Annotated in this window: 98 protein-coding genes, 1 rRNA gene, 2 pseudogenes, 1 riboswitch and 1 other annotated feature; of the genes and pseudogenes, 81 read left to right on the top strand and 20 right to left on the bottom strand. The window is 44.5% G+C overall.

Annotated elements, in window-relative coordinates; translation table 11 throughout:
* The first annotated feature begins 148 nt into the window (after positions 1–148).
* The 6 genes from rrf to JOC27_RS06610 all read left to right on the top strand — a co-directional run bounded on the left by rrf (position 149) and on the right by JOC27_RS06610 (position 6,405).
* Positions 149–265 (top strand): 5S ribosomal RNA (rrf, locus tag JOC27_RS06635).
* A 358-nt stretch (positions 266–623) separates the two neighbouring features.
* Positions 624–2,288 carry an L-lactate permease gene (locus JOC27_RS06630; RefSeq protein WP_205006250.1) on the top strand — a complete coding sequence of 555 codons (1,665 nt, stop codon included), beginning with the start codon at positions 624–626 and terminating at the stop codon, positions 2,286–2,288.
* Between the two features lie 57 nt (positions 2,289–2,345).
* Entirely contained in the window at positions 2,346–3,074 is a 729-nt protein-coding gene (locus tag JOC27_RS06625) for a FadR/GntR family transcriptional regulator (protein ID WP_239529966.1), read from the top strand.
* 421 nt (positions 3,075–3,495) lie between these two features.
* The gene (locus JOC27_RS06620) at positions 3,496–4,266 is read left to right on the top strand and encodes a (Fe-S)-binding protein (protein WP_205006249.1); all 771 of its coding nucleotides are present in this window, start codon (positions 3,496–3,498) and stop codon (positions 4,264–4,266) included.
* Positions 4,232–5,707, top strand: coding sequence for a LutB/LldF family L-lactate oxidation iron-sulfur protein (locus JOC27_RS06615; protein ID WP_205006247.1), 1,476 nt, complete (start codon positions 4,232–4,234; stop codon positions 5,705–5,707). Before JOC27_RS06620 ends, JOC27_RS06615 begins: the two co-directional genes overlap by 35 nt.
* Positions 5,704–6,405 (top strand): LutC/YkgG family protein, encoded by a 702-nt coding sequence (locus JOC27_RS06610; protein ID WP_205006245.1) that lies wholly within the window; start codon positions 5,704–5,706, stop codon positions 6,403–6,405. The genes JOC27_RS06615 and JOC27_RS06610 overlap by 4 nt, the downstream gene beginning before the upstream one ends.
* 389 nt (positions 6,406–6,794) lie before the next feature.
* Here the strand turns inward: JOC27_RS06610 and JOC27_RS06605 are convergent, their stop codons facing one another.
* Both JOC27_RS06605 and proB read right to left on the bottom strand, forming a co-directional pair.
* Positions 6,795–8,060: a glutamate-5-semialdehyde dehydrogenase gene (locus tag JOC27_RS06605; RefSeq protein ID WP_205006243.1), complete on the bottom strand. Its 1,266-nt coding sequence runs from the start codon at positions 8,058–8,060 to the stop codon at positions 6,795–6,797.
* A gap of 7 nt (positions 8,061–8,067) precedes the next feature.
* Positions 8,068–9,210, bottom strand: a complete 1,143-nt coding sequence (gene proB, locus JOC27_RS06600; RefSeq protein ID WP_205006241.1) for a glutamate 5-kinase — start codon at positions 9,208–9,210, stop codon at positions 8,068–8,070.
* 66 nt (positions 9,211–9,276) lie between these two features.
* Positions 9,277–9,493, bottom strand: a binding site (T-box leader).
* A gap of 141 nt (positions 9,494–9,634) precedes the next feature.
* On the opposite strand from proB, the gene JOC27_RS06595 reads away from it, so the two are divergent.
* The 4 genes from JOC27_RS06595 to JOC27_RS06580 all read left to right on the top strand — a co-directional run bounded on the left by JOC27_RS06595 (position 9,635) and on the right by JOC27_RS06580 (position 12,340).
* The gene (locus JOC27_RS06595; RefSeq protein ID WP_205006239.1) at positions 9,635–10,216 is read left to right on the top strand and encodes a thioredoxin family protein; all 582 of its coding nucleotides are present in this window, start codon (positions 9,635–9,637) and stop codon (positions 10,214–10,216) included.
* Positions 10,217–10,354: 138 nt separating this feature from the next.
* Positions 10,355–11,554 (top strand): MalY/PatB family protein, encoded by a 1,200-nt coding sequence (locus tag JOC27_RS06590; protein WP_205006237.1) that lies wholly within the window; start codon positions 10,355–10,357, stop codon positions 11,552–11,554.
* Positions 11,555–11,624: 70 nt separating this feature from the next.
* Complete coding sequence (locus JOC27_RS06585; protein WP_205006230.1) at positions 11,625–12,059, top strand: hypothetical protein; 435 nt, start codon at positions 11,625–11,627, stop codon at positions 12,057–12,059.
* Positions 12,047–12,340, top strand: a complete 294-nt coding sequence (locus JOC27_RS06580; protein WP_205006229.1) for a YxcD family protein — start codon at positions 12,047–12,049, stop codon at positions 12,338–12,340. The genes JOC27_RS06585 and JOC27_RS06580 overlap by 13 nt, the downstream gene beginning before the upstream one ends.
* A 25-nt stretch (positions 12,341–12,365) precedes the next feature.
* Here JOC27_RS06580 and JOC27_RS06575 read toward each other — a convergent pair whose 3' ends face one another.
* The gene (locus JOC27_RS06575) at positions 12,366–13,457 is read right to left on the bottom strand and encodes a two-component system sensor histidine kinase NtrB (protein WP_205006227.1); all 1,092 of its coding nucleotides are present in this window, start codon (positions 13,455–13,457) and stop codon (positions 12,366–12,368) included.
* 242 nt (positions 13,458–13,699) lie between these two features.
* On the opposite strand from JOC27_RS06575, the gene JOC27_RS06570 reads away from it, so the two are divergent.
* Positions 13,700–15,118, top strand: a complete 1,419-nt coding sequence (locus JOC27_RS06570; RefSeq protein ID WP_205006225.1) for an amidase — start codon at positions 13,700–13,702, stop codon at positions 15,116–15,118.
* A 721-nt stretch (positions 15,119–15,839) separates the two neighbouring features.
* Here the strand turns inward: JOC27_RS06570 and gpmA are convergent.
* The gene (gene gpmA, locus JOC27_RS06565; RefSeq protein WP_205006223.1) at positions 15,840–16,580 is read right to left on the bottom strand and encodes a 2,3-diphosphoglycerate-dependent phosphoglycerate mutase; all 741 of its coding nucleotides are present in this window, start codon (positions 16,578–16,580) and stop codon (positions 15,840–15,842) included.
* Between the two features lie 328 nt (positions 16,581–16,908).
* Here gpmA and JOC27_RS06560 point away from each other — a divergent pair, with 328 nt between their 5' ends.
* The 4 genes from JOC27_RS06560 (at position 16,909) to JOC27_RS06545 (ending at position 19,366) form a co-directional block, all read left to right on the top strand.
* The gene (locus JOC27_RS06560) at positions 16,909–17,694 is read left to right on the top strand and encodes a threonine/serine exporter family protein (protein WP_205006221.1); all 786 of its coding nucleotides are present in this window, start codon (positions 16,909–16,911) and stop codon (positions 17,692–17,694) included.
* A 10-nt stretch (positions 17,695–17,704) separates the two neighbouring features.
* The gene (locus tag JOC27_RS06555; RefSeq protein ID WP_239529965.1) at positions 17,705–18,205 is read left to right on the top strand and encodes a threonine/serine exporter family protein; all 501 of its coding nucleotides are present in this window, start codon (positions 17,705–17,707) and stop codon (positions 18,203–18,205) included.
* Between the two features lie 93 nt (positions 18,206–18,298).
* Positions 18,299–18,994: an SGNH/GDSL hydrolase family protein gene (locus tag JOC27_RS06550; protein WP_205006219.1), complete on the top strand. Its 696-nt coding sequence runs from the start codon at positions 18,299–18,301 to the stop codon at positions 18,992–18,994.
* Positions 18,995–19,135: 141 nt separating this feature from the next.
* A complete protein-coding gene (locus JOC27_RS06545) occupies positions 19,136–19,366 on the top strand; it encodes a DUF1653 domain-containing protein (RefSeq protein WP_239529963.1) in 231 nt (76 codons plus the stop codon).
* Between the two features lie 169 nt (positions 19,367–19,535).
* Here JOC27_RS06545 and JOC27_RS06540 read toward each other — a convergent pair whose 3' ends face one another.
* Entirely contained in the window at positions 19,536–21,635 is a 2,100-nt protein-coding gene (locus JOC27_RS06540) for a DNA topoisomerase III (protein WP_205006217.1), read from the bottom strand.
* Positions 21,636–22,064: 429 nt separating this feature from the next.
* Between JOC27_RS06540 and JOC27_RS06535 the strand changes: the two genes are divergently transcribed.
* The 4 genes from JOC27_RS06535 (at position 22,065) to JOC27_RS06520 (ending at position 26,941) form a co-directional block, all read left to right on the top strand.
* Positions 22,065–23,825, top strand: coding sequence for an ABC transporter transmembrane domain-containing protein (locus tag JOC27_RS06535; protein WP_205006216.1), 1,761 nt, complete (start codon positions 22,065–22,067; stop codon positions 23,823–23,825).
* A complete protein-coding gene (locus JOC27_RS06530) occupies positions 23,818–25,602 on the top strand; it encodes an ABC transporter ATP-binding protein (RefSeq protein ID WP_205006208.1) in 1,785 nt (594 codons plus the stop codon). The genes JOC27_RS06535 and JOC27_RS06530 overlap by 8 nt, the downstream gene beginning before the upstream one ends.
* Before the next feature lie 103 nt (positions 25,603–25,705).
* Positions 25,706–26,017: a hypothetical protein gene (locus JOC27_RS06525; protein ID WP_205006207.1), complete on the top strand. Its 312-nt coding sequence runs from the start codon at positions 25,706–25,708 to the stop codon at positions 26,015–26,017.
* 507 nt (positions 26,018–26,524) lie between these two features.
* Entirely contained in the window at positions 26,525–26,941 is a 417-nt protein-coding gene (locus JOC27_RS06520) for a hypothetical protein (RefSeq protein ID WP_205006205.1), read from the top strand.
* Positions 26,942–26,954: 13 nt separating this feature from the next.
* Here JOC27_RS06520 and JOC27_RS06515 read toward each other — a convergent pair whose 3' ends face one another.
* Positions 26,955–28,121 (bottom strand): mechanosensitive ion channel family protein, encoded by a 1,167-nt coding sequence (locus JOC27_RS06515; RefSeq protein WP_205006204.1) that lies wholly within the window; start codon positions 28,119–28,121, stop codon positions 26,955–26,957.
* 235 nt (positions 28,122–28,356) lie between these two features.
* Between JOC27_RS06515 and lpdA the strand changes: the two genes are divergently transcribed.
* From lpdA to JOC27_RS06495, 4 genes are read left to right on the top strand one after another with little or no spacing between them, the layout of a single operon-like run.
* A complete protein-coding gene (gene lpdA, locus JOC27_RS06510) occupies positions 28,357–29,775 on the top strand; it encodes a dihydrolipoyl dehydrogenase (protein ID WP_205006203.1) in 1,419 nt (472 codons plus the stop codon).
* The gene (locus JOC27_RS06505; protein ID WP_205006202.1) at positions 29,772–30,797 is read left to right on the top strand and encodes a thiamine pyrophosphate-dependent dehydrogenase E1 component subunit alpha; all 1,026 of its coding nucleotides are present in this window, start codon (positions 29,772–29,774) and stop codon (positions 30,795–30,797) included. Before lpdA ends, JOC27_RS06505 begins: the two co-directional genes overlap by 4 nt.
* 16 nt (positions 30,798–30,813) lie before the next feature.
* Positions 30,814–31,797, top strand: coding sequence for an alpha-ketoacid dehydrogenase subunit beta (locus JOC27_RS06500; RefSeq protein ID WP_205006200.1), 984 nt, complete (start codon positions 30,814–30,816; stop codon positions 31,795–31,797).
* An 18-nt stretch (positions 31,798–31,815) separates the two neighbouring features.
* Positions 31,816–33,090, top strand: coding sequence for a dihydrolipoamide acetyltransferase family protein (locus JOC27_RS06495; protein WP_205006198.1), 1,275 nt, complete (start codon positions 31,816–31,818; stop codon positions 33,088–33,090).
* Positions 33,091–33,222: 132 nt separating this feature from the next.
* Here the strand turns inward: JOC27_RS06495 and JOC27_RS06490 are convergent, their stop codons facing one another.
* Positions 33,223–34,104 (bottom strand): LysR family transcriptional regulator, encoded by an 882-nt coding sequence (locus JOC27_RS06490; RefSeq protein ID WP_205006197.1) that lies wholly within the window; start codon positions 34,102–34,104, stop codon positions 33,223–33,225.
* Between the two features lie 151 nt (positions 34,105–34,255).
* Between JOC27_RS06490 and JOC27_RS06485 the strand changes: the two genes are divergently transcribed.
* The 3 genes from JOC27_RS06485 (at position 34,256) to JOC27_RS06475 (ending at position 36,991) form a co-directional block, all read left to right on the top strand.
* Complete coding sequence (locus JOC27_RS06485) at positions 34,256–35,167, top strand: DMT family transporter (RefSeq protein WP_205006196.1); 912 nt, start codon at positions 34,256–34,258, stop codon at positions 35,165–35,167.
* Positions 35,168–35,267: 100 nt separating this feature from the next.
* The gene (locus JOC27_RS06480) at positions 35,268–35,945 is read left to right on the top strand and encodes a response regulator transcription factor (RefSeq protein WP_205006195.1); all 678 of its coding nucleotides are present in this window, start codon (positions 35,268–35,270) and stop codon (positions 35,943–35,945) included.
* Positions 35,942–36,991 (top strand): sensor histidine kinase, encoded by a 1,050-nt coding sequence (locus JOC27_RS06475; RefSeq protein ID WP_239529961.1) that lies wholly within the window; start codon positions 35,942–35,944, stop codon positions 36,989–36,991. Before JOC27_RS06480 ends, JOC27_RS06475 begins: the two co-directional genes overlap by 4 nt.
* Positions 36,992–37,183: 192 nt before the next feature.
* Here the strand turns inward: JOC27_RS06475 and prli42 are convergent, their stop codons facing one another.
* Complete coding sequence (prli42, locus tag JOC27_RS06470; protein WP_205006194.1) at positions 37,184–37,285, bottom strand: stressosome-associated protein Prli42; 102 nt, start codon at positions 37,283–37,285, stop codon at positions 37,184–37,186.
* A 131-nt stretch (positions 37,286–37,416) separates the two neighbouring features.
* Here prli42 and JOC27_RS06465 point away from each other — a divergent pair, with 131 nt between their 5' ends.
* From JOC27_RS06465 to rnz, 3 genes are all read left to right on the top strand, one after another.
* Complete coding sequence (locus JOC27_RS06465; RefSeq protein WP_205006193.1) at positions 37,417–38,538, top strand: M20/M25/M40 family metallo-hydrolase; 1,122 nt, start codon at positions 37,417–37,419, stop codon at positions 38,536–38,538.
* 17 nt (positions 38,539–38,555) lie between these two features.
* Positions 38,556–39,746 carry a DNA polymerase IV gene (locus JOC27_RS06460; protein ID WP_338062780.1) on the top strand — a complete coding sequence of 397 codons (1,191 nt, stop codon included), beginning with the start codon at positions 38,556–38,558 and terminating at the stop codon, positions 39,744–39,746.
* Positions 39,747–39,810: 64 nt separating this feature from the next.
* On the top strand, positions 39,811–40,743 hold the full coding sequence (rnz, locus tag JOC27_RS06455; protein WP_205006192.1) for a ribonuclease Z: 933 nt from the start codon (positions 39,811–39,813) through the stop codon (positions 40,741–40,743).
* Positions 40,744–41,012: 269 nt separating this feature from the next.
* On the opposite strand, the gene JOC27_RS06450 is transcribed toward rnz, so the two are convergent.
* A complete protein-coding gene (locus tag JOC27_RS06450; protein WP_205006191.1) occupies positions 41,013–42,302 on the bottom strand; it encodes an ammonium transporter in 1,290 nt (429 codons plus the stop codon).
* Between the two features lie 315 nt (positions 42,303–42,617).
* Between JOC27_RS06450 and JOC27_RS06445 the strand changes: the two genes are divergently transcribed.
* The 5 genes from JOC27_RS06445 (at position 42,618) to JOC27_RS06425 (ending at position 48,548) form a co-directional block, all read left to right on the top strand.
* Positions 42,618–43,613, top strand: a complete 996-nt coding sequence (locus JOC27_RS06445; RefSeq protein WP_205006190.1) for a thiamine pyrophosphate-dependent dehydrogenase E1 component subunit alpha — start codon at positions 42,618–42,620, stop codon at positions 43,611–43,613.
* A 30-nt stretch (positions 43,614–43,643) separates the two neighbouring features.
* On the top strand, positions 43,644–44,678 hold the full coding sequence (locus JOC27_RS06440) for an alpha-ketoacid dehydrogenase subunit beta (protein ID WP_205006189.1): 1,035 nt from the start codon (positions 43,644–43,646) through the stop codon (positions 44,676–44,678).
* Between the two features lie 690 nt (positions 44,679–45,368).
* Positions 45,369–46,640: a dihydrolipoamide acetyltransferase family protein gene (locus JOC27_RS06435; protein ID WP_205006188.1), complete on the top strand. Its 1,272-nt coding sequence runs from the start codon at positions 45,369–45,371 to the stop codon at positions 46,638–46,640.
* A gap of 342 nt (positions 46,641–46,982) precedes the next feature.
* Entirely contained in the window at positions 46,983–48,062 is a 1,080-nt protein-coding gene (locus tag JOC27_RS06430) for an AI-2E family transporter (protein WP_205006187.1), read from the top strand.
* Between the two features lie 33 nt (positions 48,063–48,095).
* Positions 48,096–48,548, top strand: coding sequence for an NUDIX domain-containing protein (locus JOC27_RS06425; RefSeq protein ID WP_205006186.1), 453 nt, complete (start codon positions 48,096–48,098; stop codon positions 48,546–48,548).
* Positions 48,549–48,905: 357 nt separating this feature from the next.
* On the opposite strand, the gene deoD is transcribed toward JOC27_RS06425, so the two are convergent.
* A complete protein-coding gene (gene deoD, locus JOC27_RS06420; protein ID WP_205006185.1) occupies positions 48,906–49,610 on the bottom strand; it encodes a purine-nucleoside phosphorylase in 705 nt (234 codons plus the stop codon).
* Between the two features lie 36 nt (positions 49,611–49,646).
* Positions 49,647–50,039 (bottom strand): SMU1112c/YaeR family gloxylase I-like metalloprotein, encoded by a 393-nt coding sequence (gene gloA2, locus JOC27_RS06415; protein ID WP_205006184.1) that lies wholly within the window; start codon positions 50,037–50,039, stop codon positions 49,647–49,649.
* A 294-nt stretch (positions 50,040–50,333) separates the two neighbouring features.
* On the opposite strand from gloA2, the gene JOC27_RS06410 reads away from it, so the two are divergent.
* Positions 50,334–51,299 (top strand): cation diffusion facilitator family transporter, encoded by a 966-nt coding sequence (locus JOC27_RS06410; RefSeq protein ID WP_205006183.1) that lies wholly within the window; start codon positions 50,334–50,336, stop codon positions 51,297–51,299.
* Positions 51,300–51,500: 201 nt separating this feature from the next.
* Here the strand turns inward: JOC27_RS06410 and JOC27_RS06405 are convergent, their stop codons facing one another.
* The gene (locus tag JOC27_RS06405; protein ID WP_205006182.1) at positions 51,501–51,815 is read right to left on the bottom strand and encodes a thioredoxin family protein; all 315 of its coding nucleotides are present in this window, start codon (positions 51,813–51,815) and stop codon (positions 51,501–51,503) included.
* Between the two features lie 158 nt (positions 51,816–51,973).
* Between JOC27_RS06405 and JOC27_RS06400 the strand changes: the two genes are divergently transcribed.
* From JOC27_RS06400 to JOC27_RS06275, 26 genes are all read left to right on the top strand, one after another.
* The gene (locus JOC27_RS06400; RefSeq protein ID WP_205006181.1) at positions 51,974–52,546 is read left to right on the top strand and encodes a cysteine hydrolase family protein; all 573 of its coding nucleotides are present in this window, start codon (positions 51,974–51,976) and stop codon (positions 52,544–52,546) included.
* Positions 52,543–53,166, top strand: coding sequence for a DNA-3-methyladenine glycosylase I (locus JOC27_RS06395; protein ID WP_338062779.1), 624 nt, complete (start codon positions 52,543–52,545; stop codon positions 53,164–53,166). The genes JOC27_RS06400 and JOC27_RS06395 overlap by 4 nt, the downstream gene beginning before the upstream one ends.
* 99 nt (positions 53,167–53,265) lie before the next feature.
* A complete protein-coding gene (locus JOC27_RS06390) occupies positions 53,266–53,811 on the top strand; it encodes an NUDIX hydrolase (RefSeq protein WP_205006180.1) in 546 nt (181 codons plus the stop codon).
* Positions 53,812–53,925: 114 nt separating this feature from the next.
* A complete protein-coding gene (spoIIM, locus tag JOC27_RS06385; RefSeq protein WP_205006179.1) occupies positions 53,926–54,558 on the top strand; it encodes a stage II sporulation protein M in 633 nt (210 codons plus the stop codon).
* 371 nt (positions 54,559–54,929) lie between these two features.
* Entirely contained in the window at positions 54,930–55,436 is a 507-nt protein-coding gene (gene fur / locus JOC27_RS06380; protein ID WP_205006178.1) for a ferric iron uptake transcriptional regulator, read from the top strand.
* A gap of 231 nt (positions 55,437–55,667) precedes the next feature.
* A complete protein-coding gene (locus tag JOC27_RS06375) occupies positions 55,668–55,919 on the top strand; it encodes a DUF4227 family protein (RefSeq protein WP_205006177.1) in 252 nt (83 codons plus the stop codon).
* A gap of 2 nt (positions 55,920–55,921) precedes the next feature.
* Positions 55,922–56,815, top strand: a complete 894-nt coding sequence (locus tag JOC27_RS06370; RefSeq protein WP_205006176.1) for a tyrosine-type recombinase/integrase — start codon at positions 55,922–55,924, stop codon at positions 56,813–56,815.
* 27 nt (positions 56,816–56,842) lie between these two features.
* Positions 56,843–57,652 carry a purine-nucleoside phosphorylase gene (locus JOC27_RS06365; RefSeq protein WP_205006175.1) on the top strand — a complete coding sequence of 270 codons (810 nt, stop codon included), beginning with the start codon at positions 56,843–56,845 and terminating at the stop codon, positions 57,650–57,652.
* Between the two features lie 361 nt (positions 57,653–58,013).
* Positions 58,014–59,186, top strand: a complete 1,173-nt coding sequence (locus tag JOC27_RS06360; RefSeq protein ID WP_205006174.1) for a D-alanyl-D-alanine carboxypeptidase family protein — start codon at positions 58,014–58,016, stop codon at positions 59,184–59,186.
* Positions 59,187–59,357: 171 nt separating this feature from the next.
* Positions 59,358–59,708, top strand: a complete 351-nt coding sequence (gene spoIIAA / locus JOC27_RS06355) for an anti-sigma F factor antagonist (RefSeq protein ID WP_205006173.1) — start codon at positions 59,358–59,360, stop codon at positions 59,706–59,708.
* Positions 59,709–60,149, top strand: coding sequence for an anti-sigma F factor (spoIIAB, locus tag JOC27_RS06350; RefSeq protein ID WP_205006172.1), 441 nt, complete (start codon positions 59,709–59,711; stop codon positions 60,147–60,149).
* Between the two features lie 12 nt (positions 60,150–60,161).
* Positions 60,162–60,920: an RNA polymerase sporulation sigma factor SigF gene (sigF, locus tag JOC27_RS06345; protein ID WP_205006171.1), complete on the top strand. Its 759-nt coding sequence runs from the start codon at positions 60,162–60,164 to the stop codon at positions 60,918–60,920.
* A gap of 124 nt (positions 60,921–61,044) precedes the next feature.
* Positions 61,045–61,494, top strand: coding sequence for a stage V sporulation protein AC (gene spoVAC, locus JOC27_RS06340; RefSeq protein WP_205006170.1), 450 nt, complete (start codon positions 61,045–61,047; stop codon positions 61,492–61,494).
* 13 nt (positions 61,495–61,507) lie between these two features.
* A complete protein-coding gene (spoVAD, locus tag JOC27_RS06335; protein WP_205006169.1) occupies positions 61,508–62,527 on the top strand; it encodes a stage V sporulation protein AD in 1,020 nt (339 codons plus the stop codon).
* Positions 62,524–62,874, top strand: a complete 351-nt coding sequence (gene spoVAE, locus JOC27_RS06330) for a stage V sporulation protein AE (RefSeq protein WP_205006168.1) — start codon at positions 62,524–62,526, stop codon at positions 62,872–62,874. The genes spoVAD and spoVAE overlap by 4 nt, the downstream gene beginning before the upstream one ends.
* Positions 62,875–62,900: 26 nt before the next feature.
* Positions 62,901–64,373 (top strand): spore germination protein, encoded by a 1,473-nt coding sequence (locus JOC27_RS06325; RefSeq protein WP_205006252.1) that lies wholly within the window; start codon positions 62,901–62,903, stop codon positions 64,371–64,373.
* A 60-nt stretch (positions 64,374–64,433) separates the two neighbouring features.
* Positions 64,434–64,620: riboswitch (Lysine riboswitch) on the top strand.
* Positions 64,621–64,745: 125 nt separating this feature from the next.
* Positions 64,746–66,077: a diaminopimelate decarboxylase gene (gene lysA / locus JOC27_RS06320; RefSeq protein ID WP_205006167.1), complete on the top strand. Its 1,332-nt coding sequence runs from the start codon at positions 64,746–64,748 to the stop codon at positions 66,075–66,077.
* A gap of 238 nt (positions 66,078–66,315) precedes the next feature.
* A complete protein-coding gene (locus JOC27_RS06315) occupies positions 66,316–66,693 on the top strand; it encodes a GNAT family N-acetyltransferase (RefSeq protein ID WP_205006166.1) in 378 nt (125 codons plus the stop codon).
* Positions 66,694–67,196: 503 nt separating this feature from the next.
* Complete coding sequence (locus JOC27_RS06310) at positions 67,197–67,985, top strand: segregation/condensation protein A (RefSeq protein ID WP_205006165.1); 789 nt, start codon at positions 67,197–67,199, stop codon at positions 67,983–67,985.
* Entirely contained in the window at positions 67,963–68,589 is a 627-nt protein-coding gene (gene scpB / locus JOC27_RS06305; RefSeq protein ID WP_239529974.1) for an SMC-Scp complex subunit ScpB, read from the top strand. Before JOC27_RS06310 ends, scpB begins: the two co-directional genes overlap by 23 nt.
* A 132-nt stretch (positions 68,590–68,721) precedes the next feature.
* Entirely contained in the window at positions 68,722–69,861 is a 1,140-nt protein-coding gene (locus JOC27_RS06300) for a D-alanyl-D-alanine carboxypeptidase family protein (RefSeq protein WP_239529950.1), read from the top strand.
* Positions 69,858–70,457: a nucleoside recognition domain-containing protein gene (locus JOC27_RS06295; RefSeq protein ID WP_205006162.1), complete on the top strand. Its 600-nt coding sequence runs from the start codon at positions 69,858–69,860 to the stop codon at positions 70,455–70,457. Before JOC27_RS06300 ends, JOC27_RS06295 begins: the two co-directional genes overlap by 4 nt.
* Positions 70,454–70,987 (top strand): spore maturation protein, encoded by a 534-nt coding sequence (locus JOC27_RS06290; RefSeq protein ID WP_205006161.1) that lies wholly within the window; start codon positions 70,454–70,456, stop codon positions 70,985–70,987. Before JOC27_RS06295 ends, JOC27_RS06290 begins: the two co-directional genes overlap by 4 nt.
* A gap of 243 nt (positions 70,988–71,230) precedes the next feature.
* Positions 71,231–71,962, top strand: a complete 732-nt coding sequence (locus JOC27_RS06285; protein WP_205006160.1) for a pseudouridine synthase — start codon at positions 71,231–71,233, stop codon at positions 71,960–71,962.
* 496 nt (positions 71,963–72,458) lie between these two features.
* Entirely contained in the window at positions 72,459–73,181 is a 723-nt protein-coding gene (locus tag JOC27_RS06280) for a response regulator transcription factor (protein WP_205006159.1), read from the top strand.
* Positions 73,178–74,989 carry an ATP-binding protein gene (locus tag JOC27_RS06275; protein ID WP_205006158.1) on the top strand — a complete coding sequence of 604 codons (1,812 nt, stop codon included), beginning with the start codon at positions 73,178–73,180 and terminating at the stop codon, positions 74,987–74,989. Before JOC27_RS06280 ends, JOC27_RS06275 begins: the two co-directional genes overlap by 4 nt.
* A 154-nt stretch (positions 74,990–75,143) precedes the next feature.
* Here the strand turns inward: JOC27_RS06275 and JOC27_RS06270 are convergent, their stop codons facing one another.
* Positions 75,144–75,380 (bottom strand): ferredoxin, encoded by a 237-nt coding sequence (locus JOC27_RS06270; RefSeq protein WP_205006157.1) that lies wholly within the window; start codon positions 75,378–75,380, stop codon positions 75,144–75,146.
* Positions 75,381–75,568: 188 nt separating this feature from the next.
* On the opposite strand from JOC27_RS06270, the gene JOC27_RS13600 reads away from it, so the two are divergent.
* The 3 genes from JOC27_RS13600 to JOC27_RS06255 all read left to right on the top strand — a co-directional run bounded on the left by JOC27_RS13600 (position 75,569) and on the right by JOC27_RS06255 (position 78,747).
* Positions 75,569–76,645 carry a helix-turn-helix domain-containing protein gene (locus JOC27_RS13600; protein ID WP_205006156.1) on the top strand — a complete coding sequence of 359 codons (1,077 nt, stop codon included), beginning with the start codon at positions 75,569–75,571 and terminating at the stop codon, positions 76,643–76,645.
* The gene (locus JOC27_RS06260) at positions 76,638–78,212 is read left to right on the top strand and encodes a RecQ family ATP-dependent DNA helicase (protein WP_205006155.1); all 1,575 of its coding nucleotides are present in this window, start codon (positions 76,638–76,640) and stop codon (positions 78,210–78,212) included. Before JOC27_RS13600 ends, JOC27_RS06260 begins: the two co-directional genes overlap by 8 nt.
* An 88-nt stretch (positions 78,213–78,300) precedes the next feature.
* The gene (locus JOC27_RS06255; RefSeq protein ID WP_205006154.1) at positions 78,301–78,747 is read left to right on the top strand and encodes a DUF2663 family protein; all 447 of its coding nucleotides are present in this window, start codon (positions 78,301–78,303) and stop codon (positions 78,745–78,747) included.
* Positions 78,748–79,180: 433 nt separating this feature from the next.
* Here JOC27_RS06255 and JOC27_RS06250 read toward each other — a convergent pair.
* A pseudogene (locus JOC27_RS06250) lies at positions 79,181–79,528 on the bottom strand (manganese catalase family protein); the annotation flags it as partial.
* Positions 79,529–79,607: 79 nt separating this feature from the next.
* On the opposite strand from JOC27_RS06250, the gene JOC27_RS06245 reads away from it, so the two are divergent.
* The 3 genes from JOC27_RS06245 (at position 79,608) to JOC27_RS06235 (ending at position 84,138) form a co-directional block, all read left to right on the top strand.
* Positions 79,608–81,155: a recombinase family protein gene (locus tag JOC27_RS06245; RefSeq protein WP_010024368.1), complete on the top strand. Its 1,548-nt coding sequence runs from the start codon at positions 79,608–79,610 to the stop codon at positions 81,153–81,155.
* 819 nt (positions 81,156–81,974) lie between these two features.
* Positions 81,975–82,637, top strand: a complete 663-nt coding sequence (locus JOC27_RS06240) for a hypothetical protein (RefSeq protein WP_010027864.1) — start codon at positions 81,975–81,977, stop codon at positions 82,635–82,637.
* A gap of 607 nt (positions 82,638–83,244) precedes the next feature.
* Positions 83,245–84,138, top strand: coding sequence for a hypothetical protein (locus tag JOC27_RS06235; RefSeq protein WP_010027198.1), 894 nt, complete (start codon positions 83,245–83,247; stop codon positions 84,136–84,138).
* Here the strand turns inward: JOC27_RS06235 and JOC27_RS06230 are convergent.
* The 3 genes from JOC27_RS06230 to JOC27_RS06220 all read right to left on the bottom strand — a co-directional run bounded on the left by JOC27_RS06230 (position 84,115) and on the right by JOC27_RS06220 (position 88,016).
* Entirely contained in the window at positions 84,115–85,659 is a 1,545-nt protein-coding gene (locus JOC27_RS06230) for an HsdM family class I SAM-dependent methyltransferase (protein WP_010027196.1), read from the bottom strand. The two genes, JOC27_RS06235 and JOC27_RS06230, sit on opposite strands and share 24 nt — an antisense overlap.
* Before the next feature lie 140 nt (positions 85,660–85,799).
* On the bottom strand, positions 85,800–86,354 hold the full coding sequence (locus tag JOC27_RS06225) for a recombinase family protein (protein WP_010027195.1): 555 nt from the start codon (positions 86,352–86,354) through the stop codon (positions 85,800–85,802).
* A 1,311-nt stretch (positions 86,355–87,665) separates the two neighbouring features.
* On the bottom strand, positions 87,666–88,016 hold the full coding sequence (locus JOC27_RS06220; protein ID WP_010024465.1) for a hypothetical protein: 351 nt from the start codon (positions 88,014–88,016) through the stop codon (positions 87,666–87,668).
* 681 nt (positions 88,017–88,697) lie between these two features.
* Between JOC27_RS06220 and JOC27_RS06215 the strand changes: the two genes are divergently transcribed.
* A complete protein-coding gene (locus JOC27_RS06215; RefSeq protein ID WP_205006153.1) occupies positions 88,698–88,877 on the top strand; it encodes a hypothetical protein in 180 nt (59 codons plus the stop codon).
* A gap of 76 nt (positions 88,878–88,953) precedes the next feature.
* On the opposite strand, the pseudogene JOC27_RS06210 reads toward JOC27_RS06215, so the two are convergent.
* The 3 genes and pseudogenes from JOC27_RS06210 to JOC27_RS06200 form a co-directional block, all read right to left on the bottom strand.
* Positions 88,954–89,190, bottom strand: a pseudogene (locus JOC27_RS06210) (manganese catalase family protein); the annotation flags it as partial.
* Positions 89,191–89,243: 53 nt separating this feature from the next.
* Positions 89,244–89,522 (bottom strand): spore coat protein CotJB, encoded by a 279-nt coding sequence (locus JOC27_RS06205; RefSeq protein WP_205006152.1) that lies wholly within the window; start codon positions 89,520–89,522, stop codon positions 89,244–89,246.
* Positions 89,519–89,740 (bottom strand): spore coat associated protein CotJA, encoded by a 222-nt coding sequence (locus JOC27_RS06200; RefSeq protein ID WP_205006151.1) that lies wholly within the window; start codon positions 89,738–89,740, stop codon positions 89,519–89,521. The genes JOC27_RS06205 and JOC27_RS06200 overlap by 4 nt, the downstream gene beginning before the upstream one ends.
* 191 nt (positions 89,741–89,931) lie before the next feature.
* Between JOC27_RS06200 and JOC27_RS06195 the strand changes: the two genes are divergently transcribed.
* From JOC27_RS06195 to spoIVA, 13 genes are all read left to right on the top strand, one after another.
* Positions 89,932–90,705: a metallophosphoesterase gene (locus JOC27_RS06195; RefSeq protein ID WP_205006150.1), complete on the top strand. Its 774-nt coding sequence runs from the start codon at positions 89,932–89,934 to the stop codon at positions 90,703–90,705.
* A gap of 197 nt (positions 90,706–90,902) precedes the next feature.
* The gene (locus tag JOC27_RS06190; RefSeq protein WP_205006149.1) at positions 90,903–91,523 is read left to right on the top strand and encodes a genetic competence negative regulator; all 621 of its coding nucleotides are present in this window, start codon (positions 90,903–90,905) and stop codon (positions 91,521–91,523) included.
* Between the two features lie 424 nt (positions 91,524–91,947).
* Positions 91,948–92,841, top strand: a complete 894-nt coding sequence (gene sleB / locus JOC27_RS06185) for a spore cortex-lytic enzyme (RefSeq protein ID WP_205006148.1) — start codon at positions 91,948–91,950, stop codon at positions 92,839–92,841.
* A 10-nt stretch (positions 92,842–92,851) separates the two neighbouring features.
* Positions 92,852–94,186, top strand: a complete 1,335-nt coding sequence (ypeB, locus tag JOC27_RS06180) for a germination protein YpeB (RefSeq protein ID WP_205006147.1) — start codon at positions 92,852–92,854, stop codon at positions 94,184–94,186.
* A 130-nt stretch (positions 94,187–94,316) separates the two neighbouring features.
* Positions 94,317–95,009 carry a flagellar brake protein gene (locus JOC27_RS06175; protein ID WP_205006146.1) on the top strand — a complete coding sequence of 231 codons (693 nt, stop codon included), beginning with the start codon at positions 94,317–94,319 and terminating at the stop codon, positions 95,007–95,009.
* Between the two features lie 71 nt (positions 95,010–95,080).
* Positions 95,081–95,758: a (d)CMP kinase gene (gene cmk, locus JOC27_RS06170; protein ID WP_205006145.1), complete on the top strand. Its 678-nt coding sequence runs from the start codon at positions 95,081–95,083 to the stop codon at positions 95,756–95,758.
* Entirely contained in the window at positions 95,755–96,333 is a 579-nt protein-coding gene (locus JOC27_RS06165) for a lysophospholipid acyltransferase family protein (protein WP_205006144.1), read from the top strand. Before cmk ends, JOC27_RS06165 begins: the two co-directional genes overlap by 4 nt.
* Before the next feature lie 107 nt (positions 96,334–96,440).
* Positions 96,441–97,586: a 30S ribosomal protein S1 gene (rpsA, locus tag JOC27_RS06160; RefSeq protein WP_205006143.1), complete on the top strand. Its 1,146-nt coding sequence runs from the start codon at positions 96,441–96,443 to the stop codon at positions 97,584–97,586.
* Between the two features lie 529 nt (positions 97,587–98,115).
* On the top strand, positions 98,116–99,438 hold the full coding sequence (gene der / locus JOC27_RS06155) for a ribosome biogenesis GTPase Der (RefSeq protein ID WP_205006142.1): 1,323 nt from the start codon (positions 98,116–98,118) through the stop codon (positions 99,436–99,438).
* Positions 99,439–99,452: 14 nt separating this feature from the next.
* Positions 99,453–100,058 (top strand): glycerol-3-phosphate 1-O-acyltransferase PlsY, encoded by a 606-nt coding sequence (gene plsY, locus JOC27_RS06150; RefSeq protein WP_205006141.1) that lies wholly within the window; start codon positions 99,453–99,455, stop codon positions 100,056–100,058.
* 38 nt (positions 100,059–100,096) lie between these two features.
* A complete protein-coding gene (locus JOC27_RS06145) occupies positions 100,097–101,143 on the top strand; it encodes an NAD(P)H-dependent glycerol-3-phosphate dehydrogenase (RefSeq protein WP_205006140.1) in 1,047 nt (348 codons plus the stop codon).
* Between the two features lie 69 nt (positions 101,144–101,212).
* The gene (locus JOC27_RS06140; RefSeq protein ID WP_205006139.1) at positions 101,213–101,476 is read left to right on the top strand and encodes a stage VI sporulation protein F; all 264 of its coding nucleotides are present in this window, start codon (positions 101,213–101,215) and stop codon (positions 101,474–101,476) included.
* 1,040 nt (positions 101,477–102,516) lie between these two features.
* A complete protein-coding gene (gene spoIVA, locus JOC27_RS06135; protein ID WP_338062778.1) occupies positions 102,517–104,004 on the top strand; it encodes a stage IV sporulation protein A in 1,488 nt (495 codons plus the stop codon).
* Positions 104,005–104,154 lie beyond the last annotated feature (150 nt).

The following is a 104,154-nucleotide window of genomic DNA, read 5'->3' as shown; positions in this document are numbered from 1 at the left end:
ATGAGGTTGATAGGTCTGGAGTGGAAGCGCGGTGACGCGTGAAGCGGACAGATACTAATCGGTCGAGGGCTTAACCCAAGATTGACGCGGCGTAGTTGTTTGTGTTTCGTTACCAGTTTTGAAGGCTCATCCGAGCCGGGTTTTTCAGTCTGGCGGTCATAGCGAAGAGGTCACACCCGTTCCCATCCCGAACACGGCCGTTAAGCTCTTCTGTGCCAATGGTAGTTGGGGGCTGTCCCCCTGCGAGAGTAGGTCACTGCCAGGCAAATGATAAAGAACAGGCGCTTCTCAGAAATGAGCGGCGCCTGTTCTTTTTTTTTAGAAATAAGAATGGCTATAAGATATTGCACAGGCGTGGCGCCCGCGGCAAGCGGGCAGCCGAAGCACCATAGTTGAAAAAGAATTTGGCTATGCCAAGTTTTTCTTAATTCATCCGCGGCATGTAGCATCTGTGAAAGGCAAAAAAAGAGACGGACATCGAGAACGGAAGTGATCTTTCTTTGCTTCTTTATTGACAAGGAATTTACAATATGAAATTGTGTCTAAAGTTTGACAATTGTAAGCGATTACAGTTACTATTTGAATATGCTTGACAAGTTCATATATTTAGAGGGGGAGAGTAAATGCATTGGGTTCAAATCTATAATCCGTTTGGTAATATGCTTGTATCTTTTTTGGTCGCTTGCATTCCAATCGTTTATTTTTTCTGGGCGCTAGCGATTAAAAAGATGAAGGGCTATCTGGCAGGATTGTCAACAGTTTTGATCGCATTGATTGAATCTGTATTAGTGTATAAAATGCCAGTGCTTCTCGCGGTAAGAGCAACGCTTTTCGGTGCTGTTCAAGGCTTATGGCCGATAGGTTGGATCATCATTACGGCATTATTCTTGTATCAGTTGACTGTCGCCTCTGGACATTTTACCATCATTCAAGACTCGATTGCTTCGATAACGCAGGACAGACGGCTACAAGCTCTTTTAATTGCGTTCTCGTTTGGCGCTTTTCTGGAAGGGACTGCGGGTTACGGGGCTCCCGTAGCAATTGCCGCTGGTCTACTAATCGGACTTGGGTTTAATCCATTTTACGCTGCAGGTCTATGCCTAATTGCCAATACAGCGCCTGTTGCATTTGGCGCTGTTGGCATACCAATTTTAACCGCTGCACAGGTATCTGGGCTCGATGCACATGCGCTCAGTCAGATGGTTGGGCGTCAGGTACCGATCGTTTCAATGTTTGTTCCTTTCTGGCTAATTTTTATTATGGCTGGATGGAAAAAAACAATTGAAGTGCTCCCTGCAATCCTGGTTTGCGGTCTTTCGTTTGCCGGTGTGCAGTTTTTCACATCGAATTTCATGGGCCCGGAACTGCCGGATATTGCTTCATCAATTCTGAGCATTGTTGCCATGGTCGCGTTTCTAAAAGTTTGGAAGCCGAAGAGTACTTTTCGTTTTAAAGATGAACGCTCCGTCGTTTCTCCAGGTTTAGGTATCAATGAACAAGCGGCAACGATTGAAGCGGTGAAACATCATTCTTTTAAAGAATTGTTTATCGCTTGGTCGCCATTTGTTACATTGATTGTCATTATCAGTCTATGGGGCGGTGTCACTGCTTTTAAAACACTGCTTGCAAAAGCGACATTTCTATTACCCGTTCCAGGTCTTAATCTCGTTATCGAAAAAGCACAGCCGATCGTTTCTCAATTAACGCCGTATGAGGCTATTTTTAAATTTGACATTTTGGGTGCCACAGGAACGGCAATCCTGGTTGTCTGCATTCTCAGTAAATTTCTTCTTGGCATGAGCTGGAAGATCTGGTTCGCCACCTTGGGCAAAACATTAAAAGAATTGATTATTCCGCTGACAATGATTGTTTCTGTTATTGGTTTCGCTTATATCGAAAACTATTCAGGGATGAGTGCGACACTTGGCCTCGGACTTGCATCAACTGGAGCTGCGTTCCCATTTGTTTCACCGTTAATTGGTTGGCTTGGCGTTTTCCTAACAGGATCAGACACGTCATCCAATGCGCTATTCTCCAACCTACAGAAAATTACCGGACATCAAATTGGTGTTGATCCGACACTCCTAGTAGCGTCAAACTCTTCCGGTGGGGTAACAGCGAAAATGATATCTCCGCAATCGATCGCTGTAGCGACAGCAGCTACCGGGCAAGTGGGTAAGGAAGGTAGTTTGTTTATGTTCACATTTAAACACAGTCTGCTTTTGGTTGCGATCATTGGCATTATCAGCCTGCTTCAGGCTTATGTTCTTCAATGGATGATTCCTTAACACGGAATAAAATATCTTGGTACCTGCTCCGGATTAAATGTAAAATAAAAGAAGAACATGAAAGACGGAGTGAGTCATTTGCCAATTGAACCGATAAATAATAAAAAGATGTATGAGAAAATTGCTGATGCACTGATGGCGATGATTCGTTCAGGTGAATTAAAACCAGGGGATCGTGTAGCTCCAGTCGGTGATTTGGCCGCACAATTCGGCGTTGGACGCTCAGCTGTAAGGGAAGCACTCAGTGCTTTGCGGGCGATGGGACTGATTGACATGCGGCAGGGTGAAGGTACGTATATTCGCTCCTTTTCACCGGAAACTTTTTCAAAATATCTTTCTACCGGAATTCTGATGGAAGAACGCGATATCGATGATTTGCTCGACGTTCGCGAATTATTGGAAAGTGAAGCGGCAAGACGGGCCGCAACGAGCAAAGATTCTGTTTTAATTCAAGAAATCTTTAAGGCTCTTGATTCGATGAAAGAGGTTAAAGAAGACGCGTCAATAGGCGAGGAGGCAGATTTGGCATTTCATCTGGCTGTCGCTCGTGCCTCAGGCAATCGTCTACTTGCTCAGCTTATGGCTAGTGTCTCCGAAGCGATTGCAGAATTAATGCGAGAGACAAGAAGAATCTGGATCTATTCGCAAGATTCAGCGATCAAGAAAATGTATCAAGAGCATAGAATGATCGTTGATGCAATTGCTGAAGGCGTCCCTGATCGGGCAAGGCAAGCGATGTTGGATCATCTAGCTTCTGTCCGGCAAATTATTAAACAATCTGATTGACGTTTAAAAGGCATGATCTGCTGGTATTCAAGGTAGATTTGCCTTTTTTACAAGTTGAGAAAAATGAAATTGATTTTGCAAAATGCAGCGAAGTGCTCTGGAGCACTTACGCGAAAAGCGAGCAAAGTGTGCCCCCGCAGCTTCTAGCCTGTTCGAGGAGATGCACGGCATCCATGGCAACGAGAAGTCAAAGCGCGAGTGCTGTTAAAAAGAATGAGTAGACCAATGTCGCATGAAGAGAGAGGCCATGAGCATAAAAAATAAAAAATGACAAAAATATGGCATTAAAGTGTACAAAGTGTGATTGATGTGTGATAGAATTGTGTCTGCAAAGGAAATAGATCAGATCACCTGATGTATTAGCCAATGCTTTTTTGATAATCTCTGTGACTCGTTAATTTTGGGAAAGAAGATGACTTTTATGAAGGTATCATTATTCACGACCTGTTTAGGTGAACTTTTCTATGTTGATGTCTTGAAAGATACCACAGAAGTTCTTGAACGACTCGGTTGTGAGGTGGACGTTCCAGAAGGACAAATTTGTTGCGGACAGCCATCTTATAACAGCGGTTATAAAAAAGAGTCCATAGGTCCTGCAAAGCATATGATAGAAACATTCGAAAATGCGGATTATATTGTTTCTCCATCAGGTTCCTGCACATCCATGTTTCGCGAATATCCGAAAATATTTGCAGATGAACCGGAATGGGCGGAGCGCGCAAAACGAATTGCTGAAAAAACATACGAATTCACGTCGTTTATCGTCAATGTGCTTGGTGTAGAAGATGTCGGCGCTGAATTCCACGCACGTGTGACGTTGCATACTTCCTGTCACATGACACGATTGCTTGGCGAGCGCGATTCACATTATCGTTTGCTCAGTCACGTTAAAGGACTTGAATTGGTTAAATTGCCAAATAACTATGACTGCTGCGGCTTCGGTGGCACGTTCTCAGTGAAAATGACGCCGATTTCCGAACAAATGGTTGATGAAAAAATCCGTCATATTGAGGAAACGAAAGCAGAAGTCTTGGTTGGCGCTGATGCAAGTTGTCTGATGAATATCGGCGGCCGGATGCGCAGACTTGGCAAACCGGTTAAAGTCATGCATATTGCACAAATATTAAACAGCCATCAGGAAGAGGAGGCGGCGCATCATGCCAATGAAAGTCGGAAATCTACCGTTCTTTGAAGGCGTCGATAAAGCCATCAGTAATACGTATATGGTGAACGCCGTCTCTTCGGCGCAGGATGGATTGCGTGAGAAAAAGCTTAAGGCCACGGTCGGCGATGAAACATTGGGCGACTGGGAGGAATGGCGCAGGGCTGGTGAAGAAATCCGCCAGTTTACCTTGAATCATCTTGACTATTACTTAAAACAATTAAGCGATAATTTTGCTGCTCGAGGTGGCCATGTCTATTTCGCCCAGACGGTTGAAGAAGCCCAGAATTACGTGCGAAAAATTGTCCGCAGTAAAAATGCGAAAAATATTGTGAAATCAAAATCGATGGTTACCGAAGAAATAAGCCTGAATGAAGCACTTGAGGCGGAAGGTTGCGATGTTTTGGAAACGGACCTTGCCGAATTTATTCTTCAGGTTGATAAGGACAGACCGTCGCATATTGTCGTTCCTTCCGTGCATAAGGATCGGCGGAAAGTTCGTGAAGCTTTTCAAAAGTTAGGTTACAGTGGATCGGATGAGCCGAAAGAACTTGCAGCATTTGCTCGGAAAACATTACGTGAGAAATTTCTGCATGCGGATGTCGGGATTACTGGCTGTAATTTTGCGGTCGCAGATACAGGCAGCATTTGCCTTGTCACGAATGAGGGAAACGCGAACATGGTGACGAGCTATCCGGAAACACAGATTACGGTTATGGGCATGGAGCGTCTGGTACCTTCATGGAAAGAACTTGATGTACTTGTGACTCTGCTCTGCCGAAGTTCAGTCGGACAGCGTCTGACAACTTATGTCACAGACATCACGCCTGCTGACCAAACGGATACGGTTGACGGTCCGAAAGATTTTCATCTTGTTATTGTCGATGCGGGTCGGAGCAGGGCGCTCGGCACAGAGTTTCAGCCGGCTCTGCAGTGCATCCGCTGCGCGGCTTGTCTCAATGTCTGCCCTGTTTACCGTCACATCGGCGGTCACGCATACGGTTCCATTTATCCAGGACCAATTGGGGCGGTTCTGTCACCAATTCTTGGTGGTTATAAAGAATATGGCAAGTTGCCTTATGCGTCCAGTCTATGCGCTGCCTGTACAGAAGCCTGCCCCGTGCGGATACCGCTTCATGAACTTTTAATCAAGCATCGCCAGAAGTATGTGGCTGGTGCCGGTCATCCGCAGACAGGAGAAAAAATCGCGATGAAGGCGTTTGGAATTGGTGCGAAGTCGCCATTCCTTTTTAAAGCAGGTATGAAAATGGCACCGATCTTTTTAAAACCGCTTGTACACGATGGTTCGATTTCCAAAGGACCCGGTCCCATGAAACCCTGGACACATGGACGTGATCTTCCAGCCCCAAGCAAAGAAAATTTCAGAGAATGGTTCAAAAAGCATCAAGCAGAAGCCGGTAATCCACCGACAACCGTGAATGCAGATGGTTCGAGGAGTGAAGCAAAATGAGCAACGGAACGATTGAGAATCGCGATCAATTTCTTGAGACGATTGCCCAGAAATTAGGGCATGCTGCAGGTGAAGCGGTCACTACACCCGAATGGAAACATCAACCGCAGTGGGCAGTTTATGAAAATAAAACGCCGGAACAGTTGGTTGAAATTATCAAAAAAGCCAGTGAATCGATCCACACTCAAGTAGTAGAAACGAATAGTGCTGATTTGGCGGAAAGTTTGAACCACCTGATCGATAGTTATGGCGGGGGAGCGATTCTTGCAACGTCTGATAAGCGCTTTAGTGAATGGGGACTATCGGATGTGTTAGAAGCGCGCCATGTAGCTATTTGGGATACTTTGAAAGGTCATGAAAATATCGATTTGGCGGCTCATGCAAATATTGGCCTTTCGATTTGCGACGTGATGCTGGCTGAATCGGCGACAGCTGGTCTGTTCAATGATAAGGATAAAGCGCGAAGCGTCAGCTTGCTCCCGGTGACGTCAATCGTTCTCGTGCCTAAAAGCACGATTGTGCCGCGACTGACTCAAGCGATGGCGCTTGTTCAGAAGCAGGTAGATGCAGATGAAAGCCCGGCTCCATACATCAACTTTATCTCTGGGCCAAGCAATAGCGCCGATATTGAAATGCGGCTCGTTGTTGGTGTTCACGGGCCGGTAAAAGTAGCTTATTTGATTATTAATGATCGCTAAACTATCTCGAGTGATCGGGATGGAAGGCTATATTTGATGAAGCGGCAGGGGAATCTCAAAGATAAGAGATTCTTCTGCCGCTTTCATTCTCTGCTAAAAAAGCGCCCCAAGTTTTAATAACTGAGACGCCTTACATATTATCGCTTATCAGAGAAACAACATGAAATGGAAGTATGGCTTTTTTGGGCTTTATTAATATATTTTGTTGTCTTTAATCGTTTATTACCATGTATTCGCTAGCCGCGGGCGCTACCTGCGAGCCTCCGCGTACAGGCAAAAATCTGCGGGGTCTCGCCGGCACGCTGTTCCAGCAGGCGTCTCACACATTGCTTTTGGGTCAGAAAAACAACATTAAATTTAAACAGAGCTTTTTTTTAATACGCCAATGATTAGTTGCGGATTTGGCCGTTGCCTTCAACTAAATATTTAATCGTTGTTAACGCGTTCAGCCCCATAGGTCCGCGGGCATGGAGCTTTTGCGTGCTAATGCCAATTTCAGCACCAAATCCGAACATTTCGCCGTCGGTAAAACGGGTGGAGGCGTTATGGTAAAGCGTTGAGGCATCCACGCTTTGGAAAAACAGGCGGACATTTTGCTGATTTTCCGTGATAATCGCCTCCGAATGACGCGTACTGTATCGATTGATGTGGCGAATCGCTTCGTTGACATCTGTAACAATTTTGATGGCAATAATTTTATCAAGGTATTCCGTTGCCCAGTCATTAGCATCTGCCACCGGGAGATCTGGAAAGAGTGGGGCAGCGCTTGGATCAATGCGACATTCGACACCGGCATCGGTCAATGACTGGATCAGCACGTCGCCGTGTTCCGCAAGCCATTTTTCATGAATGATGATGGTTTCAATCGTATTGCAAACGGATGGACGCTGTGTTTTGGCGTTCAATGCGATTGATAGGGCCATGTCTGGCTGAGCTGAGGCATCGATAAACAGGTGACAGTTTCCCGCACCGGTTTCCAGAACGGGAACACTTGCTTTTTGAACGACTGTTTGAATCAGTCGCTTGCTTCCTCGCGGGATCAGAACATCTAGATAGCCGTTCAGATGAAAAAAACGATCGGCAGTGTCGTGGCGCGTATCTTCAAGCAACATGACGCTTGCAACCGGCAGATCCGACGCTTGCAAGGCGTGATGAATCACGGCAACTAGCGCTTTATTGGATTCAAGAGCCGAGGAACTGCCGCGCAGATAAACCGCATTGCCTGTTTTCAGGCAGAGTCCCGCTGCATCGACTGTAACATTCGGTCGTGCTTCATACACCATGCCAACGACACCTAGCGGTACACGTGTTTTTTGGATAATGAGCCCGTTCGGACGTGTCCATTGCTCTAATGTATCACCGATTGGGTCATGAAGCGCGGTTAATTGTTTCAATCCGTTACTCATACCTTGGATCCGTTCAGGCGTCAGCAGCAGACGATCAATCAGAGACTGATTCATTCCCTGTTGACGCGCGATTGCGATGTCTTTCTGGTTGGCTGCAAGGATTTGTTCCGATTCGCTTAGCAGATGATTCGCAATAATCGTCAATGCACGGTTTTTCTGTGCTGTGCTTTTTAGTTGTATTTGAGCTGAAGCTTGCCTGACCTTTTCTGCTTTAGCAATCAGTTCATCCTCAATAATTATTTTTTTCATTTTCACCTTATCTCCTTCCGCGCGGCACGCGAACGATTGCTGTCCACGGTACCCAATTATCGCGATGGACAACCTCCGGATGACCGCCTTTTATTTGGTTCATGGCAAGTTCACTTGGCATCCGTTTGATTTGATTGAGCTGCAGCGATGAATAATTGACCTGGCCTTTACCGAGCACTTTATGATTCTGATCGACGATCTGAATCACTTCTCCGGCGGAAAACTGACCACTGATGCTGCGAATTCCGGCGGGAAGCAAGCTTTTGCCATCATGCATCAATGCTTTGGCGGCACCATCGTCGACTTCAATTTTTCCTGAGACCTGCGAATGCAGTGCGATCCATTGTTTGGCGACTTTCAAGGATGGGTGCCGCACGCCCGATCCAATATACGTTCCGTCTCCTTGGCCATTAATGATTTGCATTAGTTTCTCAGTCCCCATTCCCTTGCCAATAAAAATACGGACCCCTAACGACAGCGCGGTCTCAGCGGCCATTAGTTTGGATTTCATGCCGCCGGTTCCGACTTTTGAACCCGATGCGCTGCTTGTCGATTCAAGAAGCGTTTCCGGTAGCTGCTCGAGAAAGTTATAACGCTTGGCTTCAGGAAAAAGATTTGGATTTTTATCATAGAGTCCGTTGACATCCGTAAGAATGGCAAGAAAATCAGCATGTATCAAACCACTGACCAGCGCTGACAGCATATCATTGTCACCAAATGTCAATTCTTCCAGAGAAACCGAATCATTTTCGTTAATTATCGGGATTACTGAGCGGCGAAGGAGTTCGGTTAGCGTCGAATAGGCATGGCTCATCTGTTCGCGGCGTTCAAAATCCTGGCGAGCGAGCAGTAACTGAGCAATGGTCAGCCCGTATTGGCGGAAGGACTTCGCATAGAAATTGAGTAATTCAACTTGACCGACAGCAGCGGCTGCCTGCTTGCCTGCAAGTGTCACGGGTCGTGACGGATAGCCGAGGCCACTATAACCGGCGGCGACGGCACCGGAAGAGACGAGGGCAACTTCGTAGCCGCAAGCCTTCAATCGAGCAATGGCTGCAACATGTTCGTTTAATTTTATTTCATCTAGTTGTCCGCGTGCGTCAGTCAGGGAACTGCTACCGATTTTTACAACAATCCGCTTCATTTTCATCCATTGAAGAATCCCTTCATCGAGCGTGTTGATCTGATTTTTGTGTACAAAAAAGCCCCGTCCTTTATAAAGGACGGGGCTTTGACGGACCCGCGGTACCACCTTTGTTAGCGCGAAGAAGTTAGCGCTCGCTCAAACCCTCATAACGTAAGGGCAACGGTCCGTTTTTCTCCGGACGGCTCAAGGACAGGTTCACCAAGATGGGGACGACGGCATCTTTCAGCCAATGGATGCCGTTCTCTGACGCTCATTCTTAGTTACTGATTCCTCTCAACACACTCATTATAGTAATAGTATTATATGACATGATCTGAATTGAAGTCAATTGATTGATTTATTTTAAAGGTAAGAGAAGCGGATTTTTTCTTTTTCAATTGTTGCAGTGGTATCATTAAATAAAATTAGTTCAGGAGGTTATTCTATAATGGCGTTTACATTACAAATTGGCGAAAAGGCGCCAGATTTTGACTTGCCAGCAACTGACGGAAACAGCTATCAACTAAATGATTTTGATTCAGCGAAGATACTTGTTGTGTTTTTTACATGCAATCATTGTCCCTTTGTTGTTGGATCAAACCCGGTGACGCGTCAGATCGCGGAAAAATACAGCGGTAAAGGCGTTCAGTTTATTGCGATTAATTCGAACAGCGAGACAACGCATCCAGCAGACTCATTCGATAAGATGGTGCAGCAGATGGATGAGCAGCATTTTCCATGGCCATATCTGCGCGATCAAGGCCAAAAGGTGGCATTAGCATACGGCGCGTTTCGGACACCACATTTCTTTGTCTTTGATGAAACGCGCAAACTGGTTTATACCGGGCGTGAACTAGACAACCCACGTCAGCCGCAGCTAGCGACTATCAACAATTTGGAGCGTGCGCTTGAAGAACTCACGAATGGGAAGGCAATCAGTACCCCATTAACGAATCCCGTCGGATGCAGCATTAAATGGGACGGTCATGATAAACATTGGATGCCGGCGGAAGCTTGCGATTTGGTTTAATTGGTCAATAGCCATTATTTAGACCAAGGGCGCTTCCGTCCATTATGCGGCCAGTGAACGCCTAAAGCACATTCGATAAAAAAAGATCGGGCGTTTTTTGCCCGATTTTAACTACTTTTAATAATGAGGGATGAGCGGATGGAAGATGGGGCTGTATTCAAACAAAATATTAACCGTCGCCATACGGCATCGGAAAAGTGGGATCAAGCGGACAAATTGTTCGGCGGCAATGATTTGCTGCCGCTCTGGGTCGCGGATATGGACTTCGCTGTTCCAAAAGCTGTGACCCAGGCACTGACGGAACGGGTCAGGCATGGCGTCTATGGTTATACGTTCCGGACAGAGACCTATCTAAACGCTGTCCGTAAATGGATGAGCGAGCGTCATGATTGGACGGTTGACACAAAATGGATATGTCACAGTCCAGGCGTTGTTACGGCTTTGAATTTGATTATTGATGCATTAACAAAACCAGGTGATAAACTTTTAATTCAGCCACCGGTTTATCCGCCTTTTTCTAAGACGGCAAAGAATCAGCAGAGGGATCTCGTCCTGAACCCGCTCGTCTATCAAAACGGTAGGTATCATATCGATTTCGATGATCTTAAAAATAAACTTTCAGATCCAGCTGTGAAATTGATGCTGCTGTGTTCACCACATAACCCGGTTGGCCGTGTTTGGGAGAAACAGGAGTTGCTTCGTATTGCAACGCTTGCACGGGAGAATCATGTTCTGGTAGTCGCTGATGAAATTCACAGCGATTTGGTTCTGCCTGGTCATCGCCACCTACCTTTCGCCAGCATCGCGCCAGATGATTACTGGATTGTTTGCATGGCGCCGAGTAAAACATTCAATTTGGCTGGCCTTCAAATGTCGACTATCTTTATCGCCAATCCCGAATTACGGGAAAAATACCAGAAACAATTGCAGCGCTTTAGTTTAGCAGAACCAAATACACTCGGTTTAACGGCTGCTGAAGCTGCTTTTCTGCATGGCAGTGAGTGGCTTGATCAATGTCTTGTCACCATTCAGCGCAACGCCGAATATGTTTCAAATTACTTGAAAAGCGAATGCCCATCGCTTGTCATGACTCCACTTGAGGGAACGTATCTTGCCTGGATAGATTGTCGGCGTCTCGGACTTTCTGACAGTGGCTTGAAACGCATGCTCGTAGAAGACGCCCATCTGGCACTGAATCCCGGTGTGACATTCGGTTCAGAAGGTTCAGGATTTGTACGAATGAACCTAGCGTGTCCACTGTCAACGATACGTCAGGCAATGAATCAACTGCACAAAGCTGTTGATCAGTTGCACCAAAGAAAAGCGATCAGAAAATGAAACGAATCCAGCGTTCATTCGTATGTATAAGTATGTTGGCTGATTCATTTAACCATATGGAGGAGAACAAATGAAAAAATTGATGGCTGCCTTTCTTGCATTAACACTGATTCTGACACCTGCGGGAAATTTCTTGTCTGCGCCACAGCAACAAAAGGCCGATGCAAAGGGGTACCGAACAGGCGTCCGATCGTTTCATTCAACAACGCGAACTGGGACGAATTCTTTCTTTAAGAATAAAACGATCCAACGTACCGAACGTCAAGCAACGACACGTTCTTTCGGCAATTCCTTCGGCGGAAGTTTTATGCGTGGGATGATTTTCGGTGGACTTTCAGGGCTTCTCTTTGGCAGCATGTTTTCTCACTTTGGCGGATTCGGCATGATGGCCGGTTTCTTAATCAATTTTCTGGCGATCTTGGCGATTATCGCACTTGTTCGTTATCTGTTCGTCAGCTTTACTGGAAGGCGACGAGCGGAGGATAATGATAAATGGAAGAGATAATCCTTTCTGAACAAGAAATAATCAATGCAGTTTGTCTGCATATAGCGACAAAAAAGGAATTGAGACCTGAGGATATTCAGGTTGAATTACTTTATGACGATGAATATGGCTATTCAGCGGAAGTTTATGCAAGGGGAAGAAAACAAGTACTGGTCGAAGCCAATTTGATTGAAGCCATCCGTTTTTGGCTTGATCAAGAGATGCAGGTGGACCCTTTTGCGGTTGCTCTCCGCTTGGCGCTTGATCCGGAGCAAGGGATTATTGTTCACTGTCAAATCTAGATAGATAAGAAAAGTAAGGAGCCGATCAAAAAAACGGATCGGCTCCTTTTTCAATCCATGCGGATGGAAAGTTGAGCGTAAACACGGTACCTTGATTCGGACTTGACTGGACGGTCATCCGCCCATGATGAGCCTGGATAATCTGATAACTAATGGCAAGGCCCAATCCTGTTCCTCTACTCTTCGTTGTAAAAAATGGGCGTCCGAGATTTGCCAAGACGTTCTCTGGAATACCTGTTCCGCTGTCTTTAATTCGGACTTGTTGCATGTTGCCAAGTGATCGCAGGGTCAACGTGATGCGTCCTTTTTCTGGTGTAGCTTCGATCGCATTTTTTATAAGATTATTAAAAACTTGTTTCAACTGCACGGAACTTCCTTTGACTTCGTGAGTGGCCTTATCACTGCTCAACTCTAATTTAATTCGTTTACCATCCGCCAAATTCGAAAACAGGAAAAGCGATTCTTGAGCGATTTTCTGTAAATCGAGCGTACTGAAAGAACTGTTATCCAGTCTGGCAAATGATAGAATGTCATTTGTCAGTCCTTCCATATAGTTGATCTCGTCACTAACGAGTTTCAAATAATCTTGATTAGGCACAGTTTGATGCTCCATTAATTGGATAAATCCTTTGATTGAGGCAAGCGGATTGCGAACTTCATGAAGAATTTGCGCAGCAAGCTGTCCCAACATCGCAAGATGATTGTTTCCTTTTTTTCCTTTTGGAAATTGCATCTCTTTTTCCTGACGGCGCAAGGTCAAGAGAAAATAAACCTGTCCGGATAAGTTCAACAGATCGACGCGTAGGCAGATAGGCAGACAAAATTGATGATCTACAGCTATTTGAAGATGCAGGGGTAATTGTTTTCCGGGTTTTCGCAATTGACAGGCCATTTCTTCAAGTAGTACCGATAAATCTCCAGGTTGTAAAAAAAGTGACAGAAACATGCCGCTTATGGAACGTGATTCATCACCAGTTAGCAGACGGCACGCTGCCGAGTTGCCGTAGATGATTTTATCCCCGTGGACCACGAGCATCGCCTCTTGGTCAATCCCAGAAGGGGCCGATCCTTGAATTTCTTCAATGAGCTCTTTTTCCAAACGTTCACTGCTGATCATCCTCTATTCCCCCCAAAAAACAAATTGAGTCAGGTAATACCCAAAATGTTGCTGCTAATGGATTTATATGTGAGAATCGGAACAAATATCTCATTTGCCTGCGCCGGTACGCGATTTTGTTTGCTGTGCTTATGGAGAGTAAAGCATCGCTTGTTTCATAGACTTGGCAGTGTAGCAGATAAATGCTACGCTTTATGTAAACCTATATAAAAATATGGTTAACACTGTGAGGAGCCTGACTAATGGATTTTTTTCGAATGCATGCGGTTGATTTGTTAGCCGCTTATCGGCACGGCGACTTTTTACCGGAACAAGTGCTGGACTGTCTTTGGCAAAAGATTGATCGCCTGAATCCAATACTCAACGCGATTGTAACGGAGAATCGTGAAGAATCTTATCGCGCGGCACGCGAATCAGCCGAACGTATTCAGACTGGCAGAATGCGCCGACTGGAAGGCATTCCGGTCGCCATAAAGGACTTAACCAATACAAAAGGTTTGCGAACCACTTATGGTAGTCTTGTCTACAAGAATCATATACCTGATCACGACGCCACAATTGTCAGTCGATTGAAAAAGGCGGGAGCGATCATCATCGGGAAGACAAATACCCCGGAATTCGGCCATAAGGGAACAACGAATAACCGAGTGTTTGGCGCAACAAAAAATCCATGGAAGCTGACGAACGGTGTCGGCGGCTCAAGCGGAGGGTCTGCCGCTGCGGTCGCAGCTGGTTTTTGCCCGCTAGCCGAAGGTAGTGATGGCGGCGGATCGATTCGTATACCTTCGGCTCTTTGCGGTGTCTTTGGCTTCAAGCCCAGTTTCGGACGTGTGCCATCTGACAATCATCCGGAAGATGTCTTTGCTTCAGTTGTACCCTTTATCAGCTATGGCACGATTGCTCGATCGGTGCGCGATGCTGCGTTAATGTTTGATGCAATACAGGGGCCATCGAGCGATGATCCATTTTCTTTAGACGCTCTTGTTCCATCGGTCAGCGAGACGTTATCACAAAAACCGGTTCAATGGCGGATCGGCTATACATATGATTTCGGTATTTATCCATTAGAGGCGGAACTCAGAAAAAAATTTGATGCGGCTCTAGATACCTTACGTGAAAAAGGCGCATCTGTTTTACCAGCGCCGATTCAAATCGCCAAGGATTTACGGACGTATGTGCCATTTTTTAATCGGCTTTGGATGATCGGGCTTGCCGAAAGTTCGGTCGATTTGATACAGGAACATAAAGACAAGCTCAGCTATTCGCTTCTATCGATGATTGAACGTGGACAAAATGCAACAGCTGGCGAGTATTTAGCGATGCACCGTAAGCGAACGGAAATTTGGCGGATCTTTCAGCAACAATTCGAGACTTTTGATGTGCTTGTGTCGCCGACCCTTGGCGCGGTCGATTATGCATGGCAAATGGAAGGACCAGAACGGATCAATGGTCAGTCAATTGATAGTGAATCAGACTGGATGATGACAAGTTCGGTAAATCTAACTGGTGAACCGGCGTGCACGCTACCAATTGGGCAAACAGCGAGCGGGCTGCCGGTCGGTATGCAATGCATCGCTGCAAAATTGGCTGATCGGCAACTTCTCCAATTTGCGCAATGGGCAGAGCAGCTATTTGGATGCGCGAGAGTGGCAGATTTGTAACTAGCGTTTTTAAATTTTTGGCGATGTTTCGATCTAATATTATTTTCTTAAAAAATGCGATTTGCGAGATGCCTGCGGCAACAGCGTGCCAGCAAGCAGATAGCGTATATCTCTTTTTAGAAGAACCTAATTTTTAAATTCTTAAATAAGCAGGAATGATAACCTTTACATTCTGAAAGAAAGGGTTTACAATAGCTTTGTTATTGGTTGTTAGTATGCTCATCATAATACTTTGCACCTAGTAATGTTACCCAACTTTTGGATAGAAACGTGTAGCAAGAGAAGCGGTACTGCCCATACAGCTTTTCTCTTGCTTTTCCAGACGTTAATGGAAACTCATCCGTACTGGACACGTTTCTGCCGCTTGTCTCCTGATCTCAGGAGATTTTTTTATACGAAAGAATGTATCTGATTTTTGACGGAAAATGGAGCGAAGGGGCGAGATGCCTGCGGGAAGAGCAGGATAGGGGAGACCCCGCAGGTCACTTGTTTGTCGGAGGAGGCTCCCGTCCTCCCGCGGCAAGCGAGTAACCGGAACGCAATTGTTAAAAAGAAACTTGGGTACGCTGATTTTTCGCAATCAGAAACATTTGAATTTAAAGATGAATGACTCAAAGACATTGGAACGGTCAAGGAACTAAAGGATGAATTAAATAAATAGAAAAAGGATGCCTCAAGGCCAAAATGGCTTTTGAGACATCCTCTTTGGAAACAAAAATTATTACTTTTCGACTGAAGGAAGAACAGGTTCTTCAATCGGGCCGTTTGCGCCGAGGTAATAACGATTCAGCGGTTTCAAATCTTCGTCAAGTTCATAAACAAGTGGTGTACCCGTTGGAATATTCAGGCCGACGATAACATCTGCCGGAACATTGTCAAGGTGTTTAACAAGTGCCCGTAGTGAATTACCATGAGCAGCAATAATTACTTTTTTGCCTGCTTTCAATTGCGGAACGATTTCTTCATTCCAATAAACAAGAACGCGATCAACTGTATCCAGAAGGTCTTCAGTCAATGGCTGTTCTGCTTCAGTCAGATTGGCATAACGCGGGTCATTCAGCTGAGCAACGTAGCGCTCGTCCGATTTTTCCAATGCCGGCGGCTTTACATCAGCAGAACGTCTCCAGATATGCACTTGTTCATCACCGTATTTTTCAGCGGTTTTTGCTTTGTTCAAGCCTTGAAGCGCACCGTAATGACGTTCGTTCAGACGCCAGCTGTGTTCAACAGGGATCCAAGTCAGATTGAGTGCATGAAGAACATTCCACAGCGTGTGGTTGGCACGTGTCAGAACGGATGTATAGGCTTGATCAAAAGTATAGCCGTTTTTCTTCAGAATTTCGCCGGCTTCGGTAGCTTCTTGTTCGCCTTTTTCCGTAAGATCAACATCTGTCCATCCGGTAAACCGGTTCTCTAAGTTCCATGCACTTTGCCCGTGACGAATTAATACGAGTTTAACCATCGGGTTAGAACACTCCTCTCAAATTTGAAAAGCGACGAAAACTTTAACAGCGACTGAGAAATGTTACCTGTCAATAGACTGATTCTCTTGAAGAGACGCAGTCTCAGTCAGTTAAAGTATCGGCTGCGTTACATAATTTTACTCAAAATCACGGTGTCAAGCGGCATATACTGACGAACCATGATTTTACATCAATTCATTATATCATGGTTTTAAAATGCCCGCATTTTGATCTTTTAAAAGAATGTGAAAGTATTGTTATTCAATGGGGGTCATATTATAATGTTCTTACCTAAAAAAGACAACAGAAGAGAGTAGAAATATAAGAATGAATGGTTTCCATAAAACGGACGAAAAAAGTAGGACGCAAAGCCCTTTTGTTCATGAAGTGGCTGCGCTTTGTGTGCTTGCGGGAAAAATTCTGTTGCAGAACGGCGCTGAAACGTTTCGTGTGGAAGATACAATGAACCGAATTGCACGGAATTTCTCGATTGAGAATGCCCAAAGTTTTGTAACACCAACGGGCATCATCTTTTCGATTGAGAATACGGATATCACGAAACTCGTCCGAATCAGTTCTCGCGGGACTGATTTTCGCAAAGTCACGCAAGTCAATAGTCTTTCACGCCAGGTCGCCGAAGGGGCACTGGGCATCAATGAAGCTTATCGTCAATTAAAAATGATTGATTCTTCAACGAAAACGTACGCGCCCTGGCTGCAGGTTCTTGCGGCTGCCAGCGCGAGTAGTTGCTTTTTGCTGATGTTTCTCGGAAAATGGCAGGACCTCTTTCCGGCTTTTATTGCTGGTGGCGCTGGTCAGGCAGCCGCCATGTATTTTCACCGCTTGACGAAAGTTAAATTTTTTTCGGAATTTATATCATCCATTTTTGTCGGCCTGATCGCGTTGTATTCTGTTAAAATCGGCTGGGGTATAGATTTGAATAAAATCATTATTGGCGCGGTTATGCCTCTTGTACCTGGGGTTCCAATCACAAATGCTGTGCGCGACTTGATGGCAGGCGATCTCGTATCTGGATTGTCGAAATTTGCCGAGTCTGTTTTGACGGCATTTGCAATAGGGATCGGGATTACATTTGCATTGGCGCTAAGGTGAGGGTGACTCAATGACATTGATCGGGATGCTTCTTGTTCAGGCGTTGACCAGTTTTATCGCAACCTGTGCATTCGGCATTATCTACAATATTCCGAAAAAGCCGCTGATTCATGGCGGTTTTATCGGGTTGGTCTCTTGGATCATTTATTTCCTAATTTATCAATGGAACGGCAATGACTTTGCAGCGACTTTCTTTGCAGCATTTGTAATCGCAGTCATGAGCCATATTTTTGCGCGTCTGTGCAAAAACCCAGTCATCATCTACAGTGTGTCTGGGATTATCCCGCTTGTTCCAGGGGGCTTGACTTACACGGTCATGAATCGCGCGGTCGGTGATCAATATAGTTTAGCCCTACATCTCGGCGAGAAGGCCTTTGTTCTTTCGGGGGCTATTGCGATGGGTTTGATCTTTGCTGAGGTGTTGTATCCATTAACAAAAGGCGTTATGCAAACCCTGCTCCCTTCAGAGGACAGAAAAAGCAACGTGAAACAGGTATTTTTTCACAAATAATTGCCAAAGTACTGTATTCCATCTGATGACTTTGCTAATATAAAGCTAACGAAACGTCAGAACATTTGGAACAAGAAACAGGAGCTGGTCGCAATGAGAATCATCTGTTTTGGAGACAGCGTCACTCGAGGGATTACTTTCTTAAATGGTAGATTCAAGATAATTCGAAACAATTACCCCGCGCTTTTGCAAAAAGGATTAGGCGAGAAGGATGTTGTGATTAATAAAGGGGTATTCAATGACAATTCCGATTGCTTGTTAAAACGCCTCGATGAAGATGTGTTGGATCTGCATCCGGATTTGGTGTTGATTAATATTGGCGGAAATGATTGTAATTTCCGTTGGGATCAAGTCGCACGTCTTCCTGAAGAAGAGCATATTCCCGTCGTTCCACTAAATCGCTATCTCAATAATATCAAACTAATTACCGAAAAAATATCAAGTTCCGGATCTATGCCGGTCTTGCTTAGCCTCCTGCCGCTTGATCCAGTCCGCTATTACCAAGCACTGATGACACATTACAGTCAGAATATCGGCCATTGGATCAGCTGTTGTGGCGGCATTGAGCACTGGCATGGTATGTACAACCGTTCCTTGAAAGAACTTGCCGACAAACTTCATGTAACGCTCTTCGATTTGCGCACAGCTTTCAAGAAAAAAGGCGATTTATCTGAACTAATCAACGAAGATGGTTTGCATCCGACTGCTACCGGCTATCAGGCGATGGCGGAAATTCTACTCTCTGTATTGCCGAGTTTGTGCCCGACCACAGAGCATCTTCGTGCCTGAGAGACAGCTGTACTAAAGCGCCGTTGACTCTGATTCTCAATGAATGAGCGTGACGGCGCTTTACTGTCACGACAAACTATGATAAATGAATAAAAGCAGCCAGATGGCTTAGTAAAATGAATGGAAAGGCGTTGACGCTCATTGAGAAAATTAATTTCCCGTTCGCTTTACCGGCATTTTAAGGGGCATTTGTATTATGTCATTGATGTGGCACAGGATTCTGAAAGTGAAAAAGAGATGGTCATCTATCAAGCGCTTTATGGCGAAAACAAGCTTTGGGTTCGACCAAAAGCGATGTTCTTATCTGAAGTTGAAGCGGGGAAAGAGAATCCGACCGGCCAGAAATACCGCTTTGAACCGTATGGCAATTAAGGATCACGAAAAAATCAATTGGACCGCTGGTTTATTTAGCTTTTGGGAATTGATTGAATCCTGAGACATACACGTGTTTTGCCAGTAACGGTTATCACTTAATCAAAGCAAGAAAAGAACACATTGGCCCATTTGCGGAAACACAACGCAAATGGGCCAATGATTACGTTTATTCGTCTTTATCTTTCTGTAACGCCGATTTGAATAGATCGGCCAAACTGTTCTGGAATGGTTCTTCCTGATTGATTTTCTTCATCAAATGACGCGTTTCATGTTTGGTTACACGCTTCGCCGTTTTCTCCACTTTTTCCACAATCCCGCAAGTCCGACACTGGAAATAGGGCCCGCTCTTCCCTTGATGAATTTCCATCTTTTTGTGGCAATTTTGGCAACGGTGATTAGAAAGCTTCGGATCTTTATGTTTTCGATAACCGCATGACCGGTTGACGCAGACAAGAACGCGCGCGCCTTGGCGATCTCTGACCTCTTTCATCCGAGATCCGCATTCCGGGCAAAGTGATTGCGTCAGATTCTGGATCTGATACGCATGGTCAGCCGATCGGATTTCATTAATCAGTGATGTTGTCTGCTCTTTAATCTTGGCGATAAATTGCTGTGGATTGCCGCTTCCTTCGGCGATCTGTTCAAGTTTCTCTTCCCAACGGGCAGTTAGTTGAGGCGTTTTTAGATCAGGATGTACCAGACCAATCAGTTGTCGGCCTTTTTCGGTTGCCTGCAGTTTGCCGCCTGAGACGCGCGCAATAAGTTCAGACTGAAGCAGCTTTTCAATAATATCCGCTCGGGTTGCGGGGGTACCGAGTCCGAAATTTTCCATTTTCGTCAAAAGATCAGCTTCTGAAAACAAGGCAGGTGGTTCCGTCATTTTTTGCTGCAAATTGACGCGATCTAAATTGAGTGTCTCGCCGCGGGAAAGTTCAACTATAGGGGAAGACGGCGGCGCTTCTTCAGAGAGAAGCGCACGGAATCCTGGCGCTTTGGTGATTGTTTCGGAAATCGTCAGCTGCTCTCCTCCTGCCAAAAGTTCTACGTGTCGCTGTTCCGTCAGGCAGTTCGGATAGAAAAGGGCAAGGAAGCGGCGGACAATTATTTCATACAGTGCATATTCATCTGATGAAAGATTAGCAAGCGCCGGGGCTTCCTCCGTGGGTATCAGCGCATGGTGATCCGTCACTTTTTTGTCATTGAAGACATGCGATGCGCGTACTTGACTCCCTTGATGGAGGAGTCGTCGCACTGTGCTTCCGAAGAGTGGTTCAACGGCTTTTAGACGCTCCGTCATCGTTGCTTTGATATCGCTAGTCAGATAACGCGAATCGGTTCTTGGATAGGTGACAATCTTATGTCGTTCGTAAAGTGCTTGTAAGGTATTTAATGTTTTCTTGGCCGAGAATCCGAATTTCCGGTTGGCCTCCCGTTGCAGCTCTGTCAGATCATAAGGCAAAGGTTGGGCTTCGCTTTTTTGCTTTAGCGATACATTAATAACCTGTGCTTGTTGACCGCGCAGCGAAGTAATGATTCTTTCCGCGGCGCGAGGGTCGCTGAGTCGGGTCTGTTTCCCATTTTTCCAATTCATTTTCCATCGTCCGGATTGCGCGCTGATTGTCCAATAGGGTTGCGGCTGAAAAGCGGCAATTTGCTGCCCACGATTTAGAATCATAGCAAGAGTTGGTGTTTGTACGCGACCGGCAGATAACGAATCGTTGTACTTGACAGTTAGCGCTCGCGAAACATTCAGACCGATTAGCCAATCGGCTTCTGAGCGGCAGACAGCGGATTGATAGAGCGAATCGAACGCTGCCGCATCTTTCAAATGGCTGAATCCTTCACGCACCGCACGATCAGTTTGCGAGGATATCCAGAGTCTTTTGATAGGCTTTCGCCAGGAAATATGCTTGATAATCCAGCGTGCCACAAGTTCACCCTCGCGTCCGGCATCTGTTGCTATGATTAATTCGTTCAAATCGCTCCGTTTCGCTAATTGACGGATTGCTTGGAATTGACTGCGTGTTTGCTTGATCGGTTTCGTTTCCATGACGTCCGGGATAATCGGCAAATCCTCCAGTCGCCATGTTTTATAATCCGGACGATAATCTTCCGGCATTTTCAGCTCGATTAAATGACCGAGAGCCCATGTGATCACATAGCGATCGCCTTCCAGGTAATTCCGATTTGCTTTCTGGCAGTTAAGGACGCGTGCGATATCGCGCGCGACACTGGGCTTCTCTGCTAATACTAAAGCTTTATTCATCGTGATGAGCTCCTTTGCTTAGAATATCCGAATTGCGATGAAACGCCAAAAGTCATTATACAGGAAAACACTGCATTGTGAACATGACGCGCGCAACGTGTCCGCCCAGAACAGAATGATTTTACCATTTTTCTCCTCAAATTTTAGTTTACTTTGTTAACTATTAAGACTATAATGATATCATTCTAATAAGTTGGGGAGGTGAATGTCATGACCAATAAAATCGTGCAAGGTATTTCTAGATACAATCAGCCGATTGAATTGAACATGGAAGCATTCACTCTCCCTTTTAGGCTTTTTAATGAATAAACACGAGTTGGCGTTCGTTTATTAATTCATTAATTCGGTCACAGAAGGAGGGCGACTTCTTTCTGTGGCCTTTTATTTTTTTATTGCCCTATTTTCTGCTTTTGTTGGGAGGTCGTTGTTTTGCGAATTTTTTATAATCTGGGATGGTTTTTTAAACAGGAAAAGTATCGCTATATTTTAGGTGTTCTATTCTTAATGGTGTCAAGTGCGCTTTCCTTGATCCCGCCCTATGTCGTTGGCGTACTGGTCGATGGTATACGGAAACGTTCCCTGAACCCACTGCTGCTTAGCGAGTGGATTGGTTTCCTTATTCTCATTGGTATTATTTATTATTTCACTGGATATATCTGGAGACAATTCATTTTCGGTACCTCTGTCTTGCTCGGTCAGCAATTGCGCAATACGCTGTATCGTCATTTTACGAAGCTTTCGCCGGATTTTTATCAGAAACATCGGATCGGTGACTTAATGGCGCACGCTACGAACGATATCAATGCTGTACAGCAAGCGGCCGGCGACGGAATTTTGACACTCGTTGATTCAATAACCATGGGTGCAATGGTTATTCTTACGATGGTCGTGATGATAAACTGGAAACTGACGATTATCGCGCTCCTACCGATGCCGGTCATGGCACTGCTGACGATGCATTACGGCAATCTGCTGCACAAGCGTTTCGGTGTGGCGCAAGAAGCATTCTCCGACCTAAATGATAAAGTTCAGGAGAATGTGTCCGGTGTGCGCGTCGTCAAAGCGTTCGGTGAAGAGGAGGCACAGATTGAATCATTCCGTGTCGCCTCGAAGGATGTCGTGGCAAAGAATATGGCTGTCGCAAAAGTCGATGCATTATTCGATCCAACGATTACGTTAATTGTTGCAATTTGCTTCTTTCTGGCACTAATCTTCGGTTCCCGTTATGTCATTCTCGGCACCATGACACTCGGTCAGTTGACCAGTTTCACGCTTTATCTCGGTCAGTTAGTTTGGCCAATGCTGGCATTCGGTTTTTTATTTAATACCGTTGAACGCGGGAGCGCCTCCTATGATCGCATCCAACGATTACTTGCGATTCAGCCGGTTATTGTCAGCAAAGAAGGGGCTTCAGCGGTTACACCGAGCGGCGATGTCTGCTATACTATTCCAGATTTTCGCTATCCAGGCAGTCCGGACAGTGTCCTTCAAGCGATTGATTTTACCATCCATCAAGGGGAGACGCTTGGCATTGTCGGTAAGACCGGTGCGGGGAAAACGACGCTGCTCCGTTTACTGCTCCGTGAATTTGATTTGCAGGATGGGCGAATCGAAATCGGCGGAACGTCGATTGACGCGGTCACATTGGAAGCGCTGCGCCGAGCCATCGGTTATGTGCCGCAAGACCACATTTTGTTTTCAGCAACGCTCTCTGAAAATATTGCCTTTGCAAGGCCTGAAGCCTCGCAGGAAGAGATTGAACGGGTTGCCCGGCTCGCCAATATCCATGAGGATATTCTTAACTTCCCTGATGGGTATGCGACCGTGGTGGGCGAGCGTGGGGTGACGCTTTCCGGCGGTCAGAAACAACGGATTTCGATTGCGCGTGCATTGCTCGCCGACCCAGAAATTCTAATTTTTGATGATTCGCTGTCTGCAGTTGACGCACGGACTGAGGTTGCCATTTTACAGGCCCTGAAAAAAGAGCGTCACAATAAAACAACGATGATAGCGGCACACCGCCTGAGCGCGGTCGAACATGCTGATTTAATCCTCGTGTTGGCGGATGGGCGGATCGCTGAACGTGGCACTCATGACCAACTGCTCGCCAACCAAGGATGGTATGCAGAGATGTATGCCCATCAACAGCTCGAATCGCTTGTTTCGGAAGGGGGACGATCCAATGGCTGAACCGGTAATAGAAAATCAAACCCATCATCATGTTTTCCGCCGGCTAATGGGTTACTTAAAACTTGATAAGAAGAGTCTGACACTTGCAATCCTGTTATTGATCATTGCGACAGGTGCCGATGTGCTCGGCCCGATCATCATGAAGGTTTTTATCGATGGCTATTTGACGAAACGTTATTTTCCTACCGCGCCGCTTGTTCTTCTTGCTGTAGCCTTCATTGCTGCATATGGTGTTTCTGCTCTTTTTCATTATTATCAAATGGTGCTGTTCCAGAAAGTCGCACTGAATATTATTCAGAAAATGCGTGTGCAAGTATTTAGCAAAGTGCAGCATCTCGGCTTGACGTTTTTTGATCAGACGCCAGGTGGCAGTCTTGTTTCTCGGATAACAAACGATACCGAAGCCATCAAAGAGTTATTTGTCAGCGTCTTATCCGCATTCCTCAGCAGTGGTGTGACGATGATTGGTATTTTTGCCGGGATGTTTTTTCTCGATGTGCGCATGGCGCTCATTTGTCTTGTTCTGATGCCTTTCATTCTCTTTTTAATGTGGTGGTACGGGCGTCTCAGTTCAGCGGTCTATCGCGTCACTCGGGCGAAGTTGAGCCAGTTGAATGCGAAGTTGAACGAATCTCTGCAGGGCATGGCGATTATTCAGGCAATGCGTCAGGAAAAAAGATTGCGCGACGAATTCGGCAGAATTAATGAAGCGCATAAGGTCTCTCGTTTAAAAAATGTTAAATTAAATGCGTTGATGTTGCGTTCGGCTGTTTATTCGGTCTATTTATTGGGGTTAATACTGATTTTGAGTTTCTTCGGTATTCAATCATTCGCCGGGGTAGTCTCTATCGGTGTGTTATATGCTTTTGTTAATTATCTGGACCGGTTCTTTGATCCGGTCAATCAAATCATGCAACAGCTGACATTGTATCAGGAAGCGATGGTATCTGCAGAGCGTGTTTTTGGTTTATTGGATGACAAACGGATGGCGCCTATCCAAATCGGTCAGCATTCGCCGAAGATTCACGAAGGTAAAGTCGAGTTTCGCGATGTCTCTTTTTCCTATGACGGGAAAACGGACGTTCTCAAGCATATTTCGTTTACAGCCAACCCAGGTGAGACCGTGGCATTGGTCGGTCATACAGGAAGTGGTAAAAGTTCGATCATTAATCTTTTGATGCGCTTTTATTCGATCGATCGCGGTGAGATTGTGATCGACGGAGCTCCACTGACTGCATTCACCAATGAAGAATTGCGGCGCCGCGTTGGTTTGGTACTGCAAGATTCGTTTTTATTTGTTGGAGATGTCGCCAGTAATATTCGTCTGAGTCGGTCAGTAAGTGAAGCAGATGTCCGCGAAGCTGCCAACTTTGTTCAAGCAGATGCGTTTATTGAAAAACTTCCCCAACAATATCAAGAGGCTATCGGAGAACGTGGCGCGACATTTTCAAGTGGCCAGCGGCAATTGCTCGCTTTCGCCCGGACAATGACCTTGAAACCGAAGATTCTTGTGCTCGATGAAGCGACGGCTAGTGTTGACACTGAGACAGAGGAAGCGATTCAGCTCGCTTTATCGAAAATGCGCCAGGGACGTACGACCATTGCTATTGCCCATCGGCTGTCTACCATTCAGGATGCAGATCAAATCCTTGTGCTTCACCGCGGTGAAATCGTTGAACGTGGAAATCATCAAACGCTACTTGAGAAGCATGGTCTCTATTATCAGATGTATCAGTTGCAACATGGGGCTGATCAAGAGAAAGTGGTCCATCGATGAAATGTGGTTGGTGCGGAAACTTTCTCATCTTCAAATCAATATCTTATAATAAAAGAGTTAGGATAAAAGATTACAGGAATTTTGTTATGAGGTGATTTCAACGATGGCAAAACAAATCTTATCGATTAGAATGCCTATGCTGACGATGAATGGCCCGAATTTGAGAAGAACCCTTCGCCTCTATGAATTGATAAAAAAAAGTCAATGCGCCGCCTATTTTACAATTGACGGCCGTACCTATACTGCTGAAGAATTCCCGCGTGCGCTTCCGTCTCTTGCCGCGCTGAGGAAGAAGGAAATACTAGTTGTCCTGGAAGGTGAAGGGGCGGATGCGCTCCATCAGAGACTGATGACGGAATTGCGTGTGTCAGAGGAAAATGCTCGTGAAAACCCTGGGTTATACAGGGAATCTTAACAAACGGACTACTATCATCGTGATTACGCGGCATCGCTGAAAAGCGGTGCTTTTCTTCACCTGTAACCAACCTCTCCGAATTTGCTTGGCAACGGAGTACAGGTGCTCAGGTATTAGCAAAACCAGCGAGCCGGATCGGCCTCGCTGGTTTTTAGCTTGTCTGAGCAAACGAGTGATCCGCCCGCGGCAAGCGAGCAGCCGAAGCGCGTCGTTACAAAAAAGAGTTAGCAAACCCAGATTTTCAAAAAGAGAAGAAAGTAAAAAAGTGAAGCGAAGGCGCGAGACGCCTGCGGGAACAGCGAGCCAAGTGAGACCCCGCAGATTTCAGTTTGTTTGAGGAGGCTCACGGATCGCCCGCGGCAAGCGAGCAGCCGAAGCGCGTCGTTACAAAAAAGACTTAGCAAACCCAGTTTTTCAAATGAGGAATGATCGTAATGGGACATGCATATGATCAAGAAGCTTGTGACCTCGCGGATCACTATCTTCAATACAAAGGGGGAGCCTCCGTTGAAATTCGGATCTGCTCTGCGTGTATTGGTCGTGATTGGTTTGCTGCTCATTCTTTTTCAATTATTTTTTGGCTTGTTTTCGCTTGTCTTGACACAGTCCTATGGGACTCCGCGTTTTCTGATCACAGACACAGACAAACTGACATCGCATGGTGCTTTGCATAGCCTGCGTACGTTTGGCAGCGAGTCAATACTTGCTGGGTTTGCCGCACTTTTACCTGCGGCAGGGGCATTCATGATCTGCAAGGGCAATAAGAGATTACTTCTTTCCGGACTGTTATTGATACTTGCCGGAACAGCAAACAGTGTGATTCTCTACTCGGCCGGGTTGCCGGCTGGCATCGCTCTGATGGCGGCGGGTACGCTGATGCTGATTAGGAGGACTCGTCTGCATGAGCTTGAGTCAGAAAAATAAGCTTATGTGTTCGTTAATTATTACTAGAACGCGAGCGCATTGCTTTTTCGATCGGATCATCAACAGCCGAGGGTGGTTTTTGCACCAGTGGCTGGCTTTTTTTTATCGGCGTTTTTTCGTCTGCTGGCGCCTGAGTCAAACGAGTGGAGGCTAGTTCCACATGTTCCTCATATAGTATCTGCAGAATAGCTAGATTAAAATTTTCTTTAATTAATGTCCATTCGTTAAAATCGACCGTTTTCGTAAAAAATTGGATCGACAAATCAAGACTAGCTGATGAAATCTTGTCAAGCCACACCATCTGTCCGTCTTCATAAATGGCGTCATTGACCGAGAGCAATTGGCGTATCCGGCTTAAACAATTTTGTAATTGCTGACTGGATGTATTGATTTCAAGCGGCGTATGAATAAGGACGCGCCGCTTACCGAGCCGCGACATATTGGTAATTGGCTGATTAGCGAGCGTTGAATTCGGCACAGTCACAAGCGCTTGATCAGCGGTGCGAATGCGTGTCGAACGAAAATTGATATCCTCAACAATTCCTTCAATTGTGCCGGACTGAATCAATTCACCAATTGTGAAAGGGGCATCAGTAATGATAACAAGACCCCCAAAAAAATTACTGAGTGTGTCTTTTGCGGCCATCGCGATTGCGAGACCGCCGATACCGAGTCCAGTGATTAATCCCGTGACATGATAATTCCATTGATCAAGGATAGCTACTGCAGTAAAAATAACGACAACGAATTTCGCAATTTTTGAAAGGAAGGGAATAATTATCGTGTTAAACTGCAGATCATAGCGATCGTGGACGTGTGCGAAGAAAATATTAATTGTGTTTGAAAAAAGGTAAAACCCCCAACCAATCGACACGGTGGCAAGCGAGTGATAAAATCGAGTAATGAGAGACATGCCGCTTGCCGGTATCGGCAGATAGGAAAACGCTAAAAACAGGCCGGTTGCGAGCAGAATCAGGACAATTGGCTTTCTGAAACTGGCGAGAAGCGCCTGATCAATGGCAATTTGGCTCTTTTTCGTTATATGAGACAGCAGTTTCGGCATATATTTCGAAAAAATATATGCCGAAAGAAAAAAAACGGAAATAATAAGCAGAGCGATCAAGCCGTCTGTCCATGAAATCTGTGTTAGCCAATCGATTTTTTGCAAGAAACGTTCCATAATGATTCACTCCAGCTGTCATGTTATTTTTTATGATAGCATGATTGTTGGCCTTCCGAAAGCCGCTTTTACATACGTACGGGCATGGATAGTTGATAGCATGAGGCTCGAAATTGTAACTTTGAAAAATCTGGAGTACAATTTTATCGGGTAGTGATAGTTAGCGATCGGAATTGAAACTAAACGGTAAATTGTCACGTATACAATAGAGTTAGAAGAAGGAGTGACTTTTTTTATGGCTGAAAATTATGACCTGGTCCTATTAGGAGGTGGCACTGGCGGCTATGTTGCGGCAATTCGTGCCAGCCAATTAGGCTTGAAAACAGCAATTGTAGAAAAGGAAGCACTCGGCGGTACTTGCCTGCATAAGGGCTGCATCCCGACAAAAGCGTTCTTGCGTAGCGCGGAAGTCTTTGCAACGATAAAGCAAAGCAGCTCATTCGGTGTTGACGTTTCAGGAGCAGTATTAGATTTCAATAAAATTCAAGAGCGGAAAAAAGCGATTGTCGAGAAATTGCATCAAGGTGTTCTGCATTTGATGAAAAAGGGAAAAATTGATATATACGAAGGATTTGGCCGGATGCTCGGTCCCTCAATTTTTTCTCCGCTGGCGGGGACGATTTCAGTGGAATATGCGGATGGTCGGGAGAACAGTATTCTGACGGCAAAAAATGTCATTCTCGCGACAGGTTCGCGACCGCGTCCACTCGGCAGTTTGGTATTTGATGGTGTGCATGTACTCTCTTCAGATGATGCATTAAATCTCGTCACGTGTCCGCAATCGATCATTATTGTCGGTGGCGGTGTCATCGGTGTTGAATGGGCGTCAATGATGGCTGACTTCGGCGTAGATGTGACGGTGCTTGAATATGCGGATCGTTTAATTCCAACTGAGGATGCCGGATGCGCCAAACTGCTTCAGACAAGCTTTAAAAAACGCGGGATTAAGGTAATTACTGGCGCGCAAGTATTACCTGATTCATTCCAATGTGCAGACGGTGTGCAAATCACTGCGGTTAAGAATGCGCGTGAACAGACTTTTTCGGCTGAGAAAATGCTCGTTTCAATTGGACGGTTGCCAAATAGCGAGGATATCGGCTTATCGAATACGTCTATTGAAACGGAAAAAGGTCTCATTAAAGTTAATGCTTTCGGTCAAACGAAAGAATCACATATCTATGCCATCGGCGATGTGATCGGCGGGCTGCAGCTCGCTCACGTGGCAGCCCGAGAAGGGATTCAAGCGGTCGATCATCTTGCGGGTCAGAAAGTCATGCCAATGGCTGAAGCTGAGGTTCCGCGCTGCATCTATACGCGGCCGGAGATCGCTTCAATTGGTTTGGGCGAGGATGAAGCCAAACGCCATTATTCAATCAAAGTAGGTAAAGTACCTTTTGCGGCGATTGGTAAAGCGCTGGTTTATGGCGAGTCAGACGGCTATGCCAAAATTATTGCCGATAAAGTCTCGGATGATATTCTCGGTATCCAGCTGATCGGACCACACGCGACTGACCTAATCGGCGAAGCTTCACTGGCTAAGCTGTTAAACGCTTCACCATGGGAAATCGCACAAGCTATTCATCCGCATCCGACGTTGAACGAAGTGCTTGGTGAGGCAGCGCTTGCTGTTGACGGGCAGGCGATTCATTTATGAGCACCATTAATAAGGGGGGAACTACCTTGAAAAATCTTCATCATACATTAGGTTTTTCTGATCAGGATGTCCTGACCATGTATCGATATATGTTGGTTGCAAGACGTGTCGATGAACGGCTTTGGCTGCTCAATCGCGCCGGCAAAATTCCGTTTGTTGTGTCCTGTCAAGGACAGGAAGCGGCACAAGTTGGTGCTGCATTTGCGCTGAACAGGGAAAAGGATTATGTCGCGCCGTATTATCGCGACTATGCTTTTGTTCTTTATTGGGGTATGAGTATCAAAGAAATGATGCTTAATAATTTTGCTAAAGCAGAAGACCCGAATTCTGGTGGACGGCAGATGCCGGGACATTTCGGTTCTAAAAAATTGCGGATGCTGACCCATTCCTCTCCGGTGACAACGCAGAATCCGCATGCGGTCGGTATTGCACTTGCTGCGAAATTGCGCGGCGACGATATTGTCAGCTTCGTCACATTTGGTGAAGGATCTTCCAATCAAGGCGATTTTCATGAGGCAGCTAATTTTGCAAGTGTTCATAAATTGCCTGTCATTTTTTTATGTGAGAATAACCATTATGCAATTTCAGTTGGTCTGGAGAGCCAGCTTGCCTGTGCGCACGTCTCTGACCGCGCGTCTGGCTATGGCATGTTCGGTAAATCTTTTGATGGCAATGACCCACTGGCGGCTTATGCAGCAGTGAAGGAAGCTGTCGACCGTGCCCACCGTGGGGAAGGACCGTCGCTACTTGAAGCCAATTGCTATCGGCTAACGCCACATACGAGCGATGATAACGATATGACTTATCGGACAAAAGCTGAGGTCGATGAAGCAAGAAAACATGACGGCGTCCTGACTTTCGCTGACTATCTGCGTGATCTCGGTATTTTGACTGAGGAAAAAGAACAAGAGATGGAAGCGGCAATTCGTCAGGAAATTGATGAAGCGACTGATTACGCTGAAAAGGCACCGTTTGCGAAACCGGAGTCGATCTATCGCTACGTCTACGAAGAAACGGACTGAGGGGGGAAGTCAGACGATGGCAGTTATTTCATATATCGATGCAATAAATCTTGCAATGAAAGAAGAAATGGAACGCGACGACCAAGTGATAATTATGGGGGAAGATGTCGGCAAGCGCGGTGGTGTGTTTCAGGCGACAAAGGGATTGTATGAGGAATTCGGCGGTAGTCGCGTGATTGATACCCCACTGGCTGAATCCGCGATCGTTGGGGTCGGTATTGGTGCGGCCATGTATGGGATGCGACCAATTGCAGAAATGCAGTTCTCGGACTTTATGCTCCCGGCCGTCAATCAGATTATTTCCGAAGCGGCAAAAATCCGCTACCGATCAAATAATGACTGGTCTGTTCCGCTGACGATAAGAGCTCCATACGGTGGCGGCGTTCACGGCGGGCTGTATCATTCCCAATCTATGGAAGCGATTTTCGCAAATGTGCCTGGCTTAAAAATTGTCATGCCGTCTACACCGTACGATGTCAAAGGTTTGCTAAAGGCTTCGATTCGATCGAATGATCCGGTTATCTTCTATGAGCATAAGCGCGCCTATCGTCTAATTAAAGGTGAAGTGCCTGACGCGGATTATACCTTGGCAATCGGTAAGGCGTCGGTGAAGCGTGAAGGGACCGATGTCACCGTGATCACATACGGCTTGATGGTTCATGATGCATTAAAGGCGGCTGATACGTTGAAAGATCAAGGTATTTCAGTACACATTCTTGATTTGTGTACCGTGTATCCGCTTGATAAGCAAGCGATCATTGAAGCTGCCGTTAAAACGGGTAAAGTACTGCTGCTGACTGAAGATACAAAGGAAGGCAGTGTAATCAGTGAGGTCGCAGCAATTATTGCTGAAAACTGTCTTTTTGATCTTGATGCACCGATTAAGCGCCTTGCTGCTCCGGACGTGCCGGCAATGCCTTATGCAGGGCCGCTTGAGCATGAATTCATGGTTCAGCCGGATCAAGTGGAAGCGGCGATCCGCGACCTGGCGGAATTTTAATGGAGGGAGACAGGGCAGATGAGTGAGGAAAAAATGTTGATGCCGCAATTGGGCGAAAGTGTTACGGAAGGGACTATCAGCCAATGGCTTGTCTCGGTTGGTGATATAGTAAATAAATACGATCCGATTGCAGAAGTGACAACTGATAAAGTGAATGCGGAAGTGCCATCCAGCTTTGCTGGCAAGATAACCCAATTAATTGCTGGCGAGGGTGACACGCTGCCGGTTGGCGAACCGATCTGTGCAATTGCTGTTTCTGAATCGAATCGCACGGAGAAAACCGCGGTGGAACAGCAAAAGATCCCAAAAACCGACACCGAACAAACTTTGAAAACGGATGAGTCCGCGCGCGGACGGTTTTCTCCCGCTGTCATGCGTTTGGCGCAGGAACATCATGTGGCTCTTGAAAAAGTTCAGGGGACTGGCCGAGGCGGGCGCATCACGCGTAAGGATATCGAGCAGTTTATCGCAGAGGATAGGAATGCAGTGAATGAGCCGTCAGCTACGCCAATCGGTGCTGCCAACAGTTTTTCAGAGGCGCTTGTTGGCACAACAGTACCTGTGAAATCATCCAATAAACAGGAGCAGGCACAAGGTGATCGTGTGGTGCCACTGACGGGTGTGCGCCGGGCGATTGCCTCCAATATGGTACGCAGTAAACATGAAATTCCGCATGCTTGGACGATGATCGAAGTAGACGTGACGAATCTAGTCAATTATCGCAACCAGATTAAAGGACGTTTCCAGAAAAATGAAGGCGAGAAATTAACCTATTTGCCATTTTTTATCAAAGCGATTGTCGCTGCGCTGAAAGAATTTCCACGAGTTAACAGTACTTGGGCCGGAGATAAAATTATCGAGAAAAAAAATGTCAATATTTCGCTGGCTGTGGCTGCGGAAGACGCGCTTTATGTTCCCGTTATCCGGCATGCCGATGAAAAGAGCATTAAGGGACTGGCATTTGCCATTAACGAGGTCGCTGCAAAGGTTCGAGAAAACCGCATGTCACCGGATGACATGCGGGATGGGACTTTTACAATCAATAACACAGGCTCTTTCGGTTCCGTCCAATCTCAGCCAATCATTAATTATCCGCAGGCTGCAATCCTTTCAATCGAATCGATCGTCAAACGTCCGGTAGTGGTAAATAATATGCTTGCGATTCGCGATATGGTCAATCTCTGCATCTCGATTGACCATCGGGTACTTGATGGGTTGATTACTGGCCGGTTCCTCGCTCGGATCAAAGAATTGCTTGAAAATATCTCTCCTGAAAATACGCCGCTTTATTAAGTGCTCGGCCAAAGGACTGTGATCCGCGCGCATATTTTCAGAAATGAAACAAATAAAGAAGATGTCTGAGAGCCGATTTTTCGACTTTGAGGCATCTTTTTTGTTGTTAATCGATTCACTGTTTGGAGACAATCACAGATCTATTTTTGCGGATTGGCCCACAATCTGCTTTGTGATTTCAGCAAATTTTTTTGTCGCTGGCGAAGCAGGCGGACGTAGCGCAAGACCAAGCATTCGATAGCAATCTTGCTCGAGAGGCAGCGCGCGAAGAGGGGCCAAATCATCGGGTAGAATTAGTTCCGGCAAAATGCTAATCCCGAGATGATTTGCAACCATTGCTAATATTGCATTTTCCTCCATCAATTCAAAGCGGATTGGTGGATGAATCCGGTACTTTTTCAGAAATTGTTTGATTTCATGGTTACCGCCGAAAGCAGGCATGATGAACGGCTCGCGATTTATGTGCGAAAAGCTAGCGAATTTTTCATCGTACAGGCTGCTCTCGCTCGATACAATGCAGAATAGACGATCTTTTTTCAGTGGTATTACTTCACTAGATTGAGAAGTGAATGTGTTCAAAAAACCGCAATCTAATCTTCCACTTATTATTCCTTGTTCAATGAACTGGTAATTGCCTTCTTGTAATTTGATCTCGATTCCAGGATAGGACCTGTCCATTTGTCGAATGATTTGCGGCAACCAATGCCGCGAGACGCTCGTGAAGACGCCGACGTGAATAATGCCTCGAACAAGACCGGCAATATCCGCCGCCTCCTGACCGACTTTCTCGTTTTCGCGGAGGACACGTTCAATGATCGGGAGCATTCTTTCCCCGTCATGCGTCAGGATAACACCGGTGCGATTCCGATGAATTAATGGAAAACCGAAACTGTTCTCGAGACTTGCGATCGAATGACTGACTGCGGACTGCGTTAAGCCAAGCTGATCAGCTGCGAGGGTAAAGCTTTTTGTCTCAGCAATCTTCACAAAAATACTGTATTGAACAAGACTCAATCGATCCACCTCTTCATGAATATTAATCATGATATATAGTATAAAGATTCATTTTATTAATGTAAACGATCCGAATATACTTAATTTGGGAAATCGGTAAAGGATCTCCCTTTGATAGCTTTGTGTATGACATTGATGGGAGAGTTAAACAATGAACCAACGCCAGGCAGATGGATTATTAATTCTAGTGACCGTATTTTGGGGTTCATCCTATTTATTTATGAAGATGGGGCTTTCGGGAATGAACGCCTTCCATCTAATCGCTTGGCGTTTTGCCATTGCTTTTTTGCTGACGGGAATCATTTTTTCAAAAAAATTATTTCGCTCAGATTGGCAGACATTGAGATATGGCGCACTGCTCGGTGCACTTCTTTTGGGCGTGTTTTCGACCCTTATGTGGGGGATTCGAACCACGTCTGCAGCAAAAGCCGGCTTTCTCGTTAGCTTGACGATTGTCTTTGTTCCCCTGATCTCATCGGTCATTTTGCGAAAGAAAATTGGAAAAATGATCGCTTGTAGCCTGCTTCTTGCCATCGGTGGTATATTCCTGCTGACATTTCATGGCTTGACTTTGACATTTAGCAGCGGCGATTCTTGGTGTGTGGCGGCTGCTTTTTTCAATGCTTGTTATATCATTGCAGCGGATCGTTTTACGAAGCGATCCGACACAATTACATTAGGAATCTGGCAACTTGGTTTTACTGCGGCTTTCGCGGCGATTCTTATGCTGATCTTTGAGCCGTCCCAATGGCCGGAAGGGGAAAGTTCATGGATTGCAGTTCTTGGCCTCGGTATCCTGTGTAGCGCGGTTGGTTATACCCTGCAATCCGTGGCTCAGGGGCATACGACATCTGTTCACGCAGGTTTGATTTTCGCTCTGGAACCCGTTTTTGCAGCTGGCTTTGCATTACTGTTCGCTGGTGAAAATCTATCTGTATCGGGATGGCTAGGCGCTTCGCTCATTCTTCTTAGTGTGCTTGTTTCCGAATGGCACCCGAACGGTGGAAAGACAGTGAGACAGGTTTTGCTGCGACAAAGTCGCTCAATCATTCAGAAGCATTGAAAGGACATGACAGTATTGTACTTGGTTCATGAACGGTTCACAATTAAAGGGTATCCTAGGTAATGGAATGGTGAACCAATGGGGCAAGGAGAGAAAGTTAATGAAAAGTATCTTGATCGTGGATGATGATCCGAATATTCGCGAACTTGTTTCAGTTTTTATGCATCAAGAAGGACTGTCCTGTATGGAAGCAGAAAATGGCAGGCAGGCTTTGCAAACATTGGAAAAAGACACAATCGCTCTTGTTGTCCTTGATGTGATGATGCCCGAGATGGATGGCTGGCGGTTTTGTGAAAAGGCCCGCTCTCTCTATCCGCAGCTTCCGATTCTGATGCTGACGGCAAAAGGAGAGACAATGCAAAAAGTGAAAGGATTCCAACTTGGCGCTGACGATTATTTGGTCAAACCGTTTGAACCGATAGAACTTGTAATGCGCATCAAAGCACTGTTGAAACGCTATCAGATCAGTGTGTCGCAAACCGTGCACGTAGGTGAGCTAACCCTTGACCGCAAGAACTATGTGATTCATGATCAGACGGCTGATTATTCAATTCCAAACAAAGAATTTGAATTGCTTTTTACTCTGGCTTCTTCGGAAGGACAGACGTTTTCACGCGACGATTTGATTGAACAGATCTGGGGTTATGACTATGCCGGTGATGAACGGACCATTGATGTCCATATTAAGCGATTGCGGGAACGATTCGATGAAAAGCGGTGCGGTTTTAAAATTAAAACTGTTCGCGGCTTAGGCTACCGATTGGAGGATGGCCAATGAAAAAAGCGATGCGGATCGCGTTGTGGCTGATCGCCAGTTTCGGATCGTTATCGGTTTTATGGATTTTATTCTATTTATTAATGCTGAAAATGAGCAAGATGCTGCATTTTTCATGGAATCTTATGGTACTTCATCTGATAAGTGCAGTGCTCGGTCTTTTGATTTTCGGACTAACCCTGTCACTTCTTTTTTCGTTCTTGAAACCACGGCGGATGAATTATTTTCAGGCGATTATTCAGGCGATTCGTCAAATAGCAAAAGGGAATTATAATATCGATCTAGAACTTCCCGTAGATATCGCCCATCATCCTGAGGATCCGTTTCGATTGCTCACAGAAAATATCCATTATATGGCTAAGGAATTGGGCGAGATTGAGCGGGTGCGACAAGAGTTTATCTCGAACGTCTCACATGAGATTCAATCACCCCTGACGTCAATTAAGGGATTTGCTCACGTTTTGGAAGATCCAACTTTAGATCAGAAGCAGCGTCTTCACTATTTGCAGATAATCCGTAACGAGACGACACGGCTATCCAATCTCAGCGATAATCTGCTGAAACTGACGTCACTTGAGAATGAGAAACATCCAATTATTCGCGAGCCGTATCGAATCGATCGACAAATCCGCCGCGTCATCTTGCTCCTTGAGCCAAAATGGAAAGAAAAGAATTTGCAGCTTGAGATTGATTTGAATCCCGTATTGTTTGCAGCAGACGCAGATTTAATGAATCAAGTTTGGAGCAATTTAATCGACAATAGCATTAAATTTACGCCGATTCGCGGTACGGTTGCAATCAAACTGTTTGAGAAAAAAGAAGCGGTTGTTTTTTCGATTCGGGACAGCGGTATCGGCATAAAAGAAGAGGCGTTAATACATCTATTCGAACGTTTTTATAAGGCCGATCGTTCACGTAACCATAAACTTGGCGGCAATGGACTCGGACTCTCCATTGTCAAGAAAATTCTTGATGTTCATGGCGGAAAGGTACATGTGACAAGCACGTATGGAATGGGCACACAATTTACGGTTCAGCTGCCGAAATAGGCTAGAAATGTTTCTAATCTTGCGTAAAAAATGTAGCGAAGCCGCTCGAACGCCTTGTGAGCATAGCATGCCAGGTGTGCCGTACAGCTTAAGCCCATTAGCTGAAAAAATAAAGACCAGGCATCGCCTGGCTTATCGAAACAGATAAAAAATATTAAATGGAAACATAGCCTTTTTGATAAAATACAGGGCTTAACCCATTCCAGCGAGTGCGGCAATCAATCCCCCGATAGTCGAAAGAACAAGCGCGACAATCATTAGATAGATCACAGCTTTGAATATTTTCTTTGGCAAGTGGAAAACCTCTTTTCAATAGTCATACGGCTCATCTGGCAGTCTGCTTCTATTATAAGCATCTGTCAACAGACTTTTCAATAAACAATCCGCAGCAGTTTCATCGATCAATGTGGTAGAATGAAAGAACAATGAGTGGAAAAGGACAGAGTCGAATGGTTGATGCAGTGAATGCAGCGCGGTTGATTCAAGAGTTTATTGATTTGACGGCGATTGATTCAGAAACGGGAGATGAGGCGGACATTTCCGCAACGCTGAAAACAAAGTTAGCCGCGATCGGTTTGGCTATTGCTGAAGACCATTCCGGAGGCAATCTGATAGCGACCCTGCCAGGAAACCATACTGGGAAATCTGTGCTTTTCAACGCGCATATGGATACAGGACGGCCAGGACGATCGATTCAGGCTGTCCTTAATGGAGGTTGCTTTGTGTCTCGTGGTGAAACCATTCTCGGTGCCGATGACAAGTCAGCTATCGCTGCCATTCTTGAAGCGTTGCGGGTGATTCGTGAGAAGGATCTACCACATGCTGAAGTTCAGATCGTTCTAACGTCGGGAGAGGAATCAGGGCTTGTCGGTGCTAAAGCACTAAATATGCGTCGAATCACAGCAGATTACGGCTTTTCATTGGATGGCGATGGTCCAGTTGGTGGTATCATTCATAGAGTTCGGGGCCAGGCGGTTCTCATTGCTGATATAGTAGCTGCTTCTAAAGAAGTCCAGGCTGAGCTCACAGCAATCACTCTCGCTTCTCGGGTGATCGCCGGATTGTCGCTCGGACGGATTGACTCGGAAACAACAGCTTCAGTCATTAAATTCGGAGGCGAGCGATCATCAGCCGGACAGGATGATCGGGTGCGTATTCTTCTTTTGATACAGTCTGTAGATAACAATAAGTTGAAACGACAGCTACAAGCTACTCGAATAATTATTGAACAGAGAGCCACTAAATGGGGCGGTCGTGCGCTTGTTGAAATCCATTGGGTTTATCCAGGCTACAGTTATAAAAAAGAAGATCCAGTTGTGCAGTTTGCAACGGCCGCCATACGACGCATTGATCGGCAGCCGTGCTTGTTGCAAAAATCCGGAGGGAGCGATGCCAATATTTTATCGGATCGCGGCTTGCCAATGCTTAATTTGTCAGTCGGATTTGAACGGATACATACAATAGATGAAATACTTCCAGTAGCAGAATTAGTCAAAGCTAGTGAATTAGTTCTGGCGTTGATCGAGCAAGGATGCCTGAATGATTGAAGAGGGGGCAGGGGCATGTGACACAACAAAAAAGGGCACGTGTTATTTTTCATGTGGATATGAATAGCTTTTATGCCTCTGTTGAACGCGCACATCATCCGGAATGGCGGGGTAAGCCACTTGCGATTGCAGGTAACGAGGCAGAGCGGCACGGCATCATTGTGACAAGCAGTTATGAGGCACGGAGACAAGGTGTTCGTACCACGATGACCGTGCATGAGGCGCTAAAAATATGCCCTAATTTGATTGTGAAGCCGCCTGATTTTGATTGCTACCGAAAGACATCAGACCTGCTCTTTCAGCTTTTGCGGCAATACACAGACCAGGTTGAGAAAGCATCAATAGATGAAGGCTATATGGATCTGAGTCAACGGGCATCGGGCGAACACCCATTGGCACTTGCTAAGCGGTTGCAACAAGACATTTTGACAAAACTCAAATTGCCTTGCAGCATTGGCATTGCACCGAATAAGTTTCTAGCGAAGATGGCTTCGGATATGAAAAAACCGCTTGGGTTAACTGTCCTGAGAAAACGAGATATCCAGGAAAAAATGTGGCCGCTTCCGATTGGAAATTTGATCGGCGTTGGAAAGAAGACGGAAGAAAAGCTAAAGCGGATCGGAATCGTTACCATCGGAATACTGGCTAATCGCGATCAGAGCGACATTTTTCAGCGGTACGGTCAGAACGGCTTGAAATTATGGGAACATGCAAATGGAATCGATGCACGTCCGGTGGATCCTGATGCATGGGATCGATACAAAAGTATTGGCCATTCAGTGACTTTGCCTCAAGATACCCGATTAATCGAAACGATAAGAAAAACATTAGACGGTCTTTCGGACAAACTTGAAAAAAAAGTCAAAGGCGAACATGTGGCAAGTTATGAACTAACTCTTGTGATTCGGTATTCGGATTGGAAGACACAATCAAAGCAGTTCACATTGAACCAGCCGCTCTATGCCAAAGAAACCATTCTTGATTCGGCTTGGAAATTGTTTTGTTTGATTTGGAATGGCCAGAAAGTGCGCCTTTTGGGCATTACCTTGTCAGAATTTCAACCGATTTCCGGAGCAAGCAAACAGCTTGACCTGTTTCACTACAAAGAGGATGCGAAAGAAGAGCATCGATACGAACTGATCGAACAGATAAACGATCAATTCGGAAGGGGCTCGATCCAGTCGGCATCAACATTGTTAAGCGAGTAAGTGGCGCAAATGGCTTGAATGAGCTTTATAACGATAGAGATTAATGATAAAAGGATTGACTGTGATGGATTTTACTTTTTTAGGAACTGGAGCAGGCATGCCAGCAAAGGAGCGGAATGTCAGTTCGCTTGCCGTCAGTTTTCCAGAATATAATGGCGAGCTATGGCTTTTTGACTGCGGAGAGGGCACCCAGCGTCAAATCCTGTATACATCGGTGCGGTTGCCAAAACTATCTGTTGTTTTTATCACCCATCTTCATGGCGACCATATCTATGGTTTGCCTGGCGTGCTTGGCAGTCGTTCGTTTCAAGGCGCGGATCAGGAGCTTTGTCTCGTTGGTCCTGTGGGATTAAAACAGTTTGTTGAGACAACACTAAACGTTTCCAAAACGCATTTACACTATCCGGTTAAAATCATTGAAATTGAGAAACCGGGAATCATCTACGAAAATTCGCATTTTAAAGTTGAAGCACGTGAATTGGATCACGGGATTCAATGCTTCGGTTATCGGCTCATTGAAAAAAATCAACCTGGAGAATTGCTGATTGATAAGATACGTGCACTTGGTATTCCGGAAGGTCCGATTTATCAGCAGTTTAAAGAGGCCACGGAAGTCAAGTTACCAGATGGACGCATTCTACCGACAGCGCCTTTCCTTGGACCCGAAAAAAAGGGACGCCATATCGCTGTGATCGGTGATACTCGTCCTTGCGCTTCGGTACGCACGCTTGCTCAGGACGCTGATCTGATGATTCATGAAGCAACATTCAGCCACGATGAGTCGCGTCATGCCCATGATTATCATCATTCAACGTCGGTTCAGGCGGCACAACAAGCGCTCGAAGCCAATGTCTCAGCATTGATCCTGACACATTTGAGTTCAAGGTATCAGAAAGCGGGTCAGAAGGCATTACTTGATGAAGCACGAGCTGTATTTAGACCAACACTACTTGCCAGTGATTTATGGCATTATTCATTAAAGCGCCAGTCTCGGTGACGGGGAGCTGGCGTTTTGTTAGATCGTCATTTCTTATGACTCAATCTGAGGAATCTTGTGCTTTTTAGAATGTATTAGAAAAACTTGGCTGCGCCCTGTCGCGCTCCGGCTTCTCGCGCCTGCACTCTATTTTTCGTGCTTTCTTATCTTGTAAGAAAGAACTGGACAAAACTGTCCAGTTCTTATTTGTTGACAACGTATATTTTTTCTCCAGTCGGCAAAAAAAATCCTGCCTCAATTAAGGCAGGATTTTTTGCGTTTCGATAATCTTATTTTGCTTCAGCTGCGGCAACAGCTTCTGCATCCATTTCTCCGTATCCGTAAGCACCATGTTCGCTGATATCGAGACCAGCAATTTCAGCTTCACGGGATACACGCAGACCCATCGTTGCTTTCATAATGCCGAGGATAACGAATGATGCGACAAGTACGAAAACAAATGCTGCAGCGACACCAAGCGTCTGAACGCCAAGCTGGTAGAATCCGCCACCATAGAACAAACCTGGTTTGCCGACACCAGCTACTTTAACAAGTTCAGGAGCGGCAAAGAAACCAGTGGAAAGCGTACCAATGATACCAGAAATACCGTGAACAGAGAAAGCGTAAATCGGATCATCAAGGCCTTTAGCTTCGAAGAAAATCGAAGTCCAGTACGTGAACGCGCCAGCAAATGCGCCGATAACGATTGCTGCCCAAGGTTCAACGAATGCACAAGAAGCAGTGATAGCAACAAGTGCGGCGAGAACGCCATTGCACATTGCACCGATATCTGCTTTTTTAGACAAAATCATGGCAGTGAACAAAGCGCCAAGTGCGCCGCCAGCAGCAGCCAGGTTAGTTGTCAGAGCAACATAACCGAAGAACTGACCGTAACCTTCTGTGACAGCACCCGTTGAAACCGTGCTTCCTGCGTTGAAACCGAACCAGCCAAGCCAGAGAATAAATGTACCAAGGAATACGAATGGAATATTATGTGCTGGAATTGCTACTGGCTTGCCGTCTTTAAATTTGCCAATTCGTTTACCAAGAAGCAATGTTGCAACGAGAGCGGCAGTTGCACCTTGAAGATGGACAACGGTTGAACCGGCGAAGTCCTGCATGCCGAGTTTGCTCAACCAGCCGCCGCCCCATACCCAGTGACCAACAACCGGATAGATAAAAATAACGAATAAAGTACCAAAAATAAAATATACAGACAATTTGGCGCGTTCTGCAAAACCGCCCCATGCAATGGCCAATGATACAGCGGCAAAGGCCAATTGGAATAAGAAGAAGATTGAGTCATGACCACTTGGCACACCGCTTAGAAAAAACGATGATGTACCGACGAAGTCATTGCCTTTTCCAAATGCGATACCGTAACCGAAAGCCCAAAAGGCAATTGAAGAAATCGCCAGGGTGATAATCTGTTTCCCAGTGATATGCCCCGCGTTTTTACTACGAAGCGAGCCTGATTCAAGGAAGGCAAAACCGGCTTGCATAAAAATAACTAAGATTGCTGCGATCAAAATCCATAATGAATCCAAGCTTAAAGTAATTGCGTCTGCAGTTGCTTTCATTAAATGAATTCTCCCCTCGTTTATGATGGAACTAGTATAACATAAGATGTCAGCAAATTTAACAACTAAATATTAAAAATATTCATTTATTTTTGAAAGCCTTTTCAAAAATCACATTTTGTTCATACCTATAACTTGTTCTTATTCCCCCATTTCAAAGGTGTTTATTAGCTGATTCATTTGTAACAAATGTCACAATTTCAAGGCTTATTTCTTGCAATGAGTAAAGAGCAGAATTAAGATAAATACGTAAGAAACCGCTTACACACCATGCTGAGAAATTGAATCAGGCGGTAAACGATGGGAGGAATCATCATGCAAGCTGGAACAGAAACTTCCTACAAAGAGATGACTGTTGACAAAGCCAAGTGGATTTACCAGAAAATGCAGGAGATTCGCCAGTTTGAAAACGCCGTTCATGAAATTTTCGAAAAAGGTGAAATCCCCGGGTTTGTTCATCTCTATGCTGGAGAAGAAGCAGTTGCTGTGGGTGTTTGCGCACATTTGACCGATGATGACAAGATCACAAGTACACACCGCGGTCATGGTCACTGCATCGCCAAGGGTTGTGATTTGGATGGCATGATGGCGGAAATTTTTGGACGTGCTACAGGGTTGTGCAAAGGTAAAGGCGGATCCATGCATATTGCCGATGTTTCCAAGGGAATGCTCGGTGCGAATGGTATTGTTGGCGCTGGATTGCCGCTTGCTATCGGTGCGGGATTGACGGCGAAAGTCAAGAAAACGGATAATGTAGCGGTTTGTTTTTTTGGCGATGGTGCAAGCAATCACGGAACGTTCCATGAAGCGGTAAACATGGCTGCCATTTGGAAATTGCCTGTTATTTTTGTGTGCGAGAATAATGGTTTCGGCGAAGCATCTACTTTTGACTATGCTGCCGCGGCTGATCGCATATCTGATTTTGCAAAAGTATACAAGATTGCCGGTGATACAGTTGATGGCCGCGATCTGATGGCTGTATATGAAGCCGCCGGCAAGGCGGTTGATCGCGCGCGCAAAGGTGAAGGGCCAACGATTCTCGAATGCCTGACCTACAGAGATTATGGGCACTTCGAAGGCGATACTCAGACTTATAAAGATAAAGAAGTACAAGAAAAGGCGATCGCTGAAGATGATTGTATTCTTCGATTCCAGAACGCCGTGAAAAACACTAAACTCCTTACAGATGAGGAGATCAGTGCCATTGATAGCCAAGTGCAAGACGCGGTGGCACATGCCATTCAATTCAGTGAGGACAGTCCGTTCCCGGACCGCTCAGAGACAACAACCGATGTATATGTTTCTTATTGAATGTGTTCAAATCATTCGGAGGTGAGAAAGATGTCAGTCAAAATGTCTTATTCAGAAGCGATAAACGACGCTGTTCGCCAGGCGATGCGCAAAGACGAGAACGTTATTTTGATCGGCGAAGACGTTGCTGGAGGTGCTGAAGTCGATCATCTTCAGGATCAAGGCGCATGGGGAGGCGTTTTCGGTGTTACGAAGGGAATTGTTGAGGAATTCGGTCGAGATCGTGTAATCGATACGCCGATCGCCGAGGCAGGGTATATGGGGGCTGCCGTTTCCGCGGCGGCAACCGGACTGCGGCCAATTGCTGAACTGATGTTTAATGACTTTATCGGCAGCTGTCTTGACGAAGTAATGAATCAAGCGGCTAAATTCCATTATATGTTTGGCGGAAAAGCAAAAGTGCCGCTAACTATCCGGACGATTGACGGTGCTGGATTCAATGCGGCAGCGCAGCATTCGCAGAGCCTGTATGCCATTTTTACACACATTCCGGGTCTCAAGGTTGTTGTGCCGAGCAATCCATACGACATGAAAGGGCTCTTGCTTCAGGCAATTTTCGATGATGATCCAGTCATCGTTTTTGAAGATAAAACCCTTTATTCAATGAAAGGTGAAGTTGGTGAAGGTTTCTATACGATTCCATTTGGCAAGGCGGAGATTAAACGCAAAGGCTCCGATCTGACTATTGTCGGTATTGGCAAGCAGGTCTTTACAGCGATGAAAGCGGCTGACCAATTGGCAAAAAAAGGCTTTGAGGCTGAAGTTATTGACCCGCGTACACTTTCGCCACTAGATGAAGGAACAATCATTGAATCGGTAAAGAAAACGGGACGGTTGATTATCGTTGATGAGGCATATCCGCGCTGCAGTGCTGCGACGGATATAGCCGCAATCGTCGGTGATAAAGCTTTTGATTATCTTGATGCGCCAATTAAACGGGTTACTGCGCCGCATAGCCCTGTTCCATTTTCTCCTGCACTGGAGAAAATTTATATGCCGTCACCGGAGAAAATTCTCGCAGCCTTTCAAACGATGGTTGGGGATCGTGTTTTTACAACTGTATAAACTTTTACCCGGTTTATTCAGCAGAGTCGTTCTTTCATAAATAAAGAAAGTAACAGACTTTTGCTTGTACGAGGAGGCTCACGGATCGCCCGCGGCAAGCGCCGAAGCGCAATTGATACAAATAAAGACCAGGCGTAGCCTGTTTTCTTAAAAGATAAGAAAGCATAAAATGGAGCGAAAGTGCGAGACGCCTGCGGGAGAAGCGAGCCAAGTGAGACCCCGCAGATTCTAGACTGTCTGAGGAGGCTCACGGATCGCCCGCGGCAAGCGAGCAGCCGAAGCGCAATGGATACAAATAAAGACCAGGCGTAGCCTGTTTTCTTAAAAGATAAGAAAGCATAAAATGGAGCGAAAGTGCGAGACGCCTGCGGGAGAAGCGAGCCAAGTGAGACCCCGCAGATTCTAGACTGTCTGAGGAGGCTCACGGATCGCCCGCGGCAAGCGAGCAGCCGAAGCGCAATGGATACAAATAAAGACCAGGCGTAACCTGTTTTCTTAAAAGATAAGAAAGCATAAAATGGAGCGAAGGTGCGAGACGCCTGCGGGAAAAGCGAGCCAAGTGAGACCCCGCAGATTCTAGACTGTCTGAGGAGGCTCACGGATCGCCCGCGGCAAGCGAGCAGCCGAAGCGCAATTGATACAAATAAAGACCAGGCGTAGCCTGTTTTTCTTATGAAGGGAGGAAATGGTATGGCTACAGAAATCATTATGCCTAAAATGGGGATGGGCATGTCCGAGGGTACTGTTGTCGAATGGCTGAAAAGTAAAGGAGACACAGTAAAAAAAGGCGAATCTGTTGTTTCAATCAGTTCCGATAAAATCGAAAAAGAGATTGAAGCACCAGAAGACGGAATTTTACTTGACATTGAAGCTGAGGCAGATGACGTTGTGGCGATAGGCAAAGCGCTTGGCTATATCGGTCAAGCCGGGGAGGCTATTCCCACTGAAAATACACAGGAAGTGGCTCCTGCGCCTGTTGCTTCTGTGCAGGACACGCTGAAACCAGCCGTAAAAGTAGAAGTAGAAAAAGAAGCTGCGCCTGTCGCGCGTCTGCGTATTTCGCCTGCAGCGAGAAGATTGGCCAAAGCGGAGGCTATCGATCTGAGCGTAGTGACAGGTACGGGTCCGCTCGGGCGAATTACGAAAGCAGATGTCGCTTTGGCGGTAAAGGATCGTGCGGATGAGAAGGCCGCGGAACAATTGACTACGTCTTTGAAGGCCGAAAAGTCGACCAGTCAACCGCAAACGGAAATAGCATCCGTTGCTTTGACTGGCGGTACGAGTAGGAAAATGAGTGGCATGCGTAAAGTAATCGCTGCTCGGATGTACAGCAGTTTGCAGGAAAGTGCGCAACTGACCTTACAGACAACTGCGGATGTCACAGCGTTGCTTGCTTTTCAGAAACAGGCGCGTGCCGCGTATCCAATCGACGATGAAGTCCGATTAACAGTCACTGATTTTATCGCAAAAGCAGTCATTCAATCGCTTTTGGAACATAAAAAAATGAACAGTCTGCTTGAGAACGACACGATTACGGAATTCGCGGATGTCCATCTTGGCGTTGCGGTTGCATTGGATGAGGGGCTTGTAGTCCCGGTGATTAAAGATGCGGATAAGAAATCGTTAAGTGTTCTCTCACGTGAAATTCGCAAGGCAAGTAAAGCTGCGCGTTCTGGACAGATGAATGCTTTGCAGCTGAGTGGTTCCACATTTACGGTGACTTCTCTAGGAACTTACGGCGTTGGATTTTTCACACCGGTTCTTAACCCACCAGAAACGGGAATTCTCGGTGTCGGCCAAATTACTGATCAGCCGGTGTATGTTGGTGAATCACTTGAACGGCGCAGCATGCTACCGCTAAGTCTAACATTTGATCACCGAGTGGTAGACGGCGCTCAGGCAGCAGAATTTTTGAAAACAATCAAAAACTATCTTGAGGCACCGTTTAAGCTCGTTTTGTAACAATGGACGAAATTAGTTTATCAATCGATGGAAAATTTAGCTGTTTCACCTGCCAGCAAGCGGTGTGAGACAGCTTTATTATTTTACGGAATGGATTGGAATGGGTGGTATATATTTAATAGAGTAGCTACTCCTTTAGTTCTTGCTGTCTTCGTGGAAATCATGTGCTTCGTATTTTACAGTATCTGTAAGATAAGAAATACAATGGATCGATTCGAGTGATTCGGTTAAAATGAAAGGGTATGAACAAAAGTCGAGTAGGGGTGCACGGGAACAATTGCATCGTTAATCAAAAATTAGTGCTTCGAAGGATTATTTCATCGGAGGGAGTGGGGAGCGATTATGCCGCAATCAAAGTATTTTAAATTTTCCATTTGGATCTTATTAATTCTTATTATTCTATTAGTCGCTTCCAAACTCACATTTATTCTCGCGCCGATCGGTGTTGTATTGACGAGTTTAGCTGCTCCATTAATTATTGCTGTACTTTTTTACTACCTTCTGCGGCCACTTGTTCGCGGCTTATGCCGCCTGCGGATACCAAAAGTTGTGGCAATCGTGATTATTTATTTGATTGTTCTCAGTTTGCTTGCAGCGCTCATTTTCTGGCTCGGACCGCAGCTTTATAACCAAGTGCTTTCACTCATTAATAGTATGCCGCATCTCATAAAGCAACTTGGTCAGCAGTTAAATGATTTTCAGAACAGCAAACTCTTTGTGCGGATGCACTTAAATGATATTTCCTATACAGATTTCACCAATCGATTTTCGAAAAATTTCACCCAAATGACGACTTCGATTGGTAACAATATTTTATCAATCATTCAGTCGATCACCGGTACCGTTTTAATCGCAGTAACTGTTCCTTTTATCCTCTTCTATCTATTAAAAGATGGCGAGAAGATGGCACGCGGAATGATTAAGTTTATTCCTGAGGAACATAGAGAAAAAGGAATGGAAATACTGCGAGATATGGATCAGGCACTCAGCGGTTATATCCAAGGGCAAATGATTGTTCTTCTCTTTGATTTTGTATTCATTTTCATTTGGTATACAGTGATCCATTTAAATTATTCCTTGGTGCTTGCACTGGTTATTTTGTTTACGAATGTGATTCCGTTTATCGGCTCGTTTATTGCGACCATTCCAGCAGTCATTGTGGCTTTCATTCAGGATCCAGTGTTGGCTATTTATGTGATTGTCGGTGTCATCGTTGTGCAGCAGATTGAAGGCAATGTGATTTCACCGCTTGTCATGGGCAGAAAACTAGACCTTCATCCGCTGACAATTATCTGCATTCTGCTTGTTGCCGGAAATCTTGCAGGAATTATTGGAATGCTACTCGCTATCCCTGTCTATGCGGTCTGTAAGGTGATAGTTACGCGGATTTACCAGTTGTTCCAGTTACGTCGACATGGCTAATCTGCGGAAAACGGAGACAAAGAAGGTTATTCAGTGGGCTATATTGAAAATTTGAGACGTTCTATTGGTCACCAACCCTTGCTGCTGCCTGGCGCAGCTGTCATTCTTGAAAATGAGGGTCGTGGCATTCTGCTGCAAAAGCGCAGGCATCCTCAGAATACATGGGGGCTGCCAGGTGGCTTAATGGAGCTGGGCGAATCAGCAGAAGAAACAGCAATTCGGGAGGTTCGTGAAGAGACCGGACTGACTATTGATAATTTGCAATTATTTGGTGTTTATTCTGGTGCGATGGCCACTGCGGCCAATGGGGATTGTTATTATCCAATTATTATCGTCTACAGCACACAGTCGTTCCATGGGCAAATGCGGGTTGATCCAGAAGAATCCGCTGATTATTCATTTCTTGATGTTCATGAGTGCAGGGAGCAGCTTACACTGCTGAAAAATCACCGACCGATCATTGATGACTGGATAAAAAAGCATTAAAAAGAACCTGGCTTTGCCAGATCCCAGGATGATGGGAGACCCTTCGTTTTTTATAAAAGAGAAAAGAATGAAATTTTTTTAAGAGATAAGCTATGTTTCAATTTAATGTTGTTTTCTGATCTAAAGGCAATGTGTGAGACGCCCGCGGCAAACGAGCAGGCGAAGCGCATTTGTTGCAAGATAAAGACCAGGCATAGCCTGGTTCATCTCCTCTTTATCACTCAGAAATCTTATCAATTCCTAAAGTGAAAAAAATAGAGCTGGATCATATTGATCCGCTCTATTTTTTAGCCTATAAATAGCTCTCGGCAGATCGAGACAAATCGTCTGTCGATAGCCTTAGCTTCAAGATGAATTTTATTGGATCGCCGTAGTCAGCGCAATTTGAATCATCTCGTCGAATGTTTTTTCACGTTCCGCAGAAGTCGTGTCTTCGCCAGTAAAAACATGATCACTCACTGTTAAGATAGTTAATGCATGAACGCCGTATTTTGCGGCTAATGTATAGAGCGCGGTCGTTTCCATCTCAACAGCTAATACACCATATCCAGCGAGCTTTTTCATCAAATCCATGCTGTCCCGATAAAAGGCGTCCGCAGATAAAATGCTACCAACACGCATACTCGTTCCCATTCGTTCTCCAATCGAATAGGCTTTGTGCAGCAAACCGAAATCAGCGGTCGGTGCAAAATCAATATTTGGGAATGTCAGGTGATTGATTGCTGAGTCTGTAGTGGCCGACATCGCTAAAACGACATCGCGTACATGAATGTCCTTTTGAATGCCTCCGCAAGTACCGACGCGGATTAAATTTTTTACACCGTAATCACGAATTAATTCATTTACGTAAATAGAAATGGATGGAATCCCCATGCCTGTCCCTTGAACAGAGATTCTTTTGCCCTTATAAGTTCCTGTATAACCGAGCATACCGCGCACATGATTGTATGGCTCAGCGTTTTCCAAATAAGTTTCGGCAATATATTTGGCCCGCAGTGGGTCGCCGGGAAGGAGAATGGTTTCGGCAATTTGCCCTTCCTTTGCTTCAATGTGGATACTCATCGTTCCGCTCCTCTCAGATAGTTACCTTTTCACTTTTTACTGCTGATAGATTTCAAGTGGTAGACCGTCGGGATCCTGAAAAAAAGTAAAAAGCTTACTTGTATACGGATCCTGACGTACGGGCTCGACAGCGACGCCATTGCGTTCCAACTCTTTGACCGTCTCTTTGACAGATGCGACGCGAAACGCCAAATGGCGCAGACCGCAGGCTTCCGGATGCGACGGTCGTTCCGGTGGAGACGGAAAAGAAAACAATTCGATCTGCCCGCCATTATCATCACCGATCGCGAGATCCAATTTATAGGATTGACGCGCTTCTCGATATACCTCATGAATGATTGTGAAACCAAGAATTTCCGTATAAAAACGTTTCGAACGCTGATAATCGGAACAGATAATTGCACTGTGATGGATGCCGAGAAAAGTCATGCCCGTTTCGCCCCCATTGTTATTATTTTTTCAGCTTCACTCAGTATACCAAAGCAGAGTCAAGCTTGTGAACGACTGATGAAAAAAGATTGATTGGTTCCCTATTAAAGCCCTTTGATTGTTCGAACGGAAAGGAAGTCCGTGCTGGGGAATGGCACAAAAATGACAGGTCTTCAATCAATAGCGGAATTAAACAGCAATGCTTGACATTTCGCATTTAATCGCTCATATTTAACATATGAATGATTGCTCATATGTTGGCTATTTAAAGATACTGTCTATCGGGTGGTTTTTATGATTCAAAAAGAAGAAGCACACAAATTTAATGATGAACATGAATTAAGGCATAACCACAGCCAGCATTCGCCTGATTCAGCGACAAGTCGCGGCGCACTTCTTTTCAGTTTCTTTTTAATTACGGGATTTATGATTGTTGAATTTGTTGGCGGCTTGTTAACACACAGCTTAACGCTTCTGTCGGATTCTGGTCATATGTTAAGCGATTCAATCTCACTGGGCTTGAGTTTTGTGGCAATGGCAGTTGGTGCGCGGGTACCAGCGAATAGCATCAAGACATTCGGCTATCGACGTTTTGAAATTCTTGCTGCGCTTTTTAATGGTGTCCTGTTATTGGTTATCTCTGCTTGGATCGTAATTGAGGCGCTGCTCCGGCTTCGTCATCCGGCACCGATCATGGGCAGTGAGATGCTGCTGATTGCTGTAATTGGCTTCATCGTCAACCTGATTGTCGCAGCCATTTTAATGCGCGGGGAATCGAAAAAAAACCTGAATATCAGAAGTGCTTTGCTGCATGTGCTCGGTGATTTACTCGGTTCTGCAGGGGCGATAGCAGCAGCATTGATAATCATTGCTACAGGATGGCAATATGCTGATCCAGCGGCAAGTATCCTTGTGTCACTGCTTATCTTTCGAAGCGGATGGCAGATTGTCAGTGAGTCTATCAATATATTGATGGAAAGCCGGCCTTCAGAACTTAATGTCGATGAAATTCGCGGGGCACTGGCAAATTTGTCTGGTGTTGTCAGCGTTCATGATCTGCATATCTGGACAATTACTTCCGGGTTCTTCTCCTTGAGCTGTCATTTAACTGTCACCGATCATATTAATCGTGATGAACTGCTGTATCAAGCTGAAGAACTGCTTGGGGATTATAATCTTCAGCATGCAACGATTCAGATGGAAGGACAGAATTTTGCTGGATGTCGTTCGGATTGCACGCATGAAAAACGAATAGAATGATTGTGTTTGGGTTGCGATAAGTTTACTGCGCACGAAGCATTGCGTGCGTGTGACTGTCTGTTGGGAACCATATGCGCACCAGACTCCTGATTGACACGCATCGATAGAAAAAGGGTGTCTTAAAGTCGAAAGACTTTTGGGACACCCTCTTCTCATTTACAATAAATCGTATAGCCTGACATTTCCCTTATTTGTCAATGTTCAGTGTTCAAGTTCTGCCAAATAACTTTTGATTTCATCCTGTGTTTTATTATCAGCACGAAGATGACCGATTTTCTCACCATTCTTAAACGCAAGCAGGCTTGGAATGCCGAGAACATCATACTTTTCGCCTAATTGCGGCAACTGATCGCGATCGGCGGAATACCAGTTGAAGTCAAATGCTTGGACTAGCTCGTCGACATACATATTCAGGCGTTTGCAGTCCGGACACCATGTTGTTTCGAATTTGACGATAATGGTTTCTGGACTGTTAATCGCTGTGTTAAATTGTGCTTCGGAAGTGAGTGCTTTCAACAGGGAACATCTCCTCGGATACGTGATTACAATTATTCACTCATTTTAACAAATCACGCGGGTCTTGCAAATCATCTGCTTGCGAAAAAATACGCAAAAATGCAGTGTTTATGCAGAATTGTGAGATAATAGCAAAAGAAAAGGGAGGGGATGCAGCAATGGCTGAAGAAAAAGAGGCATTATTGGTCATCGATATGAGCAATGATTTTGTTGCTGACAAAGGCGGCTTAACCGCAGGGAAAGCGGCTCAGCAAATCGTACCCTATTTATGTGACTTGGTGGATCAATTTCACAATGAAGGAAAACTGATCATTTTTTGCATGGATGCGCATGAGACAAACGACCCTCATTTCAAACTGTGGCCGCCACATAATATTAAAGGCAGCTGGGGAGCGGAACTCTGGGGACCGCTTGGTGAGTGGTACAAACAGCACCATTCCGAGCCAAACGTGCTCTTCTTGCCAAAGCCGGAATATGACGCCTTTATTGGTACAAATCTTGATCAGATTTTACGTGTTCACCATGTAACGGCTGTCCATTTAACGGGGGTCTGTACCGACATTTGCGATTTTCTGACTGCTTATGGTGCTTATTCGCGCGGGTATCGAACGATTGCCCATGCTACAGGGATGGCGACATTCACTGGTCAACATGAACTTTTTTTAAAACAGATGGCAGCAATTTTTAAAACGGAAATTGTCCATTCCGACGATGGGAGGATTAGTGAGTGACAGAAAATAATCCAGAACAATTGATTCGCTGTGGCTGGCTGACACAGGATCCAATCTATCTAGTCTACCATGATACAGAGTGGGGACGACCTGTTTACGACACGCGCCGTTTGTTTGAAATGCTTTGTCTCGAAGGCATGCAGGCCGGGCTGAGCTGGATTACAATTTTGAAGCGCCGCGAGGCTTACCGACAAGCATTTGCAGCTTTTGATCCGGAAAAAATTGCAGCCTTCACGGAAAAAGATGTCGAGAAACTGATGCAGAACGTTGGAATCATCCGCAATCGACGAAAAATCGAAGCGATCATTAACAATGCGCGAAGCTATCTCCGCTTATCTGCTGAACAATCTTTCTCAGATTTTCTCTGGGGATTTGTCGGCAATAAACCACAGCAGCATGGTTTTGAAAAGTTGAGCGAAATTCCCGCCTCGAGCGCGATCTCACGGCAAATGAGTAAGGCTTTGAAACAACATGGGTTTAAATTTGTCGGCGAAACAATCTGCTATGCATTTATGCAGGCGGTCGGCATGGTGAACGATCATCTGACCGGTTGTTTTTGCTATCAAGAATTGAAGAAAAACGGCGATACTCTACATTCTGTTTCACAGGGAATATGCTAGAACGATTAAAACAAGAGTAGAATTTTTAGAAATCCAAAAAATAACAACAGACTTGAACAGAGCCAAAGATTCAGTAAAAAAATTGTGAGGGATGCACCTATGGATTCAGATGGATTGACAGAAAAAACAATTGATACACAAGAAATTTTTAAAGGAAGGGTAGTTCACCTTTTTCTCGATAACGTTCAACTGCCAAATGGCGCGAAGGCGACGCGGGAAGTGGTGAAACATCCTGGCGCGGTGGCTGTCATTGCAGTGAATCCTGAGGGTAAATTGTTGCTCGTCAGGCAGTACCGCTATCCGCTTGATAAAATCATTTACGAAATTCCTGCGGGTAAGTTGGAACCGGGCGAAGATCCGGAAAAAGCAGCCGTTCGCGAACTGGAAGAGGAAACTGGCTATTCATGCGCCAAGATGGAACGGATTATATCTTTTTACACGACACCAGGTTTTTCAGATGAACTGATTCACCTGTATTATACGGACTCGCTTATCTCTGGACAACAGCATCTGGATGAAGATGAGTTTTTGGAGGCTTCTGCTTTTGATTTAAAAGAGGCGGTCCAGATGGTTCAATCGATGCAGATTGCTGATCTCAAATCAATGTACGCCGTACAGTTTATGCAGCTACGCGCAAAAGGATAAGCTTATCAGATTGCATAAACCGCTCGCTTAGCCAAATCCCTGTCATAGTTTGTCCAAAAAATCATAGAGTAATTAATAGATTTTATTGCGACAAGGCAGGGAGGCATGCCGAAAATGATCGGAAATAAGCTGAAGCAATTAGCGCTGCGCCATCTCACAGATTATCGTTCCTTGTATACATTTATCATTGCTCTCTTTTTGATGGGGATTATTTTCGGAGCCGTTGTTGTCAACAGTCTTTCCTATGAAGCAAGAAATGATTTATTGCAGTATATGCAGAATTTCTTCAATGAACTGGCTGGCGGACGGATTGCTGATCCAACGGTTTTATTTAAAGAGGCCATCGGCAATGACTTTCAATATATTGCATTGATCTGGCTTCTCGGTTTATCTGTTATTGGTTTGCCCGTTTTATTCGTGTTGATTTTTGTCCGTGGTATGTTTCTTGGCTTTACAGTCGGCTTCCTGGTCAGTCAGATGGGGACAAAAGGGTTTGGTGTGGCAATGGTTTCCGTTTTTCCACAAAATCTTCTGATCATCCCAATTGACATCTTTTTGACCGTTGTTGCAGTTGCCTGTTCGCTGAGAATCATCCGTCAACTACTGATGAAAATCAGAAAAGAACCGCTTCTGCCGCAATTTATCAATTACTTGCTCGTTCTTGTTGTATCAAGCGGTGCACTCGTCGTTGCCTGCGCTTTTGAAGCTTATATTTCCCCACAATTGATTCGTCTGTTTGTTTCTTAATCTGTTAATTGAGAAGGAATCTGTTCATTTAATAAATAAAAAACCTTTAAAAGGCAGATAATCTTGTACTTTTTATTTTCTCATAATAAAATAATTATAAAGTGAAAGTCATTTTATATTATTGACACACTTTTTTGTAAGGATTATAATTTTTTAAAGGATAAGAATGTATATGATTTTTCGTAAAAATGGAGTGCAAATGCAAGTGCCCGCGGCAAGCGAGCAACCGAAGCGCAATTGTTAAAAAAAGGATTTGGCTAGGCCAAGTTTTTCTGAAGAGAATAATAATCAGACATTAGTTGCGGACAGTCGCTAGATAAGCTGATCATTAGTGATCAGGACGTTACTTATCGGCGTTAGGGGGAATTTTTGTGGAGGAAGGACGCATTAACCGTATTAAGAAACAATTGCATTCGCAAAAGTATAAACTGACACCGCAACGCGAAGCAACGGTCCGCGTTCTGCTGGAAAATGAACAAGATCATCTGAGTGCGGAAGATGTTTATTTGCTTGTGAAAGAAAAGTCGCCAGAAATTGGTCTGGCTACGGTTTATCGCACGCTTGAATTACTCTCTGAACTAAAGGTTGTTGACAAAATCAATTTTGGCGATGGGGTATCGCGCTATGACCTGCGCCAGGAAGGGGCCAATCACTTTCATCATCATCTTGTTTGCATTGAATGTGGTTCGGTTGATGAAATCCAGGAAGATTTGCTGAGTGACGTAGAGAAAATTGTCGAGCGCAGGTGGCATTTTAAAGTGAAAGATCATCGGCTGACTTTTCATGGTATTTGTCATCGCTGCTTAGCGAAGCATGAAGAAGAACATCAGAAAGCAGCAACGCTTGATACCGATGAACAACTAACGGAAAAAGTGTAACTCCGAGTAAAAAAATGATCGATTTTCACCGGGCAGCCCGTTTTCAATCGAGGCTGTTTTTTAACATCACCATCGATTGGCGATTGCCTGTATCCGATTGCGTGTCGGAAACAGGTTCTGTTGGTAGACGGTGCCTGCTAGTATGAAGTTGCTGGAGATACAATAGAGCTTTTTCTGCCCCGTTATGCATAGTCTATGAGAGAAGACTTGTACGCAAACGGAGGAGAGTGCATGATAGAATATGTTCGAAACTTTTTTAAAGGGCTCAAACTGCTATTGTTTTTCGCACTGCTTACGGCGGCATTTTATACCGGATTAACCTGGATCGACGGGCATGAAGAGCGGGTTCACCGCTACGATCAGCCAGGTTCAGATGCAGTTAAAGTCAGTCTGTTTTCTAAGAATCAGGTCAGTGATATTTTGAATGGTGAAACGATCAATTTATCAAGACGGCTGATCGAATTTTTGAGGGACGGAGAATAATCATGGAGAAGCTTCAGGAACAGGTGACCGCTTTTCTCAACGAACTGTCTGAACAGCAGCATTTGTCCGTCAATACGATTGACGCTTATCGAAACGATATCGCTCAGTACATGTATTTTCTCAGTGATCAACAAGGATGCAGCGATTGGTTGCGTGTAGATGACCTCATGGTTCGGAAATACTTTTATTGGATTCAAGATCAAGGCAGTGCAGCAGCTACCGTTGCGCGAAAAGCAACGGCTGTTCGGCGCTTTCACCGCTATTTGGTTAGCTGTCACATCCGCCCGGATGATCCGACTTATTTGATGGACACGCCAAAGGTGACCCTTCATCATCTTGAAGTGCTCAGCTATCCACAAATTGAGCAGTTGCTTGACGCACCAGATTCGGGCACAGCGACGGGATGTCGTGATTTGGCGATGCTTGAATTGCTCTATGCGACAGGCATGCACGTCAGTGAATTAATTCAACTGAACGTGAATGATGTTCATTTGGATATGGGGTTTGTTCATTGCGGCGGTAAAAAAGGACGCGAGCGGGTCCTTCCAATTGGAAAAAAGGCAGAAGCGGCGTTGCGGCATTACATAGAAGACGGCAGAGAAAATGTGCCGGAGGACGAATGTGCGCTGTTTGTCAATCGTCGCTGCCGGCGCCTCAGCCGACAAGGCATCTGGAAAATATTAAAACAGTATGCAGCGATTGCAGGCATTAATCAGCAGCTGTCACCGGAAACGCTTCGGCAATCCCTCGCCGCGCATTTGCTAGAGAACGGTGCGGACGTATTATCGGTGGAAATGCTAATGGGTCGCACAAGCACATTGTTTGCTCAGCGTTTTTCGCATACTGCAAAACCCTTATTAAAAGATTTTTATCGTTTGTATCACCCCCGTGCGTAACGACAATCAGGAAGAGGAGAAGATTAAATGAGTCAACTTTCAGAAGTGCTGGATGCGTTGCATCTAAATGAAACAAACAGGCCAGCAATCGGTCTAATTCTTGGGTCGGGACTTGGCGATATTGCTGATCAGATCGAAAATGCTCAAATCATTCCTTATCAATCTCTGCCGCATTTCCCTGTGCCAACTGTTGAAGGACATAAAGGACGCTTTGTCATTGGACAACTTGAAGGGAAAAAGGTTATCGCGATGCAGGGTCGGTACCATCATTATGAAGGCCATTCATTGCAACAAGTTGCTTTCCCTGTTGCTGTAATGAAAGGACTTGGGATACATACATTAATCGTTACCAACGCCTGCGGAGGGATTAACACGTCATTTCATCCAGGCGATTTGATGCTGATCACGGATCATATTAATATGCTCGGCACAAGCCCGCTGATCGGACCGAATGATCCGGAACTTGGCCCGCGTTTTCCCGATATGTCGGCTGTCTATGATAAGACGCTGATTAAATTGGCTGAGAAAGAAGCAGTCAATCTCCACCTACCGATTCGCCAAGGTGTTTATTTGGCAACTTCTGGACCACAATATGAAACGCCGGCAGAAATTCGAATGATGCGCGTTATGGGTGCTGATGCCGTTGGTATGTCAACGGTGCCTGAAGTGATTGCCGCTGCTCATGCTGGACTACGCGTATTGGGCATCTCCTGCATTACAAATATGGCGAGTGGCATTCTCAATCAAAAGCTCGCGCATCAGGAAGTAATTGAGACGGCTGAGCGGGTGAAGGATCATTTCATCGCGCTCGTTCGACGAACGCTCGCTGCAATGTGAGAGCGGCTAAAGGAATTGTCAAAAACGGATCCGATACAGGATCTGTTTTTTTTTATTTTTTTTTAAGAAAATATAAATTTTTTCGCACAAAAATGCAGCGAGGTGCGCTCGCGCCTTGTGGGAAGAGCGAGCCAAGTGAGACCCTGCAGATTCTCGCTTGGCTGAGGAGACGCGCGGCGCCTGCGGCAAGCGAGCAGCCGAAGCGCAATTGTTAAAAAAGGACCCTTGCTTGAGCCTTGTTTTACTGATGATGAAAGACGGGATAAATTAATAATCTTTCTCTCTATTTTCTTGTATTGTTTTCGTATAAAACAGGTCATTGTGGAGACAATGCTAAAGATTATAGTAAGGAGGTAGATTCATGAAGTCATTTTTTGCTTGGCTGATAAGTTCCGTTTTTGTATTTTGCCTTGCGAGCCCAGCGTTTACTGCTCATGCGGAGACAAGCAAAACTTCAACGGGAAATGAAGAAGCAACAAAGTCGGCCATTGTGATTGAAGGGGAGACTGGAAAAGTCCTTTACGAAAAGAATGCCAATAAGGAATTACCCCCCGCTAGTATGACAAAGGTAATGACAATGCTGTTAATCTTCAAAGCTCTGAGCCATCACCAGATCTCGCTAAAGGATAAAGTAACCGTCAGTGAAAATGCTGCGTCGATGGGCGGTTCGCAAGTATTTCTTGAACCAGGCGAGACAATGACCGTAGATGAAATGCTGCGGGCGATAGCAATTGCTTCTGGGAATGACGCATCCGTAGCGATGGCAGAACACCTGAGCGGTTCGGTTCCTGCGTTTGTTAAACAAATGAATGCAGAAGCCAAAATGCTTGGGCTGAAGCACACGCATTTCGTCAATCCGACAGGTCTGCCTGTTGCCGATCACTACACGACTGCGCACGATATGGCGATCATGGCGCAGGCGCTTGCCCGCTATCAGCAGGTATTTCATTACACCTCAAAGTATGAGGACTATCTCCGCGAAAATACGGATAAAAAGTTTTGGCTAGTCAATACCAATAAGCTGATTAAAACGTATCCAGGCGCTGATGGGATGAAAACGGGGTTCACCAATGAGGCAAAATATTGTCTGACAGCTACGGCGAAAAGAAACGGCATGCGTGTCATTGCTGTTGTGATGGGCGCACCGACCCCGAAAGCACGCAATAAGGAAGTTGCGTCATTAATGAATCAGGCTTTTGCCACCTACACAACGAAGGAAATCATGAAAAAAGGCCAGACGGTTGTCAATGAAAAAGTCGAGAAAGGTAATTACAGCCATGTTCCGGTCGTGACTGAACGCCCAACCGTTCTGCTCTTGAAAAAGGGTGAGCAGGCAAAGGGATTGAAGAAACGTGTGGAGTGGAACGGCAAACTCCAGGCGCCAATTAAGCGCGGTTCAGTTGTCGGCTATTATGTGGTACGCCAGAAAAATAAGGTTGTCTCGAAAACACCGCTCGTTGTCAACGTCACGGTGACCCGCGCTTCGTGGTGGCAATTATTTAAACGTAGTGCTGGAATGCTACTTACGCATTGATCCATTCCCTAGGCAGACTTTCGCGTCTTTTCACTAGTTTTGACGAAACAGCACTAGTTCTGTCAGCAAGAAGGAATTTATCGATTGCGAAGGGAATGCTTCTATTAGTTCGATCGCTAAGTGAGTGGTTTGATAAAGCATAAAGGCAATTATTTGGGAGGGGAGAATGAAATGAGTCTCGAAATGGATTTGCAAGTCAGAAACGGCGTGCTCTGTATTCGGCTGGAAGGCGAATTAGATCACCATACGGCCAATCTTCTTCGTGAACGGGTCAATGCAGTTATGGAGGAAGAGATCGTTCAGCACATTCTCTTGAATCTCGGCAATCTCTCATTTATGGACAGTTCAGGTCTCGGGGTCATTCTCGGACGCTATAAAAAAATCGCCAGTCTCGGCGGCGAAATGGTCGTATGCTCGATCTCGCCTGCTGTACGCCGCTTATTTGAACTTAGCGGCATGTTTAAAATCATTCGGCTTGAGACAGATGAACAATACGCACTTCATACGCTGGGGGTGGCTTGATTGAAAAATGAAATGACGCTCGATTTTCTGGCGATCAGCGAGAATGAGTCGTTTGCTCGAGTGACTGTTGCGGCATTTGTCGCACAGATTGATCCGACGCTGGAGGAACTGACCGAAATCAAAACCGTTGTTTCCGAAGCGGTAACAAATGCGATTATTCACGGCTATGAAAACAACGGAAAAGGTATGGTGCAGATTCGTGCAGCGCTAGACGGCGGTGTATTAAATCTGTCTATTCATGACGACGGTATTGGTATCCAGGATTTGGAACGGGCCAAGCAGCCGCTTTATACAACCAAGCCCGAGTTGGAGCGTTCTGGCATGGGTTTTACAATTATGGAAAATTTCATGGATCATGTGACGGTTGAAACGGAGGTCGGCAAGGGAACAACAGTCTTTATGACGAAAGAAATCACCTATAACCGCGCAGTTTGCAAGTAGGGAGACATGCGAATGGATCTGGAACGGAAAATTGGCGCCAAGGAACCTTTGCTTGATGATGAAGAGGTTAAGCAACTGATTAAACGCAGTCAGTCTGGCGATCATGAAGCGCGGGATCGGCTGGTTTCGAAAAATATGAGGCTTGTCTGGTCCGTTGTGCAGCGGTTTATCAACCGTGGTTATGAACCTGATGATCTCTTTCAAATTGGCTGTATCGGGCTTTTGAAATCCGTCGATAAATTTGATTTGACTTACAACGTCAAATTTTCAACTTATGCGGTACCGATGATAATCGGTGAAATTCAGCGCTTCATTCGTGATGACGGCGCGGTTAAAGTCAGCCGGTCATTAAAAGAAACGGGTATCCGTGTTCGCAAGAAAAAGGATGAATTATCGAAGAAATTAGGCAGGAATCCGACAGTTGGCGAACTGGCTGATGCTTTGGAAATAACGGCCGAAGAAATTGTTTTGTCTCAAGAAGCGATTCGGGCGCCATCATCAATTAACGAGACCGTTTTCGAAAATGATGGTGATCCGATTACGATTCTTGATCAAATATCCGATGGTGAAAGTAGCAAGTGGTTTGATAAAATGGTTGTCCGCGAAGCGGTGGAACGGCTGAGTGATCGAGAGAAATTAATCGTCTATCTGCGTTATTTCAAAGATCAGACGCAGATGGAGGTGGCGGTCCGGCTCGGTATTTCCCAAGTACAGGTGTCGCGGCTAGAGAAGAAAATACTTGAAGAAATCAAGAGCCAGATGGCCGAATAGGCTGTCTGGCTCTTTTCCTGTTTGCAGCTTTATGTATGGCAGGTTAGGATTCAAACAAAGTAGGCATAATTTGGCGGATTAGACAGATACTACAGTTCAGAACACTCACAGAGGAGATAGTGCGATGCTGAATGACCCGAAAAATTACAGTGATAATATTAAACCATATCTGCCAAAAGTGCCTTATGTACGCAATTGTTTGAAAGCCTTCGTGTCCGGGGGGCTGATTTGCGTCATTGGTCAATTTCTGCAAGTTTTCTATATCCATTTCTTTCACTTTACCAAAGCATCAGCTGGGAATCCGACGTCAGCGACGTTAATCTTGATCGCTTCATTGATGACGGGATGTGGCCTCTATGACAAAATCGCCCGATTTTCCGGCGCTGGTTCGATTGTACCTGTGACGGGTTTCGCTAACTCGATCACGAGTGCTGCATTAGAACATAAAAGCGAGGGGATTGTCCTTGGCGTAGCGACCAATCTATTCTCTCTCGCTGGTTCGGTTATTGTATTTGGCGTTGTCTCAGCAGCCGTTCTCGGAATCATACGGCTATTTCTTGCGCAAGCATTCTGAGAGGAGGATAAACGTGAGCAGAGTGAAGCAGCAAACATGGCGTTTTGATCACCCTATTTATCTTTCTGCGACAGGGACAGCCGTCGGACCATTAGAGGCTCGGGGACCGCTTGGCGGCACATTCGATAAAGCGTATAACACGCTTTCTTGTGGGGAAAAAAATTGGAGTGATGCTGAACGAACACTGATGCGCCGGGCGGTTGCCTATTGTCTCGCAAAAGCAGGACGAAAAGAAAGTGACATTGATTTATTTCTGGCCGGCGATTTAATGGATCAGACGGTGACATCGAATTTTATCGCACGAGAAAACAGGATTCCCTATTTAGGCATGTTCGGCGCCTGCTCAACTTCAATGGAGACGATCGCACAAGCGGCGCAGCTTGTGGACAGCGATTACGCTGATCGTGTGTTGTGTGCGGTAAGCAGCCATAATGCAACCGCCGAACGGCAATTCCGCTATCCGACCGAATATGGCGGGCCACTTAACTTGACCCAGACATTCACGGTTACCGGTGCGGGTGCGGCACTCGTCAGTCGCGAGTCGGGAAACGTACGTGTAACCGAGGCAACACTTGGCCGTGTCATTGATTGGGGGATCTCGGATCCGAATAATATGGGCGCCGCCATGGCACCAGCTGCCGCGGATACCATTTGGCGCCATTTTCAGGATACGGGACGTAGCCCAGATGATTATGATTTGATTGTGACCGGCGATCTATCGCGTGTTGGTTCACCGATCCTGAAAGAACTACTGCTTGAGAAAGGATTGGATATTACCAAGCAGCATCAGGACTGCGGTCTAATGGTGTACAGCCCAGAACAGCCGGTGAATGCGGGAGGTAGTGGCTGTGCCTGTTCTGCAGTGGTCACGTTCGGTTATTTGTATCGCCGGCTTACCGAAGGCTCATTAAAGCGAGTGATTGTCGTTGCCACGGGAGCGCTCTTAAATAAATCAACAACGAAAGAGAAAGATACCATTCCGTGCATCGCTCATGGGGTCGTCTTTGAATCCGTAAAGGGGGCCAACAGATGATCTTTGTCAATGCTTTTTTAGTTGGCGGCGCCATTTGTGTGCTCGGACAAATCTTAATTGACGTTTTCAAATTAACACCCGCGCACGTTGTTGCTTCGTTTGTCGTTCTCGGCGCAGTACTTGACTCTTTTGGAATCTATGATCAATTGATACAGCTTGCTGGTGCGGGCGCTACCATTCCAATTACAAGTTTCGGCCATGCTTTGCTTCATGGTGCGATGTCTGAAGGACACGAACACGGTTATCTGGGGATTGCCATTGGAATTTTTAAACTGACTTCTGCCGGTATTACATCCGCGATACTTTTTGGATTTCTGACGGCGTTGATCTTCAAACCTAAAGGATAAATGGATAGGAGGGAGGCACAATGCCGATGCTCGCAGAAGATACGCCAATAAGCAAAAAATTGAAAGAAAATGAGGATCAGTTACAGACGCTGCTTGATATCGGCCCGCATAATTTCGATCTAGGTACGCGGGATTTGCTGATCCTTGATCGTCAGTGCAGAATTTATTATACCAATAGCTTGACTGATGGAATGATTGTAACGTTGCTCATAACCGAATTGTTGCGTCTCGTTCATGAGATGACACAGGACAACCACACCTTCGAGCACATAAAACAGCATTTGGTCCATTATCAGGTAGAGGAAGGACAGACGCTGAACATAATTGTCGATAAAATGCTCACTGGTCGGGTTGCCCTGCTCATCGATGGCGAAGACAAAGCGTTGATTATCGATTTGCGTCATTATCCGGGTCGTGCACCTCAAGAACCTGATGTTGAAAAAGTGGTTCGCGGCGCGAAAGATGGGTTTACGGAAAATATAATTGAAAGTTCAGGTCTGATTCGACGACGCCTTCGTGATCCGAGACTGCGCTGTGAATTGATTCAAATCGGTGAACGGTCGAAGACGGATGTTTGTCTCTGCTATTTAAAAGATGTGGCAAATCCAGGTTTATTGAAAACCCTGCGCAAAGAGCTTGGTTCGATTAAGGTTGACGGTATCCCAATGGCAGATAATGCTTTGGAAGAATTTATTTTACAGCAGGGATGGAATCCTTATCCACTTGTCCGTTTCACGGGACGACCGGACGTTGCGGCGTCGCATCTGCTTGAAGGACATGTGATTCTGATCACCGATACATCCCCGAGCATTATGATTCTGCCGACCACCCTTTTCCACCATCTCCAACATGTTGAGGAGTATCGACAAGTGACAGCCTCCGGCGGGATGCTGCGTTGGACACGTTTTCTCGCCGTTTTTGCATCAGTTTTTCTCGTCCCTCTCTGGCTACTGCTTGTTCAGCAGCATTTGCTTCCGACCGGACTTGGTTTTATTGGGCCCAATAACCATAATTATCACCTGCCGCTACTGATTCAGGTATTGATTGCCGAGGCGGGTATCGAAACACTACGTCTTGCGGCGATCCATACGCCGACCTCACTATCCACGGCACTCGGCTTGATTGCTGCTGTTTTAATTGGCCAGATCGCGATTCAGGTTGGTGTCTTTATCCCTGAGGTGATTCTGTACACATCTGTATCGGCAATCGGTGGTTTTGCCACGCCGAGTTATGAACTGCAACTCGCTAATAAATTGACTCGGCTTTTTCTGATCTTGGCGGCGGGGCTCTTCCACGTTCCAGGTTTTATGATTGCTGTTACATTTGTGATCATCTACCTGTCTCATGTGACCAATTTAAATACGCCCTATTTATGGCCATTTATTCCGTTTAACCCGACGGGACTATATAATATTTTGATTCGACGCGCCCTACCGACATCGGTACTGCGACCGAGTATTGTCCGCCCGCTCGACAAATATCGACAACCGAAAACATAATGAATCTTGTCAATGGCTACTAATCGTGTTAAACTGAACTAAATTTAACAGACATCCTTTGAGCAGATAAGAGGAGCAAGGCGAATTATTAAGAAATGGGAGTCCGGAAGACGAGGATCATTTCTGAAAGGTCAACTTGCCGAAGTCGCTGTCTTTCCAAAGACAGTAGCTGGGTTGCGGGCGAACAGCTCGCAGACTGTCACTGCATGCGAATACTATTGGTACGCAGTGGAGCACTTTTCGGGCGCATGGTGTACGTTTCTAGGCCTGTGTCTCCTGACGCAGGCCTTTTGCTTATCCGTGTTCGTTAAAATGGCGTCCAGGACGTTCTGGAAAGGGTCGCATAGATGCCAAGGTGAATGGAAGGGGAGATTGTTTTTGTTCGGCACGCAGATAGTGAATAATGAAGGCCATTTGATGATTGGCGGTTGCGACACCGTTGATCTGGCCAATGAATTCGGCACGCCACTCTATATCTATGACACAGCGCTAATTAAAGAAAAAATTGAGGAATTTAAAGCTGCATTTTCTCGGCACAAAGAAATTGACTGGCAAATTGCTTATGCGAGCAAAGCCTTCTCCACTCTTGCCATGGTTCAACTGATTGATGAAGCAGGCTTGGCACTTGATGTTGTTTCCGGAGGCGAACTTTATACCGCGCTGCATGCTGGGATGCCCGCATCGCGGATTCATTTTCACGGAAATAATAAATCGGACAGTGAATTGCGTCTCGCACTTGATGCGGCGGTTGGCGCTATCGTCGTCGATAATTTCTACGAACTCGATCGATTGAATCAGCTTTGTGCTGAGCGACGTCAATCGATGGATATTCTGCTTCGTGTGACACCGGGCGTCGAAGCACATACACATGAATTTATTATGACCGGTCACGATGATACGAAATTTGGCTTCAATCTTGATAATGGGATGGCGGAGCAGGCCATCCGTCTCGCACTTGAATCGAGTTATCTGATTTTAAAGGGACTTCATTGCCATATTGGTTCACAGATATTTGAAACCGAAGGATTTGCTGAAGCGATCCGGACCATTTATAAATATTTGGATAGATGGTCGGCACAGCTTGGCTTTTCTCCGCGTATTCTGAATGTGGGCGGCGGATTCGGTATTCATTATACAGAGTTGGATCATCCACTGCCAATTGCGGACTATATTGACACGATCGTTGCCACAGTGCGCGAAGAATGTGACAACCGTGCCTTGCCGCTGCCGGCTATTTGGGTTGAGCCTGGTCGTTCTCTTGTTGGAGAAGCAGGCACAACGCTGTACACGGCTGGTGCGACTAAAGAAATTCCAGGGACACGCACCTATTTATCTGTTGATGGAGGAATGGCTGATAACATCAGACCGTCGCTTTATCAAGCGGACTACCAAGCAATTTGTGCCAGCCGTGCGAATTTGCCGGCGGATAAAATACTCGCGATTGCTGGAAAGTGTTGTGAAACCGGTGATATTCTGATTAAACAGGCACATTTGCCAGCGGGCTGCACAAGCGGCGATATTCTGGCTGTTCTTTCGACAGGGGCATATGGCTATTCGATGGCCAGTCATTATAATCGATTGCCGGCGCCCGCAGTCGTTTTCGTCGAGGACGGCGATGCCTCGCTCGTTGTACGCAGGGAAACATATGCTGATATCATCCGTCTAGACGTGCCGCTTCAGGTAAAAACACATAATGATAACTGAGGATGCACAAATGATTCGATTTGGTTATAATATAATTATCGGTATATATTTTGGAGATATCGCGGGACAGAGCTCGGAAGATAGAGCCTGGCAAAGCACTGAGAGACACGAGGCCAGCGTCGAATAAAGCGGCATGCTTCTTATCTGATGCTGAATTCTCTAAGAGCAATCGGCTGTGCGATGCTTTTTTGAACAGTAATTATTTATTGACGGTATCTCCTGCAATGAGGGGTAGAAAATGCTGATTCGTTATAAAAAAAGCTATGAAAAGATAGCTATGGGTTTGTTGTCGTTCATTCCATCTGAGAAAGAAATCAAGACTGTTTTTCAAACGATCAGGAGATATGAAGAAGACAATGACTGGCAGTTGTTCTTATGGAAGAACGGCGAAGATGTTATCGGAGTTATCGGCATTCATTTAAGCGACACGCAACATGCGACGATTAGCCATATCAGTGTCAATCCTTCATACCGCGAAGAAGGAATCGGTAAGAAAATGATTCTTTCGCTCCATGATCTTTTGGGTAATTCAGTGAGCATCGCGCCAAGTGAGAAAATAAAAGATTATTTTGAGAATTGTTTTCGGGATAGGGAAAAAGAAGAAACAGGCAAATGAGCCTGTTTTTTTTTTGAAAGATAAGAAAGCATTAAGTTTTTCGTACAAAAATGCAGCAAAGGTACGCTTTCGCTCTTGCGGGAAAAGCGAGCTAAGTGAGACTTCGCAGATTCTAGCTTGTCTGAGGAGACGCGCGGCGCCCGCTGCAAGCGAGCAGCCGAAGCGCAATTGTTAAAAAAAGACTTGGCGTAGCCAAGTTTACCTTATAGATAAGCACAAAAAATACGGTTATGCTGAAGCATTTGATAGAGGTCGGGGCTCGGCATCGCCGATTTTTTTACGTTAATAATGGGCGGGCCAGCGAGTCCCCGCAGATCCATTGCCAGTCTAAGGAGGCTCGCGGCGCGCCCGCGGCAAGTGAGCAGCCGAACCGCATTTGGAACGGCTAAGCTCATATTTAAATGGCGCTCAAAGAAAGACATCTTTGAACGCAGACCTATTCGGAACATGCGTTCTATGATAGAATGAGTGCACAAAGTTTCTGAAATCAGGGGAGAAAAGATTTGGAATATAACGTTAAAATAGATGCTTTTGAGGGTCCTCTTGATTTGCTTTTGCACTTGATCAAGCAATTTGAAATCGATATTTACGATATTCCAGTTTCGGAGATTACGGATCAATACCTTGACTTTATTCATCAAATGCAGCGATTAGAATTAAATGTGGCGAGCGAGTACTTGGTAATGGCTGCAACATTGATTGCTATGAAAAGCCGAATGCTGCTGCCGAAACCGGAAATTCTTGACGATTTGTCGGATGAACCTTATGAAGATCCTGAGGACACTCGCCAGGCGCTCATGCGTCAGCTCATTGATTATAAACAATTTAAGGAAGTTGCTGATTCGCTGCGCGTGGATGAGTCACGCCGCCTGCTGTTACTTGCAAAACCCGCCGATGATTTGACCGACTATGAAACTCAGAATTTATCTTATCTGCCAACTGAGAATCGAGCGACGGTCTATGACATGATGCGCGCACTTGAACGAATGATTGCTCGAAGAAAACTCCAGCAGCCGCTCAGTACGAAAATTGACAAGCAGGTTCTGCCGATCACGAAGCAGATGACCGTTCTGGTGCAAGCGTTGCGCGCGTCCGCCAATCCGATCAGTTTTTGCCAATTGGCTGAGCATTACGATAGGATCCATCTTGTCGTGACGTTCCTTGCTATTTTGGAACTCATGAAGAAAAAAGCGATTATTTGCAGGCAGGACAGCAATTTCTCCGACATTCTGATACAACTTGGGGAGGAGGCTGATCATTTTGACACCGATGAAGAAACGTTCGATTATTGAAGGTTTGCTCTACTTGACAGGAGAAGAAGGAATTGATCTCAATCAGCTGGAGAAGATTCTCCCTGACACATCTGCGCAAGAACTGCGCCGTTTAGTTGAATCAATGAAACAGGATTATTTAGATAACAATGCATCTGGCTTAATGATTACCGATAAACCGGACGGCTATCGGCTGACAACAAAGCCGGAACTCATTCCTTATATTGAGAAAATGGCATCCATTCCAAAAGCGACACCGCTCTCGCAGGCGGCATTGGAGACCGTTGCCATCATTGCTTATAAACAACCAGTGTCGCGGGTAACGATCGATGAAATTCGCGGCGTCAAATCGGAACGTGCGTTGCATACGCTGTTATTAAAAGGATTGATCAAAGAAGTTGGACGGGCAGAGGGTGCCGGAAGGGCGATACTGTACGGTGTGACATCACTTTTTCTTGACTATTTCGGCTTTCATTCACTTAATGAGATGCCGCCGCTATTCGAAGCGGCCAGTCAGCCCAATGAGCAGTTGGATGCTTATGATTTGTTCTATGATAAATACAAAGAGACCGTTGAGAATTTGAAAAGAACTGAAAATAAGGATGAACAGATCGTTTCAGAGTAAAAAAACAGACGATCTGCCATGGGTTTGACAATATGGAAGTAGAAGCGTACATGTAGGCAATCCATTCATAATCCCAGGAATCGGGCATAAGCTTGTATAAAAGTCCAGAACTTGGGAAGGAGCTGCATGAACATGCTGAACAAGGCGGTCGCCGTGATTCTCTGTGCGATCTTTTTCTTTTCGCTCGCTCCGGGACATGCCCTCGGCAATACACCAGGCGTATCGGCGGCGTCAGCTGTGCTGCTAGACCAATCGTCAGGGCGTCTGCTTTTTGGAAAGGACGCGAATGATAAGCGACCGATCGCCAGCATTACTAAGGTGATGACAGCGATCCTCGCTATTGAATCGGGAAAACTAAACAAGACTGTACGGGTTAGCGCCAATGCAGTCCGGACTGAAGGGTCCTCTATTTATTTAAAACCCGGAGAAAAGATTAAGCTTCGCGACCTCATTTACGGACTAATGCTACGCTCCGGGAATGATGCGTCGCTTGCCATAGCTGAAGCAGTCGGCAAAAGTGAGCAAGGCTTTGTTTTCCTGATGAATGAAAAGGCAAAAGAAATCGGAATGATGGACACACATTTTACAAATCCGAACGGATTGGAGAATCCGGATCATTATTCGACTGCTTACGATATGGCGCTTCTCACACGCTACGCCATGCAGCAGCCGATCTTCCGTAAAATTGTCGCAACACGGATCTATCGCGCGCAAGCGACCAATAGATCGGCGGCGCGCGTCTGGGGGAATAAGAATAAGTTACTGCGTCTGTACAAATACACGACGGGCGGGAAAACCGGTTTTACAAAAGCAGCTGGTCGGACGCTAATCTCAACTGCTACAAAAGGCCATATGGATCTGATCGCTGTGACACTTAATGACGGTGATGATTGGCGTGATCATCAAAGCCTTTTTGATTGGGGATTTAAGACGTTCACAGAAGTACAAGTGGTCCGGAAAGGACAATTGCATGCGAACACCGCCCCTTTTTATCAAGACAGGCTTTATATCAAACACTCGCTTTCCCTGCCGCTTGCTCAGGACGAAAAGCGGTCAGTGGAAAAAAAGCTCATACTTATCCATCCCAAAAATCAAAAAGGATGGCAGCCTCCTCAACCTGCTGGAAGACTGTTTCTAATCCTTGACAGAAAAACATTGACATCAGTGCCAGTCTATTTTCAAGAAAAGCAGAAAAAAAAGTCTGGTTTTTGGTCGATCGTCCAAGGTGTATTTGGCTTCTTGGTTTCGGGTGGGGAGTGTGGGTCTGTATGATTAATATTATTTGGGTTGTGCTCTTTCTCATTGGACTCATGTATGCTGCGTTCAATGGAACGATGGATGCAGTCAATCAAGCGATCTTTGAATCAGCCGCTTATGCCGTTACAATTTGTATCGGTCTGATTAGTGTGATGATCTTCTGGCTCGGCCTAATGAAAGTTGCTGAACGTTCTGGACTACTAGACTGGCTGGCTCGATTTTTCAAACCACTGATTCGACCAATATTTCCAGAGATACCTCCGGACCACCCGGCGATGGGTTATATTCTTTCAAATATGATTGCGAATTTATTCGGTCTTGGGAATGCAGCGACACCAATGGGGATTAAAGCGATGGAGGAGTTGAAGCAACTGAATGGCGGGCGAAATAGTCCCAGTCGGTCGATGATAACACTCCTAGCCTTGAATACATCGGGTTTGACGTTGATTCCAACAACTGTTATCGCCATCCGGATGCAAAACAAATCGATTGCGCCAACGGAGATCGTTGGCCCGACACTGCTTGCCACTTTATGTACAACCCTTGCTGCGTTAATTATCGATCGCTTGTTCTACTATCAGCGAAGGAGAAAGGAACGGAAAAACAAATGACAGCGATGACAACTCTGTCTGTTTGGATGGTTCCCATCCTGATCGCAATCATTCTGCTTCATGCCTCCTACAAAAAAATTCCGTCCTATGAAATCTTTGTCGCTGGCGGCAAAGAAGGAATTAAGCTTGCCGTTTCGATCATGCCATTTCTGGTCGGCATGCTGACGGCGATCGGCGTTTTTCGGGCTTCGGGTGCAATGGATGGGTTGGCGAATTTGCTGCGTCCGTTACTTTCTTTTGTCGGCATGCCGCCGGAAGTTGTTCCGCTTGCGATTTTGCGTCCGATCTCCGGCAATGGTGCACTCGGTCTGATGTCGGAACTTATCAAGACCTATGGTCCCGACAGTTATATTGGTCGGCTCGCTTCTGTGATGCAGGGAAGTACAGATACAACCTTCTATGTTGTTACCGTTTACTTTGGTGCTGTTGGAATTCGCCGAATTGGCGATGCACTTAAAGTCGGCCTGCTTGCAGACGCTGTTGGTGTTTGCTGCGCTGTCGCAATTGTTACGATGATTTTTGGAAAATAAAGGGGATATTTTTTAAGCGATAAGAAAGTTTTTCGCACAAAAATGCAGCGAGGTGCGCTGGCGCCTTACAGGATAGCGTCCAGACTGGCTACAGACTTTTTAGCTGTCCCAGGAAGGCTTGCGGCAAGCGAGCGCCCGAAGCGTATTGCTACAAAAAAGCTTTGGCTAAGCCTATATTTTTGGAAATTGACTTCAACTTGTTTTAGAAAGTATAGCAAGGTATGATAGCTTAGAGGTGAGTTCATGGAACGATTGCAGAAAGTAATGGCTCAGGCCGGCGTCGCGTCAAGAAGAAAGGCCGAGCGCCTGATTCAAGAAGGCCACGTTGAAGTGAATGGTGTCCTTGTGACTGAATTAGGGACCAAAGTGGCGGCAGATGATAAAATACGCGTTGATGGGGTTCCGATCGACCGAGAACAGCTTGTTTATTATTTATTTTACAAACCGGTCGGCGTTATTTCATCAGTGACTGATGATCGGAAGCGGACTACGGTTGTGGACTTTTTTCGACATGTTTCTGAACGGATTTTTCCTGTTGGACGTCTCGACTATGATACTTCTGGGGCGATTCTCCTGACCAATGATGGGGAATTGGCGCATAAATTGATGCATCCCAGTTTTGAAATCGATAAAACATACATAGCACGTGTCAACCCGATACCTACGAGTGACCAATTGCGTCAGCTCTCAAGCGGACTTAAGTTAGATGATGGCATGACAGCCAAAGCAATTGTGCGTCTGATTGCAGCTGACAAAGAAAAAAACTCGGCATCGGTACAGCTGACCATTCATGAAGGACGAAATCGGCAGGTCCGCCGGATGTTCTCGGCTCTCCACCTTCATGTTCGCAAACTGAAAAGAGAGCGCTATGGCTTTCTTAGCTTAAACGGTTTGCATCCAGGGGACAGCAGAAAACTGAAGCCCCACGAAATTAAAACGCTTTACCATCTCGTTGCAAAAAAAACAGCAGAATAATTCATTAAAGATTGCAGATTCGATCAAGGGAAGCCGAGGAAGAAAGTAATTATAGCCAAGTGAAAAAAATAATGGATGTTTTTTTTGCTAAGATTGTTTAAAATAATACTTAGTATTGACACAAATAACCCGAATTGTCTTTCTGTATGAATCGGACCATTGGAGTTAATTCGTTTTCTTTATGCTACGAATCGTTTTTTTCGATAAAGCTATGTTTCAATTTAATGTTGTTTTCTGATCAAAAGGCAAGAAATGATTAAAAACAACAACAGATTTTAACAAAGCCTTCGATAAAGAAAATGAACGGCGAGGCCATGCAAGCGCTGTTTGTTCCTGCACCGGATTGGTCAGCAGAATACAGTCTTCAAGAATCGTATGTCTAGCCGAATGGGGAAAGCTCACGCACTGCATGAATTATTGGCTTGAGAACCACCTGGAGTCAGACATGGCATACGGGAGAGATTAGGATGGGTCAGGCTGAAAGGAAGGATCAGCAATGGAAGAGAAAAAAACGGCAATTTTAGTGGTTGATGATGAAGAACGTATTCGTAAACTGCTAAAGATGTATCTTGAAAGAGAAAATTATCAAATTGATGAAGCGGAAGATGGGGAAACAGCCCTTCAGCTTGGTCTAGAAAACGATTATGAGCTGATTCTGCTTGATTTGATGCTGCCCGGAATGGACGGCATTGAGGTTTGTCAGAAATTAAGGGAAACGAAAGCGACACCTGTGATTATGCTGACGGCAAAAGGTGAAGAAGCGAACCGTGTGCAAGGCTTTGAGGTTGGGACAGATGACTATATTGTCAAACCGTTTAGTCCGCGCGAAGTTGTTTTGCGCGTTAAGGCCTTGCTGCGCCGTTCGTCAAAAACAAAGTTTCTTGAAACAGAAACATCGGCTAAGAATGTTATTGTTTTTCCACACTTGATCATTGATCATGACGCGCATCGCGTGAAAGTGGATAACCATGAAGTCAGCTTGACGCCGAAAGAATATGAATTGTTGTATTATCTGGCACAAAACCCGGACAAGGTTTTCTCTAGAGAACAGCTTCTTAAAGATGTCTGGAATTATGAATTTTTCGGCGACCTTCGAACAGTTGATACTCATGTCAAACGGCTGCGCGAAAAATTGAACCGCGTTTCCGAAGAAGCAGCTGAAATGATTGTTACTGTTTGGGGCGTCGGTTATAAAATTGAGGTCGAGACCGAGGCATGATCATTCGAAGTGTTGTCACCAAGCTATGGGCAACAATCATTACCTTGGTTACACTCGTGCTCGTTTTCTTGACCTTTCTATTGCTTCAATTTTTTGAAAATAATAATCTGCAGCAGACGGAGTTGCAGATGGAAAAAATTGGGCAGAAGGCCGCGCAATTGATCGAGACTGGCCATGGGAACCGCGAATCCTTGGCTTCCGTTTCTGATATTACCGCTGTGTATAGCTGCGGAAGTTCTGTTTTCCTTGGCGACAAATACCAGCAACTGGGATCAGGAAGCCACCTTCCGAAACTAGGCCGCCGATTTTTCGAGACAGATCCAAATTTAAAAAAGGTGTTTGTCGGCGGAAAAATGATGGAAAGGCACGGTGTTTTTACGTGGTCGCCCAATTCGGAACGCCAGATACGGCTGATGATTGTCGGTGTTCCAGTCCGATTGAGTTCGGGTAAGACTGGTGCCGTTTATGTTTATCAATCGTTGCAAATTGCTCAGACAGCTATGGATCGTTCGAAACGGTTGATTTACATTAGTGCGGGAATTGCCATTATACTAACTACGTTTTTCGCATTCTTTCTTTCTACTCGGATCGGACTACCCCTGCGAAAAATGCGCAGTGCTGCACTGCAGGTTGCCCGTGGTAATTTTGATGTGAATGTTCCGGTGATTACAACAGACGAAGTTGGTGAACTTGCCATCGCCTTTAATAAAATGCGAAAAGAATTAAAGGCAAGTGTCACCGCCTTAAAGCAGGAGAAAGAGCAGTTGGCCGGAATTATCGATAATATGGCCGACGGTGTGCTCTTGCTCGATGAATCGTCGGAGATCGTTGCCAGCAATCCGCCAGCAATCCATTTTCTCAAGTCATGGTCGTTTGAGCAAAACGAGGATCGCGAGAATTGGAAAATGACACCCAAAGTCATTCAAGAATGGATAGAAAAGATGACGTTTCAGTCGAAGCAAACGGTTCATGAAATCTCGCTGCAAGGTCATTTTTGGGTCATTATTTTGACTCCGCTGTTCGATCAGAAAAAAATCCGCGGGGCCGTCGCAGTGCTCCGTGATATGACTGAAGAGCGTCATCTGGATCAAATGAAAAAGGGGTTTGTCGCCAATGTCAGCCATGAACTGCGGACACCTATTTCGATGATTCAAGGTTATAGTGAAGCAATCATAGATGATATTGCTCAAACAGACGCAGAGAAGAAAGAAATGGCAAAGATCGTGCTCGATGAGTCGAAACGTCTTGGGCGTCTGGTTAGTGAACTTCTTGATTTGGCTAAATTGGAAGCGGGACACTTTCAATTGAATAAACGAAGCACGGCTTTGGATGATTTCTTCCACCATGCAGTTCGCAAATTCGATAATCTGGCTCAGAATGAAGCCGTTCAACTGACGCTTCGCTGTGATCTACCGGCGGATGCCCACTTTGTGCTTGATCCAGATCGTATTGAGCAGGTGCTAACAAATTTGATTGATAACGCATTGCGGCATACACCGACAAAAGGTGAAGTCGTTGTTGCTGTCCGCATGTTGCCAGATGCTTTGCGCATTCGTATTCGCGACACCGGAACGGGAATCGATGAAGAAGATCTACCGTTTGTTTTTGAGCGCTTTTACAAAGCGGATAAGGCAAGAACACGTGGCAAAGCGGGCACTGGGCTTGGCCTTGCAATCGCCAAGCATATTGTTGAAGCACACGGCGGAGAAATCAGTGTGCACAGTAAGAAAAATAATGGAACGACTTTTGAATTCACGCTTCCTAAAATTGTTGAAAAAGATTGGGACTATTCTGAGAAACTGTCTTAGATGGTTTCTGATTCCAAAGAAGAAAAAGCGAATGGAGATTCAATTGATTGAGTCTCCATTCGCTTTTCAATTTTTATAGAATGGGCGGCAAGTTCAATGGCCCATGACGCATCACATTGTAGCAAACATCCTTTGTTGCCAACGACTCACAGGCTCAAACGGACTTTTCAAAAGGCGTGTCACTGATTTGTACCGATTCGGTGGGACAACCATCATAAGCATCCATCATATCTTCAAGCAACTCATCAGGAACTTCAGTAATCCCCTGATTATTATCTAACAGCGAATAGGCGATCCCATCATCATTGTAATCATAGAGATCAGGCGCGGATGCGGAACATGCACCGCACGCAATGCATGTTTCCAGATCAATATGGGTATATTTTGCCATTTAATTCTTCCTCTCCAAATAAATCTATGTGTTCCCCAGCTTACTTATATGTGAAACACTTCTCTAGTTTAAGAAAAATACAGTTTTTTTTCAATTGATGCGTTGTCTTTTTTTGTCATACCTTGCTGTTTTGTGAGGAAGAAAGTATACAATGAAGAGAGGAAAACGGAGAACAGGGGGAAAAGCGTGTGTCGTATTCATTATTTCTTTTACTCCATATGATTCGACAATTTAAAGGGGAGCGTACGCTCTCCGGTATCTATCATGTGCTTCGCGGAAAGCAATCCGCGCAACCCGTTCAAGACAGTTATCTTTTTGCTGTTCGCCCATTTTTTCATACATTAGCAGGACTTTCTAGAGAGGAATTCAATCGACTGACGAATAAACTGGAGGAAAAGGGATGGATTGAATCTTGTTCTAAGGATCAGGCGCAATTTAGGCTCACAGCAATAGGCGAGAAAAGTTATTTGTTAGGAAAAGAACACTACGCTTTCCCGAAAGGTCTGCGCTATACAGAAGCAATCCACGGAGAACGGCTTTTTTGGCTGAGAGTTCAGCTCTTGGTTCAGACCTTATCTGGTCTGCTGCACCAAGATTCTGCATTTCTAACCGTGACGCGCGATCCATCGGCAACTGAGAAAGTACGTGGCTATCTGATCGAACAGACGGAGCCTATAGCATCTATTGCCAGACGTGTGAAAACGCAGCTTGCAGCTGTTTGGCAGTTGATGGATCAACAAGCGGCCGATCTGCTTGCCGGTCAGCTGACAGGGAGCGGCATCAGCGGACGAACACTTGAACAGTTTGCGGTGCAATTCAATCTTGAATCGATTGAGGTGCATCTTGCGGCAAAATCAGCGCTCCGGACCATGATTCATCTAATCGTGCAACAACCCGAGCTTGCGCCTGATCTCCGCAACCTTCTTGATGAAAACGAGGATAACCTGACACGATCAGCGCAAGAGACGCGTCAATTAATGAAAACGGGACGGTCGATAGAGCAACTGGCTTCAATCCGCAGATTGGCTATCAGCACGATCCAGGATCATTTGGTTGAAATGGCGCTTAAAATTCGTCACTTTGATTGTTCACCCTATGTATCGCAAGAACAGGAACACCGGATACGTGAGATAGTACGTCGGTTGAAAACCCGCCAATTGAAGCCTCTTAAAGCGAGGCTTGGCGAGCAGGCAACATATTTCCAAATTCGTTTAATTCTAGCAAAGACGTCAATGGAAGAAAGGGGGGAGATAACGAATGTTTGAAGAACGACCGTCTGAGCGCCGAGAACAGGCGGTGCATGAGCAATTGCTGCGTATTTTGCGCGAACGTTTTGGCTATCAGCATTTCCGCACGGGTCAGGAAGAAATCCTATCTGCGCTTTGTCAGGGGAGCGATGTTTTTTCGATGATGCCAACCGGAAGCGGCAAATCACTTTGTTACCAATTGCCTGGTTACTTGTTTAAAGGTCTCGTACTTGTTGTATCACCACTACTCGCGTTAATGGAGGACCAGGTGTTATCGATTCGAAAGCTCGGCGAGAAGAAAGTGCGCGCATTGAATAGCCTCGTTCATCCGCACGAAAAGCAGCGCATTCTTCAATCGCTCAGTCGTCTCCGTTTTCTTTTTATATCACCAGAAATGCTACGGAAATCTGATGTCATCCGAGCGCTAGAGGGAATTCAGATTTCACTCTTTGTCATTGATGAAGCACATTGCGTCTCCCAATGGGGCTATGATTTTCGACCGGATTACCTCCATTTGCTGGAGGTTCGTCGGCGGATCGGCAATCCGCAATGTTTAGCGCTAACAGCGACAGCCGGTCAGCAGATACGTGCTGATATTCTTGCACGCCTCGGGCTTTCGCAAGCGCGTCAGTTTATTTATAGCGCCGATCGTCCGAACATCGCGATCGACATTCGTGAGACCGGATCGAACCAGGAGAAAATCAGCGATTTGCTGCGGCTACTGCGGCAGGTAGAACTTCCAGCCATTATCTATTGCGCGAGCCGGGATTGGAGCGAACGGCTCGCGCGTGTGATTCTTGAACAAGCGGGTTTGACTTCGGCTTTTTATCATGGAGGAATGGAAACTGATGATCGGATGAAGATCCAGAATCAGTTTCTTCAAGGTGACTTGCCAATTCTTTGCTGCACAAACGCGTTCGGCATGGGGGTGAATCTGCCCAACGTCCGTCTTGTTGTTCATTTTCACTATCCATCGAGCATTCACGCGTATCTACAGGAAATAGGACGTGCCGGAAGAGACGGCGAGCAAAGTTTGGCGGTACTCTATCATACAGCATCCGACGATCAGATGCCGGAACGTTTGATAGAAAATAACTACCCTTCTGATGCACGACTGGTCCGCACATTGTATGACTTGGATCAGGGTGCTCTTTCTGTGGATAAAGAGACGGCTTTTTCTGCGGCACTCCTTGAAAAGGGAGAAAACGAAACAGCGGTTCGTTTTTTATTGGACCAAGTGAAGGGGAAAAAGGAAAGCGCAACCTATCGATCATTGCTTGAGTCATGCCGTCAAACAATCGCTAAAAGACGGGGCAGAAAATTGGCGGAATTAGCTGAGATGCGAGCCTGGCTCACCACCAACGGCTGTCGGCGGCGAGCCTACCTTCGGCTCTATGATGAAACATTGACCAATCAGCCACAGTGGTGCTGCGATCATTGTGGCTTATCCGACGAATTATTTCAGAAACGTAAGCAGAATCAGCAAAGCCTACCTGTTCTTCACTGGCGTGATCGATTAGAAATGCTTTTAGCTGTTGAAACGCCCGCTGCATCCTCGGCAAGCGAGCACAACGCAAATGAATGAAGATGTTTAACAAGTTATTTATGCAGTACAGGTTTGTCCTAAATTTCTGCCCAAAGGCATAAGTATAGACCGATGGGAGGGAGAACACATGTCGCTAGAACAGATGAGGGACGACCAAGCAATCACTGCGCTGGGCTACGCGATTTTTCAGGAATTGCGCAAACGAAAGAAGGAGGAAGATCGAACAAAGAAAAAAGCAAAACGAGCCGGATACCTCCTAATAGCGTTCAGCATCTGTCTCGTTACCGATCTTTTTTTCTTTCAGACCCAAAGGCTGATGTCTATTGAACAGCTGCATCTCCTTCTCAGTGACCCGCTGATTGTTCTTTTATCGCTACTTGCGCTTCTGACATGGTTTGCTTACCAGAAGTTTCAGAAAGACGCAGATGACGCAGAAGATGATTTTGATGATTTGCGTGAAGAAGCAATAAAACGATCATGGGAAATCTGGGCAAAAGAACTCGATGGCACCGCGAGAGCTGCAGCCATGAATTATTTACTCGAAAAAGAGGATATCAATCTTTATTACAAATAGCTATGTTTAAATCATTGGCTTTGTTAAAATCTGTTGTTGTTGTTCTTAATCATTTATTGCCGTTTGTTCGCTTGCCGCGGGCGCTACCCTCGAGCCTGTCGAATAGGCAGTAACCTGCGGAGTCTCGCTGGCACGCTGTTCCCACAGGCGTCTCACACATGCCTTTTGATCAGAAAACAACATTAAATTGAAACATAGCTAAATCATTAAAAACAATATACAAATAAAAGTAAAAAACTTGGCGAAGCCAAGTCCTTGCGACGTAAGCTGTGTCTCAATTTTTTTTTCCTTCATTCCACTGAGATCTTAAACATTCTGAACATATGGAAAAAACACATCTCAACCGCAGTTTGTCTGCTGAGACGTGTTTCGTTCATTGGCTGCAAGAGCGCCTTGTGCACCTATCAAAAAATGTTCATTTCTTGCGAGCTTGTCAGAATACCTTCTTACTTGCCTGATCCTCTTTAATTAATTCCACTGCTTCACGAAATCGCTGTGAATGAATAATTTCACGTTCGCGTAAATATCCGAGTGAGTCGTTGATCAATGGATCATCTGAAACGTTAATGATCCATTGATACGTCGCCCTTGCCTTTTCCTCAGCAGCGATATCTTCATATAAGTCGGCAATCGGGTCGCCTTTAGCTTGAATTGGCATTCTAAAGGTTTCACCAGCAGCATTTTCATAATAGAGCGCTTTTCCATGGCCGACATAGTGTGCGCCGAGTCCCGCTGCTTTCATTTGTTCAGCTGTCAGATCTTTTGTCAATTTATAGACCAAAACTATATTGCAACCATTGGTTAATCATGTTAAAATACAGACACATCAAGAATTTATCAAGTTTCGGTGGTGAATGACTTTGAATAAGACTATTATGGATAACATAAAAAAAGTTGCTATTTACAGTAGGAAAAGCAGGGACGATGAGACTGAGAAGGCTTTAAAACAACAATTAGAAACACAAATTGAAAAATGTGAACAAAATAATTGGGAATATGATGTTTATAAAGAAGTTGGTTCGTCTCAGGATAAACATAGACCTCAATACACTAAAATGGTGAACAGAATTCAAAAATATGACTATGACGCAGTAGTGTGTACAGACCAAGACAGAATAACTCGTTCACAGGGCGGATTTGAAGAATTTCAAGCATTATTACAGGAATATAATGTATTACTTATAACAGATAAAAAGCCATTTGACTATAACAATGATGGTGATGCCTTTGAGGGTACTATTTATGCCTTTGTTGCCAAAATGGAATATATGCAAACAAAGAAAAGGCTAATAAGGGGTAAAAGAGATTCAGCTAGAAAAGGTAATTGGGCTGGGGGAAAGACCCCTGTGGGTTATAGCTATGACCATAGTACAAAAAGGCTTGTACCTGATGAAAATGCCCCTATAATCGAAAGAATTTATTGGTTATATCTGTCAGGTAAGTCCTCTACAGAAATAGAACGAATATTTGACTTAGAGGGGATATTAACGCCATCTGATTCAAAATGGGATAAGGCTAGAATTTCTGCAGTATTAGCTAATCCTGTTTATAAGGGTACGGCTATCTATGGTAGAACAAAAGTATCAAAGATTCATAAAAAACCTTGTGGAAAGCCTAAACAACTAAAGGCTTTAAAGGATGAACAAATAATTAGAGAAAATGCACATAAACCCATCATATCACCTGTGAAATGGGAAAAGGTAAAAGAAATTAGAGAAAGCAGGGCGACTAAGCCGCCAGCGTCTAGAATAGGGAAGGTTATTTTCACAGGCTTAATTAAATGCGGTTTATGCGGAAGAACACATAGCTTTCAAAGAAGAAAAGGGCAAGAACTTCGAATTACATCTTGTCAAACAAGGCATTATTCTGATGATGGAAGTTATACTGTCTGCAAAAACAAAGGTGTAAGACTAGACTTGTTTGAAAAGGTATTCTATGCCAATTTTAGTCAATTTGTTAACAGATTAGAACTGTACTTAGAGGATATAAAGAAAAACATAAGGCAAGACAGTACTAATCCTGCTGATGAAAAAACTATCCTAAAAGCAAACATTAAAAAGATTGCCGCTAGTATCAAAAGGGTGCAAAGAGGTTTCGTAGCGGAAATATACACAGAGGATGAGGCACAAAAGGAAATTAGGCAGTTAAAAACTCAAAAACAAAATTTGGAAAAACAAATAGAAAGATTAGATAGACAATCGAGAAGTGAAAAGATTGGTGAATTGCGGGGGACAGTAAACAAATTAAAATGTCTGCTAAATGGTACATCAGACCTAGAGACAAAGGAAATCAATTATTTGTTAACCACACTGATTGACCATATTGAATATACAAGGGTCGGTGACCATAAGGCAGAAATTAACATTAAAATACATTACAAAGGACAAACAGAGAAGAAGGAAAGCTAACTTCTCTGTTTTTGTTTTGGTGTGTTGATGGGAAAATAGAACATGCCGCTGTAAGGCTATGACAGGCCTTATAGAAGGCTATGCTGTCCATGTGCGGAAAAGGATACATAGTTAGTGGCGGAGTTGCTGTACTAGGGCGGCATAGGGTTTTTATGGGCATCTGTCAAACGTGGGGCAATAAGAGAAAAAAGGCCATAAAAATAGCCCCTAGACAGTCAGAAATGACCGCTAGGGAAATGGCAAAAAATTAAATGACGATAAGGAACTTACTAACGTCTTTCATTCCGCTAACGCTTCATGAAAGTATTTTAAAAGTAATTATCTGTTCTTTATTCTGTGGACAGGATTCTTTAGAATTATCTTTAACTGTCTTTTATATATCGTGAGGAACTTTAGTTCCGAACTGGCGAAGCCATATCTTTTATCTTTATTACTGTTATCAGGGTAGTTATCTTTAAGTATCATTCTTCTACAGTAATATGTGTGTCAGCGGCCTCGGATTACATGCCCGCAAACAGGCTAATTTTTACCAAACGCTAGAACCCCACAGCCACAAGGGCTACAAAATTGTCGGACTTTTTCAGACAGCCTGACTGAATCCGCTGTGATTAAGTCTGTCCCTCATTATAGGACTTTTAAAAGTTAAAGGTAGTACCATATGTGATTATTAAATTGTGATTATTAAAATCTGTGAACCCTTGATACATGAGGCTTTCTATAGTATGTTAATCACAGGTACTTTAATTAAATAAAGACCCTTGATATATAAGAATTTTGGGAAAGGGTTAATCACAATTTGAAGCAAAGGGGATGAGAATTGTGAAATTTTCTTTATTGGACAATGGGGTTGATTCGTTAAAAACTGCCCACAATGATTTAAATGAATTTAATAATTTAGCTGAAGGTGGGCATTATTTAATTAAAAATGCGACTATTTTTTTAAGTCACGGAATTGAATTATTGCTGAAATTCATTTTAAAAGAAAATAGCCAATCATTTATGTTTGAAAACATAAAAATGTATATGAATGCTAAAGAAAGGCTAAGCAAGGATAAAAATGGTGCAAAAACTGTTTTTGATGTAGAACCTAAGCTAAGAACTGTATGCCTGACAGACGCACTTAAAAGAATTGAGTATTTATGTGATATAGAACTGCCTACAAGATTTACAGATACCGTTTTACATGTTAATAAAATTCGTAATAATATTATGCATTACGCTATCGAATTGGATGAACAAGAGACTGATACACTTATAAAACATTTAAAGGTCTGTTATGATGAAGCGGTTGACTTTTTTTGTATGCACATTGAGGATTTAGAGGGTATGATAGATGAACCACGTTTTGAACTTTCTTATGAAGAGTATGAAGAACAACTAAAGGAAGAGTACGGAGAAAATTATGCCGAAATGCAAAGGGAGGATGCTTTATTGGATTTAATGGAAATGGGGTATGAGGATAAAGGCGAAGGAAGATGGTAAACGCTGCTGTTGTATAATTTTGAAATAAAAATCAAAGAATTCAGGAACTAATGTCTGTGTTTTTTTGTGCATAGAACTGCCTCACCGCCCTCTATACGTGCCACCCTGCCAAACTTTTTTATACACAGCCCAGTGGTGTCGAGTGATTTCACTTTACATGTACAATAGCTATTTGTTGCCGCTGTAGGAATGCATAAGTACCAGCTTCTAGCCTAGTAAGTGCCAGTTTCAAAAAATTAGAAACAAAAAAAGGACTCAATTTACAGAGTCACAGAAAAGTGATATTTTTTGATATAAAGAAATAATAGCCCTTCCCTTGAAAGACATGTAACAGGCTTTCAGGAATAGATTCTTAAAAATAGTGCCATTTACGGAGTTGTGTGATTTAGAATTTTTTTCCGCCTTAGTATGGATGTCCTAACATCATCTGAAATATCTCTGAAATCATTATCTTTAGTCCTTGCTAGATAAGGAAAAATAGCTTTACATATTTATTTATCCTTAAAAAGTTTAAGGATAAATGTCCATAAATAGATAATGATGGTAGATTATGTTATTATTTATCTGTTTAAATATCATCAATATATTTTATAAGGGGAAATCTCTTTTGAAATTTGAAAATTTGAGTCATTCAAAAGAAGAACTATTGGGTTTATTCAGGTCAGAGTGCGAGGAGATTTTTAGAAATGCAGGTAGTGATAACTCTACAATAAAGAAAATAAATTCTAAAGTTAAACAGATTACTAAAAATTTAGTTCAGCCAGTTGTTAATAACACTGAACATACTAATTTGGAACGACTTGACAAGATTTTAATGATTCACTACTGTTCATATATTGTAATGATTGAGTTCAGAAATCGTATCAGACCCTATGAATATATGGATTTTACACGAAGAATTGGCGAATTATGGGAACCGTTTTGTAAACTCTGTTGGAAATATACTTCTGAGTCAGGAATTGCTGAAGTTATTCCACCGAGTTTTGAAGAGGCAAAATTACAATTATTATCCAAATTGAATGCATTTATTGAAACGACATCTTTGACAGCCGAGGAAAAAAAGGAATTAAATAGATACTTAGATTTAATGTGGGAACTAGTAGCTTCAGGTGAGATTCAATTAAAATGTGATTTGCACTTTGAAAAAGATGGTATCAAATACAATATTGATTATAAAAGCGGATTTAATTCAAACGAAAAAGGAAATACAAATAGATTGTTAATGGTAGGTAGTATTTTTAAAAAACTCAATCCAAATTATGTGAACATAATATTAGTTAGGGCTGAAGAAAATGAAAATAATCACTATCTTCAAACCCTAAAGAATTCTAATCTATGGGATGTTTATTGTGGCCATGAAACTTACGATAAAATTGAAGAATTAGCTGGTTATCCACTTAAAGATTGGATTGAACACAACATTGATTGGAAAAACGATTTAGATAATTACACTCTTGATTATTTGGCGGAAAATAATTTAACTCAATATCTCCGCTGGTGATTCAGCAGATTCATATAAGTTTTTAAAAATCTGATTGATTTCAGTTTGAATTTCTGTATTTATAGTATTAGTTTGTTTTATATTGTTAATCATCTGCTTAACTAAGTCAAGAACATGATTAAAGTCTTTTTCAGAATCAGGAAGTACAATAGGAATTTTTTTTAAGTAATTTGCAGAATTATTTGCCGTATGGTTAATTGTTTGAATTATTGTATTTACTTCATCCGAGTTCAACAAGGCAAGGAGATAGTATAAATACTTTTCTTCTTTTGGGAATATTCCAACTACAGATTGGTCAAAGACTTGATTGTTTATCAAATTTGCCTTGACTTTACTGGATTTAACCATTGGTACAGCAATACCTTTTTTAAAATAATACTTTGAATTTTGAAAACGTGCCTTTTTGTCTGTTTTATAATGATGAACTGCTTCTTCCCCCCAGTCAATATACCATTCGTTTTTTCTGGAGTACATGTCTGCATTTCCTTTGGTTACAGGAATAAAATGTTTTTCGCTTTTGATACCATTAAGCAGGTTGTTGTATTGAAGAAAGTCGTATTCGATTAGATTTTTATCTACAATATTGCATTTTGTTGGATTTCTAACCTCTGAATTTAATGCCTTAAAATAGGCCTTGTTATTTCCAGTGTAAATGCCTGTTACACAGTATGCTAAATCTTCTAATGTTAATTGAGGATTGTTAATAAGATTTCTAGTTTTGTTATCGGCACGAATTAAAAATGCCATATCAATGGATTCGTAGACCTCTTTTTGAGATATGTTAATTATTTTGTATTTTTCAAGCCTTTCATTATTGGTTATGTCTTCAATATCGGTGACCTTTTTTAATCCGCTAATTATCCTTATAACATTTGAGAGGTTTGATTCTTCGGTAACCTTTTCAACTGTTATGATTGTAAGATTAGAGTATCCAAAATTAACACCGGGAAAAAACTTTGAGGGTATCATTAGAATTTCATGAATTTTTGTATTTAGTAATAGATATTCTCTTAGATTGTTATGCATATGAAGGTTCATAAAAGTATCAGGAATGATAAAGGTCAACTTACCGTTTTCTTTTAGTAAGGAAATGCACCGTAACAAAAATAATGTATATGTTTCTTTTACGTAGAAGCCTGGGTAGAGATTCTTTAGATTTGCACGTTTTTCGTAATCTTGCCACGCACCATATGGAGGATTCCCAATAATCCTATCATAAAAGCCGCCCATAAATACCTTCATATCAAGGTCAGTATCAAGTAAGGTGTCCGATTCGATAACGTTAACATTTTCGAAACTGCGATACTTATCACTCATAACATTCACTGCTTTGGGATTTAGGTCATAAGCAGTAATATTAGTATTAGGATGCTTCCTAAGCAAAGCGTCGATAAAAACACCATCACCAGCGGATGGTTCGAGTACTAAATGGTTTTCAGTAAAGTCCAGCTTTTTAACCATATATTTAGTTATGTACTCAGATTTAGTGTAATAAGAACTATATAAATTTTTATTAGGCACTTAAATTCTCCCTTTCTTTACTTATGAATAGCTTATGTTCATCATAAGTTAAACATAAGCCTGTGTCAATGATAGTCTTTGGTTTGTTCACCCATTTATTTGAAGACAGTTGAGTAAGTAAATATCATTTTAATTGGAGTTTAATTATAACTATTTCTCTTCTCTCTAATCAGGGTACTTTTTGAAATTCCTGTCATATTCTCCACTTCTTTATAAGAACGGTTGTCTAACAACCCTAAAGCGTGTTCTATTTGTTTCTTAGAATACTTTTTTGGCCGCCCTTCTCTAAAGTCGCCCCGCTGTTTAGCAATGGCCTTACCTTCTTGTGTGCGTTCTACAATCATATCTCGTTCAAATTCTGCAAAGGAACTCATGATATTAAAGATAAGCCGTCCTGTCGAGGTATTCTCTATGATGCCCATGTTTAGCACATGAACTTTGACCCCTTTTTCAAATAGGGTTTTTATGGTCTTTATAGCATCCCCTGTAGAACGTGCAAAGCGGTCTAGTTTGGTTATTACTAAGGTGTCACCGTCTTTAAGCATAGAAAGCAGTTTTTTAAATTCGGGGCGGTCTGTCTTTGTGCCTGTGAACTTCTCAGAATAAATCTTTTCACATCCTTCTTTCTCTAATGTCTGTAATTGTGCCTTTAAATCTTGTTGAACTGTGCTTACCCTTGCATATCCATATTTCATTATGTATAGCCCCTTTTTGTATATTATTTATGACACTAAGTAATGACACCACCCGATACCCTGATATTACAAGACTTTTAAATCGGTGTCAATACTTTTAAGTTATGACTCTCGATAGTGTACACAATTGACAGCCAGCAATAGACAAAGGCGGGGCAGGGGTTCAGCCACTACCATAATTCACTGTCAAAAAGTGACGGGGTAAACAAGGCACATAGCCCACACTGCTACACAAGCATAGCACGGGTAAAGAGAAAGGAAGAGATTCCACAGGACAGCCACAGAGGGCGGCAGAGGGACAGGCAACGGGCATCGGCAAGGGAACGGAAGAGACAGCCGCAGGACAGCACAGAGGCCGTACAGGACAGGCCACAGAGAGACTACAGCAAAGAGGCAATAAAGCAATGACTGAATAAGAGATAAAGCAATGAAAGAGAGGACAGCGGCGGCAGAGAAGGACAGAGATAGCGGCGGGAAGGTGCCGGATTGAATGAGGCTGAAGGGTATATAGGGGGGACGGGGGGTGTCTATGGGGGCGGTCTGATGGTTGCAAAATATACACCGCAGTTTCTAAACTGTTTGGTAACGCTATCATTGCATATATCCTCTAGACTTATGCCCTCAGTTGCAATGAAATGTCTATCAGCGTAGTTCTAACCCGATTCAATGCAACACAGCGGCAATATAGGGGGGCAGGAACTGCGTCAACCAAGGGTGGTTAAGGATTTCGCCATTTTAATTTGTTTGAAGTCTAAGAAAAAATTTTTGCAAAATCTTGGAAACCTGCTTTGGCACAAAAACAGAGATTTGTTAATCACAAGTAAAGGCACTGCCAACTGTGATGAAATAAGAACTAATAACAATCACTTTAATAATAAAAAGATACTGTGACAGTAATCAATAATTCTAGTAAGGAAATTAAGTATAATTTTGATAAATCTTTTTTGTACAAAAAAATAAGGCTAAGGCTTTTCACCTTAACCCTTAATAAGCCCTAGCCGCTTACACTCTTTTATTTTGTCTGCCCTTGTCACGTCTGCCAGCTGTTCACATTTCTCATCTAGGTATAACTTTTTCCGTTCACCGATAATGTACCAGTGTACTGTATTAGGAATGGTTTTCTGCCAATACACAGAACCGTCTGCAAACATAACCTTGCAATTCTTAGCATTTTCTAAGGTGTGATAAAAGATTGCCACATTGTTATTTATATTGTAATTCATACTGTATCCCGCCTTTTAGAGAGTATAAAAATAGCCCGCCAGCAATAATGCCAGCGGGTAGAGTATAGGGGAAAATCACAACATTGAGTTATCTGTCATATCTAAGCCCAAGCCTTGCCCGTGTGGCTTGTTGTTTAGCAACCTTCAATAAGTGTTCTTCTCTAATTTTTTCCTTGAGTTCTTCTGCTTCACGTAATTTCTTATTACGTTCTGCTAATGCCTTTCCCACAGCTTCAGTGTCCATATAAGAACTTGGTTTTTGTTCATAGAGAGAAAAGCCGCCACCTGACATTGGTACTATATTTTCATCTCGCCGTAGTTGGTCAACCGCTGTTCCTAATGCCATTCTTACTGTTAACGGGTAGCTTTTAATCTGTTCTAATGCCTGTGCGTCCCCGTTTGCCAATGCCCTAATAAGTTCAGGATTAAATTCCGTCATGGTTTAATTACCTCGCTTTTATGTTTTTCAATTCTTGTCAATACAATCAGTTTAAGTAACAGTATCAGGCCTACAGTGGTCATGTCCTGTAATTCCGACTTTCTTTAACATCTATCAGTTTTCTAATACTTTGGATTTCCACGCCCGTTATACGTAGCCGTTTCATGGCCAGCCTCAACTTTTCTTCATAGTAGGGTGTAAACCGTAGCTGTCTGTTTTCTAGCTTACTAATAGTGGCAGGGTCAATTTCCATAAAACAACTAAACTCATCTAGACTTTTGTTGCGGGTATGCCGAATAGGACGGATAAACCTAGCGTCTACTTCTTGCTTGTAGGGAAGTCTTTCCAATATGTTCATCCTCTCATGGATAAGATTCAAAATTATTGAGGTCAAAGGCTAAATAAAAAGGCACGGCAGGAACGCCGTACCAGTAAGGCCAGTGCTGGAAGTGGTCAAACCAACAAAGGCCGTGATTCAATATTGTGCTTTAATTCCTATATATACATAGGCGTAAAACACCCGCTTTTTACAGGCAGCACCGCCTTATAAAAATGAAACAAGTTACATTAAAAAAAAAACAAATATGTAATGTCCTTTTTCTGTCCTTATCTGCAAGTGCCTGTGTGTAGGTTCTTAGACAAACTATCAACCTCATAAATTGCAATTAGGGCGGTGACATCATGATTAGACATAATGAACATGAAGAACATGAAGAACATGCAGAACATGCAGAACCAAAGGAAACGGTTGATGATAAAACTGTTATTGTTGAAGGGGTTGGAAAAGCAACTTCTGTTGGAGAATTGGATATGGAAAAGTTTATTGAGATTGCTATGGGGTTACCGTCTTTTTGGCGGTGACTCCATTTTTTTTTGCACTTTTTTTAGAATATAATAAGGAAGGGAATAGTATATTTATGTGTAGCAATTTAGAAACCGTTAGTTTATAGACCATTGTGGCAATCATTTCAAGGTGCGCGAACTCCTCAGTGCCGATATCGTTAAGAAGACCGATGACGCGTTCTGGAATTGTATAGCGCTGATTTAGATAGCGGAGTGCTGCTGCAAGTTCACCGTCTGCACCGCCGTATTGTTCGATCAGAAATTTGGCAAGACGTGGATTGCACGTACCGACACGAACAGGATATTGCAATTTTTTTTGATAATACCACATGTCTCTGTTCGCTCTCCCTTCATTTACGTCTGCTTGTGTTCAATGCAACGCTGTTAGACCTGCCATGGCCAAGGTGCTTCTTTCCACTGCCAAGGATAGGCAGAAAAACTATGACCAAAATTTTGCAGCGGTCCATATTTTTTCTCAAATGCTTCGGTCATTTCACGGCTTTTTAAAGCTGTCGAATTAAATTGTTTTAATGTTTCTAAATCGTCCGGATGGGTATCTAGATAAAGGTTCAACTCCACGAGTGTAAAATCAATCGCCTGCAAAGCGTGCAACTCATCATAGTATTCAGGTGGTAGTGGATTTTGCCTGGACACAGTGATCATCCTTTCTTTTTTTCGAGATAAGGGTTTGTATACGGCGAGTATAGACCTGGCCATAATGTACCGTGGGCGAGCGCCTGAACCGGTGAAAATTGCTCCATACCTGGGGGTTGAAAGCCGAGATAAAGCTGTATCGGCGTTTCATAGGCTATCGGACCGATTGGTGGACATGGGTCAAAAGGGCTGACATAGGGCTGTACCCATCTTCTGCTTGCTGGCAATTCAAAAGCCTCCAATCATTTGAAAATTAATTCTTTTTTTTTATATGCTCTCGCTGCTTGTCATTAGACTCGATTCTAAAAAATAAGACGGAAAATTCTTGAGGCTATAATTTTTTATGACGACCGTCATTTGCAGCCGACTCGTAAAGAAACCTATTTTAAATAGATGCCGGGAAATAGGGGTGAGGCTGTTGGCGAACTTTTACGTGTTTTTCGCTGCAATCATATGGCTATTGTCAATTTTGTTTGTTTTCATGTATTCAGAAGCGCACGCTGATCGCTTGATTCAAATTGAACTGCTGATTGACGATCTGCCGCCTGTTTTTGAAGGGCGAACAATCTTTTTCATTTCAGATATTCACCGCCGTAAAGTCACGCGACATCTACTCGATAAATTACCGGCACCGCCGGATTATGTCGTTATCGGTGGTGACTTGACAGAACGGGGTGTTCCGTTATTTCGTGTCAGAGAGAATTTGAGGCGTCTAACACAACTTGCACCAACCTATTTTGTCTGGGGCAATCATGATGGGGATACTGGAAAAAACGCCATTGAAAGATTGCTGCATGACTGTCACGTTACTATTTTAGATAATCAGACGGCAGTGATACAAAAGGGCGGTCAAGTGATTAATTTCACGGGTGTTAATGATGCGACAACCCGGCGGGATAGATTGGCAGAAGCACTCGCTACGCGTCATGCTGACGCGCCAACGTTACTGTTCAGCCACAATCCATCGATAAAGAAAAAGCTTAAACGGTCAATGGGTCTCTCCTATGCAATATGCGGACATACACATGGCGGACAGATTAATCTGTTTGGTCTGACAATTAAAGAAAAAGGTGGGGTAAAAAAACTTGATTTTGGGACACTAATCATCAGTAACGGCTATGGAACAACAAAACTGCCGCTTCGTTTCGCCGCACCGCCGGATACGCTCTATCTGCGTCTCTGCTTCGCTTGAGGCGAGACAATTGAGCGTCAGCATGTACTTTTTTTTAAGGGCGTTGTATACTACACTAAAGTTCTCTATATTTTTTTCTCAGAATGAGGCTCTTCTGGCTCACCAGTAGCACCGAAACAGGAAAGAAACATATAGTAAGGAAAAGGGTCTGCGATGCTGAGTAATGATCAGGCTGGGATGGCAAGGGGGCGTTTGGCATGCGATTGGAACGTCTGAACGGTGACAGGATTAAAATATTCCTGACTTTTGACGATTTGAATGAACGAGGGATTTCAAAAGAAGATATGTGGCATGATCTGCCGCGCGTGGAACAGCTTTTTCGTGATATGATGGATGAAGCAGGCAGTGAGCTTGGTTTTGAAGCCAATGGTCCGATAGATGTTGAAGTTTTTTCATTGCCGGCTCAAGGTATGGTTGTCATTGTCTCAAAAGGTCGGTCGGATGAGAACAGTAAAGATGCCGATGACTTTGAAGAAGATGATGACTTTATCCAGATGCAGGTCACAATGGACGAGAGTCAGGATATTCTTTATCAGTTTGAACAATTTGAAGACATTATTCGTTTATCAATGACTCTGCATCAGATCGGCATCGATGGCGGTAGTCTCTACTTATTCGAAAATAAGTATTATCTTTACTTCAACGAAGCGGATTCGGAACTTGCTGTCAATCTCGAAACGTTAATTGCTCTTCTTGCCGAGTTTGGCAATACCTCAACAATTACGATTCACAGACTGGCAGAGTACGGAAAACTTCTGATGAAGGATCATGCAATTGCCGATATTCACACGTATTTTGGCGGAATGCCGCAGGCTTGATCTTGCCTGCTGTTTTTCTGCTTTTGTTGCCACTAAGAACCTATGCAGACAATCGTTTGTTCATGCAGGAAAAGATAAATAGGGCAGCAAAGAGGCTGTCTCAAAAGTCTATTTTTAGACTTATGAGACAGCCTCTTTATTTTAAGAATAAGCATGTATAAAGATTTTCGTACAAAAATGCAGTGAGGCGCTCTACGCCTTGTGGGAAAAGCGAGCGACTAGAGCGCAATTGTTGAGAAAGAGACTAGGCTACGCCAAGTTTGCCTGAATTGAACAAGACAAAGCTTTTACAGCACATCAATTTTTCTTCCTTGAAAAAACCCAAAAGGCCAGCAGGCAACAGATGCATAAAAAGGCTTTTTATAGGAATGATAATCTTGATTTCAGTCAGAGATTCACTTGATGCAAGAGACACTGAAGCAAGATGTTATCAGTTGCAAGGAGGAAAAGGCTTGTGAAAAAGCAATGGCGGTGGGCAATTCTGCTTGTTTTTGTGTTAACTTGCCTGCAGAGCATGCAAGCGTCCGCCTTTTCAAATCAAATAATCACTCAAGGCGAAACAGGGGATGATGTGATTGAATTACAGGCGCGTCTTCAATATATCGGCTTTTATAAAGGAGCGATCGACGGAAAATTCGGATACAGTACGTATTGGGCGCTTCGCTCTTTTCAAAAGAATTATGGAATGAAAGTTGACGGGATTGCTGGCGATAGTGTCAAACAGAAGTTAGTGAAGGCGTCGCGGTTTGATAAAGATTATATTGACCGCAATTTAAAAGCGGGCAATACTTTTACCTATTACGGTGGGGTGCCGCTTAACCAGCAGGTTCAAAAAGCTTCGCAGCAATCGAAGGGTAGCACGGCCGGTAAGCCGGATAATGCGACGAAGAGCGGCACAAATACTAAAGCACCCAATCAGACGAATAAAGGAAAATACACGATTGATAATCTTCCGCAGGGCTATTCTCGAGCAGATGTCAATCTCATGGCGAACGCTGTTTACGGAGAATCTCGAGGCGAACCCTATATCGGTCAGGTAGCTGTCGGTGCTGTCATTATTAATCGCGTGTCCGATTCGCGGTTTCCGAACAATATCTCTGATGTGATTTTCCAGCCGGGTGCATTTACCGCTGTCTCGGATGGTCAGATTTGGCTCACACCAAATGAAAATGCAAAAAAAGCTGTAATGGACGCAATTAATGGTTGGGATCCGACCAATGGCGCTCTATATTATTTTAATCCGGACACAGCAACCTCCGCATGGATTTGGTCGCGTCCGCAGATTGGGAAAATCGGCAAGCATATTTTCTGTAAATAGGGGGGGTCTCATGAGACGGAGATTCTGGATTTGGACTGGCTACGTTCTTGCTGTTCTGTTTGTCGTCACCTTAAGTATCTGGGGCTATCGAGAGCATCAAATGCGCCAGGCTGTTACAATTCATGCAGAAAACCATTATCAGCAGTCTTATCATGAGCTGACCTACTATGTCGATTCGCTCGAGGAGACGCTCGGAATGGCTCTGGCGATGCAGACGCGACAGTCCATGCGACCACAGCTTGTTGAATCTTGGCGGCTGAGCGCGCTGGCCCATGCGGCAGCAAACGAATTGCCGCTGACGCTGATGCCATTTAATAGAACAAACGAGTTCCTTGCACATGTTGGTGATTTCACATATAACACCGGCGTGAAAACAACGAATGATCGACGGCTTAGCGCCGAAGAATACCGCACGCTGCAAAAGCTTTACCACGAATCGATGACGATACGCGACGGATTGCGCGCTGTTCAAGAGAAAGTGATGGCTAATCACCTGCGTTGGATGGACGTCGAAATGGCATTAAAAATGAAAAAACAGAATCAAGATAATCAGGTGATTGATGGCCTGAAACGTGTAAATGGTCAAGCAACAGACTATACACAGAGCTTCAGCCCGGAAAATCCGCGAAATATGGTTTTTAACAAAAAGCGTTTTCGCGATTTGCCTGGAAAGCAGCTAAATAAAGAACAGGCATCAGACCACTTAATCGACTGGCTTAATTTGAAAAACACAAAGATCCAGTCCATCGATGCAACAGGTAAAGGATCGAGCATTCCCGCCTTTGATCTGACGTTACGGGCCAATCACGGAAAAGGGCCCGCTTACTCGGCCTCTGTTAGCCAAAAAGGTGGGCATGTAATCTGGTTTCTAGTGGATCGCGCGATCGGTTCGAAGCGGATTGGTCTCTATACAGCCGAGCAGAAGGCTGCCCTTTTTCTGAAGCAACATGGGTTTCATAACATGTTGTTAACGAAAAGGGATTCCTATAACCGAGTAGCCGTTTTCACATTTGTGCCAATCAGAAACCAAGTGCGTCTCTATCCGGCATCGGTTAAAATAAAAACAGCCATGGATCGAAACGAGATCATTGCTTTTGATCAGAGCGACTATCTGGCCAATAAATGCGATGTTCCTCTGAAACCTAAATTGACAGCAGATGCCGTCCGCAAACAATTAAATTCTGAACTACGTGTACGGGAGACAAATCTGGCAGTTTTCCAAAATACGACATTAAAGAATATCCTCTGCTATGAATTCTTTGCGACGCGGGGCAATGAGACGTATCGCGTTTTTCTGAATGCCGACAATGGGGACCAGGAAAAAGTTGAATTATTACGCGATTAGCAAAATGTCTGTTTTTTTCATCAATCAATTTAATGTATAATATCTGTGACGGGTTTTTGAACGGTTCGCTTTCCTAAGTTACTAGGTATGTCCGTTAAATTAGATTCTATCGGTCGCGGGGGTTGTCTTTATGATTTTCAATGCGGGTGAAACACTCAGGTTAAAATCAATCGATGCGGATGGAATCGAGCATCTTTATCGCTGCCGATTGGCTGAGGTCTATGAAAATGAGCTAATCGTTGACTATCCGATTGATGAGAAGACAGATAAAACTGTCGTACTCATGAATCAGACACCATTTGAAGCGAGCTATGTCGATGGGCGTCACGTCTATAGTTTTCACGCTGTTTTTGAACGTAGAGTGCAGCAAGGAAAGATTCCGCTACTTCTCATCTCTTATGGTGGAGAAGAAGCGGTGAGGAAAGTACAACGGCGCAATTTTGTGCGCGTTGTCACCAATCAGAATATTGCAATTCACTCTTCAGTAGGAAAATTTGCGCCGTTTAATACAGTTACGAGTGATATTGGCGGTGGCGGTGCCTTGATTTTATTGTCTGCTTCACATGATCTGGCGGCAGACGAACCCGTTGATTTATGGTTAAGTTTAGTTTCAACAGAATCAGAGACACGTTATCTAAAAATCAAGGGAATGATTACACGTATCTTTACGGATCATAAAACGAACCATTTGAAGGCGTCGCTTCGTTTTCTGTTTGATAGTGAGCGGGACAGGCAGCCGGTTATACGTTTCTGTTTTGAAAAACAATTAGAGGAACGAAGAAAAATGTTCGGGAACGTCCGTCCGAGAGATCGACAGAGGTAGAACAACGTTGTTGTCAATAGAAAACAATGGCGATTGTGAATTCGAGAGAGAAGAATGTGGGGTACGAGGTTATGGGAAAACAATTTCAGATTGCGATTGATGGACCAGCTGCTGCGGGGAAAAGTACAGTTGCGAAAATTGCGGCTCGGGAACTGGGGTTTATTTATATTGATACGGGTGCTATGTATCGTTCGCTTACATATAAAGCATTGCATGCAGCAGCTGACCTGAAAAGTGGCAAAGCACTGAAGGATCTGCTGGATAGTACGGAAATTGTTCTACGGCAGATGGAAGACGGGCAACACGTCTCTGTCGATGGACAGGATGTGACCGAAGAGATTCGTTTACCTGAGGTAACTGAGCAGGTTTCGCTCGTTTCTTCCTATAAGGAAGTGCGTGAAGAGATGGTTCGCCGGCAGCGTAGACTTGCTGAAAGCTGTTCAGTAGTGATGGATGGCCGTGACATCGGCACGCATGTGTTGCCCAACGCAGATGTCAAGATTTTTATGAAAGCTTCTGTTGAGGAAAGAGCGATTCGACGTTTTAAGGAGGAAGAGCTCAAAGGACGTCATCCATCTATTGAGGCGTTGCAAGATGCGATTGCACGCCGTGACAAGAAAGATATGGAGCGAGAAATTTCGCCGCTTGTGAAAGCGGACGATGCAATCGAACTGGATACAACATCGCTGAATATCGAAGAAGTTGTTGCTGCAATTCTGCGTATTGTGAATGCGAGGCGTTTGGCATGAGCCTTTACTTTATTGGTAAGCCGCTGGCTGGGATCTTTTACCGATTCTATTTCCGTATTGAAGTCAAGGGTCAGGAAAATCTGCCCGATGAAGGCCCTGTCTTAATCTGCTGCAACCATCGCTCCAATTTTGATCCGCCGCTCATCGGTATCTCATTGAAAAGGCAGCTCAGTTTTGTCGCTAAGGAAGAACTGTTTCAGGTACCTGTGCTTGGATCGATACTGCGTCAAGTGAATGCTTTCCCTATTAAGCGCGGGACAGGTGATCGTGGGGCCATCCGATTAGCACTCAATTTGCTGCGTCAGGGACATGCTTTGCTTATTTTTCCTGAAGGAACGCGGAATCATACAGGTGACCTGAAAAAGGGACTTTCAGGTGCCGGCTTTTTTGCTTTAAATTCAAATGCTACAGTAATACCGTGTGCGATAATTGGGAATTATAAATTCAGAGCAAAGCTTACCGTGGTTTTCGGTAAACCGATAAATACGGCGGCATTGAAAGAAGGACGGGTCAAATCGTCAGAAGCTTCCTCAGTCATCATGGATCAAATTCGGCGGCTGATTGAAGCGAATTGATACGAATGCTTTTTATAGAAGTTCATCTGCTTGACAAATGTCCTCAATTGTAAGAAGTTAAACATATGGGTAATTTCGTGTTGGTTTACTAAAGGAGGTCCCTGAGAATGGTTGAAGATTTGAATAACGGAGCATTGCAGGTCGGTGATGTACGAAGCGGCAAGGTAACAAAAGTAGAAGAAAAACATGCATTAGTTGATGTTGGATATAAAGTTGACGGTATCTTGCCTATCAGCGAACTTTCAAGCCTTCATGTAGAAAAAGTAAATGATTTGCTCAAAGAAGGCGATGAAGTCAAGGTGAAAGTAACAAAGCTTGAAGATGATGAACTGGTTTTGTCAAAACGTGAAGTAGACGCCGATCAGGCGTGGGGAGACCTCGAAGACAAATTTAATAACAAGACTACTTTCTCAGTTGAAATTGCAGATGTTGTTAAAGGTGGTCTCGTTGTCGATCTCGGCGTCCGCGGATTTATTCCAGCATCGCTCGTTGAAAGACATTTTGTTGAAGATTTCAGCGATTATAAAGGCAAGCCGCTTGACGTCAAAATTGTCGAACTGGATCGCGAGAAAAGAAAAGTTATTCTTTCTCATCGTGCCGTTTTGGACGAGGAAGCAGATCTGAAGAAGGATGAAACGTTGCAGAAGATCCACGAAGGTGATGTTCTCGAAGGTACGGTTCAACGCTTAACGGATTTCGGTGCTTTTGTTGATATCGGCGGAGTGGATGGCCTTGTGCACATATCACAGCTCGCTCATTATCATGTAGAGACACCTTCGGAAGTCGTTAAAGAAGGCGATAAAGTCAAGGTTAAAGTATTGACCGTCGATCCGGAAAATGAACGTGTTTCTTTGTCGATCAAGGCAACGCAACCAGGACCATGGGAAAGTGCAAAAGAAAAAATTCATCCGGATGACGTTCTTGAAGGTACGGTTAAACGTCTTGTTCCGTTTGGTGCCTTTGTCGAATTGTTGCCGGGTGTGGAAGGCCTCGTACACGTGTCAGAAATTTCACATCAACATGTAGCCACTCCTGAAGAAGTGCTTTCTGAAGGTCAGCAGATTAAGGTGAAAGTGTTGGATGTCAACTTCGACGATCAGCGGGTTTCACTCAGCATGAAGGCTTTGGAAGAAAGCATTCCGGCTAAGCGACCAAGCTTTGAACAACCTGTGGCGGCACCTGACGATGAGGACAATTCCTCAGGCTTTTCATTGGGCGATATGATTGGCGAGCAGTTAAAGAAATATAAATAATCCGTCATAAAGGTGTTTTCCCATTGCTTATTTTTTTGTAAGCGAACGGTTCTAAGGTTGACAAGTACAGATAAAAAACGGAAAAAAGGAAACTTTCCTGTCTCCTGTTTTTCCGTTTTTTTTGTATGTTTCGAATGAAAAATTTGCATAAAAAAAGGGTAAAAGGCGAGACGGCTACGGAATAGCTTGCCAGCGAGACGCCACAGACGCTAGCTTGTTTGAGGAGACTCGCGGTGCGCCCGTGGCAAGCCAGCGACCGGAGCTCATGTGACACAAATAAGTACAGGATGTAACCAGTTTTTCTGATACATTTAGAAAATACTAATGATGTCATTTTCTTTTGACATTGAGTCAACAGGTAATTTTTGTTACGATTAGGAAGCAGAAAACAGTGATGGGATTTATTTTTTTGCACACTGCTTGGTGTGATCGGAGTACCAGGCGACAGTACAGGAAATGGAAGGTGCGGTACGCGGGTAAGGATCCCGTGTGATTTGACCTGCGGAACCGGACTCGTAGGAGGAACAGTATGTCAAAACCAACAGTAGCCATTGTCGGACGACCGAACGTCGGGAAATCGACAATTTTCAATCGAATTGTTGGCAGTCGCGCGGCAATTGTCGAAGATATGCCTGGTGTGACACGCGATCGGTTGTATGGAAATGGGACATGGTTGAACTATGAATTCCATGTCATTGATACCGGGGGCATTGAAATTAGCGATGAACCGCTCCTTACTGAAATGAGAGCTCAAGCTGAAATAGCAATGGACGAATCTGATGTGATTCTTTTTCTGGTCGATGGGAAAACGGGTCTGACCGACGCGGATGAGCAAGTGGCAGACTTACTTAGACGCTCAAAAAAGCCAGTCGTCCTCGGTGTCAACAAAATTGATAATTATACAAGACGAAATGAGATCTATGAATTTTATTCGCTCGGCCTTGGCGATCCACAAGGCGTCTCCGGTGCCCATGGTACGGGTCTCGGTGATTTGTTGGACAAGGTTGTCGCCAATTTTCCGCCTCAGGATGATGATGAAACTGATGATGGCGCGATCCGCTTTGCTTTAATTGGTCGACCGAATGTTGGCAAATCATCTCTGGTTAACCAAATTCTTGGTCGTGAACGGGTGATCGTCAGCGACATTGCTGGAACAACCCGCGATGCTATTGACACGCCGTTTTCTAGAGATGGTCAGGATTATATCATTGTCGATACAGCAGGTATTCGCCGACGTGGTAAGGTCTATGAAAAAACGGAGAAATACAGTGTGCTGCGCGCACAGCGTTCGATTGAGGAGGCAGATGTCATTCTGTTTCTGATTAACGGCGCAGAAGGCATTCTCGAACAAGATAAAAAAATTGCCGGTTACGCTCTTGAAGCAGGTCGCGCAATTGTGATTGTTGTCAATAAGTGGGATGCGGTCCAAAAAGAAACACGAACGATGGATCAGTTTACGAAGAAAATTCGCGAAAATTTCCAGTTTATTAGCTACGCACCGATTGTCTATTTATCGGCGTTAACCGGTTCGCGTACGAATCAGCTGTTACCGGTTATTCAGCAGGTCGCTGAAAACCACTCATTGCGGATTCAGACAAGCTTGCTCAATGACTGCATCATGGATGCCGTGGCGATGACGCCGCCGCCATCGGATAAAGGCAAGCGGCTCAAAATATTCTACGTCACTCAAGTTGCCGTCAAACCACCGGCTTTTGTCTTGTTTGTCAACGATCCAGAACTGATGCATTTTTCATATGTTCGTTATCTGGAAAATCGAATCCGTGAGACATTTGGCTTTATCGGCACACCGATTAAGTTAATCACTAGAAAGAAAAATAATAACGATCAATAAAAGGGGCTGTTCCCATGCTTATTATCTTATCCATCATTCTTTCTTATCTTATTGGGGCGGTGAGCTTTAGTTATCTCATAACAAAAAAAATAAAAAAAATCGATATACGCAAGACAGGAAGTGGCAATGCAGGGGCAACCAATACGCAGCGAATTCTTGGGACTGGTCCGGCAATCGGTGTGCTTTTTCTTGATATACTGAAAGGCATCGTTTGTATTCTGATTGCACGTTTTCTCCTTGCAGTGCCTGATTGGGCGGTTGTTTTCTCAGGTTTCGCCGCGATTCTCGGTCATGATTTCCCCGTGTATTACGGATTCAAGGGTGGTAAAGGCGTTGCGACAACAATTGGTGTGTTCTTCATGATTATGCCAATTGAGGCGCTGATCGCAGGTTTGGTGACTCTTGCTGTGATTGCATTGACCCGATACGTCTCGCTCGGATCGCTTATTTTTCTCTTGCTCACACCGGTATTAGGCGTATTTTTTGGAACATTCAGCAACGCAGTACTTCTGATCATGTTCCTGATTACCGTACTTGCCTATTTCCAGCACCGAGCCAATATTATTCGGTTGATTCATGGCAATGAGAACAAAATCGGTCATAAAAAAGCACAAGCGTGAACGAGAAGTTGGCAAATGGCTCAAGGAGGCGTTCTTAGATGAAAAAGATAGCGGTACTGGGTGCCGGAAGTTGGGGAACGGCGTTGTCGATGGTACTCGCCGACAATCAATATACAGTCAGTCTATGGAGTCACCGAAAGGAACAGGCTGAAGAGATAAGCAAAAAACACATAAATAACAAATATCTTCCAGGCGTTGTTCTGCCGCTGGCCATTCATGGTACATCTAGCCTGGAAGAAGCTCTCGAAGACGCTGCAGCAGTATTGCTTGTCGTACCGGCAAAAGCGATGCGTGATGTATTGAAGAAGGTCCGGTCGATTCTCAAACATCCCGTACTGTTTATTCATGGGGTGAAGGGGATTGAGCCGGGTACCTTTAAACGGATGTCAGAAGTTATTGAAGAGGAGATCCCTGAACAGCTTCGGCAAGCGGTCGTTGTCCTGTCAGGACCGAGCCATGCTGAAGAAGTATCTCAGCGCCATCCAACGACGGTTGCTGTTGCCTCGAAAGATTTGGAAGCAGCGAGGAAAGCTCAGGATATCTTCTTCAACCATTATTTTCGCGTCTATACCAATGAGGATATTATTGGTGTGGAAATCGGCGGCGCGCTCAAAAATATTATTGCACTTGGTGCAGGTGTTTCAGATGGCCTCGGTTATGGTGATAATGCCAAGGCTGCCTTAATCACGCGAGGTCTGTCAGAAATTTCACGTCTTGGGACGAAGCTCGGTGCTTTTCCACTGACGTTTATCGGCTTAACGGGGATGGGCGATCTGATCGTCACTTGTACAAGCGTGCACAGCCGTAATTGGCGGGCCGGCAATATGCTTGGCAAAGGAAAAAATCTTGACGATGTGCTTGCTCATATGGGGATGGTTGTTGAAGGTGTTCGCACGGCTGAAGCTGCCTATGCGTTGGCAAAAAAAGAAGACGTCGATATGCCGATTACCTCAGCCATTTACCAAGTTCTTTTTGAAGGCAAACAGCCAAAAGAAGCAGTCGATGAATTGATGGGACGCGATAAAAAGGACGAAATTGCTGCGTTCTCTGAATCGCTCGTGGAGAAAATATCGAAAGAACTTTGATCGACTGGGTAACGCTCTTTTTTCCCCCGCATACGATGTAAGGAATGCAGGGGAAAAGGAGGACGTTCATTGGATTCGAAAAATCCTTTTTTTGATAACATCGAGAAGAAGACACGTATGAACAAGGATGAAATTTACAAGATTGCGGATTCGGTATCTGGAGCCGATTTCAACAATCCCGTGGTTGTCCGGCAATTGATTGGGCGCATCGGTTTGGCAGCAGGGGTCGATGTGCCGAAAGAGAAGGAAGAAGCATTAGTAAAGGCAATTACATCAGGTAATCTGCCAGCCAATTTTTCCTCTCTGGCAAAAATGTTTGGTCAGAATAAGTAACGACTTGGGCTGACGTCAGCGGCAAAACCTGTGGGAATAGCATACGGTATAGCGTGCGTCACTATTTCGCAAGTGCTGGCAGGCGTGGAAGGATTTAGTCAGGTGGAGAGAAAACAGTTTGTTTCCTCTCTGCTTTTTTTGTACGCTTGAATGGATAAGAAGCGAGCAGCTAGAGCGTAATTTCGCAAAAAAGGACTTGGCTAAGTCAAGTTTTTCTCAAAAGATAAGAATGTATAAGATTTTGCACAAAAAATGAGCGAAGGCGCGAGACGCCTGCGGGAAAAGCGAGCCAAGTGAGACCCCGCAGATTCTAGCCTGTCTGAGGAGGCTCATGGATCGCCCGCGGCAAGCGAGCAGCTAGAGCGTAATTTCGCAAAAAAGGACTTGGCTAAGTCAAGTTTTTCTCAAAAGATAAGAATGTATAAGATTTTGCACAAAAAATGGAGCGAAGGTGCGAGACGCCTGCGGGAAAAGCGAGCCAAATGAGACCCCGCAGATTCTAGCCTGTCTGTGGAGGCTCATGGATCGCCCGCGGCAAGCGAGCAGCTAGAGCGTAATTTTGCAAAAAAGGACTTGGCTAAGTCAAGTTTTTCTCAAAAGATAAGAATGTATAAGATTTTGCACAAAAAATGAGCGAAGGCGCGAGACGCCTGCGGGAAAAGCGAGCCAAATGAGACCCCGCAGATTCTAGCCTGTCTGAGGAGGCTCATGGATCGCCCGCGGCAAGCGAGCAGCTAGAGCGCAATTTTGCAAAAAAGGACTTGGCTAAGCCAAGTTTTTCTCAGAGACACATGAGGAATGATCAATTCGTTGTGATCAGCGATGCGTTCTCGTTATGAAAAAAATTCAGTTCACTGTCATAAATCCCATTCCGGACAATACCTTTATACGGACAGAAGGCTGGCGGCAGCCGGTCCAAGTTTCCATGAATTTATCCCTCGGTGCGATTAATTATTTGGAATAATCAATGGACAAAGTCATATTTATGAATTATATCACCGAGCGTCATGGATAGAAGGAGGAGCGGGAGGGTGCAAACTTTGGAAAAATTAGAGCGAGTGGATATCTTCAAAGACATTGCAGAGCGAACTGGCGGCGATATTTATCTCGGGGTTGTCGGAGCCGTGCGTACAGGGAAATCAACCTTTATTAAAAAGTTTATGGAATTAGTTGTTTTACCGAATATTGAAAATGAGGCAGATCGAGTTCGCGCACAAGACGAATTGCCGCAGAGTGCAGCAGGGCGACAGATAATGACGACTGAACCAAAATTCGTTCCGAATCATGCCGTGACTGTAAATGTGGACGAAGGGCTAGAGGTAAATATACGGCTCGTTGATTGCGTCGGCTATGCTGTAAAAGGTGCGAAAGGTTTCGAGGACGAGAACGGACCACGCATGGTCCATACACCGTGGTACGATGAACCGATTCCCTTTCAAGAGGCTGCGGAGATCGGCACGAGGAAAGTGATTCAGGAGCATTCGACTTTGGGTATTGTCGTCACAACAGACGGGTCAATCGGAGAAATTAGTCGTGAAGATTACATGGAAGCAGAAGAACGGATTGTTGATGAGTTAAAAGAAGTCGGCAAGCCGTTTATCATGATTGTCAACTCGGCCCATCCGTATCATCCGGATACGGAAGCCTTACGTAAAGAATTAGCTGAGAAATATGATATTCCGGTGCTTGCACAAAGCGTGGAAAACCTTACAGAGCATGATATCAATAACGTGCTTCGCGAAACGCTGTTCGAATTCCCAGTACTCGAAGTTAATGTCAATTTGCCGAGCTGGGTTATGGTTCTGAATGAAGAGCATTGGTTGCGCAAAAATTACGAGGGTGCCGTCAAAGACACCGTCAAAGATATTAAACGACTTCGTGACGTTGACCGTGTCGTGAATACGTTCAGCGCGTACGATTTTATTGAAAATGCACAGCTCTCCGGTATCGAGATGGGGAAAGGGACGGCAGAAATCGATCTGTTTGCTCCGGATAATCTCTATGATCAGGTACTGAAAGAAGTGGTCGGTGTTGAAATCCGCGGGAAGGACCACCTGCTGCAGCTGATGCAAGATTTTGCTCACGCGAAGCGGGAATACGATCAAGTTGCGGATGCATTAAAAATGGTGAAACAAACCGGCTACGGCATTGCCGCACCTTCGATAAGCGATATGAGCCTTGATGAGCCGGAAATTATTAAGCAAGGATCACGGTTTGGCGTCCGGCTGAAAGCTGTCGCCCCGTCCATTCATATGATTAAGGTCGATGTCGAGTCTGAATTCGCACCGATTATTGGCACCGAAAAACAGAGCGAAGAGCTTGTTCGTTATCTCATGCAGGATTTTGAAGACGATCCACTCTCAATCTGGAACTCGGATATTTTCGGACGATCGCTTAATTCAATTGTCCGCGAAGGGATATCCGCAAAACTGGCCCTGATGCCGGAAAATGCCCGCTACAAGCTAAAGGAAACGCTGGAACGGATTATCAACGAAGGTTCTGGTGGCCTCATTGCGATTATTCTTTAAACGATTAATGGCTATCGAAAAAACTGCAGGCCCAATAAAGGGCCTGCGGTTTTTCTTAGTGCGCCCGGCATGGGTGACAGCTAGGCGGTGAAAGTCCGCTACAGGCTTGGCAGTAGGAACTGTTAGCTGAGGACAAGGGTGTCTGCCGCG

The organism is Sporolactobacillus spathodeae (assembly GCF_016908935.1).
Taxonomy (GTDB): Bacteria; Bacillota; Bacilli; order Bacillales; family Sporolactobacillaceae; genus Sporolactobacillus; species Sporolactobacillus spathodeae.
The sequence above is the reverse complement of the archived record's forward strand: the minus strand, read 5'-3'. Positions and strand labels throughout refer to the sequence as shown.

Bases quoted from the DNA above. Each gene is read 5' to 3' on its own strand.
- JOC27_RS06525 (WP_205006207.1), top strand. From the start codon at position 25,706: ATGGCAAAACAAATCTTATCGATTAGAATGCCTATGCTGACGATGAAT.
- ypeB (WP_205006147.1), top strand. From the start codon at position 92,852: ATGAGACGGAGATTCTGGATTTGGACTGGCTACGTTCTTGCTGTTCTG.
- JOC27_RS06550 (WP_205006219.1), top strand. From the start codon at position 18,299: ATGAGAATCATCTGTTTTGGAGACAGCGTCACTCGAGGGATTACTTTC.
- JOC27_RS06465 (WP_205006193.1), top strand. From the start codon at position 37,417: ATGAGTGGAAAAGGACAGAGTCGAATGGTTGATGCAGTGAATGCAGCG.
- proB (WP_205006241.1), bottom strand. From the start codon at position 9,210: ATGAAAATGAAGCGGATTGTTGTAAAAATCGGTAGCAGTTCCCTGACT.
- spoIIM (WP_205006179.1), top strand. From the start codon at position 53,926: ATGATCGGAAATAAGCTGAAGCAATTAGCGCTGCGCCATCTCACAGAT.
- JOC27_RS06430 (WP_205006187.1), top strand. From the start codon at position 46,983: ATGCCGCAATCAAAGTATTTTAAATTTTCCATTTGGATCTTATTAATT.
- JOC27_RS06440 (WP_205006189.1), top strand. From the start codon at position 43,644: ATGTCAGTCAAAATGTCTTATTCAGAAGCGATAAACGACGCTGTTCGC.
- rpsA (WP_205006143.1), top strand. From the start codon at position 96,441: ATGGTTGAAGATTTGAATAACGGAGCATTGCAGGTCGGTGATGTACGA.
- spoVAE (WP_205006168.1), top strand. From the start codon at position 62,524: ATGATCTTTGTCAATGCTTTTTTAGTTGGCGGCGCCATTTGTGTGCTC.
- der (WP_205006142.1), top strand. From the start codon at position 98,116: ATGTCAAAACCAACAGTAGCCATTGTCGGACGACCGAACGTCGGGAAA.
- JOC27_RS06260 (WP_205006155.1), top strand. From the start codon at position 76,638: ATGTTTGAAGAACGACCGTCTGAGCGCCGAGAACAGGCGGTGCATGAG.
- JOC27_RS06580 (WP_205006229.1), top strand. From the start codon at position 12,047: ATGGAAGAGATAATCCTTTCTGAACAAGAAATAATCAATGCAGTTTGT.
- JOC27_RS06620 (WP_205006249.1), top strand. From the start codon at position 3,496: ATGAAGGTATCATTATTCACGACCTGTTTAGGTGAACTTTTCTATGTT.
- JOC27_RS06275 (WP_205006158.1), top strand. From the start codon at position 73,178: ATGATCATTCGAAGTGTTGTCACCAAGCTATGGGCAACAATCATTACC.
- JOC27_RS06505 (WP_205006202.1), top strand. From the start codon at position 29,772: ATGAGCACCATTAATAAGGGGGGAACTACCTTGAAAAATCTTCATCAT.
- JOC27_RS06585 (WP_205006230.1), top strand. From the start codon at position 11,625: ATGAAAAAATTGATGGCTGCCTTTCTTGCATTAACACTGATTCTGACA.
- cmk (WP_205006145.1), top strand. From the start codon at position 95,081: ATGGGAAAACAATTTCAGATTGCGATTGATGGACCAGCTGCTGCGGGG.
- JOC27_RS06570 (WP_205006225.1), top strand. From the start codon at position 13,700: ATGGATTTTTTTCGAATGCATGCGGTTGATTTGTTAGCCGCTTATCGG.
- JOC27_RS06445 (WP_205006190.1), top strand. From the start codon at position 42,618: ATGCAAGCTGGAACAGAAACTTCCTACAAAGAGATGACTGTTGACAAA.
- JOC27_RS06575 (WP_205006227.1), bottom strand. From the start codon at position 13,457: ATGATCAGCAGTGAACGTTTGGAAAAAGAGCTCATTGAAGAAATTCAA.
- JOC27_RS06590 (WP_205006237.1), top strand. From the start codon at position 10,355: ATGGAAGATGGGGCTGTATTCAAACAAAATATTAACCGTCGCCATACG.
- JOC27_RS06480 (WP_205006195.1), top strand. From the start codon at position 35,268: ATGAAAAGTATCTTGATCGTGGATGATGATCCGAATATTCGCGAACTT.
- JOC27_RS06610 (WP_205006245.1), top strand. From the start codon at position 5,704: ATGAGCAACGGAACGATTGAGAATCGCGATCAATTTCTTGAGACGATT.
- JOC27_RS06145 (WP_205006140.1), top strand. From the start codon at position 100,097: ATGAAAAAGATAGCGGTACTGGGTGCCGGAAGTTGGGGAACGGCGTTG.
- lpdA (WP_205006203.1), top strand. From the start codon at position 28,357: ATGGCTGAAAATTATGACCTGGTCCTATTAGGAGGTGGCACTGGCGGC.
- JOC27_RS06255 (WP_205006154.1), top strand. From the start codon at position 78,301: ATGTCGCTAGAACAGATGAGGGACGACCAAGCAATCACTGCGCTGGGC.
- rnz (WP_205006192.1), top strand. From the start codon at position 39,811: ATGGATTTTACTTTTTTAGGAACTGGAGCAGGCATGCCAGCAAAGGAG.
- JOC27_RS06215 (WP_205006153.1), top strand. From the start codon at position 88,698: ATGATTAGACATAATGAACATGAAGAACATGAAGAACATGCAGAACAT.
- JOC27_RS06560 (WP_205006221.1), top strand. From the start codon at position 16,909: ATGAATGGTTTCCATAAAACGGACGAAAAAAGTAGGACGCAAAGCCCT.
- JOC27_RS06605 (WP_205006243.1), bottom strand. From the start codon at position 8,060: ATGAAAAAAATAATTATTGAGGATGAACTGATTGCTAAAGCAGAAAAG.
- JOC27_RS06300 (WP_239529950.1), top strand. From the start codon at position 68,722: ATGCTGAACAAGGCGGTCGCCGTGATTCTCTGTGCGATCTTTTTCTTT.
- JOC27_RS06390 (WP_205006180.1), top strand. From the start codon at position 53,266: ATGGATTCAGATGGATTGACAGAAAAAACAATTGATACACAAGAAATT.
- spoIIAA (WP_205006173.1), top strand. From the start codon at position 59,358: ATGAGTCTCGAAATGGATTTGCAAGTCAGAAACGGCGTGCTCTGTATT.
- JOC27_RS06360 (WP_205006174.1), top strand. From the start codon at position 58,014: ATGAAGTCATTTTTTGCTTGGCTGATAAGTTCCGTTTTTGTATTTTGC.
- JOC27_RS06370 (WP_205006176.1), top strand. From the start codon at position 55,922: ATGGAGAAGCTTCAGGAACAGGTGACCGCTTTTCTCAACGAACTGTCT.
- JOC27_RS06270 (WP_205006157.1), bottom strand. From the start codon at position 75,380: ATGGCAAAATATACCCATATTGATCTGGAAACATGCATTGCGTGCGGT.
- JOC27_RS06630 (WP_205006250.1), top strand. From the start codon at position 624: ATGCATTGGGTTCAAATCTATAATCCGTTTGGTAATATGCTTGTATCT.
- plsY (WP_205006141.1), top strand. From the start codon at position 99,453: ATGCTTATTATCTTATCCATCATTCTTTCTTATCTTATTGGGGCGGTG.
- JOC27_RS06625 (WP_239529966.1), top strand. From the start codon at position 2,346: ATGAAAGACGGAGTGAGTCATTTGCCAATTGAACCGATAAATAATAAA.
- JOC27_RS06500 (WP_205006200.1), top strand. From the start codon at position 30,814: ATGGCAGTTATTTCATATATCGATGCAATAAATCTTGCAATGAAAGAA.
- spoVAC (WP_205006170.1), top strand. From the start codon at position 61,045: ATGCTGAATGACCCGAAAAATTACAGTGATAATATTAAACCATATCTG.
- JOC27_RS06410 (WP_205006183.1), top strand. From the start codon at position 50,334: ATGATTCAAAAAGAAGAAGCACACAAATTTAATGATGAACATGAATTA.
- JOC27_RS06175 (WP_205006146.1), top strand. From the start codon at position 94,317: ATGATTTTCAATGCGGGTGAAACACTCAGGTTAAAATCAATCGATGCG.
- JOC27_RS06530 (WP_205006208.1), top strand. From the start codon at position 23,818: ATGGCTGAACCGGTAATAGAAAATCAAACCCATCATCATGTTTTCCGC.
- JOC27_RS06285 (WP_205006160.1), top strand. From the start codon at position 71,231: ATGGAACGATTGCAGAAAGTAATGGCTCAGGCCGGCGTCGCGTCAAGA.
- sigF (WP_205006171.1), top strand. From the start codon at position 60,162: ATGGATCTGGAACGGAAAATTGGCGCCAAGGAACCTTTGCTTGATGAT.
- gloA2 (WP_205006184.1), bottom strand. From the start codon at position 50,039: ATGACTTTTCTCGGCATCCATCACAGTGCAATTATCTGTTCCGATTAT.
- JOC27_RS06325 (WP_205006252.1), top strand. From the start codon at position 62,901: ATGCTCGCAGAAGATACGCCAATAAGCAAAAAATTGAAAGAAAATGAG.
- JOC27_RS06515 (WP_205006204.1), bottom strand. From the start codon at position 28,121: ATGGAACGTTTCTTGCAAAAAATCGATTGGCTAACACAGATTTCATGG.
- scpB (WP_239529974.1), top strand. From the start codon at position 67,963: ATGAAGAAACGTTCGATTATTGAAGGTTTGCTCTACTTGACAGGAGAA.
- JOC27_RS06295 (WP_205006162.1), top strand. From the start codon at position 69,858: ATGATTAATATTATTTGGGTTGTGCTCTTTCTCATTGGACTCATGTAT.
- JOC27_RS06435 (WP_205006188.1), top strand. From the start codon at position 45,369: ATGGCTACAGAAATCATTATGCCTAAAATGGGGATGGGCATGTCCGAG.
- JOC27_RS06280 (WP_205006159.1), top strand. From the start codon at position 72,459: ATGGAAGAGAAAAAAACGGCAATTTTAGTGGTTGATGATGAAGAACGT.
- JOC27_RS06365 (WP_205006175.1), top strand. From the start codon at position 56,843: ATGAGTCAACTTTCAGAAGTGCTGGATGCGTTGCATCTAAATGAAACA.
- JOC27_RS06205 (WP_205006152.1), bottom strand. From the start codon at position 89,522: ATGATCACTGTGTCCAGGCAAAATCCACTACCACCTGAATACTATGAT.
- JOC27_RS06555 (WP_239529965.1), top strand. From the start codon at position 17,705: ATGACATTGATCGGGATGCTTCTTGTTCAGGCGTTGACCAGTTTTATC.
- JOC27_RS06225 (WP_010027195.1), bottom strand. From the start codon at position 86,354: ATGAAATATGGATATGCAAGGGTAAGCACAGTTCAACAAGATTTAAAG.
- JOC27_RS06290 (WP_205006161.1), top strand. From the start codon at position 70,454: ATGACAGCGATGACAACTCTGTCTGTTTGGATGGTTCCCATCCTGATC.
- JOC27_RS06220 (WP_010024465.1), bottom strand. From the start codon at position 88,016: ATGACGGAATTTAATCCTGAACTTATTAGGGCATTGGCAAACGGGGAC.
- JOC27_RS06540 (WP_205006217.1), bottom strand. From the start codon at position 21,635: ATGAATAAAGCTTTAGTATTAGCAGAGAAGCCCAGTGTCGCGCGCGAT.
- sleB (WP_205006148.1), top strand. From the start codon at position 91,948: ATGTTATCAGTTGCAAGGAGGAAAAGGCTTGTGAAAAAGCAATGGCGG.
- JOC27_RS06400 (WP_205006181.1), top strand. From the start codon at position 51,974: ATGGCTGAAGAAAAAGAGGCATTATTGGTCATCGATATGAGCAATGAT.
- JOC27_RS06615 (WP_205006247.1), top strand. From the start codon at position 4,232: ATGCCAATGAAAGTCGGAAATCTACCGTTCTTTGAAGGCGTCGATAAA.
- JOC27_RS06485 (WP_205006196.1), top strand. From the start codon at position 34,256: ATGAACCAACGCCAGGCAGATGGATTATTAATTCTAGTGACCGTATTT.
- JOC27_RS06315 (WP_205006166.1), top strand. From the start codon at position 66,316: ATGCTGATTCGTTATAAAAAAAGCTATGAAAAGATAGCTATGGGTTTG.
- JOC27_RS06190 (WP_205006149.1), top strand. From the start codon at position 90,903: ATGCGATTGGAACGTCTGAACGGTGACAGGATTAAAATATTCCTGACT.
- JOC27_RS06165 (WP_205006144.1), top strand. From the start codon at position 95,755: ATGAGCCTTTACTTTATTGGTAAGCCGCTGGCTGGGATCTTTTACCGA.
- JOC27_RS06450 (WP_205006191.1), bottom strand. From the start codon at position 42,302: ATGAAAGCAACTGCAGACGCAATTACTTTAAGCTTGGATTCATTATGG.
- JOC27_RS06375 (WP_205006177.1), top strand. From the start codon at position 55,668: ATGATAGAATATGTTCGAAACTTTTTTAAAGGGCTCAAACTGCTATTG.
- JOC27_RS06595 (WP_205006239.1), top strand. From the start codon at position 9,635: ATGGCGTTTACATTACAAATTGGCGAAAAGGCGCCAGATTTTGACTTG.
- JOC27_RS06475 (WP_239529961.1), top strand. From the start codon at position 35,942: ATGAAAAAAGCGATGCGGATCGCGTTGTGGCTGATCGCCAGTTTCGGA.
- gpmA (WP_205006223.1), bottom strand. From the start codon at position 16,580: ATGGTTAAACTCGTATTAATTCGTCACGGGCAAAGTGCATGGAACTTA.
- deoD (WP_205006185.1), bottom strand. From the start codon at position 49,610: ATGAGTATCCACATTGAAGCAAAGGAAGGGCAAATTGCCGAAACCATT.
- JOC27_RS06495 (WP_205006198.1), top strand. From the start codon at position 31,816: ATGAGTGAGGAAAAAATGTTGATGCCGCAATTGGGCGAAAGTGTTACG.